Origin of the sequence: Pantoea sp. Fr+CA_20, from assembly GCF_024520835.1 — a bacterium.
Lineage (GTDB): Bacteria > Pseudomonadota > Gammaproteobacteria > Enterobacterales > Enterobacteriaceae > Pantoea > Pantoea allii.
The window spans coordinates 57672-173014 of the sequence record NZ_JALNPN010000004.1 but is presented as its reverse complement, the minus strand read 5'-3'; the positions used below and the strand labels follow the sequence as shown (position 1 = coordinate 173014).

The 115343-nt window shown below is 54.3% G+C and carries 105 protein-coding genes and 6 pseudogenes (1 of these 111 only partly in view); 56 read left to right on the top strand and 55 right to left on the bottom strand.

Annotated features, from left to right (window positions below):
* The 4 genes in view from NR177_RS07720 to NR177_RS07705 are tightly spaced (at most 34 nt apart) and all read left to right on the top strand, a layout consistent with a single transcriptional unit that may run on beyond the window.
* Window positions 1-774, top strand: the 3' portion of a protein-coding gene (locus NR177_RS07720; protein WP_256852602.1) for an alanine racemase. The gene continues 357 nt to the left of window position 1, outside the view; 774 of the gene's 1131 nt are visible here — the last part of the coding sequence; its start codon lies off the left edge, out of view; it ends in the stop codon at window positions 772-774.
* 34 nt (window positions 775-808) lie between these two features.
* Window positions 809-2281 (top strand): aldehyde dehydrogenase, encoded by a 1473-nt coding sequence (locus NR177_RS07715; protein WP_256852601.1) that lies wholly within the window; start codon window positions 809-811, stop codon window positions 2279-2281.
* A 32-nt stretch (window positions 2282-2313) separates the two neighbouring features.
* The gene (locus NR177_RS07710) at window positions 2314-3645 is read left to right on the top strand and encodes an FAD-binding oxidoreductase (RefSeq protein WP_109716365.1); all 1332 of its coding nucleotides are present in this window, start codon (window positions 2314-2316) and stop codon (window positions 3643-3645) included.
* Window positions 3646-3654: 9 nt separating this feature from the next.
* A complete protein-coding gene (locus tag NR177_RS07705; RefSeq protein WP_063879661.1) occupies window positions 3655-4044 on the top strand; it encodes a RidA family protein in 390 nt (129 codons plus the stop codon).
* 83 nt (window positions 4045-4127) lie between these two features.
* On the opposite strand, the gene NR177_RS07700 is transcribed toward NR177_RS07705, so the two are convergent.
* Both NR177_RS07700 and NR177_RS07695 read right to left on the bottom strand, forming a co-directional pair.
* Window positions 4128-6026: a M48 family metallopeptidase gene (locus NR177_RS07700; RefSeq protein WP_306277994.1), complete on the bottom strand. Its 1899-nt coding sequence runs from the start codon at window positions 6024-6026 to the stop codon at window positions 4128-4130.
* Between the two features lie 374 nt (window positions 6027-6400).
* Complete coding sequence (locus tag NR177_RS07695; protein WP_256852650.1) at window positions 6401-7447, bottom strand: GntR family transcriptional regulator; 1047 nt, start codon at window positions 7445-7447, stop codon at window positions 6401-6403.
* A 295-nt stretch (window positions 7448-7742) separates the two neighbouring features.
* Here NR177_RS07695 and NR177_RS07690 point away from each other — a divergent pair, with 295 nt between their 5' ends.
* The 11 genes from NR177_RS07690 to NR177_RS07640 all read left to right on the top strand — a co-directional run bounded on the left by NR177_RS07690 (window position 7743) and on the right by NR177_RS07640 (window position 17571).
* Window positions 7743-9119 carry an amidase family protein gene (locus NR177_RS07690; RefSeq protein ID WP_256852599.1) on the top strand — a complete coding sequence of 459 codons (1377 nt, stop codon included), beginning with the start codon at window positions 7743-7745 and terminating at the stop codon, window positions 9117-9119.
* A gap of 20 nt (window positions 9120-9139) precedes the next feature.
* A complete protein-coding gene (locus tag NR177_RS07685; RefSeq protein ID WP_063879658.1) occupies window positions 9140-10015 on the top strand; it encodes a polysaccharide deacetylase in 876 nt (291 codons plus the stop codon).
* Between the two features lie 34 nt (window positions 10016-10049).
* Window positions 10050-11420, top strand: a complete 1371-nt coding sequence (locus tag NR177_RS07680) for an MFS transporter (protein ID WP_256852598.1) — start codon at window positions 10050-10052, stop codon at window positions 11418-11420.
* Between the two features lie 9 nt (window positions 11421-11429).
* Entirely contained in the window at window positions 11430-12203 is a 774-nt protein-coding gene (locus NR177_RS07675) for an SDR family NAD(P)-dependent oxidoreductase (RefSeq protein ID WP_256852597.1), read from the top strand.
* Window positions 12204-12212: 9 nt separating this feature from the next.
* The gene (locus NR177_RS07670) at window positions 12213-12959 is read left to right on the top strand and encodes an SDR family NAD(P)-dependent oxidoreductase (RefSeq protein WP_063879655.1); all 747 of its coding nucleotides are present in this window, start codon (window positions 12213-12215) and stop codon (window positions 12957-12959) included.
* A 10-nt stretch (window positions 12960-12969) separates the two neighbouring features.
* The gene (locus tag NR177_RS07665) at window positions 12970-13254 is read left to right on the top strand and encodes a hypothetical protein (protein WP_063879654.1); all 285 of its coding nucleotides are present in this window, start codon (window positions 12970-12972) and stop codon (window positions 13252-13254) included.
* Between the two features lie 20 nt (window positions 13255-13274).
* Complete coding sequence (locus NR177_RS07660; RefSeq protein WP_256852596.1) at window positions 13275-14291, top strand: GTP-binding protein; 1017 nt, start codon at window positions 13275-13277, stop codon at window positions 14289-14291.
* Window positions 14292-14295: 4 nt separating this feature from the next.
* Complete coding sequence (locus NR177_RS07655) at window positions 14296-15492, top strand: PotD/PotF family extracellular solute-binding protein (protein ID WP_145393214.1); 1197 nt, start codon at window positions 14296-14298, stop codon at window positions 15490-15492.
* A 61-nt stretch (window positions 15493-15553) separates the two neighbouring features.
* The gene (locus NR177_RS07650; protein WP_256852595.1) at window positions 15554-15994 is read left to right on the top strand and encodes an NUDIX hydrolase; all 441 of its coding nucleotides are present in this window, start codon (window positions 15554-15556) and stop codon (window positions 15992-15994) included.
* A 241-nt stretch (window positions 15995-16235) separates the two neighbouring features.
* Complete coding sequence (locus NR177_RS07645) at window positions 16236-16910, top strand: hypothetical protein (protein ID WP_254353882.1); 675 nt, start codon at window positions 16236-16238, stop codon at window positions 16908-16910.
* A 250-nt stretch (window positions 16911-17160) separates the two neighbouring features.
* Window positions 17161-17571, top strand: coding sequence for a VOC family protein (locus NR177_RS07640; protein ID WP_096010596.1), 411 nt, complete (start codon window positions 17161-17163; stop codon window positions 17569-17571).
* Window positions 17572-18726: 1155 nt separating this feature from the next.
* Here the strand turns inward: NR177_RS07640 and NR177_RS07635 are convergent.
* Together NR177_RS07635 and NR177_RS07630 are read right to left on the bottom strand one after the other, a co-directional pair.
* A complete protein-coding gene (locus NR177_RS07635) occupies window positions 18727-19467 on the bottom strand; it encodes a GntR family transcriptional regulator (protein ID WP_256852594.1) in 741 nt (246 codons plus the stop codon).
* Window positions 19468-19565: 98 nt separating this feature from the next.
* Window positions 19566-20669: a sugar phosphate isomerase/epimerase gene (locus tag NR177_RS07630; protein WP_256852593.1), complete on the bottom strand. Its 1104-nt coding sequence runs from the start codon at window positions 20667-20669 to the stop codon at window positions 19566-19568.
* Window positions 20670-21169: 500 nt separating this feature from the next.
* On the opposite strand from NR177_RS07630, the gene NR177_RS07625 reads away from it, so the two are divergent.
* Genes NR177_RS07625 through NR177_RS07600 form a run of 6 tightly spaced genes read left to right on the top strand, consistent with a single transcriptional unit; the run spans window position 21170 to window position 27090 of the window.
* Complete coding sequence (locus tag NR177_RS07625) at window positions 21170-22276, top strand: ABC transporter ATP-binding protein (protein WP_145393220.1); 1107 nt, start codon at window positions 21170-21172, stop codon at window positions 22274-22276.
* Between the two features lie 20 nt (window positions 22277-22296).
* Window positions 22297-23346 (top strand): PotD/PotF family extracellular solute-binding protein, encoded by a 1050-nt coding sequence (locus NR177_RS07620; protein ID WP_096010599.1) that lies wholly within the window; start codon window positions 22297-22299, stop codon window positions 23344-23346.
* A gap of 9 nt (window positions 23347-23355) precedes the next feature.
* On the top strand, window positions 23356-24183 hold the full coding sequence (locus NR177_RS07615) for an ABC transporter permease (protein WP_145393222.1): 828 nt from the start codon (window positions 23356-23358) through the stop codon (window positions 24181-24183).
* The gene (locus NR177_RS07610) at window positions 24176-25000 is read left to right on the top strand and encodes an ABC transporter permease (RefSeq protein ID WP_145393223.1); all 825 of its coding nucleotides are present in this window, start codon (window positions 24176-24178) and stop codon (window positions 24998-25000) included. Before NR177_RS07615 ends, NR177_RS07610 begins: the two co-directional genes overlap by 8 nt.
* A gap of 16 nt (window positions 25001-25016) precedes the next feature.
* A complete protein-coding gene (locus NR177_RS07605) occupies window positions 25017-26441 on the top strand; it encodes a M24 family metallopeptidase (protein ID WP_256852592.1) in 1425 nt (474 codons plus the stop codon).
* 1 nt (window position 26442) lies between these two features.
* Window positions 26443-27090, top strand: a complete 648-nt coding sequence (locus tag NR177_RS07600) for a flavin reductase family protein (protein ID WP_256852591.1) — start codon at window positions 26443-26445, stop codon at window positions 27088-27090.
* 232 nt (window positions 27091-27322) lie between these two features.
* Here NR177_RS07600 and NR177_RS07595 read toward each other — a convergent pair whose 3' ends face one another.
* From NR177_RS07595 to NR177_RS07580, 4 genes are all read right to left on the bottom strand, one after another.
* Window positions 27323-27859: a C40 family peptidase gene (locus NR177_RS07595; protein ID WP_063879641.1), complete on the bottom strand. Its 537-nt coding sequence runs from the start codon at window positions 27857-27859 to the stop codon at window positions 27323-27325.
* A 254-nt stretch (window positions 27860-28113) separates the two neighbouring features.
* A complete protein-coding gene (locus tag NR177_RS07590; protein ID WP_063879640.1) occupies window positions 28114-28827 on the bottom strand; it encodes an MgtC/SapB family protein in 714 nt (237 codons plus the stop codon).
* A gap of 311 nt (window positions 28828-29138) precedes the next feature.
* Window positions 29139-31466, bottom strand: a complete 2328-nt coding sequence (locus NR177_RS07585) for an FdhF/YdeP family oxidoreductase (RefSeq protein WP_256852590.1) — start codon at window positions 31464-31466, stop codon at window positions 29139-29141.
* 174 nt (window positions 31467-31640) lie between these two features.
* Window positions 31641-31784 (bottom strand): DUF2256 domain-containing protein, encoded by a 144-nt coding sequence (locus tag NR177_RS07580; protein WP_074181021.1) that lies wholly within the window; start codon window positions 31782-31784, stop codon window positions 31641-31643.
* Window positions 31785-31974: 190 nt separating this feature from the next.
* Between NR177_RS07580 and NR177_RS07575 the strand changes: the two genes are divergently transcribed.
* The 4 genes from NR177_RS07575 to NR177_RS07560 all read left to right on the top strand — a co-directional run bounded on the left by NR177_RS07575 (window position 31975) and on the right by NR177_RS07560 (window position 35834).
* Complete coding sequence (locus tag NR177_RS07575) at window positions 31975-33276, top strand: glycoside hydrolase family 10 protein (protein ID WP_256852589.1); 1302 nt, start codon at window positions 31975-31977, stop codon at window positions 33274-33276.
* Window positions 33273-33710, top strand: a complete 438-nt coding sequence (locus NR177_RS07570; protein WP_256852588.1) for a GNAT family N-acetyltransferase — start codon at window positions 33273-33275, stop codon at window positions 33708-33710. The genes NR177_RS07575 and NR177_RS07570 overlap by 4 nt, the downstream gene beginning before the upstream one ends.
* A 113-nt stretch (window positions 33711-33823) precedes the next feature.
* Window positions 33824-35053, top strand: coding sequence for an MFS transporter (locus tag NR177_RS07565; protein ID WP_256852587.1), 1230 nt, complete (start codon window positions 33824-33826; stop codon window positions 35051-35053).
* A 157-nt stretch (window positions 35054-35210) separates the two neighbouring features.
* Complete coding sequence (locus NR177_RS07560) at window positions 35211-35834, top strand: hypothetical protein (RefSeq protein ID WP_256852586.1); 624 nt, start codon at window positions 35211-35213, stop codon at window positions 35832-35834.
* Between the two features lie 341 nt (window positions 35835-36175).
* On the opposite strand, the pseudogene NR177_RS07555 reads toward NR177_RS07560, so the two are convergent.
* Window positions 36176-36256: pseudogene (locus tag NR177_RS07555) on the bottom strand (hypothetical protein); the annotation flags it as partial.
* Here NR177_RS07555 and malG point away from each other — a divergent pair.
* Window positions 36254-36697 (top strand): annotated as a pseudogene (gene malG, locus NR177_RS07550) (maltose ABC transporter permease MalG); the annotation flags it as partial. The pseudogenes NR177_RS07555 and malG sit on opposite strands and share 3 nt — an antisense overlap.
* A gap of 62 nt (window positions 36698-36759) precedes the next feature.
* Here the strand turns inward: malG and NR177_RS07545 are convergent.
* Window positions 36760-37320, bottom strand: a pseudogene (locus NR177_RS07545) (RNA polymerase sigma factor).
* A gap of 3 nt (window positions 37321-37323) precedes the next feature.
* Window positions 37324-37743: a hypothetical protein gene (locus NR177_RS07540; protein WP_063879577.1), complete on the bottom strand. Its 420-nt coding sequence runs from the start codon at window positions 37741-37743 to the stop codon at window positions 37324-37326.
* Between the two features lie 520 nt (window positions 37744-38263).
* On the opposite strand from NR177_RS07540, the gene NR177_RS07535 reads away from it, so the two are divergent.
* Both NR177_RS07535 and NR177_RS07530 read left to right on the top strand, forming a co-directional pair.
* Entirely contained in the window at window positions 38264-38572 is a 309-nt protein-coding gene (locus NR177_RS07535; RefSeq protein ID WP_063879575.1) for a DUF1471 domain-containing protein, read from the top strand.
* Between the two features lie 296 nt (window positions 38573-38868).
* Window positions 38869-39969, top strand: coding sequence for an NADH:flavin oxidoreductase/NADH oxidase (locus NR177_RS07530; protein ID WP_256852585.1), 1101 nt, complete (start codon window positions 38869-38871; stop codon window positions 39967-39969).
* Window positions 39970-39998: 29 nt separating this feature from the next.
* On the opposite strand, the gene NR177_RS07525 is transcribed toward NR177_RS07530, so the two are convergent.
* Together NR177_RS07525 and NR177_RS07520 are read right to left on the bottom strand one after the other, a co-directional pair.
* The gene (locus tag NR177_RS07525) at window positions 39999-40637 is read right to left on the bottom strand and encodes a glutamate racemase (protein ID WP_372340334.1); all 639 of its coding nucleotides are present in this window, start codon (window positions 40635-40637) and stop codon (window positions 39999-40001) included.
* A 558-nt stretch (window positions 40638-41195) separates the two neighbouring features.
* Window positions 41196-41588, bottom strand: a complete 393-nt coding sequence (locus NR177_RS07520; protein ID WP_256852584.1) for a VOC family protein — start codon at window positions 41586-41588, stop codon at window positions 41196-41198.
* A 67-nt stretch (window positions 41589-41655) separates the two neighbouring features.
* On the opposite strand from NR177_RS07520, the gene NR177_RS07515 reads away from it, so the two are divergent.
* Window positions 41656-42219: a GNAT family N-acetyltransferase gene (locus NR177_RS07515; RefSeq protein ID WP_256852583.1), complete on the top strand. Its 564-nt coding sequence runs from the start codon at window positions 41656-41658 to the stop codon at window positions 42217-42219.
* A 130-nt stretch (window positions 42220-42349) separates the two neighbouring features.
* On the opposite strand, the gene NR177_RS07510 is transcribed toward NR177_RS07515, so the two are convergent.
* The gene (locus NR177_RS07510; RefSeq protein WP_109716335.1) at window positions 42350-43444 is read right to left on the bottom strand and encodes a LacI family DNA-binding transcriptional regulator; all 1095 of its coding nucleotides are present in this window, start codon (window positions 43442-43444) and stop codon (window positions 42350-42352) included.
* Window positions 43445-43639: 195 nt separating this feature from the next.
* Between NR177_RS07510 and NR177_RS07505 the strand changes: the two genes are divergently transcribed.
* The 6 genes from NR177_RS07505 (at window position 43640) to NR177_RS07480 (ending at window position 49782) form a co-directional block, all read left to right on the top strand.
* Window positions 43640-44461, top strand: a complete 822-nt coding sequence (locus tag NR177_RS07505) for an ABC transporter substrate-binding protein (RefSeq protein ID WP_063879570.1) — start codon at window positions 43640-43642, stop codon at window positions 44459-44461.
* 73 nt (window positions 44462-44534) lie between these two features.
* The gene (locus tag NR177_RS07500) at window positions 44535-45341 is read left to right on the top strand and encodes an amino acid ABC transporter permease (protein WP_256852582.1); all 807 of its coding nucleotides are present in this window, start codon (window positions 44535-44537) and stop codon (window positions 45339-45341) included.
* Between the two features lies 1 nt (window position 45342).
* Complete coding sequence (locus tag NR177_RS07495; RefSeq protein WP_063879568.1) at window positions 45343-46089, top strand: amino acid ABC transporter ATP-binding protein; 747 nt, start codon at window positions 45343-45345, stop codon at window positions 46087-46089.
* Entirely contained in the window at window positions 46089-47162 is a 1074-nt protein-coding gene (locus tag NR177_RS07490; RefSeq protein ID WP_256852581.1) for a Gfo/Idh/MocA family oxidoreductase, read from the top strand. Before NR177_RS07495 ends, NR177_RS07490 begins: the two co-directional genes overlap by 1 nt.
* 31 nt (window positions 47163-47193) lie before the next feature.
* Window positions 47194-48312 (top strand): FAD-binding oxidoreductase, encoded by a 1119-nt coding sequence (locus NR177_RS07485; protein WP_063879566.1) that lies wholly within the window; start codon window positions 47194-47196, stop codon window positions 48310-48312.
* A gap of 438 nt (window positions 48313-48750) precedes the next feature.
* Window positions 48751-49782, top strand: a complete 1032-nt coding sequence (locus NR177_RS07480; RefSeq protein ID WP_096010652.1) for an NADP-dependent oxidoreductase — start codon at window positions 48751-48753, stop codon at window positions 49780-49782.
* A 47-nt stretch (window positions 49783-49829) separates the two neighbouring features.
* Here the strand turns inward: NR177_RS07480 and NR177_RS07475 are convergent, their stop codons facing one another.
* From NR177_RS07475 to NR177_RS07450, 6 genes are all read right to left on the bottom strand, one after another.
* The gene (locus tag NR177_RS07475; protein WP_256852580.1) at window positions 49830-50690 is read right to left on the bottom strand and encodes a PfkB family carbohydrate kinase; all 861 of its coding nucleotides are present in this window, start codon (window positions 50688-50690) and stop codon (window positions 49830-49832) included.
* Window positions 50691-50692: 2 nt separating this feature from the next.
* Window positions 50693-51550: a MurR/RpiR family transcriptional regulator gene (locus tag NR177_RS07470; protein ID WP_063879562.1), complete on the bottom strand. Its 858-nt coding sequence runs from the start codon at window positions 51548-51550 to the stop codon at window positions 50693-50695.
* A complete protein-coding gene (locus tag NR177_RS07465) occupies window positions 51550-52521 on the bottom strand; it encodes an ABC transporter permease (RefSeq protein WP_096010655.1) in 972 nt (323 codons plus the stop codon). The genes NR177_RS07470 and NR177_RS07465 overlap by 1 nt, the downstream gene beginning before the upstream one ends.
* Before the next feature lie 29 nt (window positions 52522-52550).
* Window positions 52551-54050, bottom strand: a complete 1500-nt coding sequence (locus tag NR177_RS07460) for a sugar ABC transporter ATP-binding protein (protein ID WP_241567820.1) — start codon at window positions 54048-54050, stop codon at window positions 52551-52553.
* A 16-nt stretch (window positions 54051-54066) separates the two neighbouring features.
* Window positions 54067-55107, bottom strand: a complete 1041-nt coding sequence (locus NR177_RS07455) for a substrate-binding domain-containing protein (protein ID WP_172897151.1) — start codon at window positions 55105-55107, stop codon at window positions 54067-54069.
* Between the two features lie 65 nt (window positions 55108-55172).
* Entirely contained in the window at window positions 55173-56153 is a 981-nt protein-coding gene (locus NR177_RS07450) for a TIM barrel protein (RefSeq protein ID WP_109716330.1), read from the bottom strand.
* A gap of 354 nt (window positions 56154-56507) precedes the next feature.
* Between NR177_RS07450 and NR177_RS07445 the strand changes: the two genes are divergently transcribed.
* Window positions 56508-57974 (top strand): catalase, encoded by a 1467-nt coding sequence (locus tag NR177_RS07445; RefSeq protein WP_256852579.1) that lies wholly within the window; start codon window positions 56508-56510, stop codon window positions 57972-57974.
* Window positions 57975-58028: 54 nt separating this feature from the next.
* Here NR177_RS07445 and NR177_RS07440 read toward each other — a convergent pair whose 3' ends face one another.
* From NR177_RS07440 to NR177_RS07350, 19 genes are all read right to left on the bottom strand, one after another.
* Window positions 58029-58658, bottom strand: a complete 630-nt coding sequence (locus NR177_RS07440) for a DapH/DapD/GlmU-related protein (RefSeq protein ID WP_256852578.1) — start codon at window positions 58656-58658, stop codon at window positions 58029-58031.
* A 628-nt stretch (window positions 58659-59286) separates the two neighbouring features.
* Window positions 59287-60588 carry a sorbosone dehydrogenase family protein gene (locus tag NR177_RS07435; protein ID WP_096010660.1) on the bottom strand — a complete coding sequence of 434 codons (1302 nt, stop codon included), beginning with the start codon at window positions 60586-60588 and terminating at the stop codon, window positions 59287-59289.
* 12 nt (window positions 60589-60600) lie between these two features.
* A complete protein-coding gene (locus NR177_RS07430; protein WP_063879554.1) occupies window positions 60601-61008 on the bottom strand; it encodes a DUF2231 domain-containing protein in 408 nt (135 codons plus the stop codon).
* 153 nt (window positions 61009-61161) lie between these two features.
* Window positions 61162-61593 (bottom strand): thiol-disulfide oxidoreductase DCC family protein, encoded by a 432-nt coding sequence (locus tag NR177_RS07425; RefSeq protein ID WP_256852577.1) that lies wholly within the window; start codon window positions 61591-61593, stop codon window positions 61162-61164.
* Window positions 61544-62185, bottom strand: coding sequence for a hypothetical protein (locus NR177_RS07420; RefSeq protein ID WP_063879552.1), 642 nt, complete (start codon window positions 62183-62185; stop codon window positions 61544-61546). The genes NR177_RS07425 and NR177_RS07420 overlap by 50 nt, the downstream gene beginning before the upstream one ends.
* Window positions 62182-62619, bottom strand: coding sequence for a PTS sugar transporter subunit IIA (locus NR177_RS07415; protein WP_256852576.1), 438 nt, complete (start codon window positions 62617-62619; stop codon window positions 62182-62184). Before NR177_RS07415 ends, NR177_RS07420 begins: the two co-directional genes overlap by 4 nt.
* 9 nt (window positions 62620-62628) lie before the next feature.
* Window positions 62629-62898: a hypothetical protein gene (locus NR177_RS07410; RefSeq protein ID WP_063879550.1), complete on the bottom strand. Its 270-nt coding sequence runs from the start codon at window positions 62896-62898 to the stop codon at window positions 62629-62631.
* Window positions 62899-62964: 66 nt separating this feature from the next.
* A complete protein-coding gene (locus tag NR177_RS07405; RefSeq protein WP_096010663.1) occupies window positions 62965-63807 on the bottom strand; it encodes a class II fructose-bisphosphate aldolase in 843 nt (280 codons plus the stop codon).
* Window positions 63794-65161, bottom strand: coding sequence for a PTS sugar transporter subunit IIC (locus NR177_RS07400; protein WP_063879548.1), 1368 nt, complete (start codon window positions 65159-65161; stop codon window positions 63794-63796). Before NR177_RS07400 ends, NR177_RS07405 begins: the two co-directional genes overlap by 14 nt.
* Window positions 65154-65468 (bottom strand): PTS sugar transporter subunit IIB, encoded by a 315-nt coding sequence (locus NR177_RS07395; RefSeq protein ID WP_256852575.1) that lies wholly within the window; start codon window positions 65466-65468, stop codon window positions 65154-65156. Before NR177_RS07395 ends, NR177_RS07400 begins: the two co-directional genes overlap by 8 nt.
* A 9-nt stretch (window positions 65469-65477) precedes the next feature.
* Window positions 65478-66458 carry a 6-phosphofructokinase gene (locus tag NR177_RS07390; protein ID WP_109716327.1) on the bottom strand — a complete coding sequence of 327 codons (981 nt, stop codon included), beginning with the start codon at window positions 66456-66458 and terminating at the stop codon, window positions 65478-65480.
* Between the two features lie 544 nt (window positions 66459-67002).
* Complete coding sequence (locus NR177_RS07385; RefSeq protein WP_063879545.1) at window positions 67003-67587, bottom strand: YceI family protein; 585 nt, start codon at window positions 67585-67587, stop codon at window positions 67003-67005.
* Between the two features lie 118 nt (window positions 67588-67705).
* On the bottom strand, window positions 67706-69982 hold the full coding sequence (gene pqqF / locus NR177_RS07380) for a pyrroloquinoline quinone biosynthesis protein PqqF (protein ID WP_256852574.1): 2277 nt from the start codon (window positions 69980-69982) through the stop codon (window positions 67706-67708).
* Window positions 69982-71124, bottom strand: a complete 1143-nt coding sequence (pqqE, locus tag NR177_RS07375; protein WP_218994552.1) for a pyrroloquinoline quinone biosynthesis protein PqqE — start codon at window positions 71122-71124, stop codon at window positions 69982-69984. The genes pqqF and pqqE overlap by 1 nt, the downstream gene beginning before the upstream one ends.
* Entirely contained in the window at window positions 71111-71389 is a 279-nt protein-coding gene (gene pqqD / locus NR177_RS07370) for a pyrroloquinoline quinone biosynthesis peptide chaperone PqqD (RefSeq protein WP_063879542.1), read from the bottom strand. The genes pqqE and pqqD overlap by 14 nt, the downstream gene beginning before the upstream one ends.
* A gap of 2 nt (window positions 71390-71391) precedes the next feature.
* Window positions 71392-72147, bottom strand: a complete 756-nt coding sequence (pqqC, locus tag NR177_RS07365) for a pyrroloquinoline-quinone synthase PqqC (RefSeq protein ID WP_096010667.1) — start codon at window positions 72145-72147, stop codon at window positions 71392-71394.
* Window positions 72148-72156: 9 nt separating this feature from the next.
* Window positions 72157-73068: a pyrroloquinoline quinone biosynthesis protein PqqB gene (gene pqqB / locus NR177_RS07360; protein ID WP_256852573.1), complete on the bottom strand. Its 912-nt coding sequence runs from the start codon at window positions 73066-73068 to the stop codon at window positions 72157-72159.
* A gap of 52 nt (window positions 73069-73120) precedes the next feature.
* On the bottom strand, window positions 73121-73192 hold the full coding sequence (pqqA, locus tag NR177_RS07355) for a pyrroloquinoline quinone precursor peptide PqqA (RefSeq protein ID WP_009090272.1): 72 nt from the start codon (window positions 73190-73192) through the stop codon (window positions 73121-73123).
* 139 nt (window positions 73193-73331) lie between these two features.
* Window positions 73332-74354, bottom strand: coding sequence for a dipeptidase (locus tag NR177_RS07350; RefSeq protein ID WP_256852572.1), 1023 nt, complete (start codon window positions 74352-74354; stop codon window positions 73332-73334).
* Between the two features lie 186 nt (window positions 74355-74540).
* Between NR177_RS07350 and leuA the strand changes: the two genes are divergently transcribed.
* Window positions 74541-76256, top strand: coding sequence for a 2-isopropylmalate synthase (leuA, locus tag NR177_RS07345; RefSeq protein ID WP_256852571.1), 1716 nt, complete (start codon window positions 74541-74543; stop codon window positions 76254-76256).
* Here the strand turns inward: leuA and NR177_RS07340 are convergent.
* Both NR177_RS07340 and NR177_RS07335 read right to left on the bottom strand, forming a co-directional pair.
* A complete protein-coding gene (locus tag NR177_RS07340) occupies window positions 76177-76959 on the bottom strand; it encodes a helix-turn-helix domain-containing protein (RefSeq protein ID WP_109716319.1) in 783 nt (260 codons plus the stop codon). The two genes, leuA and NR177_RS07340, sit on opposite strands and share 80 nt — an antisense overlap.
* A complete protein-coding gene (locus NR177_RS07335; RefSeq protein WP_218994559.1) occupies window positions 76956-77816 on the bottom strand; it encodes an NAD(P)-dependent oxidoreductase in 861 nt (286 codons plus the stop codon). The genes NR177_RS07340 and NR177_RS07335 overlap by 4 nt, the downstream gene beginning before the upstream one ends.
* Window positions 77817-78186: 370 nt before the next feature.
* Here NR177_RS07335 and NR177_RS07330 point away from each other — a divergent pair.
* The 3 genes and pseudogenes from NR177_RS07330 to NR177_RS07320 form a co-directional block, all read left to right on the top strand.
* Window positions 78187-78453, top strand: a pseudogene (locus tag NR177_RS07330) (TonB-dependent receptor plug domain-containing protein); the annotation flags it as partial.
* Window positions 78454-78626: 173 nt separating this feature from the next.
* Window positions 78627-78698: a pyrroloquinoline quinone precursor peptide PqqA gene (pqqA, locus tag NR177_RS07325; protein ID WP_002905689.1), complete on the top strand. Its 72-nt coding sequence runs from the start codon at window positions 78627-78629 to the stop codon at window positions 78696-78698.
* Between the two features lie 105 nt (window positions 78699-78803).
* Window positions 78804-79538, top strand: a complete 735-nt coding sequence (locus tag NR177_RS07320) for a hypothetical protein (RefSeq protein WP_256852570.1) — start codon at window positions 78804-78806, stop codon at window positions 79536-79538.
* A gap of 5 nt (window positions 79539-79543) precedes the next feature.
* Here the strand turns inward: NR177_RS07320 and NR177_RS07315 are convergent.
* Window positions 79544-80068: pseudogene (locus NR177_RS07315) on the bottom strand (DUF4113 domain-containing protein); the annotation flags it as partial.
* Between NR177_RS07315 and NR177_RS07310 the strand changes: the two are divergent.
* The 3 genes and pseudogenes from NR177_RS07310 to NR177_RS07300 form a co-directional block, all read left to right on the top strand.
* Window positions 80062-80442, top strand: a pseudogene (locus tag NR177_RS07310) (TonB-dependent receptor domain-containing protein); the annotation flags it as partial. The pseudogenes NR177_RS07315 and NR177_RS07310 overlap by 7 nt on opposite strands.
* Window positions 80443-80663: 221 nt before the next feature.
* A complete protein-coding gene (locus tag NR177_RS07305; RefSeq protein ID WP_063879534.1) occupies window positions 80664-80912 on the top strand; it encodes a type II toxin-antitoxin system Phd/YefM family antitoxin in 249 nt (82 codons plus the stop codon).
* On the top strand, window positions 80912-81337 hold the full coding sequence (locus tag NR177_RS07300) for a type II toxin-antitoxin system VapC family toxin (protein ID WP_256852569.1): 426 nt from the start codon (window positions 80912-80914) through the stop codon (window positions 81335-81337). Before NR177_RS07305 ends, NR177_RS07300 begins: the two co-directional genes overlap by 1 nt.
* A gap of 3 nt (window positions 81338-81340) precedes the next feature.
* Here the strand turns inward: NR177_RS07300 and NR177_RS07295 are convergent, their stop codons facing one another.
* Window positions 81341-81898, bottom strand: a complete 558-nt coding sequence (locus NR177_RS07295) for an isochorismatase family protein (protein WP_256852568.1) — start codon at window positions 81896-81898, stop codon at window positions 81341-81343.
* 179 nt (window positions 81899-82077) lie between these two features.
* On the bottom strand, window positions 82078-82623 hold the full coding sequence (locus NR177_RS07290) for a helix-turn-helix domain-containing protein (protein ID WP_256852567.1): 546 nt from the start codon (window positions 82621-82623) through the stop codon (window positions 82078-82080).
* 92 nt (window positions 82624-82715) lie between these two features.
* Here NR177_RS07290 and NR177_RS07285 point away from each other — a divergent pair, with 92 nt between their 5' ends.
* The 4 genes from NR177_RS07285 to NR177_RS07270 all read left to right on the top strand — a co-directional run bounded on the left by NR177_RS07285 (window position 82716) and on the right by NR177_RS07270 (window position 90726).
* A complete protein-coding gene (locus NR177_RS07285) occupies window positions 82716-83891 on the top strand; it encodes a benzoate/H(+) symporter BenE family transporter (RefSeq protein ID WP_256852566.1) in 1176 nt (391 codons plus the stop codon).
* A gap of 162 nt (window positions 83892-84053) precedes the next feature.
* Window positions 84054-85388, top strand: a complete 1335-nt coding sequence (locus tag NR177_RS07280) for an SrfA family protein (RefSeq protein WP_256852565.1) — start codon at window positions 84054-84056, stop codon at window positions 85386-85388.
* Between the two features lie 2 nt (window positions 85389-85390).
* Window positions 85391-88354 (top strand): virulence factor SrfB, encoded by a 2964-nt coding sequence (locus tag NR177_RS07275; protein WP_256852564.1) that lies wholly within the window; start codon window positions 85391-85393, stop codon window positions 88352-88354.
* Entirely contained in the window at window positions 88351-90726 is a 2376-nt protein-coding gene (locus NR177_RS07270) for a virulence factor SrfC family protein (RefSeq protein ID WP_256852563.1), read from the top strand. Before NR177_RS07275 ends, NR177_RS07270 begins: the two co-directional genes overlap by 4 nt.
* Here the strand turns inward: NR177_RS07270 and NR177_RS07265 are convergent.
* The 3 genes from NR177_RS07265 to NR177_RS07255 form a co-directional block, all read right to left on the bottom strand.
* Window positions 90723-90986, bottom strand: a complete 264-nt coding sequence (locus NR177_RS07265) for a barstar family protein (protein WP_096010679.1) — start codon at window positions 90984-90986, stop codon at window positions 90723-90725. The genes NR177_RS07270 and NR177_RS07265 overlap by 4 nt on opposite strands.
* 2 nt (window positions 90987-90988) lie before the next feature.
* On the bottom strand, window positions 90989-91426 hold the full coding sequence (locus tag NR177_RS07260) for a ribonuclease domain-containing protein (protein WP_063879525.1): 438 nt from the start codon (window positions 91424-91426) through the stop codon (window positions 90989-90991).
* An 89-nt stretch (window positions 91427-91515) separates the two neighbouring features.
* Window positions 91516-91872, bottom strand: a complete 357-nt coding sequence (locus tag NR177_RS07255) for a helix-turn-helix domain-containing protein (protein WP_063879524.1) — start codon at window positions 91870-91872, stop codon at window positions 91516-91518.
* Between the two features lie 305 nt (window positions 91873-92177).
* Between NR177_RS07255 and NR177_RS07250 the strand changes: the two genes are divergently transcribed.
* From NR177_RS07250 to NR177_RS07240, 3 genes are all read left to right on the top strand, one after another.
* Window positions 92178-93332 carry an efflux RND transporter periplasmic adaptor subunit gene (locus tag NR177_RS07250; RefSeq protein ID WP_096010680.1) on the top strand — a complete coding sequence of 385 codons (1155 nt, stop codon included), beginning with the start codon at window positions 92178-92180 and terminating at the stop codon, window positions 93330-93332.
* A gap of 12 nt (window positions 93333-93344) precedes the next feature.
* The gene (gene oqxB / locus NR177_RS07245; protein ID WP_256852562.1) at window positions 93345-96500 is read left to right on the top strand and encodes a multidrug efflux RND transporter permease subunit OqxB; all 3156 of its coding nucleotides are present in this window, start codon (window positions 93345-93347) and stop codon (window positions 96498-96500) included.
* Window positions 96501-96736: 236 nt separating this feature from the next.
* Complete coding sequence (locus NR177_RS07240; RefSeq protein WP_256852561.1) at window positions 96737-97918, top strand: S9 family peptidase; 1182 nt, start codon at window positions 96737-96739, stop codon at window positions 97916-97918.
* 99 nt (window positions 97919-98017) lie between these two features.
* Here NR177_RS07240 and NR177_RS07235 read toward each other — a convergent pair whose 3' ends face one another.
* Together NR177_RS07235 and NR177_RS07230 are read right to left on the bottom strand one after the other, a co-directional pair.
* A complete protein-coding gene (locus tag NR177_RS07235; RefSeq protein ID WP_063879521.1) occupies window positions 98018-98512 on the bottom strand; it encodes an Rrf2 family transcriptional regulator in 495 nt (164 codons plus the stop codon).
* A gap of 188 nt (window positions 98513-98700) precedes the next feature.
* Window positions 98701-99888, bottom strand: a complete 1188-nt coding sequence (locus tag NR177_RS07230) for an MFS transporter (RefSeq protein WP_256852560.1) — start codon at window positions 99886-99888, stop codon at window positions 98701-98703.
* Between the two features lie 192 nt (window positions 99889-100080).
* Here NR177_RS07230 and tus point away from each other — a divergent pair, with 192 nt between their 5' ends.
* The gene (gene tus, locus NR177_RS07225; RefSeq protein ID WP_256852559.1) at window positions 100081-101022 is read left to right on the top strand and encodes a DNA replication terminus site-binding protein; all 942 of its coding nucleotides are present in this window, start codon (window positions 100081-100083) and stop codon (window positions 101020-101022) included.
* Between the two features lie 33 nt (window positions 101023-101055).
* Here the strand turns inward: tus and fumC are convergent, their stop codons facing one another.
* Entirely contained in the window at window positions 101056-102453 is a 1398-nt protein-coding gene (fumC, locus tag NR177_RS07220) for a class II fumarate hydratase (protein ID WP_256852558.1), read from the bottom strand.
* A 197-nt stretch (window positions 102454-102650) separates the two neighbouring features.
* On the opposite strand from fumC, the gene manA reads away from it, so the two are divergent.
* Both manA and NR177_RS07210 read left to right on the top strand, forming a co-directional pair.
* Window positions 102651-103826, top strand: coding sequence for a mannose-6-phosphate isomerase (manA, locus tag NR177_RS07215; protein WP_256852557.1), 1176 nt, complete (start codon window positions 102651-102653; stop codon window positions 103824-103826).
* 131 nt (window positions 103827-103957) lie between these two features.
* On the top strand, window positions 103958-105457 hold the full coding sequence (locus NR177_RS07210; RefSeq protein WP_256852556.1) for a YdgA family protein: 1500 nt from the start codon (window positions 103958-103960) through the stop codon (window positions 105455-105457).
* A 40-nt stretch (window positions 105458-105497) separates the two neighbouring features.
* Here NR177_RS07210 and malI read toward each other — a convergent pair whose 3' ends face one another.
* Complete coding sequence (malI, locus tag NR177_RS07205; protein WP_110982933.1) at window positions 105498-106529, bottom strand: Mal regulon transcriptional regulator MalI; 1032 nt, start codon at window positions 106527-106529, stop codon at window positions 105498-105500.
* Between the two features lie 171 nt (window positions 106530-106700).
* On the opposite strand from malI, the gene malX reads away from it, so the two are divergent.
* The 3 genes from malX to add all read left to right on the top strand — a co-directional run bounded on the left by malX (window position 106701) and on the right by add (window position 110624).
* Complete coding sequence (gene malX / locus NR177_RS07200) at window positions 106701-108287, top strand: maltose/glucose-specific PTS transporter subunit IIBC (protein ID WP_256852555.1); 1587 nt, start codon at window positions 106701-106703, stop codon at window positions 108285-108287.
* Window positions 108288-108304: 17 nt separating this feature from the next.
* Complete coding sequence (locus NR177_RS07195; RefSeq protein WP_256852648.1) at window positions 108305-109480, top strand: MalY/PatB family protein; 1176 nt, start codon at window positions 108305-108307, stop codon at window positions 109478-109480.
* Between the two features lie 148 nt (window positions 109481-109628).
* Window positions 109629-110624 carry an adenosine deaminase gene (add, locus tag NR177_RS07190; RefSeq protein ID WP_256852554.1) on the top strand — a complete coding sequence of 332 codons (996 nt, stop codon included), beginning with the start codon at window positions 109629-109631 and terminating at the stop codon, window positions 110622-110624.
* A gap of 78 nt (window positions 110625-110702) precedes the next feature.
* Here the strand turns inward: add and NR177_RS07185 are convergent, their stop codons facing one another.
* The 4 genes from NR177_RS07185 to araG form a co-directional block, all read right to left on the bottom strand.
* Entirely contained in the window at window positions 110703-111743 is a 1041-nt protein-coding gene (locus NR177_RS07185; protein WP_109716304.1) for an oxidoreductase, read from the bottom strand.
* A gap of 78 nt (window positions 111744-111821) precedes the next feature.
* Window positions 111822-112739: an arabinose operon transcriptional regulator AraC gene (araC, locus tag NR177_RS07180; protein WP_063879513.1), complete on the bottom strand. Its 918-nt coding sequence runs from the start codon at window positions 112737-112739 to the stop codon at window positions 111822-111824.
* A gap of 72 nt (window positions 112740-112811) precedes the next feature.
* Window positions 112812-113798, bottom strand: a complete 987-nt coding sequence (gene araH / locus NR177_RS07175; RefSeq protein ID WP_172897178.1) for an L-arabinose ABC transporter permease AraH — start codon at window positions 113796-113798, stop codon at window positions 112812-112814.
* 12 nt (window positions 113799-113810) lie between these two features.
* On the bottom strand, window positions 113811-115331 hold the full coding sequence (araG, locus tag NR177_RS07170; protein WP_096010689.1) for an L-arabinose ABC transporter ATP-binding protein AraG: 1521 nt from the start codon (window positions 115329-115331) through the stop codon (window positions 113811-113813).
* Window positions 115332-115343: the final 12 nt, after the last annotated feature.

The window sequence follows — 115343 nt, the reverse complement described above, 5'->3', positions numbered from 1 at the left end:
TACGGCTTACAACATCAGGTGATCTTTTCTGTATTTATCGAGATTGACTGCGACGGCCATCGCGGGGGAATTCAACCTGCTGACGCGGCGCTGACGGCGATTGCCCGTCATTTGCACCAGGCCGGGATGGTGGTGGAAGGTGTGATGACGCACGCCGGTGAGTCTTACCACTGCCGGTCGCAGGAGGAGATTATCCTTGCCGCACAGGAAGAGTGTCTGGCTGCTGTCACGGCAGCAAATCATATTCGTGCCGCCGGGATTCCGTGCCCGGTGGTCAGCGTAGGCTCCACACCGACGGCGCATGCGGCCCATGATCTGCATGGCGTGACCGAAGTCAGAGCCGGGGTGTTTTCCACCTTTGATCTGTTTATGCATAACCTGGGCGTTTGCACCCGCGACGATATCGCGCTTTCCGTCGTCACCACGGTGATCGGGCACAATCACGACAAAGGCTGGATCTTCGTCGATGCAGGCTGGATGGCCATGTCACGCGATCGCGGCACCGCCGCTCAGCACACCGATTACGGTTATGGGCTGGTGTGCGACGATGAAGGTTGCCCGTTGGGGCTGCTCCTGACGACCACGAATCAGGAACACGGGATTATTGCGCTGCCACATTACGGTGATTATTCGACGGCAGATTTCCCGCTCGGCACCGTGCTGCGCGTGCTGCCCAATCATGCCTGTGCGACCGCCGCGATGCATACGCATTACCAGGTGATCGACACCCGGAACGGCGAACATGAAGTCTGGCAACGGGTTGTCGGCTGGTAGCCGGGCGTTTTTTCATTCATTGTGCGAGGACATCATGTCAGATTTTGATCCAGATAAGGTCCGTCTTTCTACCGGCCACTTTATCAACGGCCAGTTCGTTTCTGCATCCGGTCGCACGCTGGGCATCAAACGTCCCTCTGATGGTCAGCATTATGCCGACATTAACGAGGCGGACGCCGCTACAGTAGCTGATGCGGTGACTATTGCGGATGAAAAGCGCATCAGCAGCGGCTGGTCAAGCTGTTCACCACGGGAACGGGGAGCGGCGATTTCCCGCTGGGCAGATTTAATCGACGGCGACAGAGATTACCTGGCGCAACTCGAAGCGGTCGGTTCCACGCGTCCGATCACGGACACCCGCAATATTGAAGTGCCGTTTACTGCGGCGGCCCTGCGCTTCTATGCAGAATGCGCAGATAAATACAGTGGCGATGTTTTTCCCACCCAGAGCAGCAGCCTGGGAATGCTGGTGCCGGAACCCTATGGGGTGATCGGTGCGATTACGCCGTGGAATTTCCCGCTGTCGATGGCCTCATGGAAGTGCGGGCCGGCCCTGGCGGCAGGCAATGCGGTGGTGCTGAAACCTTCTGAGCTGACGCCGTTTTCTACCGCGCGCCTGGCTGAACTGGCGGTGCAGGCGGGCATTCCGGCAGGCGTGCTCAACGTGATTCAGGGCGGCGGGCAGGTCACGGGCAATGCGCTGGTCACGCATCCGCAGGTAAGAAAAGTGTCTTTTACGGGGTCCACTGCGACCGGCGCCGCAATCATGAGCCAGGCCGCGCTGCACGGCACCAAACCGGTGACGCTGGAGCTGGGTGGAAAAAGTCCCCAACTGGTGTTTGATGATGCAGGCGATGCCAACGAGATAGCCGAGCGTCTGTTTCTGGGCTTCACAGTGAATGCTGGCCAGGCCTGCGTCTCTGGCACGCGCCTGATCATCCAGAAAGGCATAGCAGAAGCGGTGATCGAAAAGCTGATTGCCTTGTGTAAGAAACCCGTGCCCGGTATGACCTGGCAGGCATCCACCCGTTACTGTCCGCTCATCGACCAGCGTCAGGGCGAAAAAGTGGCGGCGATTATCGCGCAGTCCGTGGCACAGGGTGCGAACATTCTGGCGGGCGGTCAACGCTACGAAAACACCGCGCAGGGCTGGTTCTGGCAACCGACGCTGTTATCCGGTGTCAGTCAGGATAACGTCGCGAATCAGCAGGAGATCTTCGGACCGGTGCTGACCATTCAAACGTTTAGCGATGAAGAAGAAGCCCTTGCACTGGCGCAGCACGAGGTCTTTGGCTTGTGTGCTGGCGTGCATACTCTGAACATGCCGCGTGCGATGCGGCTGATGAAAGCGCTGGATAGCGGCACGGTCTGGATTAATCGTTATCGTCGGACCTGGGACTTTATCATCCCAACCGGGGGCTTCCAGGGGTCAGGTTTTGGCAAGGATCTTGGCAGGCAGGCCTTTGAGTCCTGCCAGCGCTACAAAAGTGTATTAATCGATTTTTAATCAGCTAACACCTTCGCTGGAGAGCACAGACTATGCCCGCACCGCTCAGACTTGTTCAGGACAGTATCCATTTCCCCGATTCGGTGGATGTGGTGATTATCGGTGCAGGAATTGCAGGGGCAGCCACCTGCTGGGAACTGACGCAAAAAGGCTATCGGGTTGCCGTGATCGAAAAGGGCCTGGTCGGGGCAGAGCAGTCAAGCCGTAACTGGGGCTGGTGCCGTCAGCTTAACCGCGATGAGCGGGAAATTCCGCTCATTATGCATGCCCTGCAACGCTGGCATGCGCTGAGTGACGAAATTGGCATGGACGTAGGGTTTCGTGCCAGCGGGCTGGTCTATGCCACGCGGACGGAAAAAGATATCCGCAACTGGGATAACTGGGGAAAAATGGCGAAGCAGTACGGTATTCGCAGTCGGATGCTCAGTGCCGCCGAGGCCAAAGCCATGACGCCGGGCAGTACCACCGCCTGGAATGGCGGGGTACATTCACCTGATGATGGTCACGCCGATCCGGCGTTAGCCGCGCCAGGGTTGATGGAAGCCGCCGTGAAAAAGGGCGCACTCCTGTTTCAGCGCTGTGCGGTGCGCGGCCTGGATATTTCGGCAGGGCGCGTCAGTGGGGTGATCACAGAACGCGGGCTGATAAAAACCGCCAGCGTAGTGTGCGCCGCCGGTGCCTGGACATCGCTGTTTTGTCGCCGTCACGGCATCGATCTACCGGCCGGTAACGTGATTGGCAGTGCGTTTCGTACCTGTCCAGTAGAGCAACTCATCACGATGCCTTTTTACACGGATGCTTTTGCCTGTCGTCCACGACTGGACGGCGGATATACCATTGCGCTGTCGGGAACCGGACGACTGGAACCGGGCTTTCAGGGATTACGCTATGCCCGCGAGTTTTTCCCGCTATACAAAGCTCGCCGCTTAAATCTTCACACCAAAATCCGACTGGCGTCCTTCTTAACGGGGCCAGAGTCGCGGGCGAGCTGGTCCATGGAGGGCGTTTCACCCTTCGAGAAAACCCGTGTACTGGACCCGCAGGTCTCTGACGGCGTCGTCGAAAAGGGGCTGGCGGCCATCGGCAACGAGTTTCCGGCGCTGGCGTCGCTTCGTGTCAGCCAGGCCTGGGGCGGCGTGATTGACTGTATGCCAGACGACATTCCGGTCATCTCAACCGTGCCGCAGCTTCCGGGACTTATCCTCTCGTCCGGCTACAGCGGTCATGGATTTGGCATTGGCCCCGGTGCGGGACGTTTGACGGCGGACCTGGTGACCGGAGATGCACCGATTGTCGATCCTGCCGCGTTCCGCTATTCCCGTTTCCGTGACGGGAGCAGCATGAAAAAGCCGGGCATGATGTAAGGAGGAAAAATGCAACCAGTGATACATGCGCGCGATATCCACGACAAACCGCATCCGGGCCACTATTCACATTATGCTCTGGCGTCGGGGATGATGTTTATCTCCGGCCTGTTGCCGGTTACGTCAGCGGGCGAAATGCTCAGCACCGCGTCGTTTGCCGAGCAGGCTTTGCAGGTAATGGCTAACCTGGAGGCCTGCCTGCAGCAGGAAAGCCTGGACAAGCATCATCTGGTGATGGTGAGAGTCTATCTGGTCGATGTCGAACGTTGGGCGGAATTTAATACGTTGTATGCACAATGGCTTGGCGCGTGGAAACCCGCCAGAGCCATCGTGCCGGTTCCTGAACTTCACTACGGTGTGTTACTGGAGGTCGAAGCAACCGCGGCGACAGGCCGATAACGGGTTCGTGCTGAACCTGACCGGCAACCGCTGTTTGCAGGCGGGAAATGAAACCGTCGCCGGTACGCCAGCGACGGGTGAGGTTACGCCGTGCCCTGGCTGTTTTCGGCGAGTTCCTGTGCCTTCAGCGCCTGCACGGTCTGGTGACGATGCCAGTAATAGTTGAGTGTGTGCTTAACGTTCTCAATCTCTTTTTTCAGACCCGGTAAGCGGATTTTGCTGCGTTTTTTGCCCTGCGCATTGGGCTGGACATGCTGCACATACAAAATATCTCTGCCGAACTGACGGAGAACGTTGATGTTTTTGACATTATCCCATTCCAGCAGCCCGGCGGACTGTGGCTGCACAATGCCCTGCCAGGTAATGGTCAACTGCGAGCCATCCTTGAGCGTAAAGGGCACATCCGGGAAGTACTTTAAGACCAGCGCCGTTTCTTCTTCACCGGTTGGCTGATAACGCCAGGCCAGGCTCTCTTCATGTTGCGACGTAAAGTCACGCTCATATTTCTGCCAGAGCTGTTGTTCAATCTGATCGGCTACGGGGATCAGATCGACCCAACTGTCTGCCGGTGAGGTCGCGGCGATAGCGGCATAATCTGCATCTTCCACAGAATAGTTAACGTTGCGCATCCTTTCAGACAGCGGGGGATGCGAATCAAACGGATGCGGTATGTTTTGTTCGCGCATCGCGCTGACAAAATCGGAGGAGCTAACATGGTGAGGCAGACCGGCTGCGATCGCCTGACTGATGCCAGGTTCATTCTCATACAGCGTTTTATTCTCAAAAAGCTTACGCTCCACCTCATAGCGATAGCTGGCATAGGCTGAGATTTTGATCAGCGATTCGATAATCGCCGACGAGGAAACCAGCGTTGCCGCATTTCGGTCCGCGACAAATTCGCGTTCACGACTGTTGCGCTGCCAGGCCAGTTCAAAAAACAGCCGGTACAGATAGAGCGGATAGAAAACGATAAGCGTAGCCAGATTCTCACTCATCAAATGCGTGTACATATCAAACCGGTGCAGCTTCGGCCCCAGTAGTGCACCCGACGCGGTATCGCCTTCATGCAGGTGCGTCAGTTCATGCACCATGACGCCATCCGCTTGTGCGGTACTGAGCTGACGCAGCAGGGGAATACTGACATACAGTTTTCGGCCCTGCAGCGGCTGATCATTCACGCTCAGCGGGGCTTCTGTCACGTAGAAGTTGGTATCGATTCCGGCAATGATGTGATCCGGTGACGGGGTGCCGACCTTCGCGGCCAGCGCATCAACGCGCGCCCAGAGCGCAGGGGCGGCTTCACGGGTCACCACGTCGCCTTCAATGCTGTCCTCCGGCGGCAGCTTTTTAAAGATGCCTTTGATCATGTAATACATACCGGCTAAAACCAGCAGTGCGACCAGCAGCACCAGCTTTGGATAGTATTTTTGCGTGAAAAAGGCGGTGCCCCAGAACGACAGCCATACCAGCATCCCGCCCTGTATCAGCACCTGCAACGAGCACGCCAGCATCAGAAAGGGACGTGCGAGCCTGAGACTGAGTAACTGTCCTTGTCTGCTTTTAAAGGCCAGGGCGCTAAACAGTAAAATCATCAGCAAAATGACGCCGCTGAAAACCATGGTCCACAGGGCGACTTTGCCGATGAGATAAAATTGCGACAGCTCAGAACCCGAGCCGCAGACGGCATTTTTATAGTCGAGCAGATCGTCGGCGACAGGGCCACACACGGTAGATGGGGGATTCGCTTGCAGGAAGCGCGTTAATTTCCCCACATTCTGATTTTGCGCACGCGCATCATCGATAAAGATTTGCGTATATTCTTTGTCGAGTTCGTTGCTGCCGTATTTGGCAAACGTCAACGTAATAGCAGGGGTTAAAAACAGCGTGAGCAAAAGCCATAAAAAGACCTTTGCATATCCTTTTTTCAATGCCGTTAATTTATTCACAATAATAAGCTCGCTAACTGTCGGTGGGAGGGACAAGCTGTTTATTATCTGGCGATACTGAAAAGGGTTCCCGACATATAAGGAAAATGGCGTGAGATCCGTCTCAGCAGGCTGCAGCTTTGTTAGTGTTATTGAAAAGCGAAGTTATTATAAGCTAACAATTACATTAAGTCTTCTTAACACAAGCGCTGACAGGTGAAAGACGGGCAGGTAACGCGCAGTGTATTCACGTGAAGGGCTTGCCACAGGATTCATCGCTATATCGATAATGCGGCGCAACAGCCGCATTTTTACAGGCAACGCGATTTTGGGCTGATAATTTACGATTACACCCGACAATTGCGCAGATTATTTAACGCGGCAGCCAGAGCCAGGCCGGCCTGATGTTTATCTGGCTCTCAGTTTCATTTTTACTGGCGCTCCATAAATACCGGCAATTCAGGCACCGGTAATACCGACAACACTTTCAGACGCTGCAACGTCCTGACCTGTGCCCGCTCCAGATGATCTCGCATACAGGCCGCCGCCAGCGCCCAGTTTCGTTTCAGCAAAAACTCATAAACCAGACCGTGTTCATCAAGCATTGCGCTGTCGACGGGAATTTTGAGCAGATCATAAAAAATGCGGGTGACAATAAACGGCGACTGATTTTGCCGCAAAATTTGCATCATCAGCTTATTTCCGGCGGGTTCAAGGCAGCGTATGTGCAGATCTTCTTCCAGCGTTTCGAGTTCTGCGGGGTTCAGCTGTTTGCCTCGGTACTTTTGGACGTTATCGAGTCGTTCATTAAGCCAGGTCACACTGAGCCGGTCGCCCGCTTTGTATAATGCCGCAGGTTCCAGGTTCGCTCTGATCTCAAAATGGTCGGCCAGCTCACGCGCAGTTAGCGGCCCTGTCAGCCATTGAGAATAGGGCTCTTTTTCCACCAGTCCTTTGTCACGCAGGCGCATCAGGCTTTCACGTATTACCGCGCGGCTGGTGTTGTAGTGTTTCGCGGCGCCCAGTTCATCAACCTGATAGCAGCCAAAGACCATGGCGGTAGAAAGAATACCTTGCAGGTTCTCCAGCACTTTTTCACCCGTGCTGCGGGTATCAACCAGTTCATCGCGCTGTTCAAGGCCGAACAACTCCCGCGTCAGCGCAATGCGGACAGGCTCCACTTCCTGATTATCACGTGCAACAATAAAGCCTCGCCCTTCAAAGCGGGCAATCCAGCCTTCTTCGTGCAGCATGCTTAACGCGCGCCGGACGGGAACACGACTGGTGCCAAACAGCTGCGCCAGGGGACCTTCCAGTAATACCAGCCCCTCAGGCACGCCATCCTGCTGAAAAACCTTCAGTAAAACCTGCCGGATACTCTCGTAACGCGCAGAACCTGCATCGTCCATGTCAGTCCCATTTACCTTGTTTTGCATTGTGTCATCTTCAGTTCCCCGTCCTGCCAGCCACATTAGCATACCTGACACGACTCCCGATGCCTGCGCTGCGCAGCACTGATGCAGCACTGATATAGTGCACCGCGCCCAATAATGGATCAGTTATAAATTAATACATTTAATGTGGGCGCGCCATTTATTCTGCCATGCCGTAATAAAAATTAAACAACGATAACTAAGTGTCTGATTAAAATCATTTTTTATTTTTAATGATCGACACGATCACAATTATGCAACTTAACAGTGCTTTTTGTGGCACCGTTATTGCTATCTTCAAATGTACATTGAAACGTAATATACATTTAAAGGTGATCGCGTGCAGGCCGAAAACGTTCGTCAGTTATTTATGGCTGGTCAGATTGATGCACTGGGTATCAGTGCACTCTATGCACAACAGCGTCTGTCACCGCTGGCGTTTACCGAGGCCTGCCTGAAGGCGGCAGAAAACGCCCCCTCTGTCTTTATCGCCATAACCGCCGCGCGTGCCCGCGACGAGGCTGAAGCCTCAACCCTGCGCTGGCAGCAGTGCCGCCCACTGAGTCCGCTGGATGGTATTCCGGTAGCCTGGAAAGATCTGTTCGATATTCAGTCGAGCCAGACCACCGCCGGATCGGCCACGCGAAAAAATGTCCCTGTCGCACAGCAGGACGCGGCGCTGGTGGCCCAGTGCTCGGCTGCAGGCCTGGTGACGCTGGGTAAAACCAATCTCAGTGAGTTTGCCTTCTCCGGCCTGGGATTAAATCCCTATTTTGGCACGCCGGCCATCCGTACAAACACGCCGCACCTTTATGCGCCGGGCGGCTCCTCCAGCGGTGCCGGACGGGCAATCGCCGAAGGGCTGGCCTGCATTGCCTTTGGCACCGACACCGGCGGCTCAATACGCATTCCCGCCGCATTCAGCGGCACCATTGGCTATCGCGCCAGCCGCCACCGTTACGCGATGGACGGCGTATATCCTCTGGCGCAGTCGCTGGACACGGTCGGACCGCTTTGCCGAAGCGTGCGTGATGCCATCGCCCTGGATGACATCCTGTGCGGACGGGAAAAGATGCGTTTTCCCGCACCGCATTTTCGTTTCGATGACGCCTTACTGGCCGCGTGTCAGCCCGCGGTACGCGACAACGGTTATCGCCGGTTAGAGCAACTGACGGCTGCCGGATTTGACGTCGAGCGCGCGCCTCTGGCGGCCTTTAACCAGGCGCTGGCGTGGATTGAAGACAACGGCTGGCCGGGCGGACGTGAGGCCTGGCTGCTGCATCGCGAGCTGTTAGCCTCGCCTGACGCGGAGGTAATGGACCCGCGCGTACGCGACCGACTGCTTGCCGCCAGCCATCAGGACCCGGCGGTTCTCACGACCTTTCTTACCCAGCGTAAACAGTGGCAACAGGCGCTCGCCGCAGAGCTGGATGGCGCGGTGCTGATTACGCCCACCGTCGCCCATACCGCACCGGAACTTGCACCGTTGATGCGTGACAGCACCTTGTTTGCCGACACCAATCTGGCCACGTTGCGGTTAACCATGCCGGGCAGCCTGTTGGACATGCCGGGTATCGCTTTTCCGACCGGAACCGATTCAGACGGGCTGCCTACCAGCCTGCTTTTTTCCCTTCCTGCTGGCGAAGATCGCCGGCTTCTTCATGCTGCCAGCACGGTAGCAGGCACGTTCACAGCAGACACGTCTGTCTGCGCTTAACTCCTCCAGAGGAATGAATCATGGCTAAAGAAATTTTGTGTGCATTTGGTGTGGATGTCGATGCGGTGGCGGGTTGGCTGGGCTCGTACGGGGGTGAAGACTCCCCGGACGATATCTCACGCGGCCTGTTTGCCGGCGAAGTAGGCGCACCGCGTTTGCTAAAAATGTTTGCCGAGCACCAGTTACGTACCACCTGGTTTATTCCCGGTCACTCGATTGAAACCTTTCCCGAGCAGATGAAAGCGGTGGTAGATGCGGGTCATGAAATTGGCGTGCACGGTTACAGCCATGAAAACCCCATTGCCATGACGCCTGCGCAGGAAGAAGCCGTGCTGGACCGCAGTATTGAGCTGGTCACCCAACTGGCTGGCAAACGCCCGACAGGCTACGTTGCGCCCTGGTGGGAGTTCAGCAATGTGACCAATGAACTGCTGCTGAAAAAAGGCATTAAGTATGACCACAGCCTGATGCACAACGACTTTCATCCTTACTACGTTCGCGTTGGCGACAGCTGGACCAAAATTGATTACAGCCAGCATCCCGACAGCTGGATGAAACCGCTGGCGCGCGGTGAAGAGACCGATCTGGTGGAAATCCCCGCCAACTGGTATCTCGACGATCTGCCGCCAATGATGTTTATCAAAAAGTCGCCAAACAGCCACGGCTTCGTTAATCCTCGTCATCTGGAAGAGATCTGGCGCGACCAGTTTGACTGGGTTTACCGCGAAAACGACTACGCCGTGTTTACCATGACTATCCATCCCGACGTTTCAGGCCGCCCGCAGGTTCTGCTGATGCTGGAACGTTTGATCAAGTACATCCAAAGCCACCAGGGTGTGCGATTTGTCACTTTTGACGAAATCGCAGACGACTTCTTAGCGCGCAAACCGCGTTAAGTCTCTTTCCTTTATCTAGCAGAGCGATCGCGACATGAGCATCTACAAAAAAAAATCTGTAAATGGCTGGCAGCCGCAGCAGTTAACCATCAGGGATGTGAAGTTCGCCACATGGATTGCCTTCTTCGCCTGGATTTTTGCCGTCTATGACTTCATCCTTTTCGGCACGCTGCTGCCGGAAATCGGCGGACACTTTGGCTGGAGTGAAGTTGAGCAGTCGGAGATTGCCACCTGGGTAGCCTTTGGTGGGGCGGTAATCGCCCTGGCCATTGGCCCACTGGTTGACAGGCTGGGGCGGCGCATGGGGATTGTGATCACGGTCGGAGGCGCCGCGCTGTGCTCGCTGCTGACCGCGATAGGCGGCTTATGGGGCAAGGGCGCGCTAACCGCCATCCGTTCCGTGGCCGGTCTGGGTTACGCAGAGCAGACGGTAAACGCGACCTATCTGTCAGAGCTGTACAGCGCACTGGACGATCCCAAGCTCAACAAACGCAAGGGCTTCGTTTACAGCCTGGTGCAGGGCGGCTGGCCCGTGGGTGCGCTGGTCGCGTCAGCGCTGACCGCCATTCTGTTGCCGATCATTGGCTGGCAGGGCAGCTTTATCTTTGCCGCCTGTCCCTCGTTAGTCATCGCATTGCTGGCGCTCCGGCTCAAAGAAACGCCACAGTTTGAAGTGCAGAAAAAAATCAAAACGTTGCGCGAGCAGGGTAATGATAAAGATGCGCGTCAGGTGGCCGCGGATTATTTAGTGCCTTATGAAGATCAGCCTAAGTCAGGTTTTGCCTCGGCGTTTCGGGGAACGGCGCTGCGTTCTACGCTTGTGCTGGGCATTGCTATCCTGCTGAACTGGTTCGCGATTCAGATCTTCAGCGTTCTGGGCACCACGGTGATTACCAAAACCCATGCCGTGTCATTTAATAACTCGCTGCTGATCCTGATTCTCTCAAACCTGGTGGGCTACTGCGGTTATTTAGCACACGGCTGGCTCGGTGATCGCATTGGTCGCCGCAACACCATCGCCGGAGGCTGGATGCTGGGCGGTATTGCCTTTGCTGCCATGCTGTTCTGTCCGGACAACTTTGCCATCATCGTTGCCCTGTACAGCGTAGGGCTGTTCTTCCTGATCGGCCCCTATGCTGCGGCCCTGTTTTTTATCAGTGAAAGCTTCCCGACGGCCATCCGCGCCACCGCTGGCGCACTGATCATGGCGATGGGTCCCGTGGGCGCTATCGTGGCCGGTGTCGGCACCACCTCGGTGTTGAGCCAGGGCGGACACTGGCAGGACGCCGCGCTGTGGTTCGGCGCAGTGCCGTGTTTTGTCTCGGGCATTATCATTCTGTTTGCCCGCCCGGTGACGCAACGGGATAGCCAGGTCGCTACCGCTTCTACCCAGCCTCAGGCTTAAGGACAGCACATGCAGAATGATAAGGGAACGCCGGTTGCTGCCATCAGCGGCGCGGCCAGCGGCATTGGTCTGGCGCTGGCAACGCTGTATGCGCAACGCGGCGTGCGGGTGATTGCGGGTTACTACCCGCAGGACCCTCACGATCCGGCGCTGGCGTCCGCGCAGGTTGAAGCGGCGGGCGGCGATGCGCTCTGGTTGCCGCTCAATGTCGCTTCAACCGCCTCAGTCGATGCGTTTATCACCCAGGGTGTGCAGCACTTTGGTCGGCTTGACTACGTGGTCGCCAACGCCGGTATTCTGCGCCGCGCAGGGATTGATGAGATGAGCGATGCGCACTGGGATGAGATGCTGAATGTCGATCTGACAGGCGTGATGCGGCTGTTCCGCGCCGCCGCCGCGCATCTTCAGACCGGGGCCAGTCTGGTTGCCGTGTCATCGATTGCGGGCGGGGTTTATGGCTGGCAGGAACATGCGCACTACGCCGCCGCCAAAGCTGCCGTGCCGGGCATTTGCCGGTCACTGGCCGTCGAACTGGCACCGCGCGGCGTGCGCTGTAATGCGATTATCCCCGGCCTGATCGAAACGCCTCAGTCGCTGGACAAACAAAATTCGCTTGGCCCGGAAGGGCTGGCGAAGGCGGCCCACGCGATTCCGCTGGGACGGGTTGGTCGGGCCGAGGAGGTGGCAAAGACGATTGCGTTTCTGACCAGCGAAGAAAGCAGTTATCTCACCGGGCAAAGCCTGATTGTCGATGGCGGCCTGACCGTTCGCTGGCCTGATTAAGGAGAGAGTATGCAGTTAGCAAACAAACGCTGTGTGATCAGTGGCGCGGCCAGCGGAATCGGGGCCGCCATTGCCACGCTGTTTGCCAGGGAGGGCGCGCAGCTGATACTGACTGACCGCGACGGCGACAAACTGGAGGCGATGGTCGCGCGCTGTGGCGCGCTGAACGCGCCGTGCTTTGGCGTGGTGGCCGATGTCGGTGAGGTGGACGGGGCGACGGCGGGCGTGGATGCCTGCCTCGAACGCTTCGGCGGGATTGATATTCTGGTTAACAATGCCGGGATGCTGACCCAGGCCCGCTGCACCGACATCACGCTGGCGATGTGGGAGCAGATGATGGCGGTCGATCTGCGCAGCGTCTTTCTGGCAACCCAGCGGGCGCTGCCTTCGATGCTGGCGCAGCGCTGGGGAAGGGTAATCAACATTGCGTCACAGTTAGGCATCAAAGGCGGTGCCGAACTGAGCCATTACGCCGCCGCGAAGGCGGGCGTAATCGGCTTTACCAAATCGCTGGCGCTGGAGGTCTCTTCAGACAATGTGCTGGTGAACGCGATTGCGCCGGGACCGATCGAAACCCCGCTAATTGACGGCATCAATCAGGCGTGGAAAACCGCCAAGGCCGCTGAGCTGCCGCTGGGGCGTTTTGGGCGGGCAGAAGAGGTGGCACCGGTCGCGCTGCTACTCGCCAGTGAGCCGGGCGGCAATCTGTTTGTCGGTCAGACGCTGGGGCCTAATTCCGGCGATGTTATGCCCTAAGGAGCTGGTTATGTGTGGAATGTGTGGATTACTGGATAACGGCCCGCAGTGGAGCGACGCGCTGGAAAACGACTTGCCCCAGCGCCAGCTGCGTCTGAAGCAACTGGCGTTGCTTAACCGGGCACTCAAACCCTGGCGCCTGAGCTTAACGGGATTTCACACCAGTTGGGTGCTGTCCAGCCCGACCGGGCAGCAGGTCATGGTCAGCTCGCTGGACCTGCTGTGGAAAGAAGCGGAGAAGATGACAAAACGCACCCTCGATCCGCTGGATGAAACCTGGCTGGCGGCGCTCTGATGGCCCAAAAAGGAGCGGCTATGCAACATGAAAAACTGCCGCTGCATATCCTGAGCGGTTTCCTGGGCAGTGGGAAAACCACGTTGCTGAAAGGCTGGCTGACGCATCAAAATCTCAACGATGTGGCGCTGCTGGTTAATGAGTTTGGTGAAGTTGGCATTGATCACCATCTGTTAAATGAAGTGGCACCGGATACGGTGCTGTTACCCAGCGGCTGCGTGTGTTGCCAGATTCGCGGTGAACTGAAAACGGCCCTGCTGGATCTGTATGAACGCCGTACCCGCGGCGAACTGCCGCCGTTTAGCCAGGTGATTCTCGAAACCACCGGTCTGGCCGATCCCGCGCCCATTCTGTCGACGTTACTGCATGATGCGCTACTCAAGCACCATTTCAGTCAGGGAACGCTGGTCACGTTGGTGGATGCCGAGCACGCTCGCCTCCAGTCGGCCCATCAGCCGGAATGGTTAGCCCAGGTCAGTGCGGCCGATAAACTGTTGCTCAGCAAACGCGATCGTATTGATCACCACGAGATGATGGCGCTGCAGAGCTGGCTTGCCGGTTTAAACCCCATGGCGGAACTGAGTGACACAGCGCAGGCGCTAGCCGAACCTGAGGCGTTATTTGCGCTGCGCCTGGCAAAAGGCACGCACGCGCAGCGGTTTCGCTGGCTCGGTGCCGTGGGCAGCGCCGCGTACAGTCTGACCGGGCAGGAGACGCATCATCACCCTCGGACACAAACCTGCGTGATCACGCTGGAAGACGAACTGAACTGGCCGGCGTTTGCTATCTGGCTGTCAATGCTGTTACATAGCCATGGACAATCGGTACTAAGAATGAAGGGCATTTTACGCTTCAGCGGCAGCAGTGCGCCGGTGGTGATCCACGGGGTTCAGCATACGTTACATCCGCCGGTACACATGAACGACTGGCCGGGGGATTTAGAAACATCGAAGCTGGTTTTTATTCTGCGCGGACTCGACGCAGAACGGCTGAAACAAGGGTTTAACCGCTTCCAGCAGGCGTTAAAGGATAAGTAAAACGATGAACTCTGCAGCCAAAGTCAACGATCAACTGACATTACGCGTACTCGGCACCTCCGTCACGCTGCTGGAAATGCTGCGCGTCAGGGCCGAAAAAGATCTGGGCATTCGTATCGAATACCTGCTGCACAGCGTGGAAGATGCGCAACGCATTGCCGTCATGCAGCCGGAGAGTTATGACCTGTACGATCAGTGGTTTCACAACATCGATTTTGTCTGGCCTGCCCGGGCCATCCAGCCGCTGGAAATCAAACGTCTCAAATACTGGGATGAAATTACCCCGCTGGCGAAAACCGGCAGGTTACGTCCGGATCTGCCGCTGGCCGACGGCAGCGTGCCTTCTGAACGGCTGTATGTGCAGCGCGATATGCATCTGGGCAGCCATGCCAGCGATCACATCAGTATGCTGCCGCTCACGCACAATGCAGACAGCTTTGCTTATCACGCCGACCGACTGCCCGCGGCGTTGCAGCAGCAGGAGGAGAGCTGGGGCTGGCTCCTGCATCCTTCACTGACGGGGCAGGTGGCTTTACAGGAAGATGCGGCAATGGGCGGCATTGATGCCGCGCTTGCCATGCAGGGCGCTGGCCTGGCGCGCTTTGCCAACCCAGGTAATCTTACGCTTGAAGAGATTGATCTGCTGACTCAGCAACTGGCGCGCCTCAATCGCAATGGGCATTTCGCGGCATTCTGGGCCTCGCAGGACGAGGCATGCGACCTTATCGCCAACCAGCAGGTGGAAGTGCAGAGCCTCTGGGCGCCCATCTATTTCCGCCATCATTTTCATCAGCGCGGCTATAAAATGGCACGCCCGCGAGAAGGTTATCGCGCCTGGTATGGCGGCATGTCGCTTTCGCGCTGCGCGACCGGCAAAATCAAAGACGCGGCCTATGACTATTTAAACTGGTGGCAATCCGGCTGGCCGGGCGCTGTCATGGCGCGACAGGGTTACTATATTTCCAACGCGGCGCGCAGCCGGGCGCATCTGTCTGCGGCAGAATGGGACTTCTGGTATGGCGGTCAGCCAGCAAGCGAGGTGCTGCTTGATGCCTGGGGCGCACCGTTGATTCCGCAAGGTGAGGTGCGTGACGGAGGAAGCTACGAACAGCGCATGAGCCATATTGCCGTGTGGAACGCCGTGATGGATGAACACAACTATCTGACGCGTCGCTGGCAGGATTTTTTGCGCGCCAGTTGATGGACAAGGGCAGGCCAGAACGCTTAAATGCGCTTCTGGCCCAATCAAAAAGGAAGATGACATGCGCACTCGTCGTTCGGCCCGATTACTGATCCTCAATGCTTCCCATGCCGTTTTGCTGTTTCGTTTCGTGCATAAACAGGAACAGGATGCGCTGGCAGGCAATGCCTACTGGGCAACGCCCGGCGGTGGCGTAGAGGAGGGCGAATCCTTCGAGCAGGCAGCGGTCAGAGAGCTTTATGAAGAAACCGGTATACGTCAGGAGAATGTTGGTCCGTCCGTGGGTGAGCGCAAATTTGAGATGACGCTGCCCTCAGGTGAATGTGTTCTGGCACACGAGCGTTTTTATGTTGTCACTGTCTCGGGTGACGAGATTAACACGCAGGGCTGGAGTGAAAATGAGAAGTCAGTTATTGCCAGCGCACGTTGGTGGACCATCAAGGCACTCAGTGAAACAGCCGACACGATTTATCCTGCCAATATCCTGCGTCTGCTACCCTGAAACAGACCTGAATAGAATGAGAATAGTTGTATAAAATACATTCAAAATAACCGTCATCGCCGCGCGGTTTATATCAGGAAGAGCAGGGCGTGGTGATGGCGGCATCGAATTAACTTCGTTGAATACATAAATTATATTTCATATTTAATTAAAGCTTCCTGTCTGCTCGCCGATAGTCATTCCACATACAATAATAGATTGATTGAGAATGATGATAAAAAGGAATTATTCACTGTTGGCAATGGCGCTGTTATTAAGTGGATGTGCGTCAAAACCGCTCCCGCCGACCAGTAAACTGGTTCAATCAGAAACGATTACCTCCGCCAACAGTTCTCAAATAACGATTGAGGCCTGGAATGAGCTGGAAACCGACTTTAATCGACCAACCGATAATCAGTTGCGATACGTGACGCAAGGTGATACTTCAAAAGTCGTCGCACTTAAAACATTACAGTTCGTCACCATGATGTTTACGACCGGTGGACAGGCGACAGGCTTTACTAAATCTGATCTCAAAGGCACTGAAGTGAAAGGACTGGCTAATCCATCAGTCGCTTACCTGATGCCGAGAGTCAGTGAGATTCTTAAGACAGAAATGGATAAACATCCTGCCAAAAAATACCCGGACGCAGTGAAAATTAGCCCATATACATGGAAGCTGATTTATAAAAACCTTGCCGGTGGCGATGATAACTATGAGCTTATCATGACGACAGCCTTATCCCGCGCAACACAAGATAAAGATGGCAAGTCACTTTATACCAGTATTGTGTGCGGCAGTACGGCCAGCACGCCGCAATATACGTTGCCGCAATGGCGGGCGAATAGTTATGCCAAAGTGACTGAAGTCACGCAGCAAATATTAGATGACTGTATAACGCAGTTCACCAACAAATCGCCTTCCTATCTGCTTTAAATTAGTTAATTGGGTCTGCCTGAATTACCGTATTGTCAGGCTGCGGGGGAAACCGTCGCCGACGTGCATTAGGCAGATCCTTATTCTAAAATAATTGCGCTCTGTTATCGCTACATTAAAGCTATAACGGGGCGTTAAAGCATCGCGCCTTAATTATGTTAAATTAAGTGCTATTAGATGCGCGATTTTTTGCATTAACAAATAATCTGTTTAATGCTGGTTCTCTTTACGCCTGCCCATTGAGGTGAAAGTGAACTTACTCAAGATCGACCACGTGCACATTTATGTGCATGACCTGGATAAGGCAGAACACTGGTATCAGCAGGTACTGGGGTTTTCGCGCGATGAAACATTACTGTTCTGGTTTTCGCAAGGCGGTCCGCTGGTCCTGAAAAATAACGATGCCGCAATTTCGCTGTTTTTAAGAACGCATCAGTCGCCAGGTCATACCGTGGCATTTAGCCTGGATGCATCGTCTTTCAGTCAGTTACTGCACGTCCTGGTCACGCAATCAATACCTTACAGCGTCAGCGATCATTGGGTGTCGATGTCCGTCTATTTTTCCGATCCCGATGGAAATCAGATTGAGCTGACGTCTTATCAGTACAAGGAAGCGCGGGAAAATCTGGCGATGTTCGAGCAGAGCCTGCGGCAGGCTTAACAGAAACAGAGATAAAGTCGTTAACCGGGTCTGGTCAAAACGGCTTAGTCAGGATAAAGAAGAAAAGGGCAGCGCTGTTCTTCATTGCACGCCCTGGCGGTGTAAGCTGCCAACGCATCACATCTCAACCTCAGGCACGACTGAAGATGAATGACGGAATTGTGATTACATACGGGATGATTTTTTCCTGAAAATGATCTGTTTGTCGACACCAGACAGCCAAAATGTCGTGATCGATTTGGATTTGGGTGGATTCTGTGGGGAATGCGGCACCTGAGTACGCTAACTTTCACGTAGCAGCGTCAGTTTTTTACAGGCGTTAGTTTGCAGCTGAGCCTGACAACACATCACGACGCGGCATGACGGAACTGAGCGTGAGTTCTGCCATGAGACGTTTTCGAAAAGCGAAGTGAGACGTGGATGACCGTCTTTATGGAAAGCACTGTGAGTTCTCGATGAAGACGTTTTCTAAAAACGAAATTGATGCGCGTTTCGGGTGATGAACATAAGTGGCAGCACAGGAGATGTGGTCGTTGATCATCATTCAAATTGGGTTGTCTGATTAAATGGAAATACAGCATAGCAGCACAGGTCTTTATGATGGTGGCCTGAAGACGGCATGAGAGACGAACGTCATCAGACAAAAGCAGTGAGATGCAAAACGGGCTCAGATCCTGAAAAGCCGTAGCAGACATAAAAGACGTAAGATGACCCTGTCAAAGCTCACCATATTAAAGTGCACATAATGTATATTATGTTAAATAAAATATCTAATTACGCACTCAGATGGCTCCCCGGTATCACGGGCTCCTCACCTGCACACTTTTATGTCTTGAAGCGCATTCCAAATCGATCGCGCTACGCGAAAACTGGCGCATAATCCCCCTGCGAGTTATTCAGAATTTACGTAGCGTTGTCGGTTTGAGTCTGGCCATTGCCACGTTTTTTCACAGTAACCTCGCCACGTTTGCCCGACATGCGTTTTGTTGGTTTAGTCCGATCTGTTTTCACTGCCGCGCGTTACCGTGAAAAATGGCTTGCGGCTAACAGCCTGTTGCCAGGCCATGCTCAGTTCCAGCCCGGATAACGTCATTCTCGATTAAGCCCCAAACCAACATCAGGCTGAGTGCGGTTGCCTCGGCGTCGACAAGTTTGTCAGGAAAAGTTTTCCAGCACCGACATAAATGAGTGACGGTCGCCCTGACCTGCCGTTAAGCGGACGCGGCTTTCAATGTCCGACAGATGATGTTCCATCAAATGCTGAGCCTGTTTAAGGTCGTTATCCTTCAGTGCCTGAACAATCATGCGGTGATGGTCTGCACCACAATCGTCACTGTGCTTTTCTTCATATAACGCCATCACCAACGATAACCGTGCCACAACTTTCGATAACATCTCGGTTAGTACGGGATTGCCGGCCAACTCCGCCAAAACAAGATGGAACTTACCGGATAAAACGGTTTTGGATTTCTCATCGCCATGCTGATGGATGTGCTCTTCTTCGTCGGTTAACGCCGTCAGCACATCCAGTTGGGCTGGCGTGGCTCGCCGTAAAACCATTTCGAGCAGCAGCCCTTCGATTTTACGCCGCGCTTCAAAAAGACTTTTTGCTTCTTCAATGCCCGGCTCGGCAACAAAGGTGCCCCGGTTGCGCTTACGCTCCAGAAGGTGATCGCTTTCTAAAACGCCTAAAGCACCGCGAACCACAGTGCGGCTGACGCCAAAATGCTCGGCTATGGCTTCTTCCAGAATTTTGCTTCCCGGTTTGAGTGCACCTTCGCCAATGGCCGCCGCCAGGGTGGCACGGATGCGCTCAGAAACATCGTCATGACCTTCCCCACCTGTCAACGCTGTGCCAGAAACTGCCGCACCTGCCCGACTGCGCGTTTTTTTCATCTCTTGTTCCTTGTCAGGCAATAGCAGGCATCAAGCCGCTATCGCACTTGTTGAAAACCGGATTGTACTATCTCTGTAATAATTTCGCTGCGCAAACCTCAGCTAAGCACAATATTCAGTCGGGCACATACCGCACGGATATGCTCAGAGGATTGTTGAATAAAGCCAATCGCCTGCTCAAAACCGTAGGACTGATACTGATAGCTGGGATAGCCGTAGTTCGCTGTTTCGTAAAACTCAAAGTCAGCCACTTCACCTGCCATGACCCGTTTTTCATACGCATTGAGCATCGCGAAGTACGCCTCAAGTTCTTCTGGCGTCAGGTCCGGATGACCTGCCCGCCAGACAGGATCGTCAATCTGGATGCATTGCCGTGGGTTTGCATCACGACGCTGATCGTCTGACGATCGGGCTATTTCCAGCGAGAGGTTTAGCTGTGGATTCACTTCCGCCAGTAAGGTAAGAATGGCGGTGAAATCCACTATCCCCGTGCCGCATGGGCGCGGCTGGAAATCAAGCCCGCCTTCCGCCCGACCAATATAGGCATCTTTAATGTGCGTCTGACGAATCCAGGGCGCAAGGCGGCGCGTTGCCCAGACCGGATGTTCCCCACGCTGCAACATGTTGGCGGTATCAAGCACCACGCCCAGACAATCTTCCCCGACCGCTTCAATCAGACGTAGAATCTCAAATGAGGTGATCTCATCATGGGTTTCTATGTTCATGTGTACGCCATTAGCGCGTGCCACCGGCGCCAGTTTGCGCAGCACTTTTTCTGTGGCGCTAAGCTGCTCATCCCAGGTGACATCTGTACGAAAGCGATCGACCGCCAGCCGACCGCGATAAGCCGGTTTGAAATTACCAGGTGACACCCAAAGCTCTCGGCAGCCAATTTCTGCCCCCGATTCAATCATCCGCGTTAACCCTGCGATGATATCGCCGTCGCCAATGTCACGTAATTCGGGTGATTCAGCGCTGCAATAGGGATTAATTTTGCCTAATCCACTTTCGAGGTAAAGGCCTGAATCATCAGCCTTTTGCCGGATGTCACGCAGTTCAGCGATATCGAGCTGTGGGCTCATATCCAGTAGCGTGCTGAAAAAAATGCCACTCAGCCCCAGATCCTTCACATGATCCAGGCTGGCGAGCGGACCTCGTTTTTTTGCCTCCGGCAGCTTTAACCCATCAATTCCCAATCTCATAGACGAACCCTTTAAATGTCATTGTAGGCTGTTGCGTGCAAGCCTCATGCCACTCAAGGAACAGCTATGGCTAACTCCCTGATGCAAATAACTAAAAATTAAATTAAAAACATTCGCATATTTTTTCGAATTATTTCCCGATTAATTCTGTACGGAATTACTCTTCTCTCAATCCCTTGTACAGCCTGCATTCTCGCGCGATTACCGCCTTTGCCGTTAACAAGCCCTGCTGCGGCGGTGGCATAAAATGACATCAGGCTGCACCAAATTAAGGAAGTTTCGCACTATAAAAGTGAATGCTGATCGATTATGTATGAATAAAAATTGAATCAAAGATATTCGCAAATAGATACGAATAATTTAATGAAAATAATTTACATTAATAATCAACGTATTGTGATTTTTCGCCTCCCCCTGTATTTCAGGCTGGCACGCCACTTGCAAAATTCCTCACATCGACTTGATCGTTCCATTAAACGATGCCGTACCAGGGAAGCACTATGTCAACTATGCCTAAAACATCAGAACGTAAACGTCTTAGCGTTCATGGACTTACCCACAGTTACGGCAGCAGTAATGCTATCAGTGATATTTCGTTCACCATTGAGCCGGGTGAAATTGTGGCGCTGCTTGGGCCAAGCGGGTGCGGTAAATCGACCGTCTTGCGCGCCATTGCCGGACTGATTCAACCCAAAGCAGGCAAAATCGTGTTAGGTCATCAGGACCTTGCGCAAATGTCAGCGCGCTCCCGTGGTATTGGTATGGTGTTTCAGAACTACGCCTTATTCCCGCATCTGACCGTGGCAGAGAACATCGCCTATCCCTTGTCCTGTCAGCAGATGTCGCGCGCTGAGCGCAAAGCGCGTGTGAAAGAGATGCTGACGCTGGTGCGGCTGGAAGAGTACGGCAATCGCCTGCCGCGCGAATTATCGGGCGGACAGCAGCAGCGTGTTGCTGTTGCCCGCGCCATTGCCGGCCGCCCTTCTTTATTATTGCTTGATGAACCCTTTGGTGCGCTCGACCGCGCCCTGCGGTTTGATCTCCAGGTTGAGTTACTGCACCTGCAAAAAACGTTGGGTATCACCACGCTGATCGTCACGCATGATCAAGAGGAAGCCCAGAGCCTGGCGAACCGGTTGGTGCTCATGAACAAGGGGAACGTCGAGCAGATTGATACGCCGATGGCGGTCTATGACCAGCCCAGCACGCTGTTTGTTAACACCTTTATCGGTCAAACCAACCAATTGCCGGGCACGGTGTTGCGCTTTGACAACGATACCACCTTAATTGGCCTGCCTGACGACATGACGCTGCGGCTGCCCAGGCGACTCAACTTTATTCTGGGCGCTAAGGTCATCATCACCTGCCGACCAGAAGACATCACCCTGATGCCGCACCCCAACGAAAACACGCAGCCGGTCACGCTGAGCGTGTCGGTTCCTTTGGGCCCGACGTTGCTCCACGAGATGACGCTTCCCTGTGGTGGCAGCCTGCGCGCGTCTGAAGTGCGCGGTGCCGGTACCCCGCTTCTTCGCCCCGGCGCGCAGCTGTTCGCCGAGATCAATACCACACGCTGCCATGCCTTTCCGGCAGAACCGCAATCCTAAGCGCATAAGAAGGAAAAACTATGAAAGACGTTAACATCAGTCGTCGTCGGTTCGGTCAACTGATTGCCGGGGCGACGGCAGCCTCACTGCTGCCGCTTTCGTTACGGGCATTGGCAGCCAATACGCAATCAGCCGTGGTAGCCACCTTCCCTGGCAACTGGGAGGACGCTTATCGCACGGTATTAACACCGATGCTGCAGAAAGAAGGCATTGGCCTGACGATTGCGCCAGCGATGGCCCAGGACCAGCTCGCGAAAGTGATGGCCAGCCCTGGCAATCCGCCCTATGACGCACTGCTGATGTCTCCGGGGCAAACTGACGTTGCCCTGCAAAATAATTTGATTGAAAAAATCGATCCTTCACGACTGAAAAACTGGCACCTGCTCGATAAAAGTTTTCAGGGAGAATACGGGCCGACGGTGACCGTGGAAGTCAACGGCATTGCCTACAATCCCGATATGGTACCGAGGCCGGACGGCTATGCCGATCTGTTTGAGAATCCCAGGTTTAAAGGGCTGGTCTCCTGGACAGGGTTTGGCTCAAACACCGCCGTCATGGCCTATACCGAAATTGCCAAAATATACGGCAAAGGGCCAGATGATATGGATGCCGTGTTTCAACTGTTCCAGAAACACCCTGAGCAGCTAAAGAGCATCGTCGACAGCACCAATCACCAGATGACGCTGTTCCAGCAAGGTGAAATTGCGGTATTCATGTGCAGCACCAGTAACGTCGCGCGCCTGAAGAGCCTGGGCATGAATGCCGAATTTGTGCATCCTAAAACCGGCACACCGGCGGCACCGGTCAACATTCACCTGACCAAAGGCAGTAAAAACGCAGAGGCAGTTTATGCCTATATGGATGCCGCTATCTCACAAGCCGCTCAGGATCAGTTCAAGCTACCGCCAGCAGAAATGTTTCCCACCAACAACAATGTGGCGCTGACGCCTGCCATCTCGGCCTACGTTACTCGCCAGGACCTGCCTTCGCTGGTTTATCCCGACTGGGCCGCGATCAACAAAAATCGCGATGCCTGGATACGCAAATTCGATACGATTGTTGCTGGATAAGGTGGCGTGATGAAACAGAGCGGCTTTCCGTATGTGGTGCCCATGTTGCTGCTGTCCGTGGTGTTTTTCGCAACGCCGCTCGCTGTTTTAGTCGGATTCAGCTTTATCACCAAAAGCGGTATCACGCTTGAGCATTACGCTCGCTTTTTTGGCGATGCGTTTAACTTCCGCGTGCTGCTTAATACCGCAAGACTGGGCATTGAAACCGTCATTGGCACGACTTTGCTGGGTATTCCCATCGCTCTGTTGTATTGGCACAGCGGTCGCACAGTGCGTCAGACGATCATTTTCCTGACGCTGATACCGATGCTGACCAGCAACGTGGTGCGAACCTTTGCCTGGATTGTCATTCTGGGACGCCAGGGCCCTGTCAGTGATGCCCTTATGGCGCTGGGCATCACCGGCATGCCAACCAGCCTGATGTTTACCGAGCTGGGTCTGGTCCTGGCAATGTGCCAGATCGATCTGCCGTTAATTATCCTGCCGTTGATTGCGATTCTGACGCGGACTCCCTACGCACTCACGGAAGCCGCGCAGGTTTCAGGTGCAGGTCCGTGGCGAATTTTCGTCACCGTACTGCTGCCCTTAATGCTCCCGGGCTTACTGGCCGGCTGGATTCTGGTGTTCGCCAGCACCAGTAGTTCGTTTGTCACCCAGTCCGTGATCGGTGGCGCGCGCAATGTGTATGTTCCACAGCTGATTTATCGCGAAGTCGGCACGCTGTTTGACTGGCCATTGGCCTCTGCCATCGCCGTGGTGCTGCTGCTTTCTACTGGCTGCCTGCTGGTTGCCCTGACCATGATTTCACGCCACCGGAGACTGAGCGGCCATGCGTAATCATCGAGAAAACCCGGTGCCTGCTGCACTGTATAACCTGTTCGTCTATGGCTTTGGCACGCTTTGCGTTATCTATCTGGTTGCGCCCATTGTTATTGCCATCATGATGTCGTTTACCGCCGGTCAAACACTGAAGTATCCGCCCGAAGGATTTTCCCTGCGCTGGTACGAGGCCTTACTGGACCCCGTTCGTTCCGGAACGGAGCAGATCGCGGCCTGGAACTCCCTGAAAATTGCCGGGTTGGCGGTGTTGGGATCGCTGCTGTTCGCCGTGCCCGCCACCATTGGCATGACGCGAATGAAACGTAAAAGCGTCAATGCCATTGAACCATTACTGCTGGCACCGCTGGTGCTGCCCAGCCTGGTCTACGGCCTGTCGGCCTTAATCGTTGCCAACTTTTTTGGCGTGACACCGTCACTATGGTTAACGGTTACGGGCCACATCGTGGTTTTTGGCCCGCTGATGTATCGGGCAGCATCCGTGGTTGCGCAGGGAATGAATCCCTCTCTGGCTGAAGCCTCGACGGTAATGGGAGCGAGCTGGTTTATGACCCTGCGCCGCGTCACCTTGCCGTTGCTGATGCCGGGCATCACCGCCGGGGCATTTCTGGTGTTTATCCAGTCTCTGGATAACGTTACGGTCACGCTGTTCCTTGCCGACGCACGCACCACAGTCCTTCCCCTGCGCATGTTTGCACTGATTGAAGAGTCGCTGGATGTACGCGTTGCGGCCATCTCCGGCATTCTGATTGCGATAACCCTGATGGGCATGTTGGTCGCGCGCCGTGTACTGGCACCGCGTCCGCAAAACCCGTAAATAAAAAGGATTCACTATGACTACTCATGCGACTGCCGCCGCAGGATATCGCATCGGCGCGTTATTGGCTGATTTCCAGCCTGACTTCACGTTTTCCGCCCCGCCGCCCTTGCCGCTGGAGGAGTTTGAAGAGCGTCTGCGTAAAATCCGTCGTCAGGCCGTAGAGGCCGGACACGATGCGCTGATCGTTCACGCAGGCAGCGTGGGCTGGTTTCATGCGTCAAATCCCTATCTTCGCTATATTTGCGACTGGATGCGCGAAGGTGTGCTGATCATCCCCACAGATAACAATAAGCCTTTGACGCTGCTGTCGTTTTTTACCCAGTCAGTGCTGCTTCCGCCAGCCGGAGAGCCGCTGTTGGTCGAGGACATCTGGCAGATTGGGCCAATAGGCCGCGAATATGCTGACCGTCCCGGCGACGCGGTGGTGAAAACGGCCGAAAAATGTGCCGCGATACTGCGTCAGTTGGGATTAGCGCGTGCGCAGATTGGCAAAATTGGCGATCGTACCAGCCTGACTTTTTGGGCGTCGCTGGAAACCCAGTTACCCGGCAGTCAATGGATTGCAGACAACGCCATTCTGGACCGACTGCAAAAAGTGCGCTCCACGCGTGAAATCGAGATGTTCAGGGCGGCGGCACAGTTGATTAGCATCGGTACGCAAGCGGCTTACCATGTGGCGAAACCGGGTATCACCGATCATGAAATCTTTGCGGCCTTTACCGCCGCACAAATGGCATTCGGTGGTGAGACCGGCGATGGCTATCAAATTGGTATCAATGCGTTTGGTACGCACTGCGGTAAACCTTACGGACATATTGTTCGCCCCGGTGACCTGATCAATTTGTATATCTCAAATGTCACCTGGCGCGGCTATACCGCCCAGACGGCGCGCATGATTGCCGTGGGCGATATTACCGCCCGCCAGGAGCTGGTGTTAAACGCCTGTACTGAAGGCGTTAAACGTGCGGAGCAACGCATTAAGCCGGGCGCGTTAATGCGTGATATTAACAATGCTGCCTTTGCACCCATGATCGCGCAGGGACTGTTGACCTCACCCGAAGCCCGCAGCATGCCGTATAACTGGTCACCCATGCCGGACGGCGAAGCACGTTTAATTCCGCAACAGTATGTCCCGGATGCAGACTGGGAAGCACAGGGACGCAAACTCATGCATGTTTACCCTGCCACTCATGGCCCACATAACCCGAATCTGGGCCATTCAGTCGGCATGGCGGGCGGGCAAAACAGCTTCAACATTTCGTCTCACAATTACGATCGTCTGGAGGAAGGTATGGTGTTTGTGTTGCACACCCAATGGCTTGAGCCGTTATCGGCCGGTTGCAACATTGGGGATTGTTATGTGGTGACCCAGGACGGCTTCGAAAACCTTAGCCGCCATACGCCGCTTGAAACCCACCGTATTGCAGCCGGAGTTTGATATGAATTCGCACACCTGGTTTGATTTCGCGTCATTAGGCGAACGGGAACGCTACAAAATACTGATTGGTACGGTGATACCGCGCCCCGTAGCCCTGGTGACTACCGTTGATAAAAACGGGCACGCGAATGCCGGGCCGTTTAGCTTCTTCAACGTGTTAACACACGATCCGGCCATTGTTGCTATCGGTGTCGAAAATTATGCCGATATGCGCTTTAAAGACACAGCCCGGAACATCCGTGAAACGGGCGAATTTACCGTGCATATTGTGGACCAGGCGCTGGTCGAACAAATGGAAGTTTGCGCGATTAAATTTGCGCCAGAGGTGAATGAACTGCGTGAAGCTGGCCTGGCTACCGTTCCGGGCAACAAGGTATGCAGCCCGCGCATTCTTGCCGCGCCAGCCGCGCTGGAATGCCGCCGACATACCACTTTGCAGGTTGGCCCCGCGCGCGAAATTATTCTTGGTGAAGTGGTCGGCGTCTATGTGCGTAGCGATGCGGTTAACCCGGAAAACCTGCACATCGATCAGCACCTTATGGACGCGATTGGTCGTATGGGGGGGAATACTTATTGCCGGACGCGCGATCAGTTTGATGTAAAAACGTTGACGCCCGAACAATGGGCATCACGACAATCCATTAAATAACGCGTTGCAAACGAAGGCATCTGTGGAGCCGCAGGTGTAACCCGCGCCTTTACGGAAAACAATAGAAACACCAACCTGCTACATAACGGCTGCGTCGCCCCGTTAAGCGTGGCTGCAATACAAAGCACACTGAAGTGGGTGTAAGCGGAGATAAGCCACCATTCTGTCGTGAGACGCGTGGCTGATTTCCCCACTCATGCTTTGCTCGGGCAGAACGCCGGTGTTCAGCCCGTTAACTTGCCCGGTTCAGCGTCACCTGTGCGCCATATTCGCGCGTCAGCCGGCGAGACTGATAGTAAACGGATTTCCAGTACGGATTATCCAGTGAAGAACGAATCACGCCTTTGCTGGCAGAGGCATGAATAAACTGATGGTCAGTATCGTAGAACCCAACATGCATCCCACCGCCGATGCGGAAAAAGACCAAATCGCCTGGCTGTAAATGTTCCGGCGTGACACGAACGCCCATATGCAGGAGATCGGCGGTTGTCACGCGATCCATCGGCAGATTAAAGCGGTCATGCAAGGTGCGCCAGACGTAGCCCGAACAGTCGACGCCCGACAGTTGCGTTCCGCCCCATTGGTACGGTGTGTCATGCCAGGTATGCATTTGGTCATGCAATGCAGCAACAATCGGGATTAAGTCAGGGTTTTGCGTTGAATCCGATGCGGAAGTGTCCTCGGGAGCGTCTGAGCGAGGATGATGACTGCAGCCGGACATCAGCAATATAAGGCCGGAAAGTAAAAAGAAAGATGTTCTACGCTTCATCGAGTGATCCGCACAGTAAAGATAAGAGGCCAGCAAAGTTAATAGCTTTATAACCTATTCATTCGCCTATAGAAATATCAAAGCTCCGCTTTACCTAACCTTACACTTTGAGCATCAGGTCATAGTTATATAGCGTAAAACCCCCCTTCTGAAAACAGATTTTATTGAACCCAAATAATAACGCTACGTTTAATCTGACTGGGTCGCTCTCCTGCTCATCGTTCAGAATTCACGTAGCGCTGCCTGTTTTTACCCTACCCGTTTTCACCGGGATCAAGCCCGCACACCTGCCAGCGCACTGAACTGACACCTTTCTCCAGGCTGATACGGCTTACCAGACTTTCCAGCTGCCCGGTCATGCTGGGCTGCCCCATCACTTCGGCATTCACTTCCATGCGGTGCGGCGGGTCCAGATCTTCACTGTGGAGCGACTGCAGGCGCAAGCCGCTGTTGCCCAGGCTGTGCAGCATCAGGCTGCGCACCTGAACTTCATCCTGAGCCAGACAAACGATTTGCACTTTATAATGCTGTACCGCCTCGTCAGCCGACACGATAGACTGACGATTGATGCCCAGCGCCAGCTCGCGCAGCAGGATATTGGCGCACAGAATCACCATGCAGCCAATCGCCGCTTCGAGCAATAACCCCATGCTGCACAATACGCCGACGGCCGCAGTACACCACAACGTGGCGGCGGTATTCAGGCCGCGCACATTTAACCCGTCGCGCATAATCACGCCACCGCCGAGAAAGCCGATGCCGGAAACCACATAGGCGGCAACGCGCGTGGCGTCGGTGGCAATGCCCGGTACACATTGGGTCATCAGCACAAACAGGCAGGCGCCGGTGCTGACCAGCGCGTTGGTGCGTAAGCCGGTCATGCGTTGACGCAGTTGACGTTCGCTGCCGATGAGCGCACCCAGAATCAGCGCAGCCGACACGCGCAGTAAAAAGATTTTCCAGTCCATGATAAACCTCTCTCCGCCACGCAGTATGCGCAGGACGGAAAAGTAAAGATGAATAAAATGGATTACAGCAGGCGCTGATGCACAGAGCGCATCACGTTGTGGAGGGATGATTGTAAAACCGCCATCTTAACGCGCAGTTAAGACAGCCAGAAGACTATCTTACTGCAGAAGCCAGGTGTAATCGTTCGGGACTTTTGTCCAAGATTGATTGCCTCATGAGTAAAATTCGCGGCGATTGTATAGCCATCTGAGCAGAGATTTCCACTCAGATGGCTGTTCGTTAAGGTTTGGTTTATGCCAGCAGAAAACGATTAGCGCAGGGTCGCCGCGTCCGCTGGTACTTCTGACCGGGCGGGTTCCATCATCACCGGAGTGCTTTTATAGGAGGGAATACCGCTCTTTGTGTCGTAACTGTCCAGTGGGATCAGCACATTGGCCTCGGGATAATAGGCTGCGACAGAGCCGTCGGCCATGTCATGGACCGCGATGGTCAGATTATCGAGTCGACGATGGGTAGGTTTACCGTCCGGGTCCAGCGCAATGATGTTGACCTGATCGCCCATGCGAACCCCGTTTTTCTCCGCCTCATTTTCACTGATAAACAACACATCCCGGCGTCCTTTGATACCGCGATAGCGGTCGTCCAGGCCGTAAAGCGTGGTGTTGTACTGGTCGTGACTGCGTAGCGTGGTCAGCACCAAATCATGGCATTTGAACGATCGCGGATCTTCGTTGATGCCGTCCATAAGCAGGAATTGTGCTTTACCCGACGGCGTATGCCAGACGCGTTCCGACGCGCCATTAGGTAAACGAAAACCGCCCGGCTGCTGGAGACGCTCATTAAAGTTGTCGAAGCCTGGCACCACTTTCTCAATGGCGTTACGGATGGTGCTGTAGTCAGCGATCATGCTGTCCCAGTCCACTACAGTGCCCGGCAGCGTGGCTTTTGCCAGACCGGCAACCAGCGCTGGCTCAGATTTCAGATGCGGTGAGGCGGGTTCAAGCGTACCGCGAGAGGCGTGAACCATCGACATGGAATCTTCAACGGTTACGCTCTGCGCACCGGATTGCTGCTGATCGATCTCTGTGCGTCCCAACACCGGGAACAAATAGCTGTGTTTTGCCAGCAACAAATGAGAACGATTCAGTTTGGTGGCCATATGCACCACTAAATCCAGCTTGCGCATGGCAGGGAACGTCTCCTGCGGGTCGGACATGGCTTCGGCCAGGTTACCGCCCAGGCAAAGCAGGGCATTGATTTTTCCATCGCGAATCGCCTGCACGGCCTGAACTGCGCCGTGGCCGTGTTTGGCTGGGGGTTTAAAACCAAACACTTTTTCAATGCTGTTCAGCAGGCTTTCTGTGGGGATTTCAGTAATACCCACGGTACGATCGCCCTGCACGTTTGAGTGACCGCGCAAAGGGCAGATCCCCGCGCCCTTCTTGCCCATATTGCCGCGCAACAGCAGCAGATTGGCAATCTGCTGAACATTTTGCGTGCCGTATTGATGCTGGGTAATCCCCATGCCGTAGCAAATGATTGTGCGTTCAGCATTGGCATAAATATGGGCAATGTGCTGAATTTGCTCACGCTCCATACCCGAGATTTTCAGGATGTGCTCCCAGTCGGTCGCAGCCAAATCGGCTTTCAACGCGTCAATGCCCTGGGTATGTTCTTCAATAAAGGCGAGATCGAAGATGCCCGGATTGCCTTTCGCTCTGGCGTCCTCATCCATCGCTAACAGACATTTCATCACGCCTTTCAGCATCGCGGCATCGCCGCCTACCCGAATTTTGTAGTAGGTCGAGGCCAGTTCTGTTGAGCTCAGCGTCAGCATCTGAACCGGGCTTTGTGGTGCGGTAAAACGTTCCAGCCCGCGCTCGCGTAACGGGTTGATCGCCACAATTCTGGCTCCGCGCTTTGCCACCTCCTGTAAGGTTGCCAGCATACGTGGATGGTTAGTGCCGGGGTTATGGCCAATGCAGATCACCAAATCACAGTCGTCAAAGTCATCCAGTTCCACCGTGCCTTTGCCTATGCCAATCGACTCTGGCAAGCCAACGCTGGTCGGCTCGTGGCACATGTTGGAACAGTCAGGAAAGTTGTTGGTTCCGAATTCACGGGCAAACAGCTGCCAGAGAAACGCGGCTTCATTGGAGGCGCGACCCGAGGTGTAAAATTCCACGCTGTCCGGATCGTTATAGCTGCGCAGCCGCTCGCCAATTTCGTTAAAGGCCGTCTCCCATTCAATGGGCTGATAGGTATCGCTGGCGGGGTCGTACTTCATCGGATGCGTCAGCCTGCCCTCGCCTTCAAGCTCATGGGCGTTGCGCTGCCAAAGTTCGCTGACGGTATTCGCAGCAAAGAATTCAGGTGTGGTGCGTTTGCTGGTGGCTTCCCATGAAACCGCTTTTGCGCCGTTTTCACAGAATTCAAACGAGGAGGTGTGCTTGGGATCGGGCCAGGCGCAGCCCGGACAGTCAAACCCTTCGGGCTGGTTGACCTTGAACAACGCGATGACGTCCTGCTTGACCGCCATTTGTCCACGAATAGCGCCAGCCACCGCTTTCAGGGCACCCCAGCCGCCTGCGGCACCTTCATAGGAATGAATGCCCGATGTACTCTCTTGCTCTTTCATATTGCTCCACAATCACTGTTATTCGCTTTTCATTAAGCCTGGTACAGTAATTGCGATGGTGCGTGGGAACAGTGATGTAAATGTCAGGATAACCTTTGCTAAATGTTACATCGCTACGTTTAGGGTGAATAACAGGCCGATTATGTGTCCTGATCAGGCTTGCAGCGCATTCCCTCACCGTTGTCTTCGGCAGCGCTCGGAGCAATATTGCACCTCTTCCCAGCATTTCTCCCACTTTTTGCGCCAGGTCATCGGTTTCTGGCACTGTTTGCAATAGCGAACCGGCAATGACTGTTTATTGCCTTTACATGTTTTCATTTATCGCTCCTTTGCTCAGGTGACGCATTAGCATAAAAAGTATAGACGCCGGGTAAGGCAAACTGCGTGACCTGATGCTGGTAGGGCTGATTGACTTTGCGGCAAATAGGATCAGAATAGCCTGCATCAAGGACTGCGCTACACGGAGTTTATCATCATCACCTTTCGCGACCTGTTCCGCTTCAACGCGGTGGTAAAAACTGGCCTGTTAGCCGCATCGGCCTTGCTGCTGGTCAGTTGTGCCTCTGAACCGCCTAAATCGCTGGTTACGCCCTTCCCGCCCGTCAGTAAACCGTCGCTGCCTTCACAACCGGTGCAACATCATGAACCGGTGCGCGGCGTCTGGCTGACGACGGTTTCACGGCTTGACTGGCCACCGATCGCCTCCGTGAATATCAGCGATGACAACGTGCGCGTCAGTCAGCAAAAAAAAGCGCTGACCGATAAGCTGGATAAGCTGAAAAGTCTGGGCATCAATACCGTGTTTTTTCAGGTTAAACCAGACGGCACGGCCCTATGGAGATCAAAAATCCTGCCCTGGTCAGACATGATGACCGGAAAGATTGGTCAGGACCCGGGCTTCGATCCGCTGCAGTTTATGCTCGATGAGGCGCACAGGCGCGGTATGCGGGTACATGCCTGGTTTAATCCTTATCGTGTCTCGGTGAATACCAAACCTTCAACGGTGGCTGAGCTTAACCGCACGCTGTCACAGCAGCCTGCCAGCGTGTTTGTGCTGCATCGCGACTGGATTCGTACCTCGGGGGATCGCTATGTGCTCGACCCCGGTATTCCGGATGCCCGGGACTGGATAACCAGCATCGTGGCAGAAGTGGTCAAACGTTATGACATCGATGGCGTGCAGTTTGATGATTACTTCTATGCCGAATCACCGGGTTCTGCCCTGAATGACAGCCAGACCTTTATCAAATACGGTCAGGGTTTTGCGTCTAAAGCGGACTGGCGCAGGCACAATACGCAGTTGTTAATCGAACAGGTTTCTCACACCATCAAGCAGCTCAAGCCGAATGTAGAATTTGGCGTCAGCCCGGCTGGCGTCTGGCGTAACCGCTCGCATGATGCGGCAGGCTCGGATACGCGCGGTGCGGCGGCTTATGATGAATCCTATGCGGATACGCGCCGTTGGGTGCAGGAAGGCTTGCTGGACTATATTGCGCCGCAGATTTACTGGCCCTTCTCGCGCAGCGCCGCCCGCTATGATGTGCTGGCAAACTGGTGGGCTAACGTGGTGAAGCCAACCAAAACCCGCCTGTATATCGGCATTGCTTTATACAAGGTTGGCGTGCCGGCTAAAAATGAGCCGGAGTGGACGATTAACGGTGGTGTGCCGGAGCTAAAAAGACAACTGGATCTTAACGATTCCATCCCGCAGATCGATGGCACTATTTTGTTCCGGGAAGATTACCTGAATCAGCCGCAAACCCAGCAGGCCGTTAACTACCTGCGCAGCCGTTGGGGCCAGACAAAGTGATCCATACCAGGAGCGTCCCCGCATGCACACCGGCGCTGCAGACGTTGACGGCCCGTCTGTCAGCCGAGCTGTTGGCAATCACCGGCGACGACGGGACGCATCACTTTACTCCCTCAGACGATGCGCTATGGATACTGGCCACCGATGATGCGGATAACCCTGTTGGCTGCGGCGCATTGCTGCATGTTTCCCCTGATACGGCCGAACTGAAACGCATGTTTTCCACCCGACAGCGTGCGGGAACCGGCGCGGCGCTGCTGGCAGCCATTGAGCAGCTTGCCCGGCAGCGGGGCTATAAAGCGATTCGGCTTTCTACCCGCGTCATCAATACCCGCGCAGTGGCGTTTTATCAGCGTCAGGGTTATCAGGAAACCGACCGCTATGGCGTGTATGTGGAAAGGCCCGCCTCGGTTTGCCTGAGTAAAACATTATGATCATTAACAATTATTTTACTAATTTGCCATAAATAGCACTTTTGTCAGCACCGCTGTTTTTTCGTGGGGTAAGATACGTCAACAAACGTAAAGCCGCCTATACGGAAATCCTCATGTCTGATTACTCCAGCGACGTAAAATCAAACCCGCCGGGCCTGGCCCCGACCGTTGACGACAGCCAGAAGATTCTGGTGTCGATTCTTGGCGCGGTGGCGGTTTCCCACTGCTGTAACGATTTTATCCAGGCCATGTTGCCGTCGATTTATCCTTTGCTGAAATCCAATTTTTCTCTCAGCTATGCGCAGATTGGCCTGATTACGCTTATTTATCAGATGACCGCCTCGCTGTTGCAGCCCTGGATTGGCCTGTATACCGACAAACATCCTAAACCCTGGCTACTGCCCTCTGGCATGGTGGCAACCCTGTTCGGCATCGGACTGCTGGCAATAGCCCCGCACTTCTCCGTGGTGTTGCTTGCTTCGGCGCTGATCGGCGTGGGTTCCGCAACCTTTCACCCTGAAGCCTCCCGTGTGGCACGCATGGCATCGGGCGGGCACTTTGGTACGGCGCAGTCCACCTTTCAGGTCGGTGGCTATATCGGCACGGCCTTTGCGCCTTTAGTGGCCGCGATGCTGATTATTCCGCATGGGCAACTGGCGGTGGGCTGGCTGATGTTGATTGCGCTGTTTGCGGTCATTGTGCTTTCCGGCATCAGCCGCTGGACGGTTAAGCACGGCCATGCACACATGAAAAAACATAACGTCCAGTCACTGCGATCGCTGTCCCCGCGAGATGTGAAACTGGCGTTGTCGGTGGTCGGTGTGCTGCTGCTGGCAAAATTTACCTACATTGCTTCTATTAGTAACTACTACATTTTCTATCTGGTTGAGCGTTTTCAGCTCCCGATCCCTCAGGCTCAGATCTACCTGTTTACCTTTCTGGCCGCCGTGGCGATCGGCACCCTGGTGGGAGGGCCGGTCGGCGATCGTATTGGTCGTAAGGCAGTGGTCTGGATCTCGTTTCTGGGCGTTATCCCGTTCTCGCTGCTGATGCCGCATGCCAATCTGTTCTGGACCGCCGTGCTGACCGTCTGTATTGGTCTGGTCTTTTCATCGGCTTTTGCCGCACTGGTGGTATATGCGCAGGAAGTCCTGCCGGGCCGCACCGGCATGGTGGCCGGGATTATGTTTGGCACCATGTTTGGTATTGGCGGGATTGCGGCGGCGGCGCTGGGGAAATTTGCGGACTGTTACGGCATCACCACGGTGTACAACGCCTGTGGCTTTCTTCCACTGCTGGGCTTTGCCACCTTACTGATGCCCGATACACGTCGCGTTAAATAACGGCACAGACAGGCAGCGTGCTGCTGCCTGTGCGTTTTGAAGCGCCCGTTTATCCCGCAGCCTGTGCATTTTATTGATAAAGCAAACGAGCGTTTCGCTAACCTGTGGTGCAGCAAATATGTCAAGATAACGCCAACACACTTTGCGGACGCATCGCATGTTTTCCATTCCCTTCCCTGTTATCACGCTTTTGGCACTGCTGATTTTAATGATGTTGTTGATGGTTTCCGGGCGGCGCGAATACCGCGGCGCGATGCTTTTTATCGCCGCCTCAGCGCTGCTTATCGCGCTGGGCATCATCAGATGGGAGTGGCATTTCGCCCTTTTGAAACCCTTGCAGGCGCTACTGGCAACCTTCTTACCGGCTGTGGCATGGTCTTGTTTTACCGATCTCACATATTACTCGCGTGCACGTCGCCTGAGACTGGCAACCCTTCCTGTATACGGTATGGTGTTCATCCAGCTGTTTCTTCCCGCGCTAACAGATTGCCTGCTTTTTATCCTCTACGCCGGGTACGGCATTGCACTGCTGCGTACGGCAGGAAACGGAGCCGATTTCTTTTCAATATCACGCTTTAGTAAAGCTTCTCTTACGCAGAAGATGATGCTGGCCGCAGGATGCTTCCTTTGCTTTTCGGCCCTCGCCGATGCGGCAATTAGCCTGAGAATAGATATCGCGCCCGGGTTGATTGCCGTGTTTCAGGGCACACTACTGGCGAGCGCGTCTCGGTGGGATACCAGACCGCAACTTCAAAAGGGCGTTGGTTTTCGCCTATTTTGAGTTGTCGAAAGCCGTTACTGGCTATAACAGATACGCTGAATAACAAAACAACTGCCGGCGGGATCAGTAAACGCATAAACATAATTAAGACTCCTGATGTGGTAGAGCCTTTCTTGTATCAGCGCCGTCAATGATGTGCGTCCTCAAACGCGATCGCGTACCTAAAATTAACTGTTTAGGTTAGAAATTGTGCCTGGCAAGGCTGCAGGAACGTGCCCGTAAATGGAAGGAATGATGGGCAGACTCCGCATCGTGATGTTATTACCCCACTGGACAGACATTAGGCGTAAAAAGGTGCGCCTTAGCGCGTAAGAAGCAACAAATCAGCACTGTAGGAGTGATTACCCCTTGCCTTTAACACTGCTGATTAATGTTTGCCGCGCGGACGTCGAGCCGAGCCGTTCGGCCTCATCCGGCAATACCTGCCGTTTATTGGGCTGAATACGCATGGCGGCGTGATCTTTGCCTATCTTGGCGGCATCGCGCTGCATGTCTGGACGATAAAGGGCTATTTTGAAACCATCGACGGTTCGCTGGAGGAAGCGGCTGCGTTGGATGGTGCGACGCCGTGGCAGGCGTTTCGACTGGTGCTGCTGCCCTTGTCGGTGCCCATTTTAGCGGTAGTGTTTATTCTGGCGTTTATCGCTGCGGTGACTGAAGTGCCAGTGGCCTCGCTACTGCTGCGCGATGTCAACAGCTACACGCTGGCGGTGGGAATGCAGCAATACCTTAACCCGCAAAACTATCTGTGGGGCGATTTTGCCGCCGCCGCCGTTCTCTCTGCGATTCCTATTACCCTGGTGTTCCTGCTGGCGCAACGCTGGTTGGTGAACGGCCTGACCGCCGGTGGCGTGAAAGGCTGATCTTGTCATTCTTATAAAGACCAGATGATAAGGCGCACTCTGGCGGCCAGTGGCCGCCTTTTTTAGTCGTTATTTACCAGATCGTCGTAGACCGCACGCAAACGCATACGCAGATACAGCACTGCTTTATGCTTGCGCGACAGCAAGGTCTGAACACTGATCCCGGTTGATTGTGACAGCGCTTTATAGCTGATCCCCTGTAGCTCCGTCTGGTCAAACACCTCAAACTGAGCGGGCGGAAGTTCGGATAATGCCTCTTCCAGCGCGTCCCAGAGCAGTGCTCTGAGGTAATCATCTTCAGGCGTTTGCGGAAGGCCAAACAGGGTTTCAGCCAGTTCATTTTCTACCGCCTCCTCCTCGTCGTTTTCCCTGAAGACGGAAAGCGGCAGTTCCCGCTTCTTACGCGCCCGGTCCGTCATTTAATTACGCGCCGCCCGAAACAGCCAGGCGGAGATATTCTCAACCGGCTGTTCCACACCCATCAGCTGACAGGTAATTTCCTGCAAAATATCCTCAGCCTCATCGCGTGCTGAGGTACGGGCGCGAATAAAAGAGTGGAGTTTTGTTCTGCAGAGCGTAAGCGCTTTTATCCATGATGAGGTTTGCGATGCGCTGGCCTTCATCGTTTACTCAGTCCGGGCATCATGGCTGTCATTGGGAGACGGCGGCTGTTCGTTCCGGGCTTTATCCCGGCAATGGTGTCCCCGATGACCAAAACCGTCACGACGTTGCTTCATAAATGCGTCTCGTTGTTCTGGTGTCATCTGCATCCAGCGCTCATGCATACGGCGTCGGGCATGGCCAAACATCCCCGGCCTGATCCCCAATCCGCCAAACAGAATCCGGCAAAGTAACAACAGCCCCGCAGCCTGCCAGAAACCGATCGTTTTGACCCCAATAATGGCGGGCAGTAAGGCGTTCCATAGTGACATGACCAGCAGACACAGCGCGACAATTAAAACGACACCGACGATCAATGGCTTCGCCAGTCGGTTTCTGCCCATACCACGGGCATGACGGAACGGGTGGTTATCAATATCTCTCATATCAGGGTGACCTCATCGGTAATTAACAATCCTGTGTGATGAGGTAGACGAATGAGGCGGCAAAATATTGCTGACGTTTTGAAAAAAAGCGGCAGAAACGGGATGGTTGGCACGCTCGCGACTAAGCAGTCGGTGATGACAATACGGTGGCGATGTCTTCATCATGACCCAATGCAGCACGTCGGTTATGTTTGCTTATCGTGCAGCCATGCGCCCTTTTCAACGCACTTCGTGCGCTCCCCGCTCAATTGTTAGTTTTGTGTTGATATTTTGTATCTGGATTTCACAACCTGTAAGCAGACACGAAAAACCTGCCATATTTCAGCTCAAGTGTGGCTGAAGCTTTCATAAGCATCTGATTAGCAAGAAAAGCCAAATTCGTTAACTCGAAAAGGTATTTTATAACTTTTGCCGACAGTCCTTAACATGCATGCGTTAATCGAACCCATGGCGAATTAATAAATCGATGGCGCTTAACAGGCGCGTGATGCTGTAAATTCAGATACTCAGGAGCACGAAAATGAAAGCACTTGTTCAGGATATTTTGTCTATCTTTTCTCCTCAGACAGTAAGCCCTGTTTTTATCCGCACTGGCTTATCCCAGGAAGAAAAAAATGCCATCAAGCCGATGGGCGTGACGACCGTGACCTGGGCAACCTCGATGGAAGAAATCACGGATGCACTGCTGCGCAAAGCGACTGAGGCCGGTGCGGTCGGCTATCACATCACCCACGTCGATTCCCATAAGCCGGGTAATGACCAGCAGCATATTCTGGAAGCGACCGCTACCCTGTATTCGCTTGATGAGAAGGCATTGCAGAGAGCCTGATTGTGACCGATCAATCTTCGCAACGCGTTATTCTATGCCCTGACCCCTGCTGTTATCATCGGCATTAACAGCAGGGTTCACGCCTTTTTTTCTACTCACGCTCATAGATTCCATTATTTACAGCCCATGACTTATCTTCATATTGCACCTGTTAGTTTCACTTTATATGTATGCTGTAACTAAAGGCGGTAACCGTCATCACCAATAAATTGTTACGCTGCTTTACGCACGCGTTTGCCAATCAGCCACTATAGTTTTCACCAGACTGTTAACCGAGCGCAGACAATGAGGTTTTTATGAGCAAACTCTTTTCCCCCTTCTCTCTGGGTGAGTTAACCCTGGATAACAGGATCGTTATTGCGCCCATGTGTCAGTATTCGGCCGAGGAAGGTCGTGCGACCGCCTGGCATCGTATCCACCTTGGCCATCTCGCCCTTTCGGGCGCAGGCTTGTTGATTATTGAAGCCACCGCCGTTGAAGATATTGGCCGAATCACTTACGGCGACTTAGGCTTGTGGAACGATGAAACCGAAACCGCGCTGGCTGACGTCCTGCACGATATTCGCCACTATTCCGACATGCCTATCGGGATTCAGTTAGGCCATGCCGGGCGTAAAGCCTCCTGTACCGTTCCCTGGGAAGGTGGCAAGCAGATTGCGCCTCAGGATGGCGGCTGGCAAACCCTTGCCCCCTCTGCCCTGTCGTTCAGTGACGGCGAGCATCTTCCGCTGGAAATGCAGGTCAGCGATCTTGAGCGCGTTAAAAATGCCTTTGTCGCGACGGCAAAACGCGCCGTTCGTCTGGGGATTGAATTAATTGAAGTTCACGCCGCCCATGGCTATCTGCTGCATCAGTTCCTTTCCCCGTTATCCAACGTACGGAGCGATGAATACGGCGGCTCGCTGGAAAACCGGATGCGTTTTCCTTTAGAGGTGTTTAACGCGGTGCGCGAAGCCGTTCCGGCAGAGATTCCGGTTGGCGTGCGGATTTCAGCCAGCGACTGGGTAGAGGGTGGATGGGATGTCAGCCAGTCCATCGCCTTCTCAAAGCAGCTTGAATTCCTGAACTGCGCCTATATTCACGTCTCCAGCGGTGGGCTGTCTGAACAGCAGCAGATCAAGGTCGGACCAAACTATCAGGTTCCCTTTGCGCGCGATATCCGCCAGCAAATTGGTATTCCGGTGATTGCGGTGGGATTGATTACCGAGCCGCAGCAGGCCGAGGCGATTTTACAACAGGACGAAGCCGACCTGGTCGCACTGGCCCGTGGAATGCTTTATAACCCGCGCTGGCCATGGCACGCCGCGGCTGAATTTAGCGCCAACGTCAAAGCACCGCCACAGTATCTGCGCTCAGAACCCCACGGGGTAAAAGGCACGCTGAAACCAGACGAATAACCTGTACGGGCCGCAACCTGGTTGCGGCCTCAACGGTAGAGTTGATGATGGCACTGCAGCAGCGCCAGATGAGGCCCTGACAACGGCTGACGTTGCGGTGTAAAAAACTGCGCAGCCGGTGCCATCGAACTTTGAGCCAGCACCACCTGCTCTGCGCCCTGCAGCCAGGCATCTTCTACCGCCGTACGCACACAGTGAAGATATCCCGCCTCATCACCCGCTTTAAATCGCTGCCAGGCATCCGGGATAAGCCGTACTTCAGGCGTCCGTCCGTTAGTGCAGAACAGTGCCCGTGTTGCGCCGAGCGTGGATTCAGCGGCACAAAGCACCACCGTTTTTTTCTCATTGCTGTGCACAGCTTTTGCCAACATGCCGTCGGTACGCCAGACAGCACAGGGTTTTTTGAGCGGAAAAAACGCGGCAGAAACCGGCCCAAGCGTTGAACAGGTGATCAGAATGACATCAAAATGCGGTTGCAGATCCTGTAGCAGCATCACCAGCCGATCGTAAAGCCCTGCCGTCAGGCCACCGCTGGTTTCGGCTTCCGCCAGCAGGTGCGGCATGACCAGATGGCTGAGCTGCAGATGCGTCAGATTAAGCTGCCGGGCAGCATCGTCAAAGATGGCGATATTGCTGGCGGCGGTATGTAAGCAGGCAATATTGATCACGTGTTGGCTCTTAGGCTAGAAAACGTTCCCCATCATGCCATGCGTTTATCCGGACACCAACACCAGGCTTGCGCACGCAGAGATGTCCACTTTGACAGACGTGGGCATTGCCTGACGAATCCGCTAACCATCACGTCCGCTATCGCTGTTTAGTCGTTCATGCTGAAAGTTCGCGGCGCAGTACGACGCTTAACAACGAATCCCGTTGACCTCAGCCATCATGAAAAAGAATGCCTGCGGTAGAGGTAAAAGCAAAAGAATAGCGGGGAAATTGCGTTAACAAGATCGGGCATCAGAATGGCAGTTGCTGTAGTGCCTGTGAAAAATTCCGTGGCTTAGCCGTTGCGCTGAGTTTTAAAAAAAACCGATGTGAGTCGTAAAACTCTGTTGGTTACAGGCAAGAATTCACTTTATCGACAACGTAAATGAAAATATGCCATGCATTAACGTTTAATTGATTGCCATAAAATTAACGTCTGGCGACGATAGTGCGTTGCGCTTTGCTTCGCATTAACTGAAACAAAGCGCCTGTAACGCGCGAAACTGAAAAGGCAGGCGTTAAGGTTGCCACGCGCCGTGCTGAAGCACGATCCGATAACCATCGTTGTCCTGAAAGGTTGCGCCGTTTTTCTCCCAATAAGGATTAAACGCGGTGACTCTCACAAAGCCTGCGCGCGTCAGGTCTGAGCAGCGCTGTTGCCAGTGGGTTTCATCCGGCAGATAAAGCACCAGAAGATCCTCGGCTGTCGAAGCCGGTTGTACAGGATGGTGATGACATTGGGTAAATTCCAGATGCCATGACAGGGTTTTATCGCCCAACATCACCCCGCTAAAACCCTCATGATCCGTGAATTCTCCCATGCGCGTGAGTCCCAGACCGGCACAATACAGGCTGCTGCTTGCGGCTACATCGCTCACGGGCCGCGCAATACGCATTTGCTGAATATTCATCACTTCTCCTTGTTGAGTAAACAGGCTATTAATACGCCATTCAGATGACTTTACAGTGAGGTTTGTAGTGCATCTTCAGACCGAGCGTTTGTTGCTCAGAGCTATGCGCCCTTCCGATGACAAGGATCTGTTCAGCATTTACGGCGACCCCGCGACCAATACGTTTAACCCCGCAGGCCCTTATCCTGACCTGGCCCACGCGCAAAAGGTGCTGGCCGACAGACTGGCGTCGTTTCAGCGTTATGGCTATGACAGCTGGGCGATAGCGACCCAGGAAGCGCCAGAGATCATCATCGGCTTTGGTGGATTAAGCGTGCGCACCTATGGCGAAAGGACCGTCAACAACCTTGGCTACCGCTTCGCCACCCACGCCTGGGGCAAAGGGTTCGCTACCGAGTTGTCACGCTTCGCCGTTGACTATGGTTTTGGCGAACTGGGGCTGGAGACGATTTCAGCCTCGGTAAGACGCCCTCATCAGGCCTCAATACGCGTGCTGGAAAAAACCGGTTTGCGGTTTATCGACGAGATCTATGATGTCGACAATGCACCACCCAGCCTGTTTTATTCGATTAATCAGAAAGCGTGGCAAGCACTGAGGGCGGCGGGCAACACCCCCAGCGCCAGAGAGTAATAGCAGTTGTTCAACTGCTGAAACGCAGATTCTTAAGGCTCGCGCAGTGAAGGCGCCGACATCACGACGGCTGATAACAGCGGTCTCAGGTGATCAATGCGGTTGCCGTGGTTGCTGCCAACAACGCAAGCTAGCCGCCAGATTCTCTGCACGCTTTTGGCCGCTTTTCGCCAATCGATCCCCGCACCACCATCCAGCTTTCAAACTCAGGTAACACGCCGGCCGGTTGCTGTCGGATATGGCAGATCAGCCTGCGCGCAGCCTCTCTGCCCATCTCATACACTGGCTGCGCCACGACGGTAATCGCCGGCGTCATCAGTTCGGTCCAGGGAAAATCATCATACATCACGAACGAGATATCCTCGGGGACGCGTAGCCCGCGTTTTGCCAGTCCGCGCAGTATCCCCATGGCAATGAGATTATCCGAGGCGATCAATGCGCTGGGCGGATCGGAGAGTGCGAGCAGTTCAGTTAATATCTGCTCAATGCAGTCATTATTAATAGCATTCAGACGGACCAGGGCCGGATCGAGAACCTTTCCCGCTTCATGATGCGCATCAATCATGCCTTTAACACGTTGCGCGACAGGCGTGGGCCCCAGCGCCACAGAGTGGGAATAAGGTGTGGCGATGCGCATACTGGAAAGATAAGCGATACGTTGGTGGCCGGCGTTCAGTAATAATTCCGTGGCATGCTTTGCCACGTTCAGAAAGTTTGCCTGAATCGTTTCCACCTCCAGCCCTTCGACAGAGCGGTCAAAGGTCATCAGTGCCCGCCCTTCCACCAGCACCTGTTTCAGATGTTCATTATCCCGTGCCAGGGAGCTACAGGGCGCTACGATGATGCCATCGACGCGTTTGTCCAGCATCACACGTACGGCTTCCCGCTCCTCTTCCACGGTTTCATCACTGTTACTCAGGAGCAAATGAAAACCCGCCTGGCGGGCAACATCGGCCATGCCGCGTAATGCCAGCCCAAAATGGGGGTTTTCGATATCGCCCACAATGACGCCAAGGGTATTTGAACGCCCGGTGTTCATGCTGCGCGCCAGCTCATTTGGCCGATAGCCCAGCGTTTCCGCCGCCTGAGCCACACGGGTTTGTACATCTTCACTGACCGATCCATATCCGCCTAACGCTCTTGCTGCCTGCGCTTTGGAAACGCCTGCCTGGCGTGCAACATCCGCGACCGTCGGCCCCCGTAATTGAGGTTTTTTTGTTGTCATAATTATTTCGAATCACAAGTTGATAACATCTGGATTGACGCTGCTTAAAGCGTGTGCTTAATATCATTATATCCACTTGAGACCGGTCTCACAACAAGCACCGGTTTCATTTTACGCCTCACTGAGACCGGTCTCAATATAATATCACCGGCTAAGTGGACTCTGACGTTTCACCTGCAAAATCGGAAGAGCTTTATGACATCGCATAAACGTTTACCCTCTTTATCCGCAGCCCTGTTTGGCATTGCTGTAATGCTCTCAGCCAGCTTCAGTGCACACGCGGCAAGTGATAACAATCCGTATGGCTTAATCGAACCGGGGCACCTGCGTGTCGCCAGTCTGGGTGATTCAAAGCCTTATACCTTTACTGACAAAAACGGCAATTTCACCGGTTTTGACGTCGAATTTTTCAGAAATGTAGCCCATCGCATCGGGATCGATAAGGTGGATTTCGTTGGGCAAGATTTCTCTGCCATCCTGCCCGCCGTCGCCAATGGGCAATATGACGCGGGCGTAGCCGCAATCGGCATTACCCCCGCCCGTGAAAAAACCGTGGATTTCTCGACAGGTTATCTGGCGGGTTATTTGACGGTGTTAACGCGCAGTGATTCTGGCGTAAAAAATGTCGAGACGCTGGCCCATAAGCGACTGGGCGTGATTCAGGGAACGCTGCAGGAAACCTATGCGTTGCAGCACTTTAAACAGACCGACCTGGTTCGGTTTCCTGACAACAACGCGGCGGTTTCCGCGCTGAATAACGGCACGCTTGATGCCACCTTCCTTGATTATGAAGCCGCCAAAGATTATGCCGCGCGCTTCAATCTGGTCATGGCCGCGAATATCCCTTCTTTTGATGCGCCTGCCGGGGTGGCGATAGCCAAAAACAAGCCAGCGTTCAAAGCGGCGCTGGATAAAGCCATTAAAGATGCGATGCAGGATGGCACCTGGGAAAAGCTTTATGAGAAGTGGTTCCCAGGCTCGCCGATGCCTGCACAGTACCTGCCCCAGCACCCTTAATCGCCGCGCACGTTGTGCGTGTGAATGTACCTGGTGATGGACCCTGTCTGTCACCCGCAAAAGAGAATCGGCTATGGATCTCATTACTATTCTTTCGCGTACCTTCTTCGATATCCCTGCGATGATGGACGTCCTGCCCCAGTTGCTGGCAACGGGGCTGGTTAACACCATGATTATCTCGGTGTCGGCCACGCTACTTGGCACCTTTTTCGGCCTGATCCTGGCGCTGATGGGGATCTCACCTTCGCGCTGGCTGCGCCTGCCTGCCCGGCTGTATACCGACTTGTTTCGCGGCCTGCCTTCCATCCTCACCATTTTGCTTATTGGTCAGGGGCTGGCGCGTTTCAGTTACCAGTTATTTGGCCCCACGCCTTATCCCCTCGGCATCTTTGCCCTAAGCCTGATTGCAAGTGCCTACATGGGTGAAATCTTTCGTGCGGGTATTCAGAGCATCGAACAGGGTCAGATGGAAGCCTGTAGGGCGCTGGGCATGAGTTATAGCCGGGCCATGCGGCTGGTGATCATCCCACAGGGCATCCGGCGTGTATTACCCGCCATCGTGAACCAGTTTATCGCCATCATCAAAGACTCTTCACTGGTGTATCTGCTGGGGCTGATGACTTATCAGCGCGAGCTGTTCCGGGTAGGCCAGGATGCTGCGGTACTGAGCGGCAACCTGTCTCCCCTGATGCTGGCCGGCCTGTTTTATCTGGTGATTACCGTGCCACTCACGCACGCCGTGAACCACATCGATGTCCGTTACCGCACCGGACGCCGTCGTGCTGCGGCCCCTCAGAGCGGTTTAAAAGAAATCGATGAAGTGGAGGTAAAACGGGCGGTCGCGCCCACTGCCTCTCTGACCAGCGGACAAGGACATTAACATGGCAACCTCTTCTGCCTTTCATGGCGCAAGTCTTGAGCTGCGCAATCTGACCCTGGCATACGGCCCGATTGAAGTGCTGCGCAATGTGTCGTTAGCCATCGCCCCCGGCACCACGACCTGCATTATCGGCCCTTCCGGGTCGGGAAAATCGACGTTACTGCGGGGCATCAACCGCCTGCATGAACCGAAAAGCGGCGATGTTTTACTCGCCGGCCGCTCGGTATTAAAAGACAAACCCGATGCGCTGCGACTGCGCATCGGCATGGTGTTTCAACACTTTAATTTGTTCCCCGACCACAGCGCGCTGGAAAACGTGGCGCTGGCACCGTGGAAAGTCAAAGGCCAGCCGAAAGCGAAGGCGCTGAGCATTGCCAGGCAACGTCTGGCCGAAGTGGGATTAGCGCAACGCACCGATCATCGCCCGCGCGATCTTTCCGGGGGGCAGCAACAACGTGTGGCCATCGCCCGGGCGCTGGCGATGGAACCGGAAGTGATGCTGTTTGACGAAGCCACCTCCGCACTCGACCCCGAACTGGTGAAAGGCGTGCTGACGCTGATGGCCGAGCTGTGTCAGCGCGGCATGACAATGGTGGTGGTGACGCATGAGATGGGATTCGCCCGACGCGTTGCCGACCAGGTGGTCTTTATGGACGAAGGCGAGATCGTCGAAGCCGGCACGCCTGAGCAACTGTTTGAACGTCCCCAGTCTGCCCGTTTACAGCGATTTTTATCGGAGGTGCTCTGATGTCACATTCTACCGTTTCAGGTCCTGTCCGCACAGCGCTGGTGGGTTTTGGTATTGCCGGAAACGTCTTTCATGCCCCGCTGCTAGCGCACAATGCCGATTACCGGCTTGACGTGATTGTCAGTCGCGATGAACAGCGCGTGGCATCCGCCCAGCAAGGTTACCCGCAGGCACGGATTGTGCCGGACTGGCCTTCGCTGATGCAGCTTATCGATAGCGGTGAAATCGCCCTGGATCTCATCGTGCTGGCCACACCACCCGCACAACATCGTGAACAGGCTTTGCAGGCCAGTATGCGCGGCATTCATCTGGTGGTGGACAAACCCTTCGCCCCTGACGTCGAGGCAGCAGAAGCGATGATCAGCGCTGCCCGTCAAGCCAATACCTTGCTGACGGTCTTTCACAATCGCCGTTGGGATGGGGATTTTCTGACGCTTAAGCGCCTGGTGCAGGAAGAGGCGTTTGGCACTGTAAGAAGTTTTGAATCCCGCTTTGAATGGTGGCGACCTGAGGGGTTTGGCAACTGGCGTGACACGGTGTCCCTTGCACAAGGCGGCGGCCTGCTGCTGGATCTCGGCAGTCATCTGATTGATCAGGCCATACAGCTATTCGGTCCGGTAGAGGAAGCCAGCGCCGAGTTAGCCCGCTATTCGGGCCAACAGTCGGACACCGACGAGGATTGTTTTGTCTCCTTGCTGCATAAAAACGGCGTGCGTTCGCGGCTGTGGATGAATGGTCAGGCTGCCCTGAACGCACCGCGCTTCCATCTGCTGGGCAGCAAGCGCGCCTTTACCCACTGGGGACTGGATAACCAGGAGCCACAGCTGGCTGCAGGCATGTCGCCCACGGACAACCAGTACGGCGTTACGCCGCCCGAAGGTTATCCCCGGATGGGGACCGCGGAGGAAAGCGATGTCGTTACCCTGCAGCGCGGCAACTATCCCGCATTTTATCAATTGCTTGCCAGTGCGCTTTTGCATGGCGGCCCACCGCCTGTCGAGACAGATGAGGCGCTTGCGGTACTGAAGCTTATCGATCAGCTTCATCAGCAAAACCGCGTGCGTACTGCCTGAACGGCGTAACTTTTTAACAAAGGAATCAATCATGACTGAACAAGCTGTAGTCAAAACCGTTGTTGTACTGGGCGGTGGCGTGCTGGGCGTATCGACCGCCTGGCAACTGGCCAAAGCCGGTGCCAGAGTGACGCTGGTAACCGAAGCGGAACTCTGCTCCGGGGCCTCGGGACGTTCACTTTCCTGGCTCAACTCGTCGGGCGAACGGTCGCAACCTTATCATGCGCTAAGAATGGCAGGGATTGCGCGTTACCATACCCTGTTTGCACGCCATCCCGATCTCGACTGGCTGCGTTTTGATGGCGCGCTGTTCTGGGAGGAGGACGATGATACGGGAACCCTGGCGCGCCATGATTACGAAAAAGCGCATGGCTACGAATCTCTCCTTGTCGATCACACCACAGTAAATCGTGTTGACCCTCAGGTGAACAGAACCGCCCTTACCCGTGTCGCGATTGCCAATCCGGGTGAAGGCTGGGTCAGTCTGCCCCATCTTATGGAACATCTGATTCATGAGTTCAAAGCCTCAGGCGGCGAAGTCGTTGAGCATGCGGGAAAAGCAAGCGTAATCACCACTGCGGGGCGTGCGACAGGCATTCGTAGCGAAAAGCGCGGTGAGTTTAGCGCAGATCGTGTGCTTGTCGCCTGTGGCCCCTGGACACCCGAGGTGGTTGCGCCGCTTGGTGTGCACATTGCAAACGCGTCGCCTGTCGCCATGCTGGTCACCAGCACTGCACAAAATCAGGGTTTGCAGGTTGTCATGAACACGCCGCGCGCGGCGATACGCCCCAATCCGGGCAATACGCTGGCGGTGGACCATGACTGGTACGAAGAGGATATCGTTGCGCATGCCGATGGTCAGTACAGCATTGATCAGGCGGTCATCAGCCAGTTAATGGCGGAAGCCGGTAAACTGATTGGTGAGGGTAAACCCCTGGACGCAAAGAGCTGGAAAATCGGGTTAAAGCCGGTTCCGGGTGACGGTGAACCGGTTGTCGGGGAGCTGAAAAAAGTGCCGGGGTGCTTTGTTGCGTTTACCCATTCGGGCGCAACGCTGGCACTGATTTTGGGCGAGCTTCTCACCGATGAAATACTCAATGGTGTGCAACATCCGATGCTCGCCACTTTCCGGCCAGAAAGGTTTAGCTAAGCCCTTTCCAGCGTCATGGCGGTGATGGCCGTTATGGCGCTGGATGAACGCCCTGAAGCCTGTCACTGCCGTGCATGTCGTTACTGGCGCAGGCTTGATTTTGACTCGACTGCAGAAAGAGACAAATATCAGGTCTGCTAACCTCGGTTTCCGCAGTTTTAGCGGCTGTGTCTCACACCAGGGCTGTCACGGCGGTCCTGAAAAGTGCCACCGCCAACCCGCTTCGCGCGTTAAAGCACTGTCACGCCGCGCGGGTGATTCAGAGCAATCTGAATCACCCCAGCAGAATCGCGCGCTGCTGCGTCGCGCGCCGGTCTTGCCCTTTCCCTCCTGCCCGTTAACCGCCAGCAGGGTTAAGCATCCTTTTTTCAGTCATCTACACTTTAGCCATTCATTCCCGGCAACCCGTAGCGGTTAGCCCATGCAAAGGACGACACTATGACTGAACAATCGACAACAAATCACGCCTGGCTTCTGGCTTCACGCCCACAGGGTGAACCAACGGAAGAGAATTTCCGTTATGTTGCGCAGCCGACGCCGGAGATTAAAGACGGCGAGATCTTACTGCGGACGATTTATCTGTCACTGGACCCTTACATGCGTGGTCGCATGGATGAGGGAAAATCGTACGCGCCACCGGCAGAGCTGGATCAACCGATGGTCGGCGGTACGGTATGTCAGGTCGCTGCATCCAAAAACAGTGAGTTTAAAGAGGGCGACTGGGTACTTTGCCAAAGTGGCTGGCAGGAATATGCGGTTTCTGATGGCAAAGATGTTGCCCGTCTGGATAACAATCTGCCCCATCCTTCCTGGGCGCTGGGTATTCTGGGCATGCCCGGTTTTACCGCCTATATGGGATTAATGGACATCGGTCAGCCGAAAGAAGGTGAAACCCTCGTGGTCGCCGCCGCAACCGGTCCGGTGGGTGCCACTGTGGGTCAGTTAGGTAAAATGAAAGGCTGTCGCGTGGTGGGCGTGGCAGGCGGCGAAGAAAAATGCCGTCATGCTGTAGAAAATCTGGGGTTCGATGCCTGTATCAATCACCACAGCCCGGACTTTGAAGAACAGCTTAAAAACGCCTGTCCGGACGGCATCGATATCTATTTCGAAAACGTCGGTGGCAAAGTGTTCGACGCCGTCTTCCCGCTGTTAAATACCGCCGCGCGCGTGCCGGTCTGCGGTCTGGTTTCCGCCTACAGCCAGAAAGCACTCCCTGCCGGTCCGGACAGAACCTCGCTGATTATGGCGGGCATCCTGAAACGTCGCATTCGTATGCAGGGTTTCATTATTTTCCAGGATTACGGCCATCGCTATCCCGAATTCCTGAAAGCCATGACGCCGTTGGTTGAGAGCAAAAAAATTCAGTATCGCGAACACGTGATTGAGGGCCTTGAACAGGCCCCCAAAGCCTTTATCGATATGCTGAACGGCAAAAACTTCGGAAAAACCGTGGTTAAAGTTGCCTCGTAAACCAGCCGATCCTGTAAAAATGCAACGTCCCTGACGTTGCATTTTTTTTATCTGATCGGGCGTGAGACGTGCTCTGCCGCAGCATCGTTGGCGGTTGCTACCGCGTGCGCAAGGCTGTTGCCATCATTAAGCGCCTTGCACAAGACGCCCATGAAGCAGTCACCCGCGCCGTGCGTGCTGACCAGCGTAATCTGACGGGCAGGCAGGCTGTGCGTTTCGCCGGCTTCGCTGAAAGCCACGCCATGTTCCCCTGCCGTGACCACAACACGACTGAAACGTGATGCCAGCTGCTCTGCCGCCTGTCTGGCTGACAGCAGATCGGTCACCGCTACGCCGCTCATATCCCGGGCTTCAACCGCATTCACCACCAGCAAATCGACGCAGCGTTCAAATTCGGCAGAGAGCTGGCGAGCCGGGGCGGCATTAATACATACCGGAATACGCTGCTGCCGCGCAGCCTGCGCCGCCGCCAGATTCACCGCTTCCGGCACTTCATTTTGCAACACCAGCATCGACACATCCTGCCAGAAACCGTCCTGCATGAACGGCTCCGCCGCTATGTGCTGATTGGCATTGGATACCACCACCGCGCCATAGTCGCCTTCCGCGTCGGTAATCGCCACGCTCATGCCAGACGGGACATCCTTAATCGTTGCGACCGAATCGGTGTTAACCCCGGCCTGACGCAGCGTATTTAGTAAAAACACACCCTGTTCATCGGCCCCTACGGCCCCGATAAAACGCACATCTGCGCCAGCATTGGCTGCCGCTATCGCCTGGTTACCGCCTTTGCCACCAAACTTGTAGTGACAGGCGTTTCCCATTACCGTTTCGCCCTTTTCAGGCCGATGATGGGCATCCAGCATAATGTCGTAATGAAGACTGCCGGTGACTGCAATTTTACTCATGCTCAGAATTCCCGCAGATCCTGAACCGCATGCTGGGTTTTGATCAGGTTTTTCTCCGCCCGCTTTAAATCCTTTTTCGCGATAGCCACGAACAGCGCATCCAGTATATTTAACTGGGCAATTCGTGATGCGGCATTTTCACCTAACAGATGCGATCCCTGAGAAGTTGAATTAAGTACCACATGCGCATGACGCGCAATAGGCGACTCGGCGTAATTCGTAATCACAATCACTCTGGCACCGTTACGGGCGGCTAATTTAACCGGATCGTTCACAGCACGCGTGGCACCGGAGTGACTGATGGCGATAACCACATCATCATCAGATAACACTGCCGCAGACATCAGCATTATATGGGCATCATCATAAGCGGTGGATTTAATCCCAATCTTAAGCATCTTGTGGGAAAGATCGCGCGCAACCGTTGCCGATCCGCCCACGGCATAAAGATCGATATGACGAGCCTTAAAAATAATCTCTGCCGCACGGTTAAATTCAGAGACATCTAAAACCGACAGGGTTTCTTCAATGGCCTGAATTGAGGTTCTGAATACTTTCGCCAGTAACTGTTCCGATGAATCATCGGGCTCAATTTCCGCATGCAAACCTGCCACTTCAGAGGCGTTATAATAAATTAAACTGCTTCTGAAATTTCTGAATCCTGTGAAGTTAAGCTTTTTCGTGATCTTAACCACCATTGCTTCCGATACACCGTTCTCCTGCGCGATCTCTTTTAACGACGTTTGTTCGGTAATATCGGTTCTGGCAGTGATTGCCTCAATAACCCGCCGTTCTAACGGCGTCAGTTGAGGTAATCGCATACGTATCTGAGCGCCAATGGCTCGCGGATCTTGCTTCATTACTTGCCTCGGGTCGCTCGGTCAATCAACATCGCTATGATAATAATAAGACCCGTAGCGAGCAATTGATAAAACGCCTGAATATTAAGCAAGGTCAGACCGTTACGCAGCGCCCCCAAAATAATCACCCCAATCAGGGTGCCAAAGATACTACCTTTGCCGCCCATTAAAGACGCGCCGCCAATGGCCGCAGCGGCGATGGCGTCCAGCTCCCACAGGTTGCCGATGGTCGGTTCCGCCGCGCCCAGGCGACCAATCAGAATCAGCGATGCCAGAGAGGCCAGCATGCCTGAGATCACGTACACCGTGACTTTGGTTCGTTTGACCGGCACACCGGCCACGCGGGCCGCCTCTTCATTGCCGCCAATCGCCAGAATGTACTCACCCAACGGGGTTTTGTTCATTACCGTCCACAGGCAGAGGGCAATCACGGCCACCACGACGATGGGCGTTGGCACACCGAACACCGTGCTGTTAATCAGGCTGCGGAACGACATCGGAATACCAAAGACCGGATTGCCGCCGGTGTAGATCAGCGCGATGGCACGAAACAGCGACAAGCCGCCCAGCGTCACGATAAAGGGTTGCAGCCCGGCATAGGCGATAAGCGTACCGCTGAAAATACCGCTCAGTGCGCCAATGCCCAGCGTGGCGATAACCGCCAGGGGCACAGGCACGCCAGAGACCATGAGCGTTGCGCCAAATACGGCAGAGAGTGCGGCGGTTGGCCCGACCGATAAATCAATACCGCCTGAAATAATCACCAGCGTCATGCCCAGAGCAATTAAGGCATTAATCGAAGATTGCTGCAAAATATTCAACAGATTCGGGACGGTAAAAAATACCGGCGACAGGAAAGAGAATGTCACCACAATAATCAGTAAGCCAATTAAGGTTCCGGCATCGCGCAGGTTAAATTTCAACAGCGGTGATGCACGGCCAACCGGCTGCATGTTTGTTTCAGTCGTCATAGTGATAACCTTTATAGAGAGGTGTCCGCTCAGGCAGTTTCGACATCTTTAATCGCAAAGCGGGCAATATTGTCTTCAGTAATCGCCTCGCCCTTTAACTCTTTCGTTATTTTTCCTTCCCGCATCACTAATACGCGATCGGAGATGCGAATAATTTCCGTCATCTCTGACGAGACAACAATAATGGCTTTACCTGCCTGCGCCAGTCGTTCAATCAGATTATAAATTTCGGATTTGGCACCAATATCAATGCCGCGCGTGGGTTCATCAAATAAAAAGACCTTGGCATCCGCTGCGACCCAGCGTCCGATAATGACTTTTTGTTGATTTCCGCCACTCAGCGTACCGATGGTTTTTTCAATATCCATGGGGCGAAGTTTAAGGTCGCTCATGACATCGTGCGCCACCCGATTTAACCGAAGTTTATTTATCACCCCCGCCAGGGTGAACTGACGCATGGACGGCAGCGCCATATTCATCTTCACCGAGCGCGCTTTAATAATGCCCTCTTTTTTCCGGTCTTCCGGTACCAGACCGATTCCGGCTTTTATGGCCGCGCTGATATTATGATTTGGGACGGGCTGACCATTGACCTGCACCGTGCCGCTGCTGCGCTTGTCGATACCGGCAATCAGCTTGAGCAACTCGGTGCGTCCTGCCCCGACCAACCCGGCAATGCCCAACACTTCCCCGGCGTTGACGCTAAAATTAGCGGGTAATATTTCGTTGCCACGCGCCAGATTTTCGACCCGCAACACTTCCTGTGCGGTCACGAAGGCGTTGTGATCGAGCCTTTCTATCTTGCGGCCGACCATTTTGGCGACGATGCTCTCTTCATCTTCGTCACAGATATTCACCACCCCGACCTGTTTACCATCGCGCATGATGGTCGCCCGGTCGCAGACCCGGAAAATCTCGTTCATCTTGTGTGACACATAGATCAAGGACACACCCAGCGACTTGAGATCGGCAATCAGTTCAGCCAGCCGGTCAAATTCGCGCGGCGTCAGGCTGGATGTCGGCTCATCCATGGCGATGATTTTAGCGTCATCCAGTAACGCACGGGCAATTTCGACGATCTGCTGCTGAGACACTTTAAGATCTTTGATCGGGCTGTTGGGATCGATCGTGGGATCAAGCCGTTTCAAAATCAGCGTGGCGCGCGACAGCTGGGCTTTTTTGTCCACCCACCACCCTTTTGCTTTGGTCAGTGGGCGGCCCAGAAACATATTCTGCGCAACTGAGAGCTCTGGAACGTGTTGCAGTTCCTGGTGGATCATCGCAATCCCCGCATGACGGGCGCTGAGTGGGCTTTTCATCTGCACCGTCTGACCGTTGACGCTGATTTCTCCACTGTCTGCGCCCCGCACGCCGGAAAGAATATTCAACAGCGTGGATTTCCCCGCGCCATTCTCACCAATCAGGGCATGCACTTCACCGGGCTTCACAAAAAAGTCGACATTCTGTAAAGCTGCGGCGCTGCCGTAGGTTTTGTTGATGCCGCGCATCATTAAACGATACTGTTCCATACGCTCTCCGCCAGGCTTACTGTTGCGCTAACAGTTGACGCAGCTTGTCCATGTCTTTGGTGGAAAATGCATCCGCATTCTCTTTGGTGATCAGCGCCTGCGGGGTGGAAACCACGCGTGAGATTTTCTGGCCGTTAATCAAACGCAGCATCACATCCATCGCCACTTCACCCGTCAGCACCGGGAAGCTGTCCACGGTACCGGTCAGTTCGCCGCGCTTGATGGACGCATAAGCATCGGAGATCCCGTCAGTACCAAATACGGCTACCTGTTTGGCTTTGTCCATCGAACGCACCGCTTCCACGACACCCAATGCCATGGTGTCGTTATTGGCGTAAAAGCCGATCAGGTCAGGATGCTGTTGCAAAATAGTGCTGGCGGCGTTAAATGCCTGCTCACGGCTCCAGTTGGCAGGTACGCTGGCCACCACATTGAACTTGCCGTTGGCCTTCAGCGTTTCTTTAAATCCACTGGTGCGCTGTCCGGCAGCATAGACGCCAGGCTGGCCTTCAATCACCGCAACTTTGCCGCCCTGCGGATGGTGCTCGATAAACCATTTCGCCACCCGCACACCGTTGTCTTTCTGGACGTTACCGACGTAATGTTCCGCATCCGGCATAACCGCATCGTTAACGTTCACTACCGGGATTTTTTTACTGTTGGCGCTTTCCAGTGCAGGCTCAAGGTTAATGTCGGTTTGCGGGGAAACCAGCAGGCCGTTATAGCCCTGGGAGATCATGGTTTCGGCAATCGACAGTTGACCCAGTTGATCGTCTTCATTCGCTGCGGCCTGATAAGCCACGGTGATGCCATATTTTTTAGCGGCGTTCTGATAACCCTCGCCCAGCAAACGCCAGTATTCATTGGTCAGGGTTTTAGAGACGCCACCGATTTTGAGCGATTTATCGACCTTGGGCATCGCGCCATATTTACTGTCGAGCTGCGACCATTCGGTGCGATCCTGTTCGGTATCGGACTTGAGCGGCGCCATCTCTGCGGCATACACACTGGCGCACAGTAGCGAGGAAGCGATGACGGCGAGTAAACGTTTTTTCATTTTTTCAGCCTTTTATTATGCATTTGTAGGGTAAGATTTTGCTGTTCTGCAGCTGACGCCCTGCATTAACGCGCCAGCATAATGTCGTTGACGATTTGCTGTGAGGCGACGGCGTCCTGACGGCTTATCGCCTCCATCAATGCGGGATTATCGTTAAGCTGGTCGCAAAGCTTGAGTAATCGCGTCACGGTGGCGATGTTGATTTCTGCTTCGCGCACCGGGTCCAGTCCGCTGGCATCCGGGAAGGTGTCAAAATAGTAGGCACCCTGATAACCATCGCGCTGCATCTGCCACAGAAACTCCAGCGTGGCGCGCGGATTAACCGAGGCCGCCATCAGCCCGTCATCCCGTTTGCCCCAGCCGTCATTCAAATCCAGCCCCAGCAGCCTTGAACGACGTGCCACCATCGCCGCCGCCCAGGCAGGAATTTCATTGGCGAACAGGACATGGGCAAAATCCAGCGTGATGCCCAGATTAGGGCTACCGGCTTCTTCTACGGCCAGCAGGCAGGTTGTTACGTTAGGAAAGATGCTGTAGGCGCGAGGCTCATTGGGTTTGTATTCAATGCTCACATCCACGTCCGGCGCATAGTCGGCGATTTCACGCACCGCACTCACCGCATCCTCCCAGATTTTTTTGTAATCGACCTGGAAGCAGTAGTCGAAACCGTCCTGCCCCATCCATAACGTCATTAACCGCGAGCCAAACTCGCGGCCGGTATCGATGCCGCGCTTGGTCAGATCAATCGCCTCACGACGAATCTTTGCGTCGGGATGCGTAAACGCACCGATTTTGAACTGCGGTGCATCCCAGCGCATCTGCATGCCGTTGACCGCCAGGCCCGCGTCGTCGATAGCCTGGCGCAGGGTTTTCACATCACTGGTCAGGTGCTGGGGATAGTTGAGATCCAAATGCGTTAAGCCTTTAACCTTGCCCGCGCGCGCAACCATTTGCAGTACAGAGGGTTTGCCCTGCAAATCTGGCCAGTAGAGATGTGCCCCTGAAGCGAATGAGTTAAGACGTGTAGCAAACTTTAAATCTGACATGAGGCTCAATCCTTAGTAACAGGGTTGTAATGTACTTTCCTTTTTCACAACTAACTGTGAAGTTATAATAGAATTTACTCTTTACGCGATAACGCGCAACCGTTGTTGTGGAGGAAATAAGTAAATTGCGAGGGCGGTCACGTATTAATCACCTCAGGCAACAACCTGAGGTGGTCAGTCAAAATGACACAACCTCTGCGTCAGCAAGGCGTTGCGGGAACAGGTGCGGGAAGCGCGTCAGAAACGGGCGAGCGCCGTGAAAATGCACATCGGCGCGGGATCGGCCGTTGCTGTCTCCAGATTTACGCTACGCTTACTCCATGCATTACCCTTACAAAAATGGAGACAATTTCAATGAGTCATGATGAGCGTAAACCCACCACAACAGACGCTGGTATCCCCGTCGCCAGCGATGAACACTCCCTTTCCGTCGGTCCCGACGGTCCGCTGGTGCTTCACGACCACTACCTGATTGAACAAATGGCCAACTTCAACCGCGAGCGTATTCCTGAGCGGCAGCCCCATGCGAAAGGAAGCGGTGCATTTGGCTTTTTTGAGGTGACTGAAGATGTGAGTCGCTACACCAAAGCCAAAGTCTTTCAGCCAGGCACGAAAACCGACGTCGTGATGCGTTTTTCAACGGTGGCTGGCGAGCGCGGCAGTCCGGATACCTGGCGCGATCCACGTGGATTTTCCATTAAGTTTTATACCAGCGAAGGCAATTACGACATGGTGGGCAACAATACACCGGTGTTCTTTATTCGCGATCCCATGAAGTTCCAGCATTTTATCCGCTCGCAAAAGCGCCGCGCCGATAACAATCTGCGTGACAACGACATGCAGTGGGATTTCTGGACCCTGTCGCCCGAATCCTCACACCAGGTCACCTGGCTGATGGGCGATCGCGGTATCCCTAAAAACTGGCGTCATATGAATGGTTACTCCAGCCACACCTATATGTGGGTGAATGACCAGGGTGAGAAGTTCTGGGTGAAATACCACTTCCATACCGATCAGGGCATTGAAAACCTGACGCAGGAAGAAGCCGACAAGCTGGCAGGGGAAGATGGCGATTACCACACGCGTGATCTGTTCATGTCTATCAAAAACGGCCATTTCCCGAGCTGGACGCTGTACATGCAGATCATGCCGTTTGCCGACGCTGACCACTATCGTTACAACCCTTTCGATTTGACCAAGGTCTGGCCGCACAGTGATTATCCGCTAATCAAAGTCGGCAAGCTGACGCTCGACCGGAACCCGACCGATAACCATGCGCAGATTGAACAGGCCGCTTTCGAGCCCAATAATCTGGTGCCTGGCATTGGACTCAGCCCGGACAAGATGCTTCTCGGTCGCGTGTTTGCCTATGCCGACGCCCACCGCGCACGACTTGGGGTGAACTATAAGCAGATTCCGGTTAATGCCCCGCAGTCGCCGGTGAACAGCTACAGCAAAGATGGCGCGATGCGCATGAATCCGGTGTCCGATCCGGTTTATGCCCCTAACAGCAAAGGTGGCCCCGCCGCCGATGGCGATCGTTATCCGACCGACTCTGTCTGGTCTGCCAGCGGTGATATGGTGCGTGCGCCTTACACTTTGCGTCGGGACGATGACGACGTCGGCCAGGCAAATACCTTAATCAACAAGGTGATGGATGACGCCGCGCGCGACAGGCTGGTGAATAATGTCAGCGGGCATCTGCTGAACGGCGTTGAAGAACCGGTGCTTTCACGTGCCTTTGCCTACTGGCGCAATATCGATCAAACCATCGGCGACCGTATCGCCAGCAAGGTGCAGGAAGCGCGCGCTAAGCGCTAACCCGCACGCCAAACGGTGGTGTTCGCCACCGTTTATTGGCTTTTCTGAACGTTTTCAGCCATGTCTGGCACAAAACTGCTCAATGTCGTCTGACTGAAAATCGGCCAGGTTTGCCATGATTTTTTCCAGCGGCCAGTTCCACCATGCAATGTGCTGTAACCGGCTTGCAATGGCCGGATGAAAGCGAACGCGAATCGGTTTCGCTGGCACGCCGCCGACCACGGTATAAGGCGCAACGTCTTTCGTCACCACTGCGCCCGCCGCCAGGACCGCCCCATCGCCTACCGTCACGCCCGGCAGCACAATCACGCCATGGCCTATCCAGACGTCGTTACCAATCACCACCCGGTCCTCACGGCGCGCCGTGAAAAAACCGTGGTCGCGCGTCGCGGCAGAATCATAATACTCTGGGCAATAGGTAAAGCGGTGTTGTGATGCCCGATCCATAGGATGGTTGGGCGCGCCAATACGCACCTGATTGGCGATGGCGGTGAAGCGGCCTATTTCGGTATCGGCTATGCAGCAGTGCTCGCCGACGTAAGAGAAATCGCCAATGGCGCTGTACTCAAGGTAACTGTGCGCCAAAATTTCACACTGCGCCCCAACCTCGGTTTCACGCATACGTACGCTGGTGTCAATTTCGGTCTGCTGAAGCCTGGCGGGTTTGACTGCGGCAAGTGACATGAAAAAACTCCCGGATCTGGTCTGATGTCTGGATAAGTCGTGCCTTTCGGGCGCCTGATTGCCGCGCCACTGTAGCCGGGAAAGATGACAGGCAATTGACAACGAAAAAGGCGGAGTGGTTAGCTCCGCCTTGGTCAAAGTTCCGGTTAGTTTGCATGACCGGTCAGTTGCATAAGGGCAACGATGATCTGCAAGATGATCCGGATAATCTCCAGAATCAGCTTTGTCAGTTCCATCACTTTCCTTCTCCCACAACAGGAGCGCGCTGTTCAGCAGCCGGGGCTTTACCCTTACCCGCCGGGTGCCTGAGCACATCTTTGTGGAGAGGGCTGAGCGGCACTCATGGTTTAAGCCACAGGTCAGCACCACCTGTTACCTGCCGGGATTTATGTAACCGTGCTCCCCTGGAAGCAGTCAGTTAACCATGAGGCGATGCTCAACACTCAACACCTGTATAAATATACAGCATTTTGGCTAAACTTGAAGTCTGCGGCGGCACTCTTTACAATCTGTTTGTGGAGAGTGCTGAGCACCTCGTTCGCCATCCGGTTACCCGCCGGGCAACGAACACAAGAAAAAAGGATTTGGCATCACGCCAAATCCTTTTTTTATGCCTGCTATTTACCGCTTAGTTCGCCGAACTGACGCGCCAGATGGAATCACCCGCATCATCTGCGATGATCAAACCGCCCTGTTTGTCACTGGCCAGGCCGACCGGTAAGCCGCGCACCTCTTTTTCATCTTCGGTTAAAAAGCCCGATACCACGGTTTGCGGTTGCCCCACCGGTTTTCCGTTCTCGAACTTCACCCAAACCACTTTGTAGCCGTTAAGCGGTTTACGGTTCCAGCTCCCGTGCTCGCTGATAAATGCGCCGCCGCGATACTGTGGCATATTCTCCGCGCCATAGAACAGCAATCCCAGCGGGGCGACATGCGAGCTTAGTGCATAGTCAGGCTTGATCGCTTTTTCGACCAGGTCTGGACGCTGCGGCTGTGCCCGTACATCCACATGTTGACCAAAATAGCTGTAGGGCCAGCCATAGAAGCCGTTCTCTTTCACGGAGGTCAGGTAATCAGGCACGAGGTCCGAACCAATTTCGTCACGCTCGTTAATCACCGCCCACAGCTGCTTCGTCTGGGGTTCCCAGCCAAGACCGGTGGGATTACGCAAACCGCTGGCGTAGATACGACTGGCACCGCTGGCGGCATCCACTTCCAGAATGGCGGCGCGGCGATATTCTGCGCCGATGCCGTTCTCGGTAATGTTGCTGTTGGAACCCACGCCAACATAGAGTTTACTGCCGTCCGGACTGGCGAGCAGCGCTTTGGTCCAGTGGTGGTTGATCGGGCCGCCAGGTAACTCGGTGACCCGTTGCGGAGCGGTCCGAATTTCGGTTTGTCCTTCGGTATAAGGGAATTTCACCAGGCTGTCTGCGTTGGCGACATACAAGGTGTTACCCACCAGCTGCATACCAAACGGGGCGCTCAGGTTGTCAATAAAGCGGTGCTGTTCCCATTTCCCGTTAACGTTACGCAGCAGGGTAATGCGGTTGCCGCCCTTACCACCTTTCCCCGAGGCATTTTTCACCAGACCGGTGATTAACTCTTTGGGTTTGGTCGTGGGTTTGGGCATGCCGTTGGATTCGGCAATCAGAATATCGTTATTGGGCAGCACATAAACCTGACGCGGATGCTGAAGATGGTCAGCAATCTTCTCAATCTTCAGGCCCTGCGCCACCGTGGGTTTTTCACCGTTCTTCCACGGCACGCCTTTAGGCACCTGCATTGGCGGCACCATAAAGTTTTTGGCTTCGGGTAATTCGGGATTGGCACCCGTTTGCTTTTGCGGATCGATTGTCGCACCGGTATCACAACCCGTCAGCAGGGCCATCATCGTCAGCGCAATAAGGGAATGTTGCGGCATTTTCATTATGGCTTCTCCTTAAGCAGTACGTTGACGCAGTGCAAGTTGCACATTCGCCAGCAGCAGCAGTATCACGACCAGCGTCGACAGCACAGCCGCCGTCGGCACCACGGCATAAGCATCACGGCTGTGAATAAAGGCATTGGCGATAGCCAGAAGAACGGCAACCAGGGAGAGCCAGAAATGGGTTTTCTCGGGTGCGGTACTGCCGCGAAACATATAAACCAGACTAATTACTCGTGGCAGGATGGCCATCACCAGGCCGATGGCAATCAGCCAGCTGGCACTGATTGACCAGAGAATGATATAGGTCTTCATATAGATGATGTCGAACAACCAGGCTGCCACAAAAAAGCCAAGCGGCACGGGTTCCAGAAGAGCATAAAGCGTCACGGCAACGGCCGATCGTCCAGAGGTATTGCGCATTTTCATCTCCATTTTCAATAATAATACCGCTCAGGCACAGCGCATTACGTTTCCATCGCGCGGTAAACCTGCCTGTAAAATATTAGTAAACCTGAAGGAAAATGAGGGTTTTAATTCACATTCGTGGTGTTTTTTACTGCAACCGCGTTGCGGTTAGGGATGTGGCGGCAGAAAGCGGCCCGGATAATCTGCCTGAATAGCCTGTTGAGCCGGGTGGCGGCCAAACCACCTGTAGCGGTTTAGCGCAATACAGTCGTAAAAAAAATTACTGATGCGGCGGGGAAACCAGCGCAGCACGCTCAGCGCCCGCCACGGCATCGGTAGCTGCTGCATCACACGCAGCACCGCCTGTGCCCGCAGCCAGTGCCGATCGCCACGGATATAGACGATGGTATTGATATTGTCCTCCGGCAACCCCGCCCACTTCAGCAGCGCTTTGCCCTGCTCACTTTGCACCGCAGCAAAACGAACCTGCTGCGCCAGTCGATGGCGCAGCAGGAAACTCACCCAGCCTGTACAGAGTTTGCAAACGCCATCATAAAGCACGACGCTCTCGCCCGTTTGCAGATAAGGCGGCTGTGGCATGCTGCTTCTCCTCGGTATTATCCTCATCAGAAGCAGTATAGCCTGCCCGGCCCAGAGACTGAGCCAGCCACTGGATCACGGCGTGCTCATCGATAGCACTGGCATTGACCTTTAACAGCGGCCCCAGTGCCATCGGCTGCGCTTCCTCAGCCAGACGACGCAACTCAGGAAGGTACTCAGCACCGGGATGACCCGGCATGCGTTGCGTCAGCCGTGCCTGGTAGCGTGCCACGGCGGCGTCCGGTGAGATCTGCATCCATACCTCCAGCACGTCATTCACGCCAGCCCGCTGTAATCCCTGCTCCAGTACCGTTTTAGGCTGAAAGCCAAACCAGGCATCAATCAGGAATACGCAGTCGCTGGGCGACTGGCCGATGATATTCCAGATAGCCTGATAAGCCGCACAGCCCAGCTGTCGGTTGCGCTGGCGATCGACCGGCGCAAAGCTGGACATAAACGGCTCCTTCAGGCTGTCCAGCGTTAACACCGGCAAGGAAAAGCGCTGTGACAACGTGCGGGCCAGCGTGCTTTTCCCGGAGGCAGGAATACCGTTAACTAACACCACGCGCTTTATGTCAGTCTCACTGGTCATAGGATCTCCATTACTTCCGCAACGCTGCTGGCACGCCGTAATTTTACCAGCGTCTCTTCATCCTCAAGCATACTGACAATGGCGCGAATGCCCTCTTCTATGTGCGCATTACTGTCGCGGGCACCAAACATGATCACAATATCCGCCTTATCGCTTCCCTCAAACGAGATGGGTTCCGCCAGCAATACCATGCTGAAGCAGTCGCGGATAACGCCCGTTTCCGGGCGGGCATGGGGAATAGCGATACCTTCTTCAAACACGTAATAGGCACCATGCGTCAGCGTATTATCAATGACCGCCTGAGGATAAGAGGCATGAACATAACCGCCCTCCACCAGCGGTTTTGCCGCCATGGCAATCACCTGCTGCCAGTCCCTGGCGGCAATGCCTACCTGAACAGCATTGGCTTCCTGTAATAACTGTTTAATGGTCATTACTGCTCCTTAAACTGATTTACGCACCAGATTACGTAATTCATCAATTTTCACAAAAAGAGGATCAATGTCATCCCGGTAACGGCGGCTTTTCGCAAACAGGGATAATGCACGATTATATTCCAGCATTAATTGTTTCTGCGTTTCAATATCGCCTGAATTAATCGCCAGCTTCGCTTCCAGCGCCGTTATTTTTTCACTGACACTTTCTGCCTGACGATCCCGTTCTGCATCATCTGGGGCATTATTTCCCCCTTTCTTTTTCATGAATCCAAACATAGCGTCTCCTGCCCCGAAAAGCGCCAGGGCACCTCAGGTTTATTCACGTCGGGATAATAAAAGTGCTTAACGGAACAGCTGCATTTTCTCAACTAATACATTGGTGACGGCATTATTGGCAGGCACGAGGAAATTACGCACGCTGTCATTGACTTTGCCTTTCTCAAAGGTCGCTTTACACTGGGCAACCCACTGCACATTCATTTCCGTACCTACGTTAACTTTTTCGATACCGCTGCCCACGGCCAGACGCATGTCCTCATCGCTGACCCCGGTTCCGCCGTGCAGGACCAGCGGCGTTCCCGTGGCAGCCGTGATCTCCGCCAGGCGTTGATGCTGGATATGGGCTTTACCGGTGTAAAGGCCGTGAACGGTACCGATGGAAATGGCCAGCATGTCCACGCCGGTTTCATCCACAAAGCGTTTCGCATCCTCGACCGTGGTAAACACGATATCGCTCATTTCCACACATTTTCCGTCTTCAGAACCGCCGATCGCGCCCAGCTCAGCCTCGACGGAAACATTCACGGGACGGGCCATATCAATCACCCTGCGGGTATTCGCGATATTCTCTTCCAGCGATAAATGTGAACCGTCATACATCACCGAACTGAATCCGGCATTAATTGCCGTCTGAATCGCGTCTAAATCGGAACAGTGATCCAGATGCAAACAGGTCGGAATATTTTTACTTTTGGATAATGACTTAATGGCATCAACCAATAATTCGTGCCCAAGATATTTCGCGGTCCCGGTTGATATTTGAATCATCAGTGGACTGTGCGTATTTTCTGCCGCTTTAAAAAACGCCGGCAACATCTCAAGACAGTGTAAATTAAACGACCCTACCGCTTTAAATTCACGTTCTTTGGCAATTTTCAGTAATTCGGTAAAGTTATAAAGTTTCATGCACGTTTTCCTCACGGGGCTTAGTGGATTTTCCGTTAACAAACCAGGCGATGGCGGTAACAAAGGCAACGAATACGGCGACAAACAGCCAGTTATGCTGGAAAGCATGTCCCAGAACCAGACCGGTACTGATCACGTCGGAATCACTGAAGGTCACGCCGGTGAAGCCGTAGCTTTCCAGCATCGGTACCAGAATGGCGGGCAGGAAGGTAATAAATAATCCGTGGACGAATCCACCAATCATTGCCCCGCGCCGTCCACCCAGTGCGTTACCAAATACGCCTGCTGTACCGCCGGCAAAAAAGTTGGTCAGCAAGCCGGGCAGAATCATCGCCAGACCAAACATTGGGAAGACCAGCATGCCCACAACAGAGCCGAGCGTGGTCGCAAGAAAGCCGACAATGACCGCGTTAGGCGCATAAGGGAACATGACCGGGCAGTCGAGTGCAGGTTTGGCATCCGGCACCAGTCGCATCGCAATGCCGCGGAAGGCCGGGACCAGTTCATTCAGCAGCAGTCTCACGCCGCTGTATAAAACAAAGACGCCCGCCACAAACTGGATAGACTGCATAAAGGCATACATCAGGTAGTTGGTACCACTGCTGTACTGGGCGATAAAGGCTGGACCTGCCGCCACAGCGGGAATCAGGTACATCGGCACCATGACCACCGCCATCGACAGATAGGTGTCCTGCAAAAACTTAAAGTTATCGGGGAGCTTTAAATCTTCCGTTGAGCGTGAGCCTCGGCCGACGACTTTCGCCACCGCCGCCGTGAGCAGATAACCGATAGTGCAGAAGTGGCCGAGCGCGACGTCATCCGAGTCCGTGATACGACGCACCACCGGCTGTGCCAGTGCCGGCATCACCACCGCCATGATGCCGCCGAAAATACCGCCGGTCAGAATTAACGGTAATCCGGTCAGACCGGCTTTGTAGCCGATCACGGCCCCGATGGTTGCCATCCACAACAGCGCCTGGCCGGTGAGGAAAATGTATTTGAACGGTGTCAGGCGCGCAATGATGATATTGACGATAAAGATCACCAGTAGCGTCATGGCCACTTCCGAGCCCAGCTCACGGTTTGCCAGCCCGGCAATCGCGGCCACGTCGGTGATGTAGCCCTGCATGCCGAAACCGTGGGTAAAAATGCTGTTAAGGAAGGTAAGCGCACCCACAATAATGTTGATGCCCGCCATCATGATCAAGAAGCCCAGAAGGGTTTTAAAGGTCCCTTCCACGACCTTCCCGGCCGATTTTTTTTGCAGGACCAGTCCGATTAGCGCAATAAACGCGATCAGAATAGACGCCTGCCCCAATAAGTCTTTAACCAGAAAATTGATTACACTATTCATGATTAGCAACCTTCATATTACGTTCTTTTAAGAAAGCCACGATCTTTTGCTCAATTTCAGCTTTATCGGTGAGTTTATTTAATATAATTACACGTTTAATTTGCTCTGGTGTGGCGTCGGCATTTAAGACATCCGCAAAGGCTTTTTGCGTTAAAATCATGTCGGATTTAAATGCGTTAGCTTCTGAAATCGTGGTGTGATCGATATCGGCTTCAATCTCCAGTTTTTTTAAAACTGATTTCGCACTCATTTCGATAGCGAAACTTGATCCCAGACCGCAACCACAGACACATAAAATTTTCAGCATGTTTTCTCCTCACAATATATGCAGTTGTTTAGCGAGTTTATAATGGTGCCCTTCTGTATCGACCAGGCGTTTTTTCATGCTTATTAAGTCAATCGGAATAGGCTTATTGCTGCCATTAATAATGACGGCTTTATTACGCATCCCGGATTGAATACAACGGACGACTTCACTTGCCATAATGGTGCCCTGATAAATCTCCTCACAGGTGGGGTCGCCATTACGCAGTCCATAGCCGACGATCGTTTTGCGAATACGCACGCCGATCAACGGTTCAAGTTGCTTGATTAATGTATCAATCGCGCCCTGAAATCCCGGTGAATATTCTCGTGTGTAACCTTCTGAACAGAGGATTACCACGCTGTTCTGTTCGCTGAGCCGCTGAGTGATGCGTTCTGCCAGCACGCCAGTGGGAATCTGGCACTCCGGGATCAGCGCAAAATCGGCATTGGATTTTATGGCGGACTGTAGCGTCAGCTCACCACAATAACCACCGAGCAGTTCCACCATAAACACACGCCCGGTTAAGGCCCGACCGGTGTTTCTCAGCTTTGCCACCTCTTTTAAAACCTGCTCACAGGCGGTGGAAAAACCCACGGTATAATCACTGCCGTAAACATCGTTATCAATGGTCATTCCGATGCCAAAACAGTTGACGCCAAATTCACTCAGCGTGTGCAGAAATTGCAGCGACCCGTCACCGCCAGCCAGAATTAATACATCAATACGCAATGTTTTTAACTGCCGGGCAATGGTTTCATATTCGCTGCGAATTAATTTTCGCGCAGTTCTGCCCGACTGCATCACCGGAATGGACGTAATGGAAAAATCCAGTAAATCACGCTGCGATATTTCCTGACAGACATTATCCAGCAGTCCAGGAATACCGCCATTAAATAACACCATTTCCGCCTGGGTCATTCTGCCCACCTGGAAAATGAAATTATTAATGCCGGTTACGTCGCCGCCGCTAATTACCATTCCGATTCTCATCCTGACTTCCTTCTGGCTTAATGCGTCTGACGCTATTGTTTCGGGATAACAGACTGATATTTGCAATTAAGATCACAAAAATGAGAGGAATTTATTTAGGTGATGTATTGACAGCGCGTACAGATGGCTTATTTATGTGAAAGAAATCACATTTTAATCGCAAAGGTGGGTTGTGAGCTTATCCTTTTAAAACAACAAGTTAAATATGTCGATCCCCCTCGCTTTTCTGTCAACGTTATATCGCGCAGGCGTCGATAAAATCACGATGCAAATTTGTGATTTTCGCCTCATTTTTTTAGGTACGGCAGAGGATTAATTTTACGCGGGACGGGCTCAGGCTTTTTCAGCCGCCGAAAATAGCGTGATGAAGTGCTTTTTTTTCAGACAATGCTGGCGCTTTTTGAGGCGGTTTCGGTGCCGCCGACTCGTTCAGGGCCTGACAACGCTGAATGCAGACGCTGCCTGTTTGCCGGGTTGCCCGTAGCCAGGCCAGGCAAAAAAAAACCCGGCACCTGAGTGCCGGGCTGAGAACACAAACGCAGAATTACTTCGCGTATGCTTCGGTAGAGAGCGTCAGTTTCACGTCATCACTGACCGCGGGCACGTACTTGTCCAGTTTGAAGTCTGAACGTTTGATGGTGCCGGTGGCATCAAAACCAATCGCCTGCTTCTTCACCATCGGATGCTCGCCCTGCTTGTTCAGCGTGGCGTGCAGTGTGACAGGTTTGGTAATACCTTTCAGGGTGAGGTTCCCTTCTACATCAAACTTGTTATCGCCTTTGGCGATGACTTTAGTGCTGCGGAAGGTGGCGCTGGGGTATTTCGCAACGTCGAAATAGTCCGCACCTTTGAATTCTTTGGTCAGGGCAGCGACATGGCTGTCAATTTTACTTACCGGCAGGGTAACGTCGACACGCGACTGCTCAGGTTTGCTGCTGTCAAACACCAGGGAACCTGTAGCATCTGGAATATCAGCGGTAGGATGCGAAAAGCCGAAGTGCTCCCAGCTCATCACCACAGACGTATGCTGTGGGTCGAGTTGATAATGCATGGCTTCTGCCTGAGAAGCAGGGACATACAGCGCAGCAGCCGCGAGCAGTGGCAGAGTTAAACGTTTTACATTCTTCACTTTCTATTCCTTATTTTATGGCGTCCATCTGAGTTTGGGGCATATAAACGCGAATAAAAAGTGAAGAGATTTGGCGTAAACAATCAAATTTATTCAGCAATATCACTGAGTGATTATTTTAATTCTTACCTTTAGTGTAGAGAATGCGCCAGCGGTGTCGGCAGGTTAACAATCGTTGATGCAGCTGTTGCACCGCTTCCTGAGTCAGTGAGGCGACCTTTTCAGGCTCAAGGTTGGTCAGGCCGTTCGCCTGACGCAGGGCTGCCACCTCGGGGTCTTCTTTCATCCCCATGAGCTGAGTTTTGATCGGGTTGATATCACATTGTGCAACGCCAGGCGTCATGTCATGCAGGAAGGCTTCACAGAACTGAATCAATGTTGATGCCGGACAATCCGGCGACTGTAAGGCAAAAAGAAGGCCATCGGTGTCCACACTGCGATGGTAGCGGCAGCTGACCACATAACCTACCGGCTGCTCAACGCGATAGCGCTGGTAAAAACGCGGCTCACAGATCAGCGCCAGAGCACGAAGCGCTGCCAGTTGCTGCCCGTCGTCCAGGGGAATAAACAGCAAAACAGCACTGTCATCCGTCGCCTGGGGGATACAGGTTTCACCGGCAACCGATGCGGGAGCCGGACGCGTCGGGGAATTCACCTTAAGCACACTGAGCTGCTGCGCCACGATCCGCTGCTGGTCAGCATCACCACCCAACAGGACGGCACGCCAGCCTGCAGGCTCCACAGAGGTAGCCAGTTGGTAAGGCAGTTGCCGCAGCAACTCGCGTATCGCAATGCCCGGTATATGTGGTGAGGATGCGCTGGCTGGCTGGCTCAGGCGTTGCAGAAGCTGCGCCAGCGCCGCGCTGAGCAGTGTCTTGTCTGACGGCAACTGCAGCCTGAGTTGCCAGATGCCCTGAACGTCGCGCCACTCGCCGCTAGCGGCAAAATGGCGTAACACCGCAAAGACGGGCCGTAAGGCATGGTCATATGCCGGGCCCGCCGCGAGCGTGGTAAACAGCTCGGGGCGCAGCACCAGCGTACCCGGCGACGTATCCGGCGCGATATGCGGCAGAACCGCCACATCCGTGGGCGCATCTCTGAGTGGGAAAGGACTTTGCTGCGGGTAAAATGACCAGCTAACCGCCGGGCTACGGTGCGCTGGCACCTGCCAGGTTGCCAGCGCGAGTTCATAGCCCTGTACAAGACGCTTTTCCCCCTGCATATCGGCGGTACAAAAAAGCGTGGTCGCGGCACGGGTGGACAGTTCGCTCAATAAGGCAGAGATATCAGGACATTCACCCACGGCCGCAAAGCCCAGTGCTCGCGCCTGCAGTTGCATCAGTGGCGATTGCGCAGCCAGCCGTTGCTGTGCCAGTTGCCAGTAATGTTGCCGTTGCGCCGTGGTGGTACGACTTAACGCCTGCAGAAACGCATTCAGGAGTGCCATCACAGGCGCAGGCTGCTCGCTGGCGACCGTTATCGCCAGCCAGTCGGTCGTGTCAGATCGATAAAGCCATTTCACCTGCAGGCCGGTCGCGATGTTGCGCGCATGGAGCGAGGCCAGTAAGCCACCCGGCGCCTCATCAAGTAAAAATTCCCGCACCATAGTGACACTGTCACGAAACGCGGCAGGTAACAGCCAGCTTTGCCACAGCGCGGACGGCCCTTCCTGCTGCAAGGCCAGGCTCCGGTCGGGGGACAGCTGAACCGCTTGCGGGGCGATGCTGGCACGCTTGCGCAGCTGCAATGGACGTGGGGGAAACGCGGCGGTAAAGGTTTCTGCCAGACTGGTGAGCGCATCCAGCGACTGTGGCCCCTGGAGCCACAACGTCATATTCTCAGGGTGATAAAAACGCTGATGAAAGGCCTGCAACGCCGCGTGCAATTCGGTGACGTTGTCACCAAACGCTGCCCTGTTGCCCGTCTGGAAGCGCTGAAATACGGCGGGGAACGTCACCGGCGTGAAGATAGCGGCTTCCGCCCGCGCCGGAGCATGGTGCAGCAGCAGCCGGTATTCCGCATCAATAACGCCAATCTCCTGGCGGATAGCCTCAAGGGTTAGTCGTGGCGCACTCAGCATATCCTGCAGGCGCAGCAGGCCTTCGCTAAAATTCTCAGGCGCGACTTCAAAAAAGTACGCGCTCTGGCGGGCCTGGGTGCTGGCATTCACCTGCCCCCCACAGGCCTGAACCCAACTCATCAACCGCCCGTCATTTGGCCAGCGCTGACTGCCGGTAAAAAGCAGGTGCTCAAGCAAATGCGCCAGGCCGGGCCAGCTATCCGGCTCATCATGGCTGCCTGCCGCGACGCTCACCAGTGCCGCTGACTGACTGGCCTCCGGCTGGTGGATCAGCGTCACCTTCAGTCCGTTGAGTTGCAGGCAACGTGTGTGCATTACAGAATCCGCGTTTTATAAATCAGCTGAGAGTTGCTGCGATTGCGGAACTGTAGCTGGCCGATTTTGATGTCGCTACAGTCAGCTTCACGGCGTGCATCGAGAATTTTACCGTGGTGCGGGGATTTACTGCACACCGGATCGGCATTGTCTGCATCGCCGGTAAGCATAAAGGCCTGGCAGCGACAGCCGCCAAAATCTTTCTCTTTTTCGTCACAGGAGCGACAAGGCTCCGGCATCCAGTCAAAGCCCCGATAGCGGTTAAAGCCAAACGAGTGGTACCAGATATCTTCCAGGCTCTGCTCAAGCACAGAGGGAAAAGCCACCGGCAGCTGGCGTGCGCTGTGGCACGGGAGTGCCGTGCCTTCCGGCGTGACGCTCAGGAAGATAGCGCCCCATCCGCCCATGCACGGCTTGGGACGTTCTTCATAGTAATCGGGGGTAACAAACAGCAGATTGGTCAAATTACCGCTCTCGCTCATGCGTTCACGGTACTGGTTAACGATGCCTTCGGCCCGGGCAATCTGCTCACGGGTTGGCAGCAGGCCCTCGCGGTTTAACTGCGCCCAGCCGTAAAACTGACAAGTCGCCAGCTCCACGTCATCGGCTTCCAGCTCGATACAGAGATCGATGATCTTATCGATCTGGTCAATATTGTGACGGTGCAGGACGAAATTCAGCACCATGGGATAACCATGGGCTTTGACCGCGCGCGCCATGTCCAGCTTCTGCTGAAACGCCTTTTTCGAACCAGCCAGCGCTGCGTTCAGGGTTTCATCACTGGCCTGAAAACTGATCTGAATATGATCCAGCCCGGCGTCGCTGAATGCCTCCAGCTTTTTCTCCGTCAGGCCGATTCCGGAGGTAATGAGGTTGGTATAAAAACCTAAATCGCGCGCCGCTTTGATCAGTTCGGGCAGGTCTTTCCGCGTCAGCGGCTCACCGCCTGAAAAGCCGAGCTGCACGCTGCCCATGGCACGTGCCTGGCGGAACACCTCAATCCACTGCTCGGTGCTCAGCTCTTTTTCCTGCTGGGCAAAATCCAGCGGATTCGAGCAGTACGGGCACTGGAGCGGGCAGCGGTAGGTCAGTTCTGCCAGCAGCCAGAGCGGTGGGTTCACGCCGGGTTTATGCTGGGTCACGAAACTGTATCCACTTTTGTTCATACGCTGACTGCAGGAATTCTTTAACATCCTCGCCGACGCCACCTGCTTCGGGAAAACGGGCATCCAGGATGGCAATGATGGCGGCAATATCCTGTTTGCCGTCCACCAGCGCCAGAATGGCGGCGGCCGTTTCATTGAGTTTCGCCATGCCTTCTGGGTAGAGCACGACGTGACTGTCCTGAGCTGCTTCCCATTGCATACGGTAGCCACGGCGAAAAGCGGCAATTGCGTGTTCGTTCATCGTTATACCAGTCGGGTTGTGTGCCAGGCTGCCTTATCCGTAACGCTATGATAAGGCGGGCGTTTGAGTTCGTAAGCCATTGTCATGGCATCCAGCATCGTCCACAGAATATCCAGCTTGAACTGCAGAATCTCCAGCATGCGGTTCTGTTTTTCAGCGGTATCACAAAATGCCAGCGCCAGCGCCAGGCCGTGTTCAACGTCGCGGTTCGCCTGGCTCAGGCGGCTGCGGAAATAGAAATAGCCCTCTTCTTTGATCCACGGATAGTGCTGAGGCCAGCTGTCGAGCCGCGACTGATGAATCTGGGGAGCAAAGAGTTCGGTAAGGGAACTGCAGGCGGCTTCCTGCCAGTTAGCGCGGCGCGCAAAGTTGAGGTAGGCATCAACCGCAAACCGCACGCCCGGCAGGACATGCTGTTCCGAGACCAGCTCATCCCGGCTCAGGCCCACCGCTTCGCCCAGACGTAACCAGGCTTCAATGCCGCCATCGTCGCCCTGGCTGCCATCGTGATCCAGGATGCGCTGTACCCATTTACGCCGGGTCGCCGGGTCCGGGCAGTTGGCCATGATCGCCGCATCTTTGAGCGGAATACTGGTCTGATAGTAGAAGCGGTTCGCCACCCAGCCCTGAATCTGCTCAGGCGTGGCCTGGCCGTTATGCATCGCAATATGGTAAGGGTGATGAATATGGTAGTACGCGCCTTTATCGCGCAGCGCCTGTTCAAAGGCCTGCGGCGACAGGGTTTCCGTAATCAGCATGATTTAGTCCTAAAGATGTATCGCCATCCCGTCGTGACTCACCTCTATTCCCTGTTGTGACAGGAAGTGCCGCTGAGGTGACTGTTCGTTAAGGACAGGATTGGTGTTGTTAATGTGAATTAAAATTTTACGTTTTGCCGGCAGCCGGGCGAGTAATGCCATCAGCCCCTGCTCGTCGGCCAGCGCCAGGTGCCCCATCGCTTTTCCGGTATTTTTGCCCACTCCGGCGGTCAGTAACTCATCATCCTGCCATACCGTCCCATCAATCAGCAGGCAATCGGCCCGCTCCAGCCAGGGAAGGATCACCGCATCCGGCTCACCAAGGCCTGGCGCATACAGCAGTGTCTGACCGTTAGCGCGATTTTCAATAAACAACGCCACGTTGTGGCCCGGTAGCGGACGATCGCGGTATGGCGAGTATGGCGGTGCATTACTGAGAATCGGGATGGCGGTGAACTGGAGATCCGGACAAACATCGACGTTAAACGACGTTAACGGACGAATGGGCCGATGCTGCAGTCCGCCATTCCAGTGTTTGAGCATGGTAAAGACCGGGAAACCGGTGGTCAGATCGTCATGAACTTCGGGCGTACACCACACCTGATGTGGGCAGCCTTCACGCAGGCTGAGCAGGCCCGTAGTATGGTCAATCTGGCTGTCGGTAAGAATTATTCCGCCGATGGCTGTACCGCGCAGGACGTTTTTTTTAACCAGTTCTGGCGTGTGCAAAATCTGCTGGCTGATGTCAGGAGAGGCATTGCATAAAACCCAGTCTTCCCCGTTATCGCTAACGATGATCGAGGACTGAGTACGCGGCGTGGCCTGCAGGGTGCCGTTACGCACACCCTGGCAGTTGGGGCAGTTGCAGTTCCATTGCGGAAATCCACCGCCTGCAGCAGATCCAAGGACTTTAATAAACATGAAAGGGACCAGGTGTTGAAACAAAATGCCCGCGCAAACGGCGGGCAAATGATTAGCGGTTGGAGATGTACAGCGTGACTTCCAGACCGAGGCGCAGATCAACAAACGTTGGTTTTTTCCACATAATTTTCTTCCTTTTAGATAAACAGACAAATAAATTACTGCAAAACAGCAGTGCGACAGGGATTGAAATGCGAACCTTGTCACACTATTTTCTCGCAGACCGCACAGTGAAATCAATGAAAAGCCCGTAAGAAAACGTGTTAACCCAGCCAGGTTTGGTGCAAAACCCGCAGCCAGTTTCCCCACGTTAATTTCTCCAGTACGCTTTGATCATAGCCCGAGTCGCGAAAAACGGCGAGCAATCGCGGCAGACCGCTCACGTCGCCCAGCGCTTCCGGCGGCGAAATCCCGTCAAAGTCCGATCCGAACGCCACATGATCGTCGCCCATTATGTTAATCAAGTGATCACAATGTTTGACGATTTCTGCCAGATCGGTGTCGCTGTCACGTTTACCGTCCGCGCGAAGGAAAGCATTGCCAAAATTAATACCGACCACCCCACCGCTCGCACGGATAGCCTTGAGCTGGTCATCCGTCAGGTTTCGGGGCTGTGGGCACAGAACATGGGCGTTGGAGTGGCTGGCAACCAGGGGCGCGTCTGACAGGCGGGCCGTATCCCAGAAGGCTTTTTCATTCATATGCGAAACATCAATCATCATGTGTAGCGCAGCGGCCTGGCCGATCAGCCTTTCCCCCTCTGCCGTCAGCCCCGGGCCGGTGTCCGGCGATCCCGGGAAACTGCCGTTAACGCCTTCACCAAAGCGGTTTTTCAGGTTCCAGAATGGCCCGATGGAGCGGACGCCAGCCTGATAAAAGGCATTCAGCGTTTCGCCGTCCGCGTCCAGGGCGTCAGCGCCTTCAATATGCGCCACCAGCGCCAGAACCCCTTCAGCGCGGCAGGCTTCGATCTCTGCGGCGCAGTGGCAAAGCCTGCCGCGCCCGTCTGACTGCGCGGCTATTTGCTGCAGTATCGCCAGTTGCTGCCACATAATCGTCAGTGGCTCATAGGCTTCTTGCGCCGCACGCGCCGGGGCGACCTGAGCAAGGTAGTCCTGCGGCGGTACAAAAAGAGCAAACAGCCCACCGGCAAAACCGCCCTGCTGCATACGAGAAAAATCCAGATGGCCTTTCGGCACGCCCGCAAAGAATGCCTCTGCGGGCGCATCGCGATGGTACAGCCACAGATTAAGTAACAGATCGTTGTGCCCGTCAAAAACCAGCATAGGAAACCACCTTGGGAAACATCGGCTTATGCTACCGCTCTCTTTCCGCTTCGGCAAACGCCTGCGCACGCAGCGCCACAAGCCGTCAACAAGGTTGTCACTTTTGCGCTTCAGGTTGTCAGTTTTCCGCGCGCGACAGACTTCTCGCCACGCCACACTGGCTTAAACACCTACAAGGAGATGACTATGTTGATGCACCCGGCTGAGAAATACCGCCCGTTCCCCTCCGTTGATCTGGCCGACCGCCAGTGGCCTTCACAACAGATCACCCGTGCGCCGCGCTGGCTGTCTACTGACCTGCGGGATGGAAATCAGGCGCTGGCGGAACCGATGAACCGCACGCAAAAACTTCAGTTCTGGCAGTTGCTGCTGGACTGCGGTGTCAAAGAAATTGAAGCCGCCTTTCCTTCCGCCTCGCAAACCGATTTTGACTTTGTGCGCGACCTGATTGAACAAAAGCGAATTCCAGATGATGTGACGCTGCAGGTATTAACGCCCGCGCGTCAGGACCTGATTGCAAAAACCTTCTGCGCACTGGAAGGGGCACCGCGCGCCATTGTGCATTTGTACAATGCCACCGCCCCCTTATTTCGTGAGCGCGTGTTTAATCAGAGTAAACAACAGATCGTGGCGCTGGCGACCGCAAGCGCACAACAGATTCGAGCCGCCTGTGAGGCCGCGCCCGAAACACAGTGGAGCTTTGAGTACTCGCCCGAAACCTTCTGTTTTACAGAGCCCGCCTTCGCGCTGGAGATTTGTGAAGCGGTCGCCGACGTCTGGCAACCCAGCGCGGAACGGCCGATGATCATTAACCTGCCGGCCACCGTTGAAGTTAACACGCCCAACGTCTACGCCGATCAGATAGAGTTTTTCTGCCGTCACTTTAGCCGACGTGACGCGGTATGTATCAGCGTTCATCCTCATAACGACCGAGGGACGGGCGTTGCCTGCGCGGAACTGGCTCTGCTGGCGGGTGCCGATCGCATTGAAGGCTGCCTGTTTGGCAATGGTGAGCGTACCGGTAATGTCGATTTAGTCACGTTGGCGTTAAATCTTTACACCCAGGGCATTGCGCCGGGACTGGATTTTAGCGATATGGCCCGGGTGATTGAGGTGGTCACCGACTGCAATAAACTGCCGGTCCATCCCCGTCATCCCTATGCAGGCGAGCTGGTTTTTACCGCTTTTTCCGGCTCTCATCAGGATGCGATCAAAAAGGGATTCGCTTATCGCCACCAGCACCAGGAAACGCGGTGGCAGATCCCCTATTTGCCGCTCGATCCTGCCGATATTGGATGCAGTTATGAAGCCGTTATCCGGGTAAACAGTCAGTCAGGTAAAATCGGCGCGGCCTGGTTGCTGGAGCAAAACCACGGCCTGCACCTTCCCCGCGCACTGCAGCAGGATTTCAGCCGTTGTGTTCAACAGGAAACCGATCTGTATGGAAAAGAAATGACGCAGCATGCTGTCTGGCAACTTTTTTGCCGTCACTATCAGATTGAACAGCCTGCCCTGCGCCTGATGGATGCACACAGTCAAAGCGAGTCGGGCGAGCAGACGCAGTTGCGGGCTCACGTCCATCATCACGACCGCACCGTGCCGCTGACTGGTAGCGGGAATGGCCTGCTTTCCGCCGCCGTTACGGCACTGCGTCAGACGCTGGACCTGGCGCTGACCATTGAACATTATCATGAACACACGCTGGGAAAACGCAGCGACAGCCGCTCAGTCGCCTATGTCAGCTGTATGAATCTGCAGGGTGAACGCCACTGGGGCGTCAGCATCGACAATGATACGTCGCGCGCCGCACTGCAGGCGTTGCTTAACGCGGCGAGCCACTTTCTGCCGCAGGAAAGTAGTCCGTTGGTGACACGCCCAGCAGACGGCGAAACATGGCGCTAAAGGCACTTGGGCTTTCATAGCCCAGATCCAGAGCCACGCGCAATACGCTGTCGCCCTGTGCCAGCCGCGTCAGGGCGATAGCCACGCGGGCTCGCCGTACCCAGTCGCTGAACTGCAGGCCGGTTTCACGTACAAAATGGCGAGCCAGCGTTCGACCAGACAGGTTGAGCCTGGCGCTGGCTGCCGCCAGCGACCAGTCGCCAGACAGGTCAGCCTGAACCTGCAGGCAGAGCGCCTGTAAACGTGGACTCTGTGGCAGGGGCAAGGCAAAAGGCAGCACGTCCATGCTGCGTATCTCATCCAGAATCAATTCATAAATCCGTTCGGTGCGGCTGGCTGGCGCGTAGGACACAGGCAAATCGATGGCGTTGATAATCAGCTCGCGCAGCAGCGCAGAAATTTGCACGACCTGACAGCTGGCGGGAAGATCGGCTCTGGCAAAGGAATCGATAAACAGCGTGCGCGCAGCGACCGCCCCGGTGATGTGTAAGCTGTGGCGGGTGAAGGCAGGCAGCCAGACGCCACGGCTGGGCGGTACGGTCCAGCTGCCCAGTTCCGTTTCAACCCGCACTACGCCGCTCAGCGTATGAATAAGCTGCGCGCAGCTGTGATGGTGCCAGGGTTCTGTGGCACCATGCGGATAATCGTGCGCCAGTGGCACCAGCGGGCGGGTGCTGAAATCAAAACTGACCGTCGAACTCATTGCGATTTAAGATACTTGTAGATCACCGCTAAATCCTCTTCACCGTGCCCGGCTTCCACGGCCTGCTGCCAGACGCTGGCGATATTTTCCAGTGCGGGCAGTGAACGCTCAGAGGCATCCAGCGCCAGCTTTGCGTCTTTGAGCGCCCATTGCAGATGCATCTGCGGGGTATAATCATCGCTGGCGATCATGCCCAGCTTCATTTTGGCATAGGGCACGGCCAGCGGGCCGCCGTCCAGCACCTGCCACAGGTCGTCGGTGGAAAATCCAAACTGGTCGGCGAGCCGGGTACTTTCGGCCAGACTCTGCATCAGACCAATGAGCCAACTGTTGATGACCAGCTTCATGCGCGAACTCTTGCCCGCCTCACCCAGCCACTGCGTTCCTTTACCTATCGCGCCGAACACGGCTTCTGCTGCCTGAGCACGAGACCGATCGCCGCTGGCCATCACCAGAATCTGGGCGTTTTCTGCGGGGGCTTTGGTGCCGGAAACCGGCGCGTCAATAAACACCACATCGGGGCGCTCCTGAGCGAAGAAGGCAATCAGCGCATCGGTTTTTTCCACACCGATGGTGCCCATCTGGCACAGGGTTGCGCCCTGTTTTAACGCCGCTTTCGCCTCATGCAGCACCTGCTCTGTGGTGCTACCGTCCGATAACATCGCAATCACGACGTCGGCCTGCTGCACCGCGTCCGCGGCGGATGCGGCTAACGTCAGCCCGGCGTCAATCAAATCTTCGCCCCGTGCGCGGGTGCGGTTCCAGCCGTAAACCCTGAAACCTTTTTTGAGTAAATTGGCGGCAAAGGCGTGCCCCATGGCACCTAATCCCAGTACTGCAACATCAGGTTGTTTCATGCTGATTTCCTTATTTTTGATTAGTGGTGTCCGCCTTAAGCTTACCCGGCGTTGCACGCTAAAATGTAGCACCTGTGACCCTGTACGTCCGCTGGCCTTTGCCTTACTTGCCCCCTGCCCGCCCGTAGTGCGCTATCACGGGGTTAACCGCGCTAAGGGCATGACGTTTTAACGCCATGACGATCATATAAACCAATCAATCATTTACGATTTCCAAACAACTGACAAAAATATTAATATATGCCGCGATTGTTCCAGTTGGTTCATTTAGCACCACTAGTTTCGCGACCTGCCGTTAACCGCTGTGTTTTTAAGCCACTGGTTGGCAGGCGACATACCCAGGGAATCCACGCTTTCAGGCCAAATACAAATGAATATTACGCGATTACGTCGGGTCAGCCTGCCGTTTTTAGTCCTGCCTGCCATATTTTCTTCGCTGCCGCTCTTCGCAGCAGACGTCGATAATACGCTGGTCGTCAGCGCGGCACCGTCCGCAAAAGGCCTGAGCGAACTTGATACGCCTGCCGCCGTTAGCGTGGTTAACGGCGATGATATGCGCCAGGCCACGCCGCGCGTTAACCTGTCAGAAAGCCTGACCAGCGTACCAGGATTGCAGATTCAGAATCGACAAAGTTTTGGCTAAACAGGCAGATACTTGACTGAATTGATTGTATGTAATTGTTTTTTAATACATTCAATCAATTGAGTCATATTAATTATGTACTCATTTATGTACTCATTTATGTACTCATTTTGGCTAGACTTTCTAGTTCTTAATGTTGCCAATTTTCTTTGAGAAAGGAGTTTTTCATGTGGAAGAAACCAGCATTTATCGACTTGCGTTTAGGACTGGAAGTAACCCTATACATTTCTAACCGTTAAACTAGTTGCCCGCACTATGCGGGCAACACATTTTAGGACTTTTCTCACTGCAAATGGTGATGTATGATTTGTAAGAATTGCTAATCATTTCTGGGTAACTTCACCATGTTTAAAAGCCTGTCTGACTTCAAAAATTCTCTAAAATATTCTGTCGTTGAACGTGTATCAAACCCTTTAATAGCCGCGTTTATATTTTCTTGGATTTGTTTAAATTGGCAAATAATTTTAATTCTATTTCTAAGCAAAAAAGACATAGAATTTAGAATCAAGGATATGATCGACGCAGGCGGTGTATTAGTATCATTGGCTTTCCCTGTTATTTCTGCAATATTTTACGTAGTAGTGATGCCGCACATCGTGGAGTATGCTTATAAATTTCAGAGTGGACCATTCAAGCGCTCACAGGACAAATTAGCTGATAGGATTGATAATGCATTAAAGAGGAAGAAAACCACAGAGATGCTAAGGGCTGAAGCTGACATTGCCTACGACCGTAAGACTACGGATGCAGAAAAAGAAATTGAACAAATGAGGCTTGGTATTAATGAACTTAAAGAGCAAAATGGAGAAAAAGAAAAAAACGTTAACGCCTTAATCAAAGAAAAAAATGAACTAAATGATAAAATAAAAATCCTTAGCAAGGAAAAAAGCGACATTTCTCAAGAGTCATTTCAAAATCGTATAGAGCGAGATGAAATTAAAAAAATCACAAAAGAAGTTATGGATATCCTGGATTCAATAACTATTAAATACAATATAAACTTAACCCAAGATCAATTAGACAATTTAAATCGTATTGAAGATTTACTTGGGCAAACAAGTGACAGAGTACTTTTTTAATATAATTAAGATTTATATAGATTTGCCCAGCATACGATTGGCAAATCTGAAAACCTTGTAGTATACGCGGGGGAAAGCATCTCCCGCTTCATGTCCCAAGATTTCTCTATTCCCTGCCCGGCAAAGAATAAATTAGCCTTGCCGCTCTGGTTAAGCCCATGCACAACACGCATCAGAGCTTCGCTGTTGGGCTGTGGCCGGTATTCATCAAAGAGGTTGAGCTGAGACACTCCCTGGCTGAAAAAATCGCCCAGCATTACGCCTGCTTTCATATAGCGGTGACCGTCGAGCCATATCTGATCCAGTGCGTCCATAGCCACCCGGATAATGTCGCGGGTATCGTTAGAAGGCGTGAGCAACTTTCCAGCGGCTTGGTTACCGTAAAACACCTCTTCTTCTGCGTGCGGACTGGTACGCACAAATACAGCAATCTGTTTGCAGTACTGCCTTTCTTTCCTCAGCTTTTCTGCGGCGCGTTCTGCAAAAGCACACACGGCCTGACGCATATCCATGTATTCGGTGATACCGGACCAACGCCTGTGGTGACAACAGCTGCAACGGCAATCGTATTCCCGGCATCGCGCGCAATATGCTTTATACCGGGCTGGCTTACGCCCCTGAACAGGGTTTTTACGCCGGGGCAGAATGGCGTTACATGAGCAATATTGCGGCGGATGACAGCAATGACGTTCGCGCGCCCTCTTACGCCATTATCTCGCTGAACAGCGGCTATAAGTGGCAGGTTGCCAGCTGGACACTGGATCTGTTTGGGCGGGTAGATAACCTGTTTGACCGGAATTACGTGGGCTCGGTGATCGTCAACGAAAGTAACAGCCGTTATTTCGAACCGGCACCGGGGCGCAACTACAGCGTGGGCCTGACGGTCAGTTACGCTTTCCAGTAATACAGGGCTCACGCGGCCGCCGCTCTGGTGGCCTCTCTCCGCTATCCTTCCTGACGCTGGCATCTCGCTGTCGTCAGTCAGTTCATCGTATCACCCACCCATCCCGGTTTCCGCTGTGCCATTTTGCGAGAGCACTCGAGGTTTCGTTCAAAACTTGCTCAAAAAGATCCACTCACATAAACTCTATGTAGTAACGTAACTACATGTGAGGAGCACTCACGTTGAACAAAATCTATTCAAGTCGTGCCTTTAATCAAGACGTGTCAAAGGCGAAAAAAGAGGCGGAGGACGGCCCAGTGTACATTACCGATCGCGGTAAACCCGCGCATGTCCTGTTAACGTTTGAAGCTTATCAAACATTAACGGGTGGCAAAAAAAATCTGGCGATGGCATTAGCCATGCCTGAAACAGCAGATATTGATTTTACACCGGAACGCCTAAGTATTACCGCGCGGGATGTCGATTTCTGATGCGATATTTACTGGATACGAATGTCGTTTCCGAATTGCGCAAGGCAGGAACAGCGCGCGTCGATCCAAACGTCGAAGCCTGGGCTGTCACGGTCAGCACTGATAGCACCTTTATTTCCGCCCTGACGTTGCTGGAAATTGAGAGAGGGATTTTGCATCTTGAACAGCGGGATGAAGAGCAGACCCAACGTTTGCGCCTCTGGTATCAGACACAGGTACTTGAGGCGTATCGTCAGCGAACCTTGCCTGTTGATGGCCCCATCGCGCGGCGCTGCGCCCAACTGCACGTGCCCGACCGGCGCGCTGAAACCGATGCGTTGATTGCGGCGACGGCGCTACAGCACGATTTAATCCTGGTCACGCGTAACCTGAAAGATTTCCAGGGACTGGGCGTTATGCTGCTCAATCCCTGGGATATTGCTTAGCGATTATAGCGCGTTGAGTTTTGCACGCACATCATCACAGTTGCCCGTTTCACCCAGACGGGGAAACACGCGCTTGATGCTGTTTTCGTGGGTGTCGCTATTAAGGTCAGTCATTGCATCCACCGCCAACGTGACGTTGTAACCTAATTCATAGGCCTGACGTGCCGTCGATTCCACCCCAATGCTGGTGGCAATGCCGCAAATAACGACCTGCGTAATGCCACGCTTTTGCAGCTCATCATGCAGCGCCGTGTGATGAAAAGCGCCCCAGGTTTTTTTGGTGATGGTCAGGTCGTTATGCTGCGGTGTCATGGCAGGAACCAGGGTTGCCCAGTTGGCAGGCAGCTCGCCTTCGTGACGCGGCATCTCATTGCGTCCTGGCGCACCGCCAGCAACGTTGACCAGCACAACGGGCAGATCTTTTTCACGGAATGCAGCGGCGAGCATTGCGCAGCGTTCGATAACTGGCTGTGGCTCATGCACAACTGGCAGCGCAACAATCCCCTCTTGCAGATCGATGACGATCAGCGCGGTTTTCGCATCAAGTGTGGTTAAAGCCATGATAATTCCTCTGGAAGCGGTAACAGATAACGAGTCAGTAAGGTGCAGACTGCGACGCTCAGGCAGTCAGCGTTTGCAACGAGGTGCAAACAGGCGTGCAGCGCGGCCTTACAAAGGGGAAGTGAGTATACAAATGCCGGTCAGATCTGAACAGGCGCGGCTGGTTTCAATTTGTAAGCTCAGGTTCGCCCAAGGTAATGAATCAGGCTGTGAAAGCGTAAGCGGCTGTTCAGGGGATTACGGTAGCTGTGGGCAACATCCGCCCTGAACTGAAAGGCCTCATCCTGTTTAAGCCGCCGCCAGGTGTCCTCGATGCCCAGTAACAGTTCCCCTTCCAGCACCACCACCTGCTCAATCACACCGTGCTCATGGGCCGCGGAATCGCTTTGTGCACCGGCCGCCAGCTCAACCGCCAGCAAATCAAAACGCAGTCGTTCGTCATAAGGTAACAACGGTGTGACCGTCATCTGGGCATTGTGCTGTCGGTAACTTGCCACCTCACCGGCGGAAAGCGATCCGTTATGAACAAAAAACGAGAACGGGACATTGAATCCGGTGGCGATTTTCCACAAGGTCGCCACCGTGGGGCTGGATTCGCCACGTTCAATCTGACCCAGCATCGCCTTGCTCACGCCCGTTTTTTCCGCGGTTGAAGTCAGGCTCCAGCCGTTGGCCTGGCGCAATTGTTTCAGCGCATCGCCAAGATATTGCTGCAAATTTTCCATGTTGTCTCCTGCTGTACCACTTCAGTGTAACACTTGTGCGTTATAACGCCCTGTGCGACGATGTGCGCTATAACGCACAAGAGGGTTACATCATGTCTGCACACCGCGCGCCGTTCCCCATTACCTTGCCCATGACCGTTTCCGGCTTTGTCGCGGTGTTGGTGGGCTATAGCAGTACCGGTGCGATTATTTATCAGGTCGCTCAGTCGGCAGGCGCATCGCCCACGCAGATCGCCGGTTGGCTTTCCGTGATTGGCCTTGCGATGGGCATTGCCTCGGCGGGGCTGTCTCTGGCGTACCGGATGCCGATCTTAGCCGCCTGGTCCACGCCTGGCGCGGCGTTACTCGCGACCAGCCTGCAAGGGGTTTCTGTCAACGACGCCGTCGGGGTGTTTGTTTTTGCCAACGCCCTGATTGTGTTGTGCGGCGTAACCGGCCTGTTTGCCCGGCTGATGAACCACATTCCCGCCTCGCTGGCAGCCGCCATGCTGGCGGGGATTTTACTGCGATTTGGCCTGCAGACGTTTAGCGATTTATCAGTTAATTTCACTCTGGCCGCATCAATGTGTTTAATCTGGCTGCTGGCACGCCGCTGGTTCGCCCGCTATGCCATTCTTATCGCCCTGCTGGCGGGCCTTGCCATCGCCTTTGGGCAAGGCAGCATTCATTTCCCTGAGCATGTGGCGCGCTTTAGCCTTCCCGCCCCTGTCTGGCCGACCTTTTCACTGCCCACGCTCATGGGTATTGGTCTACCCTATTTTCTGGTGACCATGGCCTCGCAAAATGCCCCAGGCATTGCCACCTTGCAGGCACACGGCTACCGACCGCCGATCTCTGCATTAATGAGCTGGACCGGGCTGCTGGCCCTGGTGCTGTCTCCGTTTGGTGGATTTTCGGTTTGTGTGGCAGCGATCACTGCCGCGATTTGCATGGGCGAAGAGGTGGATGCCGATCCGCAACGACGCTGGATAGCGGCCGCGCTGGCTGGTTTTTTTTATCTGCTCGCCGGATTATCCGGGGCGTTGATTGCCGTGCTGTTCAGCGCACTGCCTGAGGTGATGGTTCAGGTTCTGGCCGGTCTGGCCCTGCTTGCCACCCTCGGCGGCAGTTTGCAACGTGCGCTGGATACGCCCGACGAGCGCGACAGCGCCCTGATTGCCTTTCTGATTACGGCATCCGGCGTGACGCTCTGCGGTATCGGTTCGGCGTTTTGGGGCCTGGTCGGTGGCGTGGTTGCACATCTGTTATTAAAGCGTAAAACAGCGTAACATCATCAGGGCATTGGTTATTTTCCCGGCAGCGGGTCAAAAAACCACGCATTTATCCCCTTTTTCAGCGGTTTGATTTGCCATTGTCCCACGTAAAATCACCGTAATCGACGATAACACGCGATCTTCTGCCTCAGACAACGACCGATAAGGGCTTAACAGGTGGCAAAAACTTTTCTGCGCAGCGGCAATCTGGATGCGGTTCTGGCTTTGGGCGAGAACGGCCAGCCTGTATTTGCTTCCGCCCTGCAAATCCGTGAAACCCTGCGTTTGCGCCGTCAAAGCGCACTGGCAAATTGCCTGGCCATTCCACAAACCAATGAACGTGGCGACCGGCTTGACTGGTACTCGCCCTTCCCGGGCAAAGTGAAATCCTGGATGGGTGCCAGCGATTATGAACGCCGTCAGGCTTTACAACACCTCACCGCCTGCCAGCAGGACCTGCAGGAGATCAGCGCCCGCGCACGCGATGCAGCTAATCCGGCCATGCGCCTGTTTGGTGCGCTGTTAGGCAAAAGCCTGCAGTTCCCTAATCAGCAATATGTGTATCTGGTTAACGGTAAACCCGTCATTACCTTTTGGGGATTTGTCGACGCTCAGGAGCGTAATCGTGATGATGCGCTGGCCTGCCTGCGTGACAGCCTTGAAGAGTCACTGCCCACTGTGCTGGTTGAACCGCCACCTGAGCCTGTCGCCGTGGCTGCTGCGCCAGAACCTGAACCTGTGGTGATACCTGAACCCGAGGTTACGGAGCCGACGATCAGCGATGTCCCTGTTCAGGCACCCGAACCGTTGCCTGTGGCGGCAGTACGCCGTCGGCCTTTCCGCCTGTGGTATCTCATCCCAACCCTGGCCGTGGCCGCTGCGGCAGCAACGGCTGTTATTTTACATATGCCAAAGTCAGAACCGGTTACCACAGCGCAACCCGTTGCTCAAAACAGCCCGACGCCTGCTCCGGTTATCGCGAGTAAGCCTCCGGCGGTGGTGGCTTCGGCTGAAAAACTGTCCGCCACGCTGCCACAAAAACCGGCCGCAGTGGTGGCAAACACCGCGACAGCAACGGCCAGCGCCCCGTCATCCACGCTTTCAAACGTCGTCGTACCGGCAGTGCCCGCTAAACCCGAGGATCTGGTGGTGACACCGGATGCCGTTCGCGATGGCCAGGTACAGGTCATTGATGGTCGCTGGCGTGTGGAGATTGACCAGGTCAAAACCCCAACCGGTAAACCGCCTGTGATGCGCTTCCAGTTCAAAAACGGCAAAGGCAACGTCCAGATTAACCAGGGCAACACCACCTGTAAGGCTGATGTGACCGCTGCGATGACCAGCGCCGGTAACCTGGTGATTGAGAGCCGCTTTACTGCCCGGTGCGCGGACAAATCGCGTTATCGCATGCCGTTGTTAGTGTGTCATTCCAGCATTGGCGCGGCAGCATGTGAAGCACAGTACAGTGGGGATCGTACGTATCCCATTACGATTAAGCGTGAGAGTAAGTAACTATGTTGGCTCCCCTGATCGATGATAAGCAGAAGATTTCACTGATTGAGAACAGTGGCGTACAGTTTCTTGATTTTGGTCTGCAACTTTCCGCTACTCAGGCGCGCCGCCAGTTCGTGCGCCAGACCGCGAACGGCCCGTTGCTGCGCCTGAATGTAGACGGCAACAGCGGTAAGTTTTTACTCTATCCGCAGGACGGCGGTGCGCCGGAAGTGGTTCGCCCTGAAACCGACATCGCCCTGGCCGACTCCCTGACGCTGCTGGAAGCATGCTGGCTGCCGCTGCCGATGCTGCGCTGCGCATCAGGCCGACGTTTTATTGGCGGCCCGGAAAACTGGGCGCGCATGCGGCTGGTTGCCCTGGATAAGCCGGACAGTACAGGCAATACGCACCGCGTCACCCTGGCTTTTGATACCCGCTGCGTGCCTGAAGAAGACGGCGGCGAGCAGTTGGGACTGACGCCCTCCGATGCGCAAAACGGTGTCACCTTTGCGCTGGCCTGGCACAACTACGAGCTGGGCGATTTTCTTGACCATACGTGGGTGGATGGCTGGCTGCGCGAGTCCTTCACGGATCGCGTATCCGATCGCCGGGAACAGGCAATTAGCCAGGCTCTGCGTGAGTTTGAATACCAGGCGCATTACCTCAACCTGCTGGAATTGCTGGGCGAACAACTTAACCTTACTGAAATTCATATTCAGGCCGCCACGCTGCAAACGCCGGCGGTCAATGTCGATATCATTCTCGACGTGGGGAACTCCCACACCTGCGGCATCCTCGTGGAAGATCACCCGGAAGAGAGCAATGGCCTGAAGCAGACCTATGAGCTGCAAATGCGCGATCTGTCTCAGCCCCATCGGGTTTATAACGAACTGTTCGACAGTCGACTGGAATTTGCCGAAGCCCGTTTTGGTAAAGCTAACTTTTCGCTGGAAAGCGGCCGCGAGCAGGCCTTTATGTGGCCCTCGTTAACTCGCGTCGGACGTGAAGCCAGTCGCCTGGCGCTGCAGCGTGCCGGTCTGGAAGGCAGTACCGGCCTGTCCAGCCCTCGCCGTTACCTGTGGGACGAAGCACGCTATCAGCCAGGCTGGCGCTTCAATCAACAGAGTCCGCAGGGTGAGCCTCAGGCCTGTGCTGCACCTTTTACCTCATTGATGAATGACGAAGGTCAGCCGCTGTATGCGCTGCCCGTGGACGAGCGCTTACCCGTGTTCTCCGCCCACTACAGCCGCAGTTCACTGATGACCTTTATGCTGTGTGAGTTGCTGGCCCAGGCGCTGATGCAAATGAACAGCGCGGCACAGCGTCAGCGTATGCCGCAAAGCCATGCACCGCGCCAGCTGCGCCATGTCATTTTGACGCTGCCGTCCGCCATGCCAAAACCCGAACGTGAAATATTCCGTCGCCGTATGCAGGAAGCCATCGCGCTGGTGTGGAAAGCCGAGGGCTGGCATCCGGCTGACGAGGATTTTACCGAGCAGAGCCAGGCCCAAAGCAGCAAACCCGTGCCGGATGTGCAGATGGAGTGGGACGAAGCCACCTGCGGCCAGATGGTGTGGCTGTTTAACGAGACCCAGGTTAACTTTGCCGGTCGTGCAGAAGATTTCTTTAGCAGCATGGCGCGCCCCGACCGCCCGCGCGAAGCCGACGAGCTGCCAGGCAAGAGCCTGCGTATCGCCTCCATTGATATTGGCGGCGGCACCACCGATTTAGCCATTACCCAGTACCGTCTTGATGACGGTCAGGGCAACAACGTCAAAATCACCCCGCGCCTGCTATTCCGCGAAGGTTTCAAAGTGGCCGGTGATGATATTTTACTGGATGTGATTCAGCTGTGGATTTTGCCTGCACTGCAGCAGAGCCTGCAAAAAGTAGGACTGACGCTGGCTGAGCCGCTGATCAACAAGCTGTTTGGTCACGACAGCCGCATGGATGGACAGGCAACGTTACGCCAGCAGGCCACGTTACAGCTGTTTATCCCGCTGGCTCAGGCGGTGCTGGAACGGTACGAAAACTGGGACCCGCTGGAAAGCCATGCCGAGATCAACGCCCTGTTTGGCGAACTGGTCGATCAGCGCCCTGCCGATGCGGTGCTTGCCTTTATTAATGGTGAAATTCAGCGAGAACTGGGCGGTAACAGCCGTTTCGATCTGCTTGAGGTGCCGCTGGTCGTGAGCATGTCCCAGCTTCACGGTGAGTTTATGCAGCACCGCATGGCGATTATTCCGGCCCTGCGCTCCATGTGTGAAGTGGTCTCGCTCTATCAGTGCGATGTGCTGCTACTGACCGGACGTCCGTCTCGGTTCCCGGGCATTCAGGCACTGGTGCGCCATCTACAGCCACTGCCGGGTAGCCGTATTCTGTCGCTTGAAGGCTATCACACCAGTGACTGGTACCCGTTTAATAAGCACGGCCGTATCGATAACCCGAAATCGACCGCCGCAGTCGGCGCGATGCTGTGTCTGCTGGCGCTGGATCTACGCCTGAGCAGCTTCTGGTTCCGTGCAGGTGACTTTGAGCCTTACTCCACCATTCGCTATCTGGGCATGCTGGACGAAAATCAGGCGCTGACGGACGAGAACCTCTGCTATAGCGACATCGATCTCGACGATCACCAGTTCTCGCTGGACCGTAAAAGCAGCTTCCGCATTCGCGGTAACGTATGCCTGGGATTCCGCCAGTTAGATAATGAACGCTGGCCCGCCTCGCCACTGTACAGCCTGACGCTCAACGATGCGGCACTGGCACGCAAGGTCGCAGGTGAAAGCGTTCTGCGTGTGAAGCTGGCAGTGAAGGCCGGTCCGGGTACGCCCGGCCCTGAAAATCTGGTGTTAAGCGAAGCCAAACTGGATGATGGCACGCGTGTTCCACTTGAACATCTGAGCCTCAAACTGAATACTCTCTCCGCCACGGGCAATGCCAATGCGCAATACTGGATTGACAGCGGGAGTGTGTGTAAACGATGAGATCGGTAAAACCCCGCCAGCCGCAGACGCTGGCAAAACGCCTGAGTTTATTGCAGGACGCCCTGAACGGCAGCCTGGCCTGGATTGAGAGCACCCGCGAACAGTCGCCGCGGCTGGCACTGGAAGCCGAAACCCTGACCCTGCAGTTACGGCAGGCGCGTGTGCAGGCGCAGGCCCTGGCGCAGCAGGTTGCGCGCCCGGTAACGCTGGCGCTGTTTGGACAGTCACAGGCGGGCAAAGCCTGGCTGCTGACGGAAATGGTGGCTGACGCACAAGGTCAGTTGATCACCGCGCTGAGCGATAAACCGATTAATTATTTCCAGCACGTCAACCCCGGCAATCTCGATTTTGCCACCGCAACGCGTTTTACCCACCAGCGTGAAATCCTCTCCTCGGAGTGGCCGGTCGAGCTGACGCTGCTGAGCGAGGCCGAGGTGTTGCGTTTGGCCATCTCCTGTGGTGAAGGGGTAACGCAGCCCGACACTGCGAAAATTGACAGCGTGCTGCAGCGCCTGCAACGCCATCGTTTAACTACGCCGTTGCCAGGTCTGGAGAGCGATGCACTGGTCACGCTCTGGTCCTGGTGCCGCCGTCATCATCTGTATGACGCCCAGTTGGATCGCCATTTCTGGCCGCAGGCTGTTGAACTGGCTCCCTGGCTGAGCGTGGATGACCGTGTGCAGCTGTTTTCACTGCTGTGGCCCGCCGAGCCGGCCCTGAATGAGCTGGTGCGGAGCTTACTGCACTTACGCCATCAGCTGCGTAACAGCACCCGGGTACTGGCTCCGCTCAGTCTGCTGACGGATAATTCCCTGCTGCCCGCTGAGCAGCTGATCGTTCCCGCCAGCGAGCAGGATCAGTCGCTGTCGGTTGAAGTCTGTCCGTTAAACGGTAACCGTCTGGGTAAGCCGCAGAACGTGACGCTGGGATTACTGGCCCTGCTAACGCTTGAGGTCACCATCCCACTCAGCTCCACCCCGCGCACCGCGCTGTATGACGATGCCGACATGCTGGAACTGCCTGCACCCGGAACGCCGAGCGATCCGGCGCTGCGTGAAGATCGCCAGCGTCTGCAGAAGCAGGATGCGTTACGCGCGCGCCTGCTTGAGCACAAACGAATCCTGATCCCGGGCCTGTATGCCGCCCGGCAAAGTATCGACCTGCTGTTGATCTGCACCGCCGCCAGCCAGCGTCAGGATGTCGATGTCGCCAGTCGGGCATTGCGTGAATGGCAGCGCCACCAGCCGGTCAATGAAGCGGGTGAAAAACCTCGCCTGATTTGGGCGATCACGCCTTACGATGCGCGCCATCAGCAGATCAATGTTGACGAGGCGGTACAGCGCCAGGTGGGACAACCGGGTCAGCAGTGGGGTTCTATGCTGGCCCTGGATCGCGCAGGCGTGGATCGGATGTCTGACTGGCTGCAGGAAGAAATGCAGCCAGAGGCACGTCGCGATATGCTGATTGCCCAGTTGGCACAAATCCAGCACGCCGTGGTCGAACGCCGACTGCAGCCCTGGACGGAAGCCGGTGCGTCGCCAGACCAGGCCGCACGCAGACAAAGCATCGCCGACACCTTGCTGAAATGTTTACAACACCGCACCGGTTTGCATGGCGAACTGCTTGAGCGCTTACAGCCGTCCCGCGAAGCCTTGCGCCAGCTGTGGCTCAACCAGTCCACCTCGTCTGTTCCGGCGGCGACCTCCAGCATTCAGGCACCGGAAAATCAGTTTGGTATTGGCTTTGAGTTTGATTTGTTCAGCGATGCCGAAGTTGAACAGCCTGCCCCTAAGCAGACCAGCTTCGGTCAGGGTTCAGCCCAGTTTCCACGTCAGGTTTTTAGCCTGTGGCTGAACCATCTGCGTCAGTTGCCGGAAAACCAGAGCCTCTTAGCCTTGCTGAATATTGATAAAGCGACGATGGAATGGTTGATCGAAGAACTGATTACGGCCAGCTTCCGCACCGGTATTCTGCAGTCCCTGCAGCAGGCGTTACATGAACCGGATGCACAGAGCATGACACACGAATCACGTGCTGACCGTCAGGTAACCCGCGCGATGACGGTGCTGGGGGATTTTGTCGCCTGGCTTGGTTTTCTTCAGCGACCAGAAGCGGAACGTCCGGGAAGCCGGGTCAATCGGGGACAGTCGATTTTCTCGCGTCCGCCCGCGCCCAGCGTGAATTTTAGCGCAGGTCAGCGACTGACGAAGCTTTCTGCCGCGCCCGCTAACCATACGGCCTATTATATTTACGACTGGCTGGTGGGGCTGAACACGGTGATTATTGAGAACAACGGTTACACCGGCGGTGGCGATCTGCCGGTCGCCGCGCGCGAGTCACTCACCGCGCTGCTCAAACCGTTACGCCACTAACTGCCAATCAGGCGCAGCTCGCCCGCCAGCGACTGCGCCGCCTCTTCCAGCAACGCCACCACAGGTGCCAGCTCGGCATGACACTGTTCTGCATGCAGCAGATGAATCTCGGCGGGCAACGCCATTCCTCCGGTCAGCCAGTCCCATAGCGCATCCAGATTGTTGCCGAATCCAGCGCTGCAACCGCTCTGCGCGGCAAACGCGCGATAGAAGGCATCACGCTCGGTGATCTGACGCAGGTCGAAACGTAAGGTCAGCATGATTAAGGGACCGGCTTGAAGGTGCGGTAGTGATCGGTAGAGAGGAAAACCAGGCCATCGGAGGAGTAAACCAACCGGTCTGCTTCACGGTGACCGCAACGGTAGTTCACATCGGCCTCAAACCACTGACGATCGGAACGTTCAGGTAATTTTCTTTCGCGGTTGGAAAAACGATCGCCGCCGATAGCTTTACCCGGCAACACCTCGCACAAGTCCCCTTTCGCGGGATTCCAGCCAAGGCGACGGGCCTGCTTCTTGGTAATGTAATAATCGGGCAGTTGCTGGTGCTGCAGGACCCACCGGGCGACCGTTCGCACATCCGTAAGGGCAGCAATGTCTGACGCAGACGTTTTGGCTGGTGCAGAGGTCAAATAAGGTTTTAACCCTACCCAACAGAGGACAAGGATCAGAACCAGCCCAACCCACAGTTTTTTTGACATGATGGCATCCCTTTAAACAGGATGCAGATGATAGCAGCTTTACCCGAGGATCAAAAAGCGCGGGCCAGATTACCTGGCCCCGGCGGTGTTTACTGCATTGACTGCATGGCAGCCTGAGAAGGCACGCTGTGACGACGCCATGCGCCCGGCGCCACACCATACTGTCGTTTGAAGCTGCGATTGAAAGACTGCTGAGAGTCAAAACCCAGCGATATCGCCACGTTCAGGATTGGTTCATTGGTGCTGGTCAGGCGGTCAGCCGACTTTTTCAGCTTTTTAATGCGAATATATTCACCCAGTGGATAGCCCGTGTGCTCTTTGAACATCCGTTGCAGGTGCCATTTTGAGTAGCCCGCGCGCTCAGAAACGGTGTCGAGATCGAGACGTGCTTCGATGTTGTTGTCGATCCAGTCAATAAGGTCGTGAATAAAAGCGTTACTCATCATGTTTAGTCTCCCGTCGCGGCAGCGAACAGTATTAGTATCAGTTGCAGTTACACTAAAAGCGTGGATGACAATGCCACTTAATGCAAGTTTAATTAATACATTAAATGCCGCACTTTTTATGGGGCTTATTTTCAGTCACCGCCAGGCCGATTTCTTCGCCTTGTCATACCGCACATAAAGTGTATCAGTAATTCTTGCAGTTCTTTGACGCACAAGCCTACACTCCTCGCGATAAATTGCAACCATAGAAGTTGCAAATATTGGCCTGCGGGCTTCATTTCACTGTTCATCGCGGAATCACAACAATGATTACTAACTGGGTTCGTCAGGGATCTACCCTACTGGGAATGGGACTGTTGGTCAGTCTGCTAAGCGGGTGCGACACCGGCCAGACAAAAAATGCACCGCCGCCGCCGCCCGAGGTCAGCGTTGCAGATGTACTGGTAAAGCCTGTCAGTCAGTGGGACAGCTTCAACGGGCGCGTCGAAGCCGTAGAAAGCGTGCAGCTTCGGCCACGGGTTTCGGGTTATATCGATACCGTGAATTATCACGAAGGTGATGAGGTTAAAAAAGGTCAGGTGCTGTTTACCATCGACGATCGCAGCTACCGCGCGGCGCTGGAACAGGCAAAAGCGACGCTGGCCCGGGCACGGAGTCAGGCCAGCCTGACCCGAAGCGAATCGGCGCGAACGGAGAAGTTAGTCGGGACTCAGGCCGTATCGCGCGAGATGTGGGAACAGCGGCGTTCGACAGCCAGTCAGGCGCAGGCCGATGTGCTCGCCGCTGAGTCCTCTGTGGCAATGGCCCAGCTCAATCTGGATTTTACCCGCGTGACCGCCCCGATTGACGGTCGGGCCAGCCGGGCCATGATCACCAGCGGCAACCTGGTCACCGCCGGTGACAGCGCCAGCGTGCTCACCACGCTGGTCGCGCAGGACAAGATGTTCGTCTATTTCGACGTCGATGAAACGACGTTTCTGCACTATCAGGCGATGGCGCGTCAGGGACAACAGCGGCACGCCCTGCCCGTTGAAATTGCCCTGGCAGGGGAACAGGGATATCCGCATCGTGGCAACGTCGACTTCCTGGATAACCAACTCAACGCCAGCACCGGCACAATCCGTATGCGCGCCCTGCTGGATAACCGCGATCGCACCTATACGCCCGGCCTGTTTGCCCGCGTACGTCTTCCCGGTAGCGCGCAGTTTAATGCCCTGTTGATCGACGATAAAGCCGTGCTGACCGACCAGGACCGCAAATATGTCTATGTGGTCGATGCCCAGGGGAAAGCCCAACGTCGGGACGTTAAGCCCGGCGCGATGGCAGACGGATTACGCATCGTTGCCGCCGGTTTACAGGCAGGCGATCGGGTTATCGTTGCCGGACTGCAAAAAGTGTTTATGCCCGGTATGCCGGTAACGGCAAAAACTGTCGATATGGCTGCCACTGCCGCTCAATAATCTGAGGTTGTTATGGATTTTTCCCGCTTTTTTATTGATCGGCCGATCTTTGCTGCCGTGCTGTCCGTATTGATTTTTATTACCGGGCTGATCGCTATCCCGTTGTTGCCCATCAGTGAATATCCCGATGTCGTGCCGCCCAGCGTACAGGTGCGTGCTGAATACCCTGGCGCTAACCCGAAAGCGATCGCTGATTCCGTAGCGACCCCGCTCGAAGAAGCGATAAACGGGGTTGAAAACATGATGTACATGAAGTCGGTGGCCGGTTCTGACGGTGTGTTGGTGACCACGGTGACCTTCCGTCCCGGCACCGATCCGGATCAGGCGCAGGTTCAGGTGCAAAACCGCGTGGCTCAGGCGGAAGCGCGGCTGCCGGAGGACGTGCGTCGGCTCGGCATCACCACTCAAAAAATGTCGCCAACGCTGACGTTAGTGGTGCATCTGTTTTCCCCGAATAACACATACGATTCGCTCTACCTGCGCAATTACGCCACGCTGAAAGTGAAAGATGAGCTGGCCCGCCTGCCGGGTGTTGGGCAAATCCAGATTTTTGGTGCCGGTGAATACGCGATGCGCGTCTGGCTGGACCCGAATAAAGTGGCGGCGCGCGGTTTAACCGCGTCTGACGTTGTGAACGCGATGCAGGAGCAGAACGTGCAGGTGTCCGCCGGGCAACTTGGGGCAGAACCGTTAAAAAAACAGAGCGATTTTCTCCTGTCCATCAATATGCAGGGGCGGCTGGAGAACGAGCAGCAGTTTGGCGATATCATCTTAAAAACCTCGGATGACGGTTCGCTGGTGCGCCTGCGTGATGTCGCGCGTATTGAAATGGGCTCGGGCAGCTATGCTCTGCGTTCGCAGCTAAATAACAAAGACGCTGTCGGTATTGGTATCTTCCAGGCACCGGGAGCCAACGCCATCGATCTGTCCAATGCGGTGCGGGCCAAAATGGACGAACTGGCAACCCGTTTCCCTGATGATGTGAAGTGGGCCGCGCCTTACGATCCGACCGTTTTCGTTCGTGACTCCATCAAGGCCGTGGTGCAAACCCTGCTGGAAGCGGTGTTTCTTGTGGTGCTGGTGGTGATTCTGTTCCTGCAAACCTGGCGGGCCTCGATCATTCCCCTGCTGGCGGTTCCCGTGTCGGTGGTAGGCACATTCAGCGTGCTTTATTTGCTTGGATTCTCGCTTAATACGCTGAGCCTGTTCGGGCTGGTACTGGCCATCGGTATCGTGGTGGATGATGCCATCGTGGTGGTGGAGAACGTTGAACGCAATATCGAGATGGGACTGTCACCTAAGGCGGCTGCGCATCAGGCGATGCGTGAGGTCTCCGGTCCCATTATTGCTATTGCCCTGGTGCTGTGTGCTGTGTTTGTCCCCATGGCGTTTCTGTCGGGCGTGACCGGGCAGTTTTACAAGCAGTTCGCCACCACCATTGCGATTTCAACGGTCATTTCCGCCATTAACTCGCTCACCCTTTCGCCCGCGCTGGCCGCGCTGTTACTTAAGGATCATCAGGCCCCGAAAGATATGCCGACGCGCCTGATCGATCGGCTGTTTGGCTGGATTTTCCGTCCGTTTAACCGCGTCTTTCAGCGCAGCGCGCACGGCTATGAATCGATGGTGGAAAAAACACTGCGTCGTCGCGGTGCCGTGTTTGGCGTCTACCTGGTATTACTGGTTGGTGCAGGCTGGATGTTTCATGCCGTACCGGGAGGATTTATTCCTACTCAGGATAAACTTTACCTGATTGGTGGCGTAAAAATGCCGGAAGGCTCGTCGTTAGCGCGCACCGATGAAGTGATTCGACAGATGAGCGAAATCGGCCTGCAAACGGAAGGCGTGGCTTACGCGGTGGCGTTCCCCGGCCTGAATGCGTTGCAGTTTACCAACACGCCGAACAGTGGCACGGTCTTTTTTGGCCTGAAACCCTTCAGCGAGCGCAAACAAACGGCGGCGCAGATTAATGCGGAGATCAATGCGAAAATTTCCCGCATTCAACAGGGCTTTGGCTTTTCGATTATGCCACCGCCTATTCTGGGATTAGGTCAGGGTTCGGGCTATTCCCTGTACGTGCAGGATCGGGCCGGACTAGGCTATGGCGCACTGCAAACCGCCATTAACACTCTTTCGGGTGCGGTGATGCAGACGCCAGGCATGCACTTCCCCATTTCCTCTTACCAGGCCAACGTGCCCCAGTTAGAGGTGCAGGTTGACCGTGATAAAGCGAAAGCTCAGGGCGTGGCGCTGACCGCGTTGTTCAGTACGCTACAAACCTATCTGGGTTCATCCTATGTTAACGATTTCAACCGTTTTGGCCGCACCTGGCGCGTCATGGCGCAGGCGGATGGGGAATTCCGTGACAGCGTTGAGGACATTGCGAACCTGCGTACCCGCAACGACCGCGGTGAAATGGTGCCCATTGGCAGCATGGTGCACATCACCACGGCCTATGGACCCGATCCGGTTATTCGTTATAACGGCTATCCGGCAGCAGACTTAATCGGTGATGCCGATCCGCGCGTGCTCTCTTCTGCTCAGGCGATGCGTCAACTTGAAACCCTGTCCGGCCAGTTACTGCCGAACGGTATGAATATTGAGTGGACCGATCTCAGCTATCAGCAGGCGACGCAGGGCAATACGGCGCTTATTGTTTTCCCTGTCGCTGTCCTGCTGGCGTTCCTGGTGCTGGCCGCGCTGTATGAGAGCTGGACGCTGCCGCTGGCGGTGATCCTGATTGTGCCGATGACGATGCTGTCTGCCCTGGTGGGCGTCTGGTTAACCGGCGGCGACAATAACGTGTTTGTGCAGGTCGGACTGGTGGTGCTCATGGGGCTGGCCTGTAAAAACGCCATTTTGATTGTTGAATTCGCCCGTGAACTGGAGATTCAGGGCAAAGGCATTGTTGAGGCCGCGCTGGAAGCCTGTCGCCTGCGTCTCCGCCCTATCGTCATGACCTCTATTGCTTTCATTGCCGGTACGATTCCCCTGATTCTGGGTGAAGGTGCGGGCGCTGAAGTTCGGGGCGTCACGGGTGTAACGGTATTTTCCGGCATGTTAGGCGTCACCCTGTTTGGTCTGTTTCTGACCCCGGTGTTCTACGTGGCGCTGCGTAAGCTGGTGACGCGTAAAGCTGCGCATCACGCTTTACACAACGCGCCGTAATGGGTTTGGCAACGGGCGATAAAAATCGCCCGTTGCCATCCAGCCTGCTTTATCCTTGCCTCGCCTGTTTATTGCTTTAGCTTTTAAAAATAAAAGTGTTGTTATTCACGAGGCAGTCTTTTGCGGTTGCAAGCATGACATATTTGTTATGGATGATGTGACTGGCGCGCTATCCCGCCTGATGATAATCAATGGCCCGCACTTGCAACCTCTCTAAGCAAAAGGAAATGACCAGCATGCCGTTTCGTTTTCAGCGCAATCTGATGCTTCTGAAGCTGTTATTGATTTCACTTCCTTCGTTCAGCTCGCCACTGTCTCAATACCAGCAACTGGATGGCCTGATAAGAGAGCCACTGATCCTTGAGGTAAAGCTGAGCGATGGCCAGCCTGCTCAGTTGGATGCCTTTGTTACCCGCCCTGTTGGAACACAAGCGCTGCCGCTGGTGTTGATTACTCAGGGTACCGAGGGCGCAGCTGAGTTTGATCGCGGTGAGATGAATCCCAATTACATGTCAGGTACCGCTTTAGCGTTTGCCCGTCACGGCTATGCGGCTGTTGTCGTGCTGCGTGAAGGCTATGGCACATCAAGCGGAACCACAGAATACGCAGGTGGCTCATGCAAACAGCCACGTCATAAGCAGGCCGGAAAGAAAGACCAGATGGATCTTCTGGCTGCACTGGCTGCCCTGAAAAAGCAGCCCTGGGCACGAAAAGAAAACGCGATTCTGGCTGGCATGTCTTCCGGCGGTTTTGCCGTGATTGCCACCAGCGCGACCAATCCGCCCGGCGTCAGTGCCGTCATTAATTTTGACGGCGGCAGAGGTGCCAAAGACGGTAAATCGCTCTGCGATGGGCCTGGGTTGATTAGCGCCTTAGAAAGCTATGGTGCCACGGCACGCATCCCTTCACTCTGGCTCTACTCAACAAACGATCAGGATTTCTCGCCCGAGATGGGAAGAACGTTTTACAACGCCTATCGTCGTCAGGGCGGTAGCGCGGAATTTCGTGAAATGCCCCCCTTTGGTAAGAATGGGCATGTTTTCATGGATAACGCACCTGAAGCATTCTGGTGGCCGACTGTTTCAGCATTTCTTCAGGCGCATCACCTGCCTTATCAAGAGGTTGTTTCTCTCGCAGACGCGAGGCTGTTCGCGCCTCAGACGCTAAATAAGGCCGGGCTGAATGATTTCCAACGTTACACAGCGTCCCGTCTGTATGAAAAAGCCTTCGCGGTAAGCCCGGACGGCGCATGGGGGACAGCTTACCATGCAAGAACACGCGATGCCGCGGCCGTACGAGCACTGCAAAATTGCAACCGTTATAACCGCGAGAAAAAAAGCATCTGCGCGCTGTATGCCGTCAATGATGAGGTTGTGATGCGCCAGGCTCGCGCGCGAAAGGATGACGTACCACAGTGATGAGGCGCCCTGAAACAGGATCAAAGACAAAGCCGGGTTGCGGGCCACTTGCGGTTTTTTTTCAGGGCGGGACGGGACACGCACATAAAAAAAGCCGCATCAGCGGCTTTTTTTGCACAGGTTTTCTGGCTCTGCCACATCCGGCTCAGGCACGGCGGTGCAGTTGCTGGTATCGTGGGTTTTAAGCTCATTTAGCGCATCCGCAACGGTACGTTTGGCTAATACCGCCAGGGATGCCTGCTCGGCTTCTTCTGCGATGGATTTAAAATACCAGCACAGGTTGGCGCTGACCAGACAGCGCGGGGCAACGTCCGGGCGGGCGGCCCAGAGTTTTTTGTCATCGGTGACGGAGACATAAATATCACGCAGAGTGATATCCGCCGCCGGTCGGCCAAGATGGATGGAACCAGTACGACCCAGCGTGGACACGATAATTCCGTCACGCGTCAATGGCACCATCAACTTGCGTATAAAACTTGGGTTTGCTTCAAGCCCGTAAGCGAGAATCGCGCTGGTAGAGCGTTTTCCCATTTGCTCCGCCATCGCCACGCTCAGAACCATTTGCAAAGCTGTCGGGAAGCGATAATCAAGCATCTTTGTATCCTGAGTTGCGGTACGTTTTTATTGTTGTATTGCCGCATGAGTGAACAATGAATCAGCTGTAAATATAACAAACACGGTTACTTTTTAGAAGCAACAGGCCCGCGACAAGGCACATATTCACCAGCATAAGGCCCACGACAGCACAAGGTGCTTACCGCCCTGCCACTTCCCCGATTCGCTTACGGTGCAGCACTGACGCGCGCGGGAAGCCGTTTTTTCAGCGCCACCACCAGCAATACATTAAGCACGGCCAGCACGCACAGGAGCCACAACGTGACGTTTGCCCCATAGGTGGCAAATACATAGCCAAACACCAGCGGCGTCAGCGCCTGACCGATCAGCGCCGGACGCGCCATTCTGCCCGCCAGTACCGCATAGGCTTCCGGCTTAACCATCACCAGCGGCAAGGTGCCACGCACAATCGCACGCAGGCCGTTGCCCGCGCCGTACAATATCATGCTGAACAGCGCCGTTTGAGGAAACAGTGCCAACAGCAATAAACCCAGCGCGACCAATCCCACTGAAAAAAATGTGGTCCAGATGGGATGCCCGCCTTTAAAAGCCATATCGATAATGCGCGACGCCACCTGACACGGCCCCAGAATGGCACTGATTGCTAGCGCAGAGGCCAGGCTGTAACCGCTTGCTTCCAGCAGCGTGATTAACTGAACGGATATCGCCGTCATGATCACCGATGCCAGGGTAAAAATGGCGCACAGCAGGCGGAACAGCACTACAGGAAAATCCGCTTCAGCGCCGTGCGGACTTTTATTACGCTTTACCGGTGCGGGCGGTTTACCTGGCGGCAATGCAAACAGATAGGCAGGCAGGACACAGACCAGTAACAACCCGGCGATGGCGAAACAGGCGCCGCGCCAGTCAAGCCAGTGAATAAGCAGCGCCGTGCCCGGCCAAACCAGGCTGGTGCAGAATCCCGAGATGAGCGTGATGCCGGTAATGGCACCGCGCGCGTGTCCGCCATAGCGAGTGCCCAGCGTGGCAAACAGCGCATCGTACAGCCCCATCGCCATGCCCACACCAATGATCACCCAGGCAAATAAAAATACAGGTAAATGATGGCTGAACCCCATCAGGGTTAACCCTGCTGCCATGACGAGCCCGTTTAATGCCAGCATCAAACGCCCGCCGGTCTGTGCAATGATGCGCCCACAGCGAGGTGCCAGTAGCCCGGAGACCAGAATACCCAACGACAGCGCGCCATAAACCCACTGTTGTGACCAGCCGGTTTCCGCCACGATGGGCGCAGCCATCACCGCCATCAGGTAGAAAGATCCCCCCCATGAGACGATCTGAACCAGCCCCATAAGGATAATGCTGAATGAACCAGGCTTTTTCATTACATCCATGTCGGGCATCCGTTAGCAGGCAAAGGGTTTTTATAACATGTTAATGCATAGGGGGAAAAATGTTGCCGATGGCTTTTTTGCTGTCAACGCAGGCTGGCGGCACGGTTTTCATTGCCTCAGTAAAAGTATGTTGTAACTATAAGCACTATTGCAGAGAAGGAACCGTTCTGCCACAGTAAGCATGTTGTAACTATGGAGATGGCAACAGTGCGCTACGATTTAGTGACAGACATGCAGCAATGCGTAAAGGATCTTGAGCAGGCATTGGGGGAACTCCGTCAGCAGACAGAGTCGCTTCCGCTGTTGATTGCCCGGGTCTTTCGTTTACCGCCGGTCGAAAAAGGCCACGAACATGACCCCATCAGCCAGATTACCGTCGAGCAGCATCTTGGCATTGCGGCACGCGAGATGGCGCTTAATCACTACTGTCGGTTGTTTATGCAACATCAGTCGGAAAAGCTCAGCACTAAAGCCGCCGTGCGCTTACCGGGTGCGCTTTGCATTGAATGCAACGAACAGGAAGAGCGTGAACTGACCGGCCGTATCGCGGGGATCAATCAATGTAAAGCCCGTCTGGAGCAGTTGATTACCGTGGAGTCCGGCCTGCCCTCTGAAGCCCGCTTTGAATTTGTTCATCAGCATTTACGTGGACTGATCACCCTTAATGCCTACCGAACCCTTACCGCTATCGCGGCACCAGAGAGTTTACGTTTTGGTTGGGCCAATAAGCAGGTCATTAAAAACGTGAAACGGGAAGAAATTGTCGCCCAACTGGAAAAAAGCCTGAAAGCCGGTCGCGCACAGGCGCCCTGGACGCGTGAGCAGTGGGCAGAAAAGGTGCAGCAAGAGCTGGCGGATGTGCGTGCCCTTCCCGCTTCGGCGCGTCTTAAAATCAAGCGTCCGGTCAAAGTGCAGCCTATTGCGCGGGTCTGGCGCGCAGAAGAGAAAAAGCAAACCCAGTTGGCCTGTCCGTCACCGATTTTGGTGCTGTGTCGCGACCGCAGCCAGGTGCCCCAGTTAGGTGAACTGTTGAATTATGATGCCGACAATATTACGCATCGCTATAAGCCTGCCGCTGAACCACTGTATTTGCTGATTCCCCGACTACATTTATGGGTGGATTGTCCGGTATGACATCAGGGCCGTGCTGGCCCTGATGCACCTGACTTACTGCTTCATACTGCCGACCATTTCTTCCGGACGAACCCAGGCATCAAACTCTTCTTCAGTGAGATAACCCAGCTTCAGCGCCGAGGCTTTAAGCGTTAAGCCTTGTTTGTGAGCCTGCTTGGCAATTTCCGCGGCTTTGTCATAGCCAATATGCGTATTTAACGCGGTAACCAGCATAAGCGACTCGTTAAGCAATTGCTCAATTCGCTCACGTACAGGTTCAATACCGGTGGCGCAGTGGTGGTTGAAACTGTCCGTGCCATCTGCCAGTAAACGCACCGACTGCAGGAAGTTATGGATAATCATCGGACGATAAACGTTCAGCTCAAAGTTGCCTGACGCACCGCCCATATTAATCGCCACATCATTCCCCATCACCTGGCAGCACAGCATTGTCAGGGCTTCGCACTGGGTTGGATTCACCTTACCTGGCATAATCGAGCTGCCCGGTTCGTTTTCCGGGATAGCGATTTCACCGATACCACAGCGTGGGCCTGATGACAGCCAGCGCACATCATTGGCAATCTTCATCAGCGACGCCGCCAGCCCTTTAAGCGCCCCGTGCGCATGTACCAGCGCATCACAGGTTGCCAGCGCCTCAAATTTATTCGGCGCGGTCACAAAAGGTTGTTGGGTTAAATCGGCTAAGGCTTTAGCCACGCGAACCGCGTATTCAGGATGGGTATTCAGGCCGGTTCCCACCGCCGTGCCGCCCAGAGCCAGCTCCGCAAGGTGCGGAATGCTCTGCTCAATATGCTTAAGATTATGTTCGAGCATGGCGACCCAGCCAGAGATTTCCTGGCCCAGCGTTAACGGCGTGGCATCCTGTAAATGTGTACGGCCAATTTTAACGATGTCTTTGAACGCCTCTGACTTGGCGCTCAGCGTTTGTTTAAGCACGTTCAGCTGTGGAACCAGATGTTCGCGAACCGCAATCACTGCCGCCACGTGCATGGCGGTGGGAAACACATCATTCGAACTCTGGCTCTTGTTAACATCGTCGTTAGGATGCACCAGACGCGCCATTCCGCGCTCGCCGCCGAGCAGTTCACTGGCGCGGTTAGCCAACACTTCATTCATGTTCATGTTGGTCTGGGTGCCGGAACCGGTCTGCCAGATCGCCAGGGGGAACTCGTCACTGTGCTTGTCCGCTAACACCTCATCGGCGGCGTTAACGATCGCTTCAGCCCGCTCCGCTGGCAATAAACCCAGATCCCGGTTAACGCTGGCGGCGGCACGCTTGGTCATGGCCAGCGCGTGAACCAACGCGACAGGCATTTTTTCTGTCGAAATACGGAAATGCTCCAGTGAGCGCTGTGTCTGTGCGCCCCAAAGTTTCTCAGCCGGTACATCAATTGGCCCCATTGAATCTTTTTCAACGCGATTGGCTGCCATGATTCTCTCCTTAGCACAGTTTTAGATAAGACGTCGCGTCACCCATTGCCGGTTAAAGCCTGTCTGACGCGGTTAAACCTATACAATTTATTAACATCCTCCGAGCTTAGCATCCTTCTTGCGCTGGATATGTATTTTCCATGTCAGTTTCTGGTTTAATAAGCGCAATATTTCCCGCCAGTAAGGCAATTAATTTCATGAAAAAAATGGCTAACTCTCTGCAAAATTATGCATGGGGCAGTAAAACAGCATTAACGTCGCTTTATGGCATGGCGAATCCTAAGCAGTTGCCGATGGCTGAACTGTGGATGGGGGCGCACCCAAAAAGCCCATCGACTGTAGAAGAACATGGCAAGCCCCGTTCGTTACGTGATGTGATTGCGGCCAATCCGCAGCAGATGCTGGGCGATGCCGTGGCGAAGCGCTTTGGCGAATTGCCTTTTCTGTTTAAGGTGCTGTGTGCCGATCAGCCGCTGTCAATTCAGGTGCATCCCTGCAAACGCGCCGCCGAAGAGGGCTTTGCGCGGGAAAATGCCGCGTCCATCCCACTTAACTCCGCGGAACGTAATTACAAAGACGCTAACCACAAACCCGAACTGGTTTATGCGCTGACGCCCTTTAAAGCCATCAACGGCTTTCGCGAACTGAAAGAGATGGTTTCACTGCTGGAGCCGGTTGCCGGGGCGCATCCGCAGATTGCGCAGTTCCTGCGCCAACCTAACCTGGAGAGCCTGGCCGCGCTGTTTTCCACCCTGCTCTCACTTGAGAACGATGCAAAATCGCACGCGTTAGCTGTCCTGATGACCACAGCCCAGCAACACCAGGGTGAGCCATGGCAGACCATTACCGACATCGCCGTGCAGTATCCGGATGACAGCGGTCTGTTTTCTCCGCTGCTGCTCAACGTGATCACTCTGCAACCCGGCGAAGCCATGTTCCTGTTTGCTGAAACCCCGCACGCCTATCTTCATGGTGTCGCGCTGGAAGTCATGGCCAATTCCGATAACGTGTTGCGCGCTGGCCTGACGCCAAAATATATTGATATTCCAGAACTGATGGCCAATCTGAAATTTGAAGAAAAACCGGCCAGTCAGTTACTGACCCAACCCGAACAGCACGAAAACAGTCTCGAATTCCCTATTCCGGTGGATGATTTTTCATTTTCCATTCATACGGTTACGGATAAGCCGCTTTCTGTCTGTCAGGACAGTGCAGCCCTGCTGTTTTGCATTGAAGGTGAGGCAACGCTCGTCTGCGGCCAGCAGCAACTGGTGCTAAAACCCGGCGAATCCTGTTTTGTCGCGGCGAACGATCCGTCCCTGACGATCGTGGGTCACGGCCGTGTAGCACGTGTATTTAATGCGTTAAACTGAGACGGCTGACGTCACTGCGCTTAACTGCTATTATTTCAATCTATTAGCTAAAATGCCTGCGGGCGCTTCTTCTTCCGCTGTCTGGCGCAGTCTGCAAGGCGGATGAAATCAAGGATAAGGACGATTCAGCAATGAAAAAGACTCAAGTTGCCGTTGGTGTGGTAGTTGCTCTGGGCGTAGTCTGGACAGGTGCGGCATGGTTTACCGGCAAAAAGCTGGAAAGCAATATGGATCAGATGATTCAAAATGCCAACGCTCAGTTAACTACTCTGGCGCCCAACAGTCGTCTGAAGGTCAGCTATCAGGATTATCAACGCGGCATTTTCAGCAGTAAAATGAATGTGGTCATTCAGGCGAGCTCTCAAACGGAAGATAACCCGCTGTTAAAACCGGGTCAGAGCATCATTCTTAATGAGCAGATCGATCACGGTCCTTTCCCGTTCGCCCAACTGAAAAAATTCAACCTGATCCCGAGCATGGCATCGGTTCATACCACCCTGACTAACACCGACGCGGTCAAAAAACTGTTTGAGCTGACGAACAACCAGTCGTTCATTAATGCTGAAACGCGCGTGGGTTACAGTGGAAGCACCGATACCGCGGTAAATATTCTGCCAATCGATTATCAAAATGCGCAAACGGCGCAGCGCGCGGCCACCAGTGGCGGCACGGTGAACATCAGTGCAGATAACAAAGGCGATAAAGTCTCGCTGGACAGTGACATCGCAAGCGTTGCTATCACCAGCAAGAATCAGGTCGACCAGCCAGTCATGTTTACGCTGAACGGCCTGAAAGTTAAAGCCGATACCCATCTCACCAGCGAAGGCGTGCGCATTGGCGATCAATCCATCAGCGTGGATAAAGTCGCCGCCGCCGTGAATGGTCAGGACGCTGTGATTCTTAACAAGATGGTCGGTGATTCTGCCTTTGATAACAAAGCGGGCAAAATCAGTGGCGATATCAATTACAAAATTGATGGCGTTGAAGTACAAAAACAAAATCTGGGCCAGTTTGCCTTAAAAATGAAGCTGTCACAGTTTGATGCGCAGAGCGTAAAAACCTTCTCTGATAACTATAACGCCCAGCTGACCACGCTGATGAATCAGCCCGGCGTGGCAGACGATCCGGTACGTTTCCAGACTGGCGTTCGTGCCATTCTGCTGAATAATCTGCCTGTGCTGTTAAAAGGCGCGCCAACGATCAGCGTTGCACCTCTGAGCTGGAAGAATGATAAAGGTGAAAGCACCTTTAATCTGAACGCGAACTTTAACGATCCATCGACAGTGACTGGCGAGCCGCAGACGCTGGCCGCCACGGTAGACCGCGTGTTGAAAACGCTGGATTTAAAACTGTCTATCAATATGCCAATGGCAACAGAAACCATGCGTCACATTGGACTGGCAGAAGGTTATCAGGCTGACGACGCGCAGAAGCTGGCCGATCAGCAGGTTAAAGGCCTGGCGGCGATGGGGCAGATGTTCCGTCTGACACAAACCCAGGACAACAACATCGTCACCAGCCTGCAGTATGCTAACGGCCAGGTGAATATGAATGGCGATAAAATGACGCTGGAACAGTTTATGTCGCGTTATATGCTGGGCGTGCCAACCAACGAAGGCATGCCAGAATAAGCGTTATCTTCCTGAATCAGGCGGCTTTGGCCGCCTTTTTTTATGCTGATCCTCTCGCGATAAGCTGCGGCGCAATAATCTGCACATGCCGCTCTGATTCTGGGTGTGCAATACGCAGAAGTATACGCTCTGCAGCGGCCCGCCCCATTTCACGTGCAGAATCAATTACCTGAGTTATAGGTGGATCGGCCAGTTCCGCGAGTGGATCATCACCAAATCCGAGCAGTGCAATTTGCTGCTCATAATAACTTCCAACGGTGCCACCTTTGACACTGCGTCCGCTCTTGATCAAGCCAAAATAACATCCCAGCGTCGTGGACGCGTTGTACGCCATAACCGCCGTGATATGAGGATGTTGATGCAGGAGTTTAACGGTGGCTTCCGACGCCTCTTTTGGTGTACTGCCACATTCAACGATCCATTCTGGTTTGAAGGGCAGCCCATATTGCATCAGGGTCGCACAGTAGCTGCCGATACGCTCGGCTCGTGTTAACGATGCACTACTTCCGCCAAGCCAGGCGATACGCTGATGCCCGTGCTGAATGAGATATTCAGTGGCAAGTCTTGCCGCCTGAGCATTATCGCTACGGACCGTATCCAACATCGTATGGGAGCTGGAGCGTGCTGCAAAAATCAGCGCAACCTGCCTGTCTGCTGCGCGAGCAATGAGATGCTCGGCTTTATCTATTCTTCCGCCGAACACAATCCCATCCACACCCTGCTCAACTAATGCGTCAAAACACCGGTCAAGATTCTGCCCCTGTAAGCCGCTTTGAGTCAGAAAAAGCATTTTGCCTTTTTTTTCTAAACTCTCAGACAGCCCTGCGGTCATTTCGGCATAAAATGGGTGGCTAAAATCCTGTAAGATCAGACCAATGACGCCACTTTCCCCACCGCGAAGCGTTGTCGCTGCACGATTACGTACAAACCCCAATTCCTCAATCGTTCGGTTTACCCGCTCTATTGTCGCGGCGGAGATACGACCTTTGCCTGACAGCACCATAGAAACGGTCGTGACTGAAACGCCCGCGGCATCAGCCACATCATTAATCGTAATTTTTTGCTGCATCATAAGGCATCTGACCTGGTGGATATCCGATTTGATTATAGGTAAAACGTTACATCTCAATTGTCATAAATAAAATCTTTTTCCCGATAAAGATGTGATTTAAAGCGCAATAGTGTTTGGTAAAACGTTTTATCATCCGTTCAGTTTATTTCTGCTGACTATGACGGAGTGAATATGAATAATCCTCGCCCTAAAATATCTCTCTGGGAGTTTTTCCAAAGTTTAGGAAAGACGTTTATGTTACCCGTGGCACTACTGTCATTTTGCGGCATCATGCTTGGAATAGGCAGTTCCCTGAGTAGCCGTGACGTCCTGTTACTCCTTCCTTTTCTGGATCAGGCTTTCCTGCAATATATTTTTGTCTGGATGGCCAAAATGGGTTCTTTTGCCTTTAGCTATTTGCCCGTAATGTTTGCGGTGGCCATTCCGCTCGGAATGGCACGGGAAAATAAAGGTGTCGCGGCTTTTGCAGGATTTGTCGGCTATGCGGTCATGAATTTGATCATTAATTTTTGGCTCAATGTTAACGGCATATTGCCCAGTAGCGACGAGGTTCTGCTCAAAAATAACAATGTGCAGTCAGTTCTGGGGATTCAGTCAATTGACACGGGTATTCTGGGTGCTGTCATTGTGGGTATTATTGTGTTCCGGCTTCATGAGCGGTTTCATACAATTCGTCTGCCGGATGCACTCGCATTTTTTGGCGGAACGCGGTTTGTACCGATAATTACCACCATCGTGATGGGCATGCTGGGGCTTATTGTGCCCTTAATTTGGCCTTTTTTCGCGCGCGCTATCACCGGGCTGGGCTGGATGATTAATAGCGCAGGCCATTTAGGTCCGATGATTTTTGGCACTGGAGAGCGTTTGCTGTTGCCTTTTGGTTTGCAGCACATCCTGGTGGCTATTATGCGCTTTACCGATGCTGGCGGCACACTTGATGTTTGCGGCAAAACGGTAAGTGGTGCCTTAACAATTTTTCAGGCACAACTCGCATGCCCAGAAACGCAAGGCTTCGCAGAAAGCGCTACTCGCTTTCTGTCTCAAGGAAAAATGCCTGCCTTTTTGGGAGGATTACCGGGAGCAGCGCTGGCGATGTATCATTGTGCTCGCCCCGAAAATCGCCATAACGTGAAGGGATTATTGATTTCTGGCGTGGTGGCCTGTGTTGTGGGTGGAACGACAGAACCGATCGAATTCTTATTTTTGTTTGTCGCCCCCTTCCTCTATTTACTCCATGCCATACTGACTGGCCTCGGCTTTACTGTAATGGCTCTGCTTGGTGTCACTATCGGTAATACGGATGGTAATGTCATTGACTTCATCGTATTCGGCGTATTGCATGGTTTATCAACCAAGTGGTATTGGGTGCCATTCATTTCTGCCATCTGGTTTGTGAGTTACTACCTTATTTTTCGCTTTGCCATCCTGCACTTTAATATTAAAACGCCCGGACGAGATGTTGAATCAGCGACCACTTTACAACAAAAAGTCAGCAGTGCGGGCAAAGGTAAATCGGGTTATAACGCGCCAGCAATCCTCACTGCTCTGGGCGGCGTAGATAATATTACGTCGCTGGATAACTGCCTGACACGATTACGGATAACCGTCGTCGACAGTAGTCAGGTCGATGATGTGGCATTAAAAGCCAATGGCGCTCTGGGTGTTGTTCACCTTAATCAAACCAGCATACAGGTGGTGATTGGACCTCAGGTACAATCCGTTAAAGATGAACTCTCATACCTGATAGGTGCCGCATGAACGGAAGCAATTGCACAATGTACGACTTCGACACAGTGACCGATCGTCATGGCAGTTGGTGTACACAGTGGGATTTTGTTGCTGACCGTTTTGGCGTAATGGATTTACTCCCCTTCACTATCTCGGACATGGATTTTGTTACTGCACCCTGCATCAGGCAGGCACTCATGCAACGTTTAGAGCATGGTGTTTTTGGCTACACTCGCTGGCAACACGATGACTTTCTTTCGGCATGTCAACACTGGATGAGCAGCCGCTTTCACTACCAACCTGATGCAAGCACCATTGTGTATGCTCCCTCTGTAATTTATATGGTGTCACAAATGTTACATCTATGGAGTGAAGCAGGCGATGAAGTCATCATTCACACTCCCGCTTATGACGGATTTTATAAAACAATTCGTGCCAGTCAGCGCCACGTAGTAGAAATGCCGCTTCATTATGAAGCCAAAGCGTGGCACTGCGATATGTCGCAACTGGAGAAACGACTTGCCCGGCCTCGCTGTAAAGTACTGCTGCTATGTAGCCCCCATAACCCGACCGGAAAAGTCTGGACGCATGAGGAACTCAATCAAATAGCCGCGCTCTGTGAACGTCATAAGGTTAAGGTAATAAGTGACGAGATTCATATGGATATGGTGACGGGCAACGATACGCATCTCCCTTGGTCAAAAGTCGCGCGTGATAACTGGGCGCTTTTTACCTCGGCATCCAAGAGTTTTAATATTCCTGCGTTAACTGGCGCATGGGGCATTATTCCCTCGGCTGTCGATCGGACGGCATGGTTCAACATGATGAAAAACCGCGACGGATTATCTTCTCCGTCCGTCATGGCTGTCGCAGCGCATATTGCAGCTTATCGTGAAGGCGCGCCCTGGCTGGATGCCTTACGCCGTTACCTGCGCGCTAATCTCTGTTATCTGGCTGAAAGGCTTAATAACCGTTTCCCCGACCTTAACTGGGTGGTTCCACAAGCCACTTATCTTGCCTGGATCGATTTGAGTCCACTTAACATTGATGCAGACCTGTTGCAGTACAAGCTTATTCATGAACAGCGAATAGCGATAATGCCAGGTGCGACTTATGGGGAAACCAGCAAAAACTGTTTACGCTTAAATGTCGGGTGCCCACGGCGTAAAGTTGATGCCGGTGTATCCGGTTTACTTTCCGCTATTCAGACTTTAAGAAGTTAGGACGAGGTGCGGTAATTACTCATTACCGCACCTTCCCTTGCGCAATTAAACAGCACCTGACTCACTTGTTGCGCAAATCGCTGGCGTTGTTGCGCAAGATATTTTTATAATGTTCTGCACTTTACAGATACCCGGACGAGTGCACTCCATGATTGATTCAACGCTTCCCCTTACTGATATTCATCGCCACCTTGATGGCAACATCCGTGCACAAACCATTCTTGATTTAGGCCGTCAGTTTAACCTGACCTTGCCCGCCACTACCCTTGAAGCCCTGCGTCCGCATGTGCAGGTTACGGAAACACAGCCGGATCTGGTGAGCTTTCTGCAAAAGCTGGATTGGGGCGTGAAAGTGCTGGGCGATCTTGACGCCTGCCAGCGCGTGGCTCGCGAAAACGTGGAGGATGCCGCCAGAGCAGGTATTCATTACACCGAGCTGCGTTTTTCGCCAGGCTATATGGCGATGACGCATAATCTGCCGATTGCAGGTGTGGTTGAAGCCGTCATTGACGGCATAAAAGCCGGATGCCAGCAGCATGATATCGACGTGCGTTTAACGGGCATCATGAGCCGCACGTTTGGTGAGCAGGCCTGCCTGGACGAACTCAATGGTTTACTGGCCTTTCGCAATCACATCACCGCCGTCGATTTAGCCGGTGATGAACTGGGCGCGCCGGGTAATCAGTTCCTGCGTCACTTTGCCCGCGCGCGGGATGCCGGTTTCCGCATTACCGTGCATGCCGGTGAAGCGGCAGGTCCGGAAAGCATCTGGCAGGCCATTCGCGAGTTAGGCGCTGAACGTATCGGTCATGGCGTAAAAGCGATTGAAGATCGCGCGCTGATGGATTTTCTGGCGGAAAACGCCATCGGTATCGAATCCTGCCTGACCTCAAATATCCAAACCAGTACCGTTGCCTCACTGGCACAACATCCGCTTAAAGTGTTCCTGGAACATGGCGTTCTCGCCACGATTAACACCGACGATCCTGCAGTACAGGGCATTGAGCTGGAGCATGAATATCGACATGCTGCACCTGCTGCGGGACTGAGTCAGGCGCAGATGCGCCAGGCTCAGGAAAACGGCCTTACGATTGCCTTCCTGAGTGAAGCTGAAAAAGCGGCTATTCGGGCGAAGCTGCAATAAAAGATGCAGAAATAAAAAGTGCAGTAAACAGAAAGGCCGCTGAATCAGCGGCCTTTTTTACAGGTTTTCACTCTCTGACTATTTCAGAGACAGGGTCTGGCGTTTCTCGGCTGACTGCAGTCCTCGTTCGATCAGCTCCATCACCTGAATCGCCTCTTCAGCCGTGACCGGATTGGGCCCACGTCCGTTGATGGCATCACGAACGCCGGCATAATAAGCCGGATAGTTGCCCGGCTGGGTCAGACAGCTTTTCTCGGTCATGGTGTCACCGTCAACCTGCGTCAGTGTGCCATCGCGCATGTCGTAGCCCCACGCTTCGCTGGGCGGAAAATCGCCGGCCTTCAGACGATCTTCCTGCGGGTCAAGGCCATATTTAACGTAGCTGCCCCGCGTACCGTGAACGGTATAACGCGGGGACTCTGCCGCCACTAACATGCTGGCGTGGAGCACCACACGGCGCTGCGGATAGGTTAACGTTGCGTGGAAATAGTCGGTGGTCTGTGCACCGGGGCGCAGTTCAGCCAGATCCAGATTGATAGCCACCGGTGGACCAAACAGCTGTAGCGCCTGATCCAACAGATGCGGCCCCAAATCGTACCAGATACCGCTGCCTGGCCCTTTCATTTCACGCCAGCGCTGACGTACCTCAAGGCGGAAGCGGTCAAAGTGCGACTCAAAATAGCGCACTTCGCCCAGCTCGCCGTCCGCTAACAGGGCTTTGAGCGTCAGGAAATCACTGTCCCAGCGGCGGTTATGAAACACGGACAGCAACAGCCCTTTGGCTTTCGCTAACGCATCCAGTTCATGTGCTTGTGACAACGTCACGGTAAAGGGTTTATCCACGACCACATGTTTACCCGCATTCAGCGCCGCTTTGGCCAGAGGGAAGTGAGTATCATTGGGTGTGGGGATAACAATCAGTTGTAGGCTGGGATCGTCCAACAGCGCCTGAGGATCGGCCACCACCTTCACGGATGGCCAGTCGGCATTGACTTTGCTGGCATCGCTGCTGGAGATGGCTGCCAGTTCAACATCCGGCGTGCCCGCAATCAGCGGGGCATGAAATGTTTTACTGGCAAAGCCATATCCAATGAGTCCAACTCGCAGTTTCTCGCTCATTCCTTTTCCTCTTTATTCGCTAACCAGACTGATTTAAGACTAATAGTCTCGTCAGGACAAGGAGGATTCCCCTTAAAATCAGGAGACTGTGCTGCGGGCCGCGGTCCAGGCGCTCTGACTGGCTAAATTATCGTGCACATCCTGATTACGTCGGCGGAAATCACTTGGGCTAACGCCGACGCGTTTACGGAAGACTCGCGAAAAATAAAGCTGATCGTCGTAGCCCACTTCACGACCAATGCTGGCGATGGGTTCCTGGGTGGTTTGCAGCAACAGTTTTGCTCTTATCACCCGCTGATCTTCGCGCCAGCGAAGCAGGTTGACGCCCATCTGCTCACGGAACAGGTGCGCCAGCCGTGAAGGCGATAAGCACACGTGTCGAGCCACTTCTTCAATTTTCACCTCGCTGGCGAGATGATTATTGACGTACTGGCAGGCTTCAATGATGCGCGGATCGCGAATTTGCTGATGATTACGCGGATCTTCTTCCACCGCGCGCAGCAACAGACGTTCCAGCAGATTCATCGCCAGCTCTTCGGCAAAGCGGCGCGAGGAGTTATGGGTTTGTTCAATGGTGGCAAACAGGCGATCAAACTCGCCACGCAGCGATTCGGGTAACCGCAGGCGTCCAACGCCTTCCTGTTCATCCTGCCAGCGCAGCCAGTCATGCCAGTAAGCGCGCGGACGGAAATAGACCCAACGATGAAACCACTGCGGGCTGTCGGGTGCACGACCGTAATAATGGGCGGTTTTAGGCTGGAACAACAGCATTTCGCCAGGTTCACAATCAAAGGCTTTTTCGCCGTCAAATACCCGGCCTTTGCCTTTAATGGTCAGGTTAAGAATATAGCCCTTCATGCCGTGTGGGCGATCAATAAAGAAATCCAGCGGACCATCCGCGGTAATAGGCGTTAAACCCGCCACCAGCCAGGCATTAAACGAATATCCAGGCAGCAAAGGGTTTTGCTGCTCTGCCGGTAATTCACGGTGATACATAACGTCCTCACTTCGTCGTTGATTGATCACGCGCGGACGCCTTTCGCGTCCGCGGGAAGGTTTCACGCCAAATCAGACTTTATTCTTTTGTTTGTAGCGATCGAATATCACCGCTGCCAACAGTATCAAACCACGTACAACATACTGTGAGAATGGCGAGATATTTAATAAATTCATCGCATTCTCGACGGTGCCAAGAATAAGCACCCCGGCCACGACGTATGAAATCTTGCCGATGCCGCCCTTAAGGGACACGCCGCCCAGCACGCAGGCAGAAATCACCACCAGTTCATAACCGATGGAGGTCATGGGCTGGCCGCTGGTCATACGTGAGGCAAGAATGATGCCCGCAGCAGCGGAGACCAAACCTGACAGGATAAAAATAATGATGCGGGTGCGCACCACCGGTACGCCAGCCAGACGAGCGGCCTCTTCATTACCGCCGATGGCCAACGTATTACGACCAAAGGTGGTTTTGTTCAGCAGGAAGGCGAAAATCACCATGGTGGCCAGGGTGATCCAGATTGGCGCAGGCACGCCCAGCCAGTTAGCGAAACCCAGAACAAAGAAACGCTCGTCTTCGATGCCTACCGCTTTACCATCCGAGAAGATATAAGCCAGGCCGCGCACAATCTGCATGGTCGCCAATGTGGTAATCAGGGCGTTGATCTTCAGCCGTGCAATCACAAAACCGTTGATAAAGCCGGTTGCCATGCCCAGTACCAGCCCGGCACCGACGCCGATCCACAGGCTTTCGGTCATGTTGATGACCACGGCGGTCACCACGCCTGCACAGGCGATAACCGAGGCGACCGACAGGTCAAAATCACCCGAGGCCAGGCAGAACAGCATACCGCAGGCGACCATGCCGGACATCGACATGGCCAACCCCAGGCCTTTCATATTGATAAAAGAGCCGAAGTTAGGCACAAAAACAGCACAGGCAATAAACAGCAGTGCAAAGACCACCAACATGCCGAAATTGTCCCAGATGCGACCAAGATGCAGACCACGGCGTGGTGCTACTGGCGGCGTATTAGATGTCGTGGATGAAGTCACGGTACTCTCCTGTCAGGCCACGGCGGCCGCTTGTGTCGTTTTAGGCATAGCCAGGCTCAGCGTCTGCTGCTCCGTAGCCTCGTCATGCAGTATTTCTCCGGCGATAGCGCCTTCACGCATCACAACAATGCGGTCGGCAAGGCCCATCACTTCCGGAAGATCGCTGGAGGCAAACAGCACCGCAATGCCTTTGTTTGCCAGTTCATAAATCAGGTTATAAATCTCGTGCTTGGCCCCAACGTCGATGCCGCGCGTTGGCTCATCCAGCAGGATCACTTTCATCTCCTCTGACAGCCAGCGCCCCAGAATGGCTTTTTGCTGGTTGCCTCCAGAGAGGTTCATGATCAGCTGATCGGCACTTGGGGTTTTAATGTTGAGCGAGCGGATATGGCGGTCAGCATTGGTAGCTTCCCAGCCGTTTTTAATCAGGCACCCGGCGGTCAGGTTGTGGCGGCGTGCGCTGATATTGATATTGTCGCGGACCGAATGCACCGGAATAATGCCCTCGGCTTTGCGGTCTTCCGGGCACAACATCACTCCCGCACGAATCGCATCGATCGGTGCGCCGATCTTAAGCGGCTCACCATCCAGCAATACGCGCCCACCGCGCAGTCGCGTCGCCCCAAACAGCCCTTTAAGCAGTTCGCTGCGCCCTGCGCCGACCAGGCCAAACAAACCGACAATTTCGCCCGCATGGACATTAAGCGAAATCGGCGTTCTGACGCCCTTCGCTTCAACATTTTGCAGCTCCAGCCGCACGGCCCCTTTTTCACGCGGGGAGTAACCATAAATATCGCCCAGGTTACGTCCCACCATCGCCTGAACCAGATCGTCGTGATGCGTGTTTGCCATGTCCGTAAAGGTCCGAACATAACGACCATCTTTAAACACGGTGATGGCGTCGCTGAGGGCAAAAATCTCTTCCATACGATGCGAAACATAAAGCACAACGCGCCCTTCCGCCCGCAGTTGACGGATGACGCGAAACAGATTGTCGATTTCCCGCGCGGACAGTGAACTGGTGGGCTCATCAAAGGCGATGATGCGCGCATTACGCGCCAGCGCTTTGGCAATTTCCACCATTTGCCACTGCCCCAGAGACAGATACTTCAGCGGCATGTCGGGATCGACATCCATGCCTAAATTTTTGAGTTGCAGGCCCGCTTCATAACGCAGCAGTTTTCGGTTTACCAACCCGCGCTTATGTGGCAACTGACCCAGATAGATGTTCTCTGCCACGCTCATTTCGGGGACTAAATGCAGTTCCTGGTAGATAATTGCAACACCCGCGTCCAGCGCGTCGGTGGTGTGCTGAAAATTGACCGGCTTTCCTTTGATGCGAATTTCGCCGCCGCTCGGCAGATAGCTGCCGCTGAGGATTTTCAGCAGTGTCGATTTACCGGCACCGTTCTCCCCCATCAGCGCATGCACCTGACCACCGTGGCACTCAAAAGAGATATCCTGTAACGCTTTCACGCCGGGAAAGGTTTTACTGATGCCATGAAACGACAGAAAGGCTGAATCAGTGTTCATGGTTTCTCCAAT

Bases quoted from the DNA above. Each gene is read 5' to 3' on its own strand.
- NR177_RS07715 (WP_256852601.1), top strand. From the start codon at position 809: ATGTCAGATTTTGATCCAGATAAGGTCCGTCTTTCTACCGGCCACTTT.
- NR177_RS07710 (WP_109716365.1), top strand. From the start codon at position 2,314: ATGCCCGCACCGCTCAGACTTGTTCAGGACAGTATCCATTTCCCCGAT.
- NR177_RS07705 (WP_063879661.1), top strand. From the start codon at position 3,655: ATGCAACCAGTGATACATGCGCGCGATATCCACGACAAACCGCATCCG.
- NR177_RS07695 (WP_256852650.1), bottom strand. From the start codon at position 7,447: ATGCTAATGTGGCTGGCAGGACGGGGAACTGAAGATGACACAATGCAA.
- NR177_RS07685 (WP_063879658.1), top strand. From the start codon at position 9,140: ATGGCTAAAGAAATTTTGTGTGCATTTGGTGTGGATGTCGATGCGGTG.
- NR177_RS07680 (WP_256852598.1), top strand. From the start codon at position 10,050: ATGAGCATCTACAAAAAAAAATCTGTAAATGGCTGGCAGCCGCAGCAG.
- NR177_RS07675 (WP_256852597.1), top strand. From the start codon at position 11,430: ATGCAGAATGATAAGGGAACGCCGGTTGCTGCCATCAGCGGCGCGGCC.
- NR177_RS07670 (WP_063879655.1), top strand. From the start codon at position 12,213: ATGCAGTTAGCAAACAAACGCTGTGTGATCAGTGGCGCGGCCAGCGGA.
- NR177_RS07665 (WP_063879654.1), top strand. From the start codon at position 12,970: ATGTGTGGAATGTGTGGATTACTGGATAACGGCCCGCAGTGGAGCGAC.
- NR177_RS07660 (WP_256852596.1), top strand. From the start codon at position 13,275: ATGCAACATGAAAAACTGCCGCTGCATATCCTGAGCGGTTTCCTGGGC.
- NR177_RS07655 (WP_145393214.1), top strand. From the start codon at position 14,296: ATGAACTCTGCAGCCAAAGTCAACGATCAACTGACATTACGCGTACTC.
- NR177_RS07650 (WP_256852595.1), top strand. From the start codon at position 15,554: ATGCGCACTCGTCGTTCGGCCCGATTACTGATCCTCAATGCTTCCCAT.
- NR177_RS07645 (WP_254353882.1), top strand. From the start codon at position 16,236: ATGGCGCTGTTATTAAGTGGATGTGCGTCAAAACCGCTCCCGCCGACC.
- NR177_RS07635 (WP_256852594.1), bottom strand. From the start codon at position 19,467: ATGAAAAAAACGCGCAGTCGGGCAGGTGCGGCAGTTTCTGGCACAGCG.
- NR177_RS07630 (WP_256852593.1), bottom strand. From the start codon at position 20,669: ATGAGATTGGGAATTGATGGGTTAAAGCTGCCGGAGGCAAAAAAACGA.
- NR177_RS07625 (WP_145393220.1), top strand. From the start codon at position 21,170: ATGTCAACTATGCCTAAAACATCAGAACGTAAACGTCTTAGCGTTCAT.
- NR177_RS07620 (WP_096010599.1), top strand. From the start codon at position 22,297: ATGAAAGACGTTAACATCAGTCGTCGTCGGTTCGGTCAACTGATTGCC.
- NR177_RS07615 (WP_145393222.1), top strand. From the start codon at position 23,356: ATGAAACAGAGCGGCTTTCCGTATGTGGTGCCCATGTTGCTGCTGTCC.
- NR177_RS07610 (WP_145393223.1), top strand. From the start codon at position 24,176: ATGCGTAATCATCGAGAAAACCCGGTGCCTGCTGCACTGTATAACCTG.
- NR177_RS07605 (WP_256852592.1), top strand. From the start codon at position 25,017: ATGACTACTCATGCGACTGCCGCCGCAGGATATCGCATCGGCGCGTTA.
- NR177_RS07600 (WP_256852591.1), top strand. From the start codon at position 26,443: ATGAATTCGCACACCTGGTTTGATTTCGCGTCATTAGGCGAACGGGAA.
- NR177_RS07595 (WP_063879641.1), bottom strand. From the start codon at position 27,859: ATGAAGCGTAGAACATCTTTCTTTTTACTTTCCGGCCTTATATTGCTG.
- NR177_RS07590 (WP_063879640.1), bottom strand. From the start codon at position 28,827: ATGGACTGGAAAATCTTTTTACTGCGCGTGTCGGCTGCGCTGATTCTG.
- NR177_RS07585 (WP_256852590.1), bottom strand. From the start codon at position 31,466: ATGAAAGAGCAAGAGAGTACATCGGGCATTCATTCCTATGAAGGTGCC.
- NR177_RS07580 (WP_074181021.1), bottom strand. From the start codon at position 31,784: ATGAAAACATGTAAAGGCAATAAACAGTCATTGCCGGTTCGCTATTGC.
- NR177_RS07565 (WP_256852587.1), top strand. From the start codon at position 33,824: ATGTCTGATTACTCCAGCGACGTAAAATCAAACCCGCCGGGCCTGGCC.
- NR177_RS07560 (WP_256852586.1), top strand. From the start codon at position 35,211: ATGTTTTCCATTCCCTTCCCTGTTATCACGCTTTTGGCACTGCTGATT.
- NR177_RS07540 (WP_063879577.1), bottom strand. From the start codon at position 37,743: ATGAGAGATATTGATAACCACCCGTTCCGTCATGCCCGTGGTATGGGC.
- NR177_RS07535 (WP_063879575.1), top strand. From the start codon at position 38,264: ATGAAAGCACTTGTTCAGGATATTTTGTCTATCTTTTCTCCTCAGACA.
- NR177_RS07530 (WP_256852585.1), top strand. From the start codon at position 38,869: ATGAGCAAACTCTTTTCCCCCTTCTCTCTGGGTGAGTTAACCCTGGAT.
- NR177_RS07520 (WP_256852584.1), bottom strand. From the start codon at position 41,588: ATGAATATTCAGCAAATGCGTATTGCGCGGCCCGTGAGCGATGTAGCC.
- NR177_RS07510 (WP_109716335.1), bottom strand. From the start codon at position 43,444: ATGACAACAAAAAAACCTCAATTACGGGGGCCGACGGTCGCGGATGTT.
- NR177_RS07505 (WP_063879570.1), top strand. From the start codon at position 43,640: ATGACATCGCATAAACGTTTACCCTCTTTATCCGCAGCCCTGTTTGGC.
- NR177_RS07500 (WP_256852582.1), top strand. From the start codon at position 44,535: ATGGATCTCATTACTATTCTTTCGCGTACCTTCTTCGATATCCCTGCG.
- NR177_RS07495 (WP_063879568.1), top strand. From the start codon at position 45,343: ATGGCAACCTCTTCTGCCTTTCATGGCGCAAGTCTTGAGCTGCGCAAT.
- NR177_RS07490 (WP_256852581.1), top strand. From the start codon at position 46,089: ATGTCACATTCTACCGTTTCAGGTCCTGTCCGCACAGCGCTGGTGGGT.
- NR177_RS07485 (WP_063879566.1), top strand. From the start codon at position 47,194: ATGACTGAACAAGCTGTAGTCAAAACCGTTGTTGTACTGGGCGGTGGC.
- NR177_RS07480 (WP_096010652.1), top strand. From the start codon at position 48,751: ATGACTGAACAATCGACAACAAATCACGCCTGGCTTCTGGCTTCACGC.
- NR177_RS07475 (WP_256852580.1), bottom strand. From the start codon at position 50,690: ATGAGTAAAATTGCAGTCACCGGCAGTCTTCATTACGACATTATGCTG.
- NR177_RS07470 (WP_063879562.1), bottom strand. From the start codon at position 51,550: ATGAAGCAAGATCCGCGAGCCATTGGCGCTCAGATACGTATGCGATTA.
- NR177_RS07465 (WP_096010655.1), bottom strand. From the start codon at position 52,521: ATGACGACTGAAACAAACATGCAGCCGGTTGGCCGTGCATCACCGCTG.
- NR177_RS07460 (WP_241567820.1), bottom strand. From the start codon at position 54,050: ATGGAACAGTATCGTTTAATGATGCGCGGCATCAACAAAACCTACGGC.
- NR177_RS07455 (WP_172897151.1), bottom strand. From the start codon at position 55,107: ATGAAAAAACGTTTACTCGCCGTCATCGCTTCCTCGCTACTGTGCGCC.
- NR177_RS07450 (WP_109716330.1), bottom strand. From the start codon at position 56,153: ATGTCAGATTTAAAGTTTGCTACACGTCTTAACTCATTCGCTTCAGGG.
- NR177_RS07445 (WP_256852579.1), top strand. From the start codon at position 56,508: ATGAGTCATGATGAGCGTAAACCCACCACAACAGACGCTGGTATCCCC.
- NR177_RS07440 (WP_256852578.1), bottom strand. From the start codon at position 58,658: ATGTCACTTGCCGCAGTCAAACCCGCCAGGCTTCAGCAGACCGAAATT.
- NR177_RS07435 (WP_096010660.1), bottom strand. From the start codon at position 60,588: ATGAAAATGCCGCAACATTCCCTTATTGCGCTGACGATGATGGCCCTG.
- NR177_RS07430 (WP_063879554.1), bottom strand. From the start codon at position 61,008: ATGCGCAATACCTCTGGACGATCGGCCGTTGCCGTGACGCTTTATGCT.
- NR177_RS07425 (WP_256852577.1), bottom strand. From the start codon at position 61,593: ATGCCACAGCCGCCTTATCTGCAAACGGGCGAGAGCGTCGTGCTTTAT.
- NR177_RS07420 (WP_063879552.1), bottom strand. From the start codon at position 62,185: ATGACCAGTGAGACTGACATAAAGCGCGTGGTGTTAGTTAACGGTATT.
- NR177_RS07415 (WP_256852576.1), bottom strand. From the start codon at position 62,619: ATGACCATTAAACAGTTATTACAGGAAGCCAATGCTGTTCAGGTAGGC.
- NR177_RS07410 (WP_063879550.1), bottom strand. From the start codon at position 62,898: ATGTTTGGATTCATGAAAAAGAAAGGGGGAAATAATGCCCCAGATGAT.
- NR177_RS07405 (WP_096010663.1), bottom strand. From the start codon at position 63,807: ATGAAACTTTATAACTTTACCGAATTACTGAAAATTGCCAAAGAACGT.
- NR177_RS07400 (WP_063879548.1), bottom strand. From the start codon at position 65,161: ATGAATAGTGTAATCAATTTTCTGGTTAAAGACTTATTGGGGCAGGCG.
- NR177_RS07395 (WP_256852575.1), bottom strand. From the start codon at position 65,468: ATGCTGAAAATTTTATGTGTCTGTGGTTGCGGTCTGGGATCAAGTTTC.
- NR177_RS07390 (WP_109716327.1), bottom strand. From the start codon at position 66,458: ATGAGAATCGGAATGGTAATTAGCGGCGGCGACGTAACCGGCATTAAT.
- pqqF (WP_256852574.1), bottom strand. From the start codon at position 69,982: ATGCACACACGTTGCCTGCAACTCAACGGACTGAAGGTGACGCTGATC.
- pqqD (WP_063879542.1), bottom strand. From the start codon at position 71,389: ATGAACGAACACGCAATTGCCGCTTTTCGCCGTGGCTACCGTATGCAA.
- pqqC (WP_096010667.1), bottom strand. From the start codon at position 72,147: ATGCTGATTACGGAAACCCTGTCGCCGCAGGCCTTTGAACAGGCGCTG.
- pqqB (WP_256852573.1), bottom strand. From the start codon at position 73,068: ATGTTTATTAAAGTCCTTGGATCTGCTGCAGGCGGTGGATTTCCGCAA.
- NR177_RS07350 (WP_256852572.1), bottom strand. From the start codon at position 74,354: ATGCTGGTTTTTGACGGGCACAACGATCTGTTACTTAATCTGTGGCTG.
- leuA (WP_256852571.1), top strand. From the start codon at position 74,541: ATGTTGATGCACCCGGCTGAGAAATACCGCCCGTTCCCCTCCGTTGAT.
- NR177_RS07340 (WP_109716319.1), bottom strand. From the start codon at position 76,959: ATGAGTTCGACGGTCAGTTTTGATTTCAGCACCCGCCCGCTGGTGCCA.
- NR177_RS07335 (WP_218994559.1), bottom strand. From the start codon at position 77,816: ATGAAACAACCTGATGTTGCAGTACTGGGATTAGGTGCCATGGGGCAC.
- NR177_RS07320 (WP_256852570.1), top strand. From the start codon at position 78,804: ATGTTTAAAAGCCTGTCTGACTTCAAAAATTCTCTAAAATATTCTGTC.
- NR177_RS07300 (WP_256852569.1), top strand. From the start codon at position 80,912: ATGCGATATTTACTGGATACGAATGTCGTTTCCGAATTGCGCAAGGCA.
- NR177_RS07295 (WP_256852568.1), bottom strand. From the start codon at position 81,898: ATGGCTTTAACCACACTTGATGCGAAAACCGCGCTGATCGTCATCGAT.
- NR177_RS07290 (WP_256852567.1), bottom strand. From the start codon at position 82,623: ATGGAAAATTTGCAGCAATATCTTGGCGATGCGCTGAAACAATTGCGC.
- NR177_RS07285 (WP_256852566.1), top strand. From the start codon at position 82,716: ATGTCTGCACACCGCGCGCCGTTCCCCATTACCTTGCCCATGACCGTT.
- NR177_RS07275 (WP_256852564.1), top strand. From the start codon at position 85,391: ATGTTGGCTCCCCTGATCGATGATAAGCAGAAGATTTCACTGATTGAG.
- NR177_RS07270 (WP_256852563.1), top strand. From the start codon at position 88,351: ATGAGATCGGTAAAACCCCGCCAGCCGCAGACGCTGGCAAAACGCCTG.
- NR177_RS07265 (WP_096010679.1), bottom strand. From the start codon at position 90,986: ATGCTGACCTTACGTTTCGACCTGCGTCAGATCACCGAGCGTGATGCC.
- NR177_RS07260 (WP_063879525.1), bottom strand. From the start codon at position 91,426: ATGTCAAAAAAACTGTGGGTTGGGCTGGTTCTGATCCTTGTCCTCTGT.
- NR177_RS07255 (WP_063879524.1), bottom strand. From the start codon at position 91,872: ATGATGAGTAACGCTTTTATTCACGACCTTATTGACTGGATCGACAAC.
- NR177_RS07250 (WP_096010680.1), top strand. From the start codon at position 92,178: ATGATTACTAACTGGGTTCGTCAGGGATCTACCCTACTGGGAATGGGA.
- oqxB (WP_256852562.1), top strand. From the start codon at position 93,345: ATGGATTTTTCCCGCTTTTTTATTGATCGGCCGATCTTTGCTGCCGTG.
- NR177_RS07240 (WP_256852561.1), top strand. From the start codon at position 96,737: ATGCCGTTTCGTTTTCAGCGCAATCTGATGCTTCTGAAGCTGTTATTG.
- NR177_RS07235 (WP_063879521.1), bottom strand. From the start codon at position 98,512: ATGCTTGATTATCGCTTCCCGACAGCTTTGCAAATGGTTCTGAGCGTG.
- NR177_RS07230 (WP_256852560.1), bottom strand. From the start codon at position 99,888: ATGGATGTAATGAAAAAGCCTGGTTCATTCAGCATTATCCTTATGGGG.
- tus (WP_256852559.1), top strand. From the start codon at position 100,081: ATGGAGATGGCAACAGTGCGCTACGATTTAGTGACAGACATGCAGCAA.
- fumC (WP_256852558.1), bottom strand. From the start codon at position 102,453: ATGGCAGCCAATCGCGTTGAAAAAGATTCAATGGGGCCAATTGATGTA.
- manA (WP_256852557.1), top strand. From the start codon at position 102,651: ATGAAAAAAATGGCTAACTCTCTGCAAAATTATGCATGGGGCAGTAAA.
- NR177_RS07210 (WP_256852556.1), top strand. From the start codon at position 103,958: ATGAAAAAGACTCAAGTTGCCGTTGGTGTGGTAGTTGCTCTGGGCGTA.
- malI (WP_110982933.1), bottom strand. From the start codon at position 106,529: ATGATGCAGCAAAAAATTACGATTAATGATGTGGCTGATGCCGCGGGC.
- malX (WP_256852555.1), top strand. From the start codon at position 106,701: ATGAATAATCCTCGCCCTAAAATATCTCTCTGGGAGTTTTTCCAAAGT.
- NR177_RS07195 (WP_256852648.1), top strand. From the start codon at position 108,305: ATGTACGACTTCGACACAGTGACCGATCGTCATGGCAGTTGGTGTACA.
- add (WP_256852554.1), top strand. From the start codon at position 109,629: ATGATTGATTCAACGCTTCCCCTTACTGATATTCATCGCCACCTTGAT.
- NR177_RS07185 (WP_109716304.1), bottom strand. From the start codon at position 111,743: ATGAGCGAGAAACTGCGAGTTGGACTCATTGGATATGGCTTTGCCAGT.
- araC (WP_063879513.1), bottom strand. From the start codon at position 112,739: ATGTATCACCGTGAATTACCGGCAGAGCAGCAAAACCCTTTGCTGCCT.
- araG (WP_096010689.1), bottom strand. From the start codon at position 115,331: ATGAACACTGATTCAGCCTTTCTGTCGTTTCATGGCATCAGTAAAACC.